This window comes from Mesorhizobium sp. YL-MeA3-2017, assembly GCF_030814575.1.
In the GTDB taxonomy this organism is placed as follows: domain Bacteria; phylum Pseudomonadota; class Alphaproteobacteria; order Rhizobiales; family Rhizobiaceae; genus Mesorhizobium; species Mesorhizobium terrae.
Map to the genome: position 1 here is coordinate 2,105,809 of NZ_JAUSVH010000001.1, position 111,692 is coordinate 2,217,500.

The following is a 111,692-nucleotide window of genomic DNA, read 5'->3' on the forward strand; positions in this document are numbered from 1 at the left end:
CGCGCCTATGCCAAGAAGACCGGCCGCACCATCGTCGTCACGCTGGGGGGCGAAGGCGTTCTGGCCGCCACCGGCGACGAATTCCTGAAGGTCCCTGCCCTCAAGATCGTTCCGGTCGACACGGTCGGCGCCGGCGACACTTTTTGCGGCTATCTGGCGGCGGGACTGGAATCCGGCCTGCCATTGAAGACCGCTCTGGCGCGCGCCGCCGCCGCCGGTTCGCTCGCCTGCCTGAAGCCGGGCGCCCAGCCGGCGATCCCGCTGGCGGCCGAAGTGGAAGCAGCTCTTGGCCCGGCCAGCGCCTGATATGAGCAGCGAACGTCCGACCAGCCGTCACGCCATTTCGCCGGCCGGCCACATCTGCGGCATGAGCGCCGTGGATCTTGCCGAGGCGATCCGCGAAAAACAGCTTTCGGTGCGCGAGGTGGCGACAGCCTTCCTCGACCGCATCGAGGCGGTCAACCGACAGGTCAACGCCATCGTCTCGCTGCGTCAGCGCAGCGACATCCTGGCCGAGGCCGACGCCGCCGACGCGCATCTCGCCGCCGGTGGTGCGACGGGCCCGCTCTTCGGTCTGCCCATCGCGGTCAAGGATCTGGCCCTGACCAAGGGCCTCAAGACCACCTTCGGCTCACCGATCTTCGCCGACCTCGTGCCCGAGGAGGACGAATTCTTCGTCGAGCGCATGCGCAAGGCCGGCGCCATCGTCATCGGCAAGACCAACGTTCCCGAATTCGGTCTCGGCTCCAACACCTACAATCCCGTCTTCGGGCCGACGCTCAACGCCTTCGACTCCGCCTGGACGGCGGGCGGCTCGAGCGGCGGCGCGGCCGTCGCCCTGGCGCTCGACCTGGTGCCTCTGGCCGACGGCAGCGATTTCGGCGGCTCGCTGCGCAATCCGGCCGCCTACAACAATGTCTTCGGCTTCCGCCCCTCGCAGGGGCTGGTGCCCGGCGGCCCCGGCTTCGAGGTCTTTCACGCGCAGATGGGCGTCGAGGGCCCGATGGGCCGCAGCGTGCGCGACATGGCACTGCTGCTCGACGTGCAGGCCGGCCACCATCCGCGCGCGCCGCTGTCGCACGATCCGCAAGGCTCTTTCCTCGCCGGGCTGGACGATGCGCCGGTAGCCGGCGGCCGCATCGGCTGGCTGGGCAATCTCGGTGGCCACCTGCCGATGGAAGACGGCATCCTCGACCTCTGCGAGGCCGCGCTGGGGCGGCTCGGCGATATTGGTTTCGCGGTCGAGCCGCTGCTGCCGGATTTCGATTTCGAGGCGCTGTGGCAGGCCTTCGTCACGCTGCGCCAGTCGTCGAGCGGTTGCGCGCTGAAAATGCTCTATGACGACCCGGCCAAACGCGCCTTGCTGAAGCCTGAAGCCGTGTGGGAGGCGGAAGGTGCTGCCCGGCTGACCGCGCCGCAGATCCACGCGGCGGCGATGCGGCGCACCGCCTGGCACCGCACGCTCCTGTCGCTGTTCGAACGTTTCGACCTTTTGGCGCTGCCGACGGCCCAGGTCTTTCCCTTCGACGTCTCGGTCCATTGGCCCAGCGAAGTCGCCGGTAAGGCGATGGACAGCTACCACCGCTGGATGCAGGTCACCGCGGCGGCGACGCTGGGCGGCTGCCCGGCCGTGAACGTGCCGGCAGGCTTCGACGCCAAGGGCAGGCCCATGGGCATGCAATTGATCGGCAGGCCGCGCGGCGATCTCGCCGTGCTTCAGGCGGCGGCCGCCTACGAAGCCGTCCTGCCCTGGAAGACCGGCGCGTCGCCCCGGGCCTGACCGCGCCCTCCCCTTGCACGCGTCAAGCCGGCATGCATTGATCTGCGCGCCGGCCAAGGCCGGCATTCGAACCGGGAGGTCAACTATGTCGCTTACGCTCTACGCCGCCTATGTCGTGGCCTGCATCGTCATCGTTCTGGTGCCGGGACCGACGGTGACGCTGATTATCGCCAACTCGATCCGCCATGGCACCCGCGCCGGGCTCGCCAATGTGCTGGGCACCCAGATCGGACTGGCCATCACCATCGGCGTCGTCGCCATCGGGCTCACCTCGCTGATCGCCGGCATGGGCCACTGGTTCGAATGGGTGCGCCTCATCGGCGCCGCCTACCTGATCTGGATGGGCATCCAGATGTTCCGCAACAAGGGCAGCCTGAACCCGGACGGTTCGGCCCGCAAACCGCGCGGCGGCTTCGTGCTGCAGGGCGTGCTGGTCGCGGTCTCCAATCCCAAGACGCTGGTCTTCTTCGGCGCCTTCTTCCCGCAGTTCATCGATCCGAGCGGGCATTTCGCCCTGCAGATGACGGTGATGGGCCTGACCGCGCTCGCCTTCGCCGCCGTATCGGACAGCTGTTATGCGCTGGCCGCCGGCCGCGCGGGACGCCTGCTCTCGGCGCACCGCATCAAGCTGCTCTCCCGCATCAGCGGCGGCTTCCTCGTCGGCGGCGGCCTGTGGCTGGCCTTCACGCGGGCAAGGTAATGACGCGTGCTTCCCCTCTCCCCGCTTGCGGGGAGAGGGTGGCCCGAAGGGCCGGGTGAGGGGCAGCGCCAGCCTTATTCGCAATCACGATGAGTGTGGGTACCGCCCCTCATCCGCCTGCCGGCACCTTCTCCCCGTAAACGGGGAGAAGGAATGCTCAAAGCCGGCCCAGCCTCTCCGTCAACAGCGCGAAGAAACCGTCGGCGTCGATGTCGCGCATGACCGTCGCGTTCTTCGGCCGGTCGGTGACGCCCCACCAGTCGATCACCGTCATGCCCATGGTCAGTTCCGAGCCGGTTTCGACCGTCACATTGCAATGGCGGCCCTTGAACAGCGCCGGCTTGAGCAGATAGGCGATCACGCACGGGTCGTGCAGCGGGCCGCCGTCGGTGCCGTATTTCTCCTCGTCGAAGCGTTCGAAGAAATCGAGCAGCGCAGCTGTGGCATTGCCCACCTTGGTGCCCATCTTGCGGAAGGCCTCGACACGCTTGGCCGTGGTCAGCGCCTTGTGGGTGACGTCGAGCGGCATCACCACGATCGGCACGCCCGAACGGAACACCACATCGGCGGCATGCGGGTCGACATAGATGTTGAACTCGGCGGTCGGCGTCACGTTGCCGCCCTCGAAGAACCCACCGCCCATCAGCACGATTTCCTTGATGCGCGGGGCGATGCGCGGCTCGCGCACCAGCGCCAGCGCGATGTTGGTCAGCGGACCGAGCGGGCAAAGCGTAACGGTGCCCGGCTCTTCGCGCATCACCGTCTCGACGATGAAGTCGACGGCATGCTGGCCCTGCAGCTTCATGGTCGGCTCCGGCAGGTCCGGGCCGTCGAGGCCGGTCTTGCCATGCACATGCTCAGCGGTGACCAGCGGCCGCACCAGCGGCCGGATCGCGCCCGAGAAAACCTTGATGTCGGGGCGACCGGCCAGTTCGCAGATCTTGAGGGCATTCTTTTCGGTGAGGCGCAGCGGCACGTTGCCGGCGACCGCGGTGATGCCGACGACATCCAGTTCCGGGCTGCCCAGCGCCAGCAATATGGCGACGGCATCGTCCTGGCCGGGGTCGGTATCGATGATGATCTTGCGCTTTTCGGGCATTTTGTGTCCTTGGCTAGCGGGTATTTTTTGATGGCTTGAACTTGCCCGCGCGGCGGACCATATCAACACAGACCGGGGAAATGCCAGTCGGGTTTTTCCGGTTCATGTCGCTCTTGGAGGACAAAACGTAATGAGTCGTATGACGACCTTTTCCAGCCCGCTTCTTCTGGGCTTCGATGCGATGGAAAAGACGCTGGAACGCCTGGCGAAATCCGGCGACAGCTATCCGCCCTACAACATCGAACGGCTTCGCGGCACCGATGATGCGTCCGAAAGGCTGCGCATCACGCTGGCTGTCGCCGGCTTCGCGGAAGAAGACCTCGATGTGACCACCGAGGAAAATCAGCTGGTGGTCAGAGGACGTCAGACCGACGAGACGGAACGCGAATACCTCCACCGGGGTATCGCAGCCCGTCAATTCCAGCGTTGTTTCGTGCTGGCGGATGGGATGCGCGTATTGGCGGCGGAGCTGAAGAACGGCCTTCTGTCGATCGACCTCGACCGGCCGGAAGCCGAAAGGCTGGTACGGAAAATAAACATATCGGTGAAAGACTGACTTTGCCGATGGCTCTCATGCGCGGTGGCCGTGGACCGGCGCCTCGCTGAAAGGAGGCTCGAAATGCCTAGAACTCTCGAAAGACAGACCATGACCAACGGCGAATTCGCCCATCTGGGCGAAGGTTCGGTCGCTTATCTCAGGAAAGTGTCGAGTGACGATCTGCGCGGCCGCTTCCCCGGCCTCGAGGAGATCCAGCCCGGCATGGAACTGTGGGCGCTGTTCGGTGCCAACGGTCAGCCGATCCTGTTGTCGGACGCCCGTGACCGCGCGCTTGCCGGCGCGATGGAGAACGATCTGACCACCGTCGCCATCCACTGACGACGGCAACTCCACGGACATGAAAAGGGCCGCCAGAGGCGGCCCGTGGAAGCTTTAATTTTCCCGGATATCAGGCCGCGTGCGACGCCGGCGTCTGCGAAAGCAACGCATGGATGGCGTTGGCGTCGCGCGTGCCGCGTATTTTGGCAACGGTGTCGGCGTCGCGCAGCAGGCGCGCGATGCGCGACAGCGCCTTGAGGTGGTCGGCGCCAGCGCCTTCCGGCGCCAGCAGCAGGAAGACCAGATCGACCGGCTGATCGTCCAGCGATTCAAAATCAACGGGTGTCTCCAGCCTGGCGAACACGCCGGCGATCCGCTTCACGCCCGCAAGCTTGCCGTGCGGGATGGCGATGCCATTGCCGACGCCGGTGGAACCCAGCCGCTCGCGCTGCAGGATGATGTCGAAGACCTCGCGCTCCGGAATGCCGGAAATCGTGGCGGCGCGCTCTGCCAGCAGCTGCAACAACTGCTTCTTCGAGTTCGCCTTCAACGCCGGCATAATCGCCGAAACGTCGATCAGATCACTCAGATCCATGCTGAAAAATCCCTTGTTCGTCCGGCCGCCCAGGCCGCGCCTCGGCGCGGCCGTGGTCGTTATCCCTGCGCGACCTTGGTCGTCGAGGGGTCGATCCAGCCAATGTTTCCGTCCGGCCGGCGGTAGACGATATTAAGCTGCTCGTTTCCGGCATTGCGGAAGACGAAGACAGGGGTGTCCTTGGTGTCCAGTTCGATGACCGCCGAGGCGACCGACATGGTCTTCAGCGCCAGCGTCGATTCCGCCACGATGGCGGGAGCATAGTTTTCCGGAATTTCCTCGTCGTCGTCGGCCAGCGGCGCCACCACCGCATAGGCGATATCGGTGGCATCGCCGTTGGCGGCGCCCGACGCGTGCGACTTCAGCCGGCGCTTGTAGCGGCGCAGCCGGGTCTCCAGCCGGTCGGCGGCTGCTTCAAAGGCCGCGGTCGGTTCCTGCCCGTCGCCGGTAGCCTGCAGGGCCACGCCGGAATCGAGCCGGATCATGCAATCGGCAGTGTAACGCGAACCTGCCTTCACCACCGTCACATGTCCCGAGAAACCGCGGTCGAAATATTTTCCGATTGCCTCTCCGATACGATCGGTGATGCGCGTACGGAACGCATCGCCGATGTCCATGTGTTTCCCCGATATGCGCAGCGTCATTTGATAATTGACCTTTCCTGCCCAGGCTTCACACTGTTTGGAGTTTATACCTGTGGTCCGCGCAAACAAGCTTCGCGGCGCCCTTCGCGCCCGATTTTGTACCGAACCTTGTTGCTGGTCATGGACCGTTCCTTGACCGCCCCCAGGTCAACTTCGCGACGGGCCAACCACTTCCGGGCCACGGCCCGTCTCATGCGGCCGGGCTTCTAGCCAACTCCCCGGCGCTTGTCAACGAAACGAAAAACTGTGGAAATCCGCGCCTTCTCAGCGCGCGGCGCCGGCGCGCGCGCGTTTTTCGCGCCGCCGCTGCACCGACGACGGAATGTTCATTCCTTCCCGATACTTGGCTACCGTGCGGCGGGCGACGTCGACGCCGTCCGCCTTCAGAAGATCGACGATGGTGTCGTCGGAGAGCACATCCTGCGACGTCTCATCCTCGATCATCTGGCGGATGCGATCGCGCACCGCTTCCGAAGAATGTGCCGCCCCGCCGTCGGCCGCCGCGATTGAAGCGGTGAAAAAATAACGCAGTTCGAACACGCCGCGCGGGGTCAGCATGTATTTGTTGGCGGTCACCCGGCTGACCGTCGATTCATGCATGCCGATGGCATCGGCCACCGTCTTGAGGTTGAGCGGCCGCAGGTGACGCACGCCAAGGACGAGGAACGCATCCTGCTGGCGCACGATCTCGGAGGCCACCTTGAGGATGGTCTTGGCGCGCTGGTCCAGGCTGCGGGTCAGCCAATTGGCGTTTTGCAGGCACTCGGAGAGGAAATCCTTCTCCGCCTGGTTCTTGGCCTGCCCGAACACCTGGCTGAAATAGATCTGGTCGACCAGCACGCGCGGCAGGGTCTCGGCATTGAGTTCGACCGCCCAGCTGCCATCGGCGGCGGGCCGCACCTCGACATCGGCGACGATGGCGTCGCTGGCCCCGCCGGAGAAGGCCAGGCCCGGCCTCGGGTCGAGCGCACGGATTTCGGCCAGCATGTCGAGCAGGTCCTCCTCGTCCACGCCGCAGAGCCGCTTCAGCGTCTGGAAATCGCGACGCGCCAACAGCTCCAGATTGGCAACCAGCGCCTTCATCGCCGGGTCGAGTCGGTCGCGGGTGGCCAGCTGCAGCGACAGGCATTCGGCAAGGTCGCGGGCGAACAGGCCGGCGGGATCGAAAGTGCGGCAGGTCTCCAGAACCTTTTCGACCGACTCCGTGTCGGTGCCGAGGCGCTCGGCGATCTCTGCCAGTTCGGCGCGCAGATAGCCCGCCTCGTCCAGCCCGTCGGCCAGTTCCGCCGCGATCAGCCGTTCGCCGGCATCGGTGAAGGCGAAGGCGATCTGTTCGCCGACATGGTCGCGCAACGTCACCGCGGCTGCCGCCATGTCCTCCATGTCGAACGTGTCGGAGACACCGCCGCCATTGCCCGGCGCCGACTTCCATTGCTGGGAAAGGTCGGGCCCGACCCGCTCGCTGGTGCCGGGATCGTCGGGAAAAAGGTTTTCCAGCGACGTGTCGAGCTTGTCGGAGATCGCCTCGGAGCTCCAGGCGGTTTCCGCTTCGAACCATTCATCGGCGTCCGCCGGTTTCGACGCGCCTTCTTCCGGCGGCGAAGGAGCGGCCGCGGCGTCCGGCTGCGGGTCGACACGATCGATCAGCGGGTTGCGCTCGATCTCCTCGTCGATGAAGCGTTCCAGTTCGACATGGGTGAGCTGCAACAGCCGGATCGACTGCATCAGCTGCGGCGTCATCACCAGCGACTGCGACTGTCTGAGCTGTAGTTTGACCGCCAGCGCCATGATTGAGGGTCTGGACCTCGCTTCGAGGAAATTTTTCCGACCGACTATGAACTGGCCCGGCTTTTGCTTGTCAAGGCTCGGATGGCCTCGCAATGTCAAAGTGCCGGAACATTAGGCGGCTGCCGGCAATCGATCGCGCACAGACCGTGACAACCGCGATCGACTTGGAAAAGGATCAGAGCGTGAAGGCTTCGCCGAGATAGAGCCGCCGCACATCGGGGTTCGCGACGATTTCCTCGGCCTTGCCGTGGGTCAACACCTCGCCGGCATGGATGATGTAGGCGCGGTCGATGAGGCCCAGCGTTTCGCGCACATTGTGGTCGGTGATCAGAACGCCGATGCCGCGCGCCGTCAGATGGCGCACCAGCTGCTGGATATCGGCCACCGCGATCGGATCGATGCCCGCGAAAGGCTCGTCCAGCAGCATGTAGGCCGGACGGCTGGCCAGCGCGCGGGCAATCTCGAGGCGGCGCCGCTCGCCGCCCGATAGGGCCATTGAAGGCGCCTTGCGCAGATGGGTGATGTGAAATTCCTCGAGCAGCGCATCGAGCTCGCGCTCGCGCGTCTTGCGGCTCTTTTCCACGACTTCCAGCACGGCGCGGATGTTCTGCTCGACATTCAGGCCCCGGAAGATCGAGGCTTCCTGCGGCAGATAACCGATGCCGAGCCTCGCCCGGCGGTACATCGGCATGGAGGTGACGTCGAAGCCATCGATCTCGATCGTGCCTTCGTCGACCGGCACCAGCCCGGTCACCATGTAAAAGCAGGTGGTCTTGCCGGCGCCATTGGGACCGAGCAGGCCAACGGCCTCGCCGGCGCGCACGCCGATCGACACCCCGTTCACCACTTTGCGGCCCTTGTAGCTCTTGGACAGGCCGCGGGCCATCAGCGTGCCCTTCAGCTTGACCTTCTCGCCACCGACGATGGCCGGCGCCGCGGGTTTCGCGTCGGTTTGTTTGAAGAGCCGCATCACTGTGTCAGTCAAGGTTTCTTCGCTGCATCCGGGTTCTTCGTCGAATCCGGGCTGATCGACATCATGACGCGACCGCTGGAACCGCTCTTGGCGCAACCGTCCACATTGGCGAGGCCGGATTTCATCTGGACCGTCAGCTTGCAGCCGGTGAGGATGTTGTCGCCCTGGGTCAGCACCACCTTGGAGCCGGTCAGCACCAGCACCTGGCTCTTCATGTCGAAAGTGCCGCGATCGCCGGTGGCAACCTGGTCGTCCGACTTCAGATAGACCGTGCCGTCGACCTCAAGATGATCGATATTGGTGGAACCGCCGAGTGCCGGACCGGCCATGGACGCGCTTGTGCTCGTGCTCTTGGCGCCATTCTTACCGGCGGCGGCATCCTTGATGTAGTAGACCTTGAGAAGGCCGGCCTTCAGCAGCGTCGGCCCCTGCACGACGCTGACATTGCCGGTGAAAATGGCGAGGTTTTCTTCCTGCCGTACTTCCAGTTTGTCGCTCTCGATCTGGATCGGCTTGTCACCGGAGAGCTTGAGGCCGGACATATTGGTCTGCGCGGTCTGGGCAAAGGCCGGCGCGGCCGCCAGCAACGCCGCCACGGCGAGCCATGTCATCTTATTGGGCCGCATTCGGCTCTCCGCTCTTGTCGCTGGTCGTCTTCAGCACGCCAGGCTCCAGGTTGACACGCACCCGTTTTTCGAAAACCAGCACCTTGCCGCCGCTCTCCACCGACATGGTGTCGGACATGATGTGCGATCCGCGCGTGACGATATCGACCGGGTCGTTCGTCTTCATATTGCCTTTCGCCATGTCAAGGAAGGCCGATTTCAACTTCACCACCATTCCGCTGGTGGTGGTCACGGTGATGTCCTTTTCCAGCTGCAGCGTGTTGGCGTCGCGGTTGTAGACCCCCTTCGCCGCCCCGACCACGGCCGAGGTGCTGGCATCGAGCGGCAGCTTGGCGTCGATGCCTTCCAGGCCGATGATGCTCTCCTTGGCAACGTCCTGGATCGCCCGCAGCGCCGTCATCGAATAAGGCAGGTTCTCCTTGGTGAAACCGTCCAGCTTGGGATTGGCCATCACCAGCTTGCCGTTGGAAAACGCGCTGCCATCGGCTTTTACCGGCGGCTGCGCCGGCTTCACCAGATAGGAATAGACGGGAAATGCCACGGCAATGATGCCGGCCAGGATCGGCAGAGCCAGCTTGAGCACGCGCACGCGGCGCGAATGGCGCTGGGCGTTGCCGAAAGCCTCGACACGCGCGGGCTCCATGGCGACGTGGCCCGAGGGGTCGTGCTCCGGCAAGAGAGCAGTATCGTCCTTGCCCTCCGGATCGGTCGTTCGTGCCAACATGTGTACCTTCTGGTCCTCTCGCCCGCCGAACCGTCGCCCTTATTTGGGGCGAGGCCGCGCCCAAGCAAGCGCATGCAAAGAAATATCGCAAAAAATATGACGTTCCCTGCAGCGCATACAGATCGCCAGGGTGCCCGCCAAGACTAACACTTTGTCATTTTCATCGCCATGCCTTCGTTCCAGCCCCGATTCGACGCGTTGTTGCGTCCTACCCTGCGCCGATCGCCGCGCCTCGTATGCGTTGCTTCTCACACTTCAAGCCATCGTCTCGATCGCGCCAAAAGCGGTAGCCCTCGACTGGCCCTTGCATTAAAAGCGTCAGCCTGCGCCCAAGAGTGAGGCTGACATGACCCTGAGAGCCGACGACCTGATCGACCGCCGCCGCCTGCGGCGCAAACTGACCTTCTGGCGCATCGCCGCCCTTGCCGTGTTGCTGGTCGGCCTTGCCGCCTTGTCGGCGTGGTTCTTCGGCGACGACATCGGCGGCACCCGCGTCGACCAGATCGCCAAGATCAGGATCGAAGGTACCATCACCCAGAACGACGAGTTGCTCCGCCGCATCGAGGCGGTGCGCAAGGCTGCGAACGTCAAGGGCGTGATCTTGCTGGTCAATTCGCCCGGTGGCACCACTGTCGGCGGCGAGACCATCTTCAACGCCGTGCGCAAGCTTGCCGCCGAAAAGCCGGTGGTCACCGAAGTCGGCACGCTGGCCGCCTCCGCCGGCTACATGATCGCCAGCGCCTCCGACTACATCGTCGCGCACCAGACCTCGATCGTCGGCTCGATCGGCGTGCTGATCCAGTATCCCGACGTCACCGGACTGATGGACAAGATCGGCGTCAAGCTCGAGGAAGTGAAATCCTCGCCGCTGAAGGCGTCGCCCTCGCCCTTCGAACCGACCACCGAGGAAGCCCGCGCCATGGTGCGCAAGCTGATCATGGACAGCTACAACTGGTTCGTCGACATCGTCGCCGAACGCCGCAACCTGCCGCGCGACCAGGCGCTGGCGCTCGCCGACGGCTCGATTTTCACCGGTCGCCAGGCCGTCGCCAACAAGCTGGTCGATGCGCTCGGCGGCGAGGAAGAGGCGGTAAAATGGCTCGGCACCAAGGGTGTCGACCAGAAATTGAAGGTGGTGGAGTGGAAAAACACCGAACGCACCGGCTCTTTCCTGTTTTCCAGCGCGCTGATGCGTCAAATCGGCATGGCGCTCGGCTTGCCGCAGGAGAGCGGCGAAGTGCTGCGCGAGATCGGCGCCGACCGCTTGTTCCTTGACGGTCTCGTTTCGGTCTGGCACCCTTGAATAGGCGTGGGGCATAAGTCAAAAAGCAAATAAAATCATCTGCATAAAATTGGCCGCCATGCCTTTACGGGGACCGTCCGCATGATCAAGTCCGAACTCGTCCAAATCATCGCAACGCGCAATCCGCATCTCTTCCTGCGCGACGTGGAAAATATCGTCGGCGCAGTGTTCGACGAAATCACCGACGCGCTCGCCGAAGGCAACCGGGTGGAGTTGCGCGGCTTCGGCGCTTTCTCGGTCAAGAACCGGCCCGCCCGCACCGGCAGGAACCCGCGCACCGGCGAATCGGTGGAGGTCGAGGAGAAGTGGGTGCCGTTCTTCAAGACCGGCAAGGAATTGCGCGAAAAGCTGAACGGCGACAAATAGCCGCCAGCACCGCACCGGCAGCGCCGTACCAAGCCTTCGACGGGAAACACCATGTTCAACCGCTTCGTGGTCATTGTCATTTTCGTTCCGCTGGCCATCGTGCTGATCGCGCTGGCCGTGGCGAACCGCGAGCTGGTGGCCTTCACGATGGACCCGTTCAATCCCGGCAATCCGGCGCTGACGCTGACGCTGCCGCTATTCGTCATGCTGTTCCTGGCCCTGGCCATCGGGATCGTCGCCGGTTCGGCGGCGACCTGGATCCGGCAGGGCCGCTATCGCAAGGCGGCGAGGCGCCATGGCGCGGAAGCCGAGAACCTGCGCCAGGCCATCGCCCGCACGCAGCAGCCGCCATCGCAGGCGACATCGCAGGCCCCCAACCTGCCCAAGCCGACCGCCTGAACCGGGCATCACATAACGGAGTTTTCCATGCTGACCATCTCGGCCGCCGAGGTCGATCGCGCGCTGACCTTTTCCGGCCTGGTCGAGACGCTGCGCACCGCCTTCCGCGACGGCGCCGTGCAGCCGGTGCGTCATCACCATACGGTCGAGCGGCCGGACGGCGCCGCCTCTACCCTTCTTTTGATGCCGGCCTGGACCGACCTCAATGCGGCCGGCACCTCGAAGGACGGCCATATCGGCGTCAAGATCGTCACCGTCTCGCCTGACAACAACGCCATCGCCAAGCCGGCGGTGATGGGGCTCTATCTGCTGCTCGACGGCAAGACCGGCGAGCCGCAGGCGCTGATCGACGGTCAGCGCCTGACGCAGTGGCGCACCGCCTGCGCCTCGGCGCTCGCCGCCTCTTATCTTGCCCGCGAAGACGCCTCGCGCCTCTTGGTGATCGGCGCCGGCGCGCTGTCGCCCTTCCTGGTTAAGGCGCATTCGGCGGTGCGCCCCATCAAATCGATCCGCATCTGGAACCGCACGCCGGCCAACGCCGAGAAGGTTGCAGCCGCACTTCGCGCCGAAGGCCTGCCGGCCGAGGCGGCCGGTGATCTGGGTGCCGAAATGGCCGAGGCCGACATCGTCTCCTCCGCCACCATTTCCAACGAACCACTGGTCAGGGGCGCGCAACTGAAAACCGGCGCCCATGTCGACCTCGTCGGCGGCTTCACGCCGACCATGCGCGAGGCCGACGATGCCGCCATCACCCGCGCCCGCGTCTATGTCGACACACGCGCCGGCGCCACCAAGGAAGCCGGTGACATCGTCCAGCCGCTCGCTTCCGGCGTGCTCAAGGCCGACGCCATCGTCGCCGACCTGCACGAACTGGCGCGCGGCCAGAAGAAGGGCCGCCAAAGCGCCGACGAAATCACGCTGTTCAAGTCGGTGGGCGCCGCGCTGGAAGACCTCGCCGCCGGCATCGCCGTCTACAAAGCCTTGAGTGTCTGAATCAAAAATTGTCAGGCCGGAGCGAAAATGGTGGTTTTCGAGCATCGGAGCGGAGCGTACTTGAAGTCCGTGAGCACCGAAGCGCAGGAAAGCGCCATTTGCAGCCCGGCATGGCGACTTTTGGATCAGACACTGAAATCCTGATCCTCGATCACTCTTCGGTTATCGCCTTCGATTTCCGGAAACCCGCTGCCAGCCGGCGCGTTTGTTGCCGGCATCAACAGCCAAGGACCGGAGAAATGAACGAAGGCTGGTTTTCCAAGGTCGTGCCGGTGGCCGTCGGCGTGCTGGGCGACATACGTCACGTTTCCAACGCGCGGCAGGCCAACGACCTGCTCGCCAATCATTGGCCCGGCGCCGGCACGCGCAAGCATCTTGATGCGAAACGCGCCTGCCTGGCCGCCGTCAACGGCATGACGACCGTCGAGGACGCCCGCGAGACCTTCGTGGAGGCGGCGCGAGAAGCCCGCATCCTGATCGAATAGTCCGCCGCGCAGGCAAAACATCCGCATATGGAAACGCCCCGGCAGCTTGTCTCGCCGATCCGCCGGGGCCTGGTGGGTTCAGGCGGCCTGTTCCGCTATGGCGGCGACAACGCCCATCGCCGCGCCGATCAGCCGGTAATCGTGCTCACTGAGCTCGATCAGCCCGAAACGGAGTTGATACCCCCAGTTGGGTTTGCCGGCGCTCAACTCCAGCCGGCCGAGCAGCGGCGCGATCGGCGCCTCGCCCGCCACCGACCAGGCGACATCGCGGCGGAACGGCTCGAAACCGCCAGCCATGACGCCCTGATAGGGCACACCGTCGCGCACGATGCCGATGGCGGTGAAGGTGCGCAGGCCGTCCTTCTCGCCGAGAACCGTGCTCGGCGAGTAATACACGATGCCATCGCCCGGCCTGATGCGGCGCAGCGGTGCCGCCTTGCCGTGGTTCACCTGCATGAAACCTTCCGTCCGGCCCCGGCGCACATGCTGCGCCGAGGCTACCGCCAGCCAAAATCTGGTCATGACTGGCCGCCTTCCGCGTCGTTCAGCCAGTAGACGCGCAACCTGTGCTTGTCGGGATCGAGCGCGACGAAGGTGCGGCCGAAATCCATATCGGTCGGCGTCTGCAGGATGGAGAGCCCGCGCTTTGCCCAGTCGGCGTGGGCGGCATCGACGGCATCCGGCGTGTCGAGCTGGAAGACGATCTCGCCGCCGCCGGCCATCGCCGTGACCTTGGGTTCCGCCGTGTGGCGCGACCACAGGCCGAGCTTGAAGCCATTGTCCAGCACGAACAACACGAAGGTCGGCGAGGATTCCACCGGCTGGCGATTGAACAAGGCATGATAGAAGGCGCCGCTCGCCTGCGGCTGGTCGACATAGAGGATGACGAAATTGGGGCTTTGCATGGTGGCTCTCCGTGTTGCGATGGAGAGACCTTAGCGAGCACCGCTGTCAGATTCTGGCAGTAGCCATTCAGGGCCTCGGCGCCTCATCGAGCGTCGCCCGCCATTCCTTGAGCAGGGTCTGCCGACGCCTCGGATAGCGCGTACCGGTGATGTCCAGCCGCGCGATGCGGTCGGTGCGGAAATGCCGGAACCCCTGCCGCATCTCGCACCAGGCCACCATCACCCGCACCTTGTCGAAGAACCCTAGTGCGAACGGCCACACCACGCGCTCGCTGCCGGCGCCGGCCGCGTCGTTGTAGAGGATGGCAAGTTTGCGCTCGTCGCGGATCGCCTGGCGCACGGCGCCCAGATCGATGCCTTCGCTTGCCTCGACGCGCGGGCCGACCAGAAGCGTGCTCGCATCGAGATCCTCGCGCAGATCGTCCGGCAATACGGCGGCGATCTTGGCCAGCGCGTCAGCTGCGGCCCTCGACAGCCGGTTGTCGGGCTGCTTGGCCACCCAGCGCGAACCCAGCACGATCGCCTCGATCTCCTCGTCGGTGAACATCAGCGGTGGCAGCATGAAGCCGGGTTTCAGCGCGTAACCCAGTCCCGCCTCGCCCTCGATCGGTGCGCCCTGCCCCTGCAGCGTGGCGATGTCGCGATAGAGCGTGCGGATCGATATGCCGAGTTCGGAGGCAAGCGTTTGCCCGCTCACCGGCCGCCGGTGGCGGCGCAGCGTCTGGACGAGATCGAGCAGGCGTTCGGAGCGCGACATGATGGCCGGAGATTATGCCGGACGGCAGTCGCGCGGAAGCCTGGCGACATGACAGCGATGTGGATGCCAGCGGCGATCAGGAAGAACGATCGAAAGAAATAATCCTTTTCTTTCAATAGCCGTTCTGTTCTCGCACGAAAAATCCGCTGCATCCGAATTCACACCCTTTCGGCCTGCGGCATCATTGCGCCTGAAAGCCGTCCTCAACGGGAACCTGGTGCGCACCGGGTATCAGGGAGGACGTCGGTGCCGGACTGGCAGCGCTAACGGTGGCGGTGTCTGGTGACGAGCCCTAAGTCCGGGCCCTGGAAAAACCCGGCCGCCGCAAATGGCGGCTTGAGGTCCGAAGTCTGCCGTCATGAATGGCGGCGAGGTCGGTCCGGGGCAAGAACACCGGCGGGGCGCCCGGAAGGCGCCACGTACTATTACAGAGAGGCACCGACCCGGCGCCCCGCTTCCCACCTCCCGCAACGGGAGTACTCTTTGACAATGGCCAGGGCGGTCTTCCGCAGCGTGGCGATGATGAAGTGCGTCCAACCGCACCGGTCCACCATGTTGCGCGGCCCCGGCCCCTATGCCAAAAGCAGCGCGAAACGCGGAGCGTCCTTTTTGAAATTCACGCGCGACAAACGCCGGGACAAATCGGGCCGCCAGCAAGGCGGCGCGTCGACGCCGCGCGCGCAGGACAAGCGCCGCGACGGCAAGCCGGCCGACAAGGCCGGCCGGGGATCGGAGCAGAAGCGGACACAGCGGCCCGAGACCAAGGCCGAGCGCTTCGAGAACCGCCCGGCAAAGGCACCGGAACGCAGGACGGCAAGGCCGCCCGAGCCCAAAGGCGAACATCGCCCTGCCGAACCGCAGCTCGAACCCAACGTGGAAACCGCGCCGCGCGTGCTGACACGCCGCGCCGGCGCCTTGCCGGCGGAAAAACTGCCGCTGATCCTCGAAGTGGCCCCCAATGCCGACTACGCGCTGCTCGACAGCGGCAACGGCCAGAAGCTGGAGCAATACGGCCCCTACCGCATCGTTCGCCCGGAGGGTCAGGCGATCTGGCAGCCGGCGTTGCCGGCGAAGGACTGGAACCACGCCGACGCCATCTTCACTGGCGATACCGACGAGGAAGGCATGGGCCGCTGGCGTTTCCCCGGTCAGCCGCTCGGCGAAACCTGGCCGATGAAGCATGACGGCATCGACTATCTCGGCCGCTTCACCTCCTTCCGCCATGTCGGCGTCTTCCCCGAGCAGGCCTCGCACTGGGACCACATGGCCGCTCTCATCGAGAGCGCCAGGCGCCCGGTCAAGGTGCTGAACCTGTTCGGCTACACCGGCCTTGCCTCGCTGGTGGCGGCACGTGCCGGCGCCGAGGTGACCCATGTCGACGCCTCCAAGAAGGCCATCGGCTGGGCCCGCGAGAACCAGGAGATGGCCGGCCTTGCCAACAAGCCGATCCGCTGGATCGTCGAGGACGCGATGAAATTCGCCGAGCGCGAGGAACGGCGCGGCAGCCGCTACGACATCATCCTGTTCGACCCTCCCGCCTATGGCCGCGGGCCGAAGGGCGAGGTCTGGCAATTGTTCGAGCATTTGCCGGCGCTGACCGACATCTGCCGTTCCATCCTGACGCCGAAGCCTTTGGCGGTGGTGCTCACCGCCTATTCGATCCGCGCTTCCTTCTTCGCCATCCACGCTCTGATGCGCGACACCTTTGCCGGCATGGGCGGCACGATCGAATCGGGCGAACTGATCATCCGCGAGCAATCGGCCGGACGCGCGCTTTCGACATCCCTCTTCTCGCGCTGGGTGGCCAAATGAGCGAACACCGCACCGGAGCACCCGGCCGCGTCAAGGAAGTGACGAGCCTGGCCAACCCGCTGGTCAAGGACATCAAGGCGCTGGCGCTGAAGAAATTCCGCGACCAGCAGAATGCCTTCATCGCCGAAGGCCTGAAGCTGGTCATCGACGCGCTGGACCTCGGCTGGACGATCAAGACGCTGATCTTCGCCAAGTCCGCGCTCGGCAACCAGGCGGTCGAGAAAGTTGCTTCGCGCACCGTGGCGGCCAGCGGTGACGTGCTCGAGGTCTCGGAAAAAGTGCTGTCGGCCATCACCCGCCGCGACAATCCGCAGGCTGTGGTCGGCGTCTTTTCGCAGAAATACCTGCCCCTGAAGGACGTCCGCCCGAAGAACGGCGATGTCTGGGTGGCGCTCGACCGCGTGCGCGACCCCGGCAATCTCGGCACCGTGATGCGCACCGTCGATGCTGTCGGCGCCAAGGGTGTCATCTTGATCGGCGACACCACCGACCCGTTCGCGGTCGAAACCGTGCGCGCCACCATGGGTTCGGTGTTCGCCGTCCCGGTCGTCAAGACGACGCCCGACGCCTTCCTCGTTTGGCGCAAGGGCTTTCCGGGCCTCGTCGCCGGCACGCATCTCAAAGGCGCCGTCGACTACCGCTCGGTCGATTTCTCGAACAAGCCGGTGCTGCTTTTGATGGGCAACGAGCAGCAGGGCCTGCCGGACGATCTCGCCGCCAGCTGCGACCGGCTGCTGCGCATCCCGCAGGCGGGCCGCGCCGATTCGCTCAACCTGGCGGTCGCCACCGGCGTGATGCTGTTCGAGATCCGCCGCGGCGCGCTCACGCTGGAGGACAGGTCCTGAAATCGCTGACGCCTTATGCCGTGCTGACCATCGTCGCCATCGCGCTCGACCAATGGATCAAGCAGCTGGTCGAAACCGGCCTGCCCTTCCAGGAAAAGATCGACCTGGTGCCGTTCCTGGCGCTGTTTCGCACCTACAACACCGGCATCGCCTTTTCGATGTTCTCGTCCTTGAGCGACACCGGCCTGATCGCGGTGGCGGCGGCCGTCGTCGCCTTCGTGCTCTATCTGGCGGTGAAGACCCCGCCGAACCAGGTTCTCGCCCGCATCGGCTTCGCTTTCATCGTCGGCGGCGCGCTGGGCAATGTCATCGACCGCACCGTCTACGGTCACGTCATCGACTACATCCTGTTCCACACGCCGGTCTGGTCCTTCGCCGTTTTCAACCTGGCCGATGTCTTTATCTCGGTCGGCGCCGCCGCCGTCGTGCTCGACGAATTCATCACCTGGCGCAGGCAACCGCGACCTTCGGACGATTGACCGGGGTCGATTTCGAAGTAGCCTGCCCCTCGTTCCGCGATCGGGGAGAAGCCAGTGCCGGACACTTTCAAAGCCATCCTGATCTCGCGCGACGACGACAAGAAGCAGTCCGTCGCGGTGACCGAAATGACCGAGACCGACCTGATGGACGGTGACGTCACCGTCGCGGTCGAGGCGACCACGGTGAACTACAAGGACGGGCTGGCGATCACCGGCAAGGCGCCCGTGGTGCGCCGCTGGCCGCTGGTGCCCGGCATCGACTTCGCCGGCACGGTGCTGTCTTCCGACCATGACGAATGGCGCAAGGGCGATCATGTCATCCTCAACGGCTGGGGCGTCGGCGAAACCCACTACGGCGCCTATGCCGGGCGCGCCCGCGTCAAGGGCGAGTGGCTGGTGCCGCTGCCGGACGGCATGTCGGCGCATGATGCGATGGCGGTCGGGACCGCCGGCTACACGGCGATGCTTTCGGTGATGGCGCTGGAACGCCACGGCATTACCCCGCAACGCGGTCCCGTCATCGTCACGGGTGCCGCCGGCGGTGTCGGTTCCGTTGCCGTCGCGATCCTCTCCAAACTCGGCTACCACGTCGTCGCCTCGACCGGCCGCCCTCAGGAAGAAGCCTATCTCCGCGAGCTGGGCGCGGCCGAAATCATCGCCCGCGACGAGCTGACCGGAGCGGTCAAGCCGCTCGCCAAGGAGCGCTGGGCGGGCGGCATCGACGCCGTCGGCTCCACCACGCTCGCCAATGTCCTGTCGATGACCGCCTATGGCGGCGCGGTCGCCGCCTGCGGCCTCGCCGGCGGCATGGACCTGCCTTCGTCGGTCGCGCCCTTCATCCTGCGCGGCGTCTCCCTGCTCGGCATCGATTCCGTCATGGCGCCCCGCGAAATCCGCCGGCAGGCGTGGCAACGCATCGGCCGCGACCTGGACCTGGCCAAGCTCAAGGCGCTGTCCACCACCATCGGCTTCGACGGCATCGTCGCCGCCGCCACCGACATCGTCGACGGCAAGATTCGCGGGCGTGTCGTGGTGGATATGTAGCGCGTCCGTTGGACCGGTTCAGCCTGCTGCCTGCCTGAGGATTTCGTCAAAGGTCTTGCGTCCGCTCCCGGAAAACCAGGACCGGAACGAGAGAACTTCCGGGTTGATCGCACGCATGACGTTCAGGTCGACGTGATCCGCAAGCGGCCCCGCGTCCAGGCCCGCGGCCATGTGCCCAAGATCTGGATTGGCTGAGAGAACCTCTTCGGAAAAGCGCCCATAGGCGATCGGTCGGCCCGCGGCTTGCGTAAAGATGGCCTCCAGATCATTGCCGGTAATGCTGTCGCCCGCGATCTTTAGTGTCTTGCCGCCGAACCGCGTCTTGTCGGCGAAAACAGCGGCCACGAACTTGCCGATGTCTTCCACGGCGATGAGCTGCATCGATTGGTCCGGTCTGAGGAAAAATGTGTAGCGCCCCTCGTCCAGCCCGAACCCGGGTCTCACCAGCATCTCCATGAAGATCATGGGCCTGATGATGGTTGCGGTGATCGGCAGGCCGCGGATATGCGCCTCGATGCGCGGTTTGGCGTCGAAACGCGCCACACCCGTCAGCTTCTCGCCCGCGCTGGCGCCCGAGGAATAGACAAAGTGCGCAACGCCGCTCTCGACTGCCAAGTCCGCGATCGCGCTTCCGGCGCGCACCTCTCCTTCCTCCACCAGATTGCCCGGCAACACGCTGAAGACGCCATAGGTGCCCCTCATCGCGGCACGGATCGCTGCGGTGTCATCGAACGATCCCTGCACGAGTTCGACACCGGCATCATGAAGCGCCATCGACTTTGGCGCTCCTGCGTCCCGCACAAACGCCCGAACAGGCCATCGTGCCCGCAACAGGGCCTCGACGACCGACCCTCCCTGCCGGCCCGTTGCGCCGAACACCAGGATTGGAAGCTTGCCATTCGTCATTCGGGAACCCTCGTGTTGAACAAGGGCTATCCATATATACTGCGGGAACGCTGCTGGAAGACGGCACATTTTCCAGCCTAGGGCACAAGGATGATACGCTTGGACAAACCGATCCAGGGCAGGTCCGACGGGGTTGCGGAGAGTGAACGCCACTTCAAGCCGTATCCGTCGAATGGAATCTGCACGCGGCTCGGCGACAAATGGACTGTCCAGGTCATCTGGCGCCTCTCGCTCGCGCCTGGGAGCAGGCTCCGCTTCTCAGCGCTCAAGGGCGAAGTCGACGGAATTACCCAGCGCATGCTGACGCTTACGCTGCGCAATCTGGAACGGGATGGCCTTGTGCTGCGCCACTATTTTCCCGAGGTGCCGCCGCGCGTGGAATATGAGCTGACCGAGATGGGTATCGGCGTATTGTCCGCCCTCGAGGGCCTGAACTTTTGGATCAGGGACAACTTGCCCCGCATCGAGCAAAGCCGACGCCTTTACGACGATGCCGGGCAGTAATTTCGCGCTTGCCGGGCGCCAGCCCAAAAATCCGCGCGATTGCTAAAATTCGAACAGTCCGGCGCAGCCTTCCATAATTTATCTGTGGCTAAGATAGCTGCATGATCGGGGACAAGACTGCTGCAAGACGGGTGGTGGAGAAGCGCGCCGACGAGGCCGCCGAACCTGCCGCCGCGCGCCGTGTGCTGGCGCAAACCCCGCCATTGGCGCCGAAACTTCCGGACAGGACGCTGCACGAAGGCCTGCCCTTCGCCATCATCGTCATGCTCGTCGTCCTTGCCGGCCTGTCCGAACTGACCGGCGCGCCGCCCTTCATCGCCCTTGGCATGCTGGCGACGGGCCTCGCCGGACTTGCCCTGTTCATGCGCACGCAGCGCAAGGAGCAGAACATCGCCTCCATCCTCGACGACAACGCGGCCCGCAGCCGCGCCGAAATCGAGATCATGGCCGACCGCATGTGGGAGATGCAGGAAAGCGAAGAGCGCTTTCGCGGCCTGATCGATGCTCTCGGCGACCTCGTCGTCCATCGCGACCGCGACGGCCGCATCGTCTACGCCAACCGGGTCTTTGCCGAACTGGTCGGTCACGACCGCTTCGATCTGGCCGGCATGACGCTGGCCGAACTCGGCATCGACATCGGCGTCGTGCCCGACGCCGCCTTTTCCGACCGCGACTGCCTGAGCTCGACCGACGTCGCCATCCGCACGCCTAATGGGCCGCGCTGGTTCTCGTGGATCGAACTGTCGATGCGCGACAAGGACAGCGCCGAGGTCTCGCACCGGGCAATCGCGCGCGACATCACCGCCCGCAAGCAGGCCGAATCCTCGCTGATCAACGCCCGCGAGCGCGCCGAATATGCCAGCCAGGCGAAATCGCGCTTTCTCGCCACCGTCAGCCACGAGATCCGCACGCCGATGAACGGCATCATGGGCATGGCCAAGCTGCTCGCCGACACCAGGCTGACGCCCGAGCAGCGCACCTATGTCGGTGCCGTCTCCACCTCGGCCAGCGCGCTGCTGGCGCTGATCGAGGACCTGCTCGACTATTCCAAGATCGAGGCCGGCCGTTTCGCGCCCGAACCGCAGCCGATGTCGCCGCGCGAGATCGCCGACAATGTCGTCGAACTCCTGGCCGCCCGCGCCTTCGGCAAGGGCATTGGCCTTGCCTGCCATGTCGAACCGGACGTGCCGCAGATCATCACCGCCGACCCCGGACGGGTGCGGCAGGTGCTGCTCAACCTCATCGGCAATGCCGTTAAATTCACCGAAGCGGGCGGCGTGCTGGTCAGCGTTTCGCGCCGCCGCGGCGACGACGGCGACCGCGTACGCTTCTCGATCACCGACACCGGTCCCGGCCTCAGCGAAGCCGACATGGACCGCATCTTCGAGGATTTCGAGCAGGCCGACGGCACGTCGACGCGCAAGCACGGCGGCGCCGGGCTGGGGCTTGCCATCTCCAGGCGGCTGGTGGCGGCGATGAACGGCACGATCACGGTCTCGAGCGCCCCCGGCGAGGGCTCGGAATTCATCTTCGAACTGCCGGCGCGGGCCGCGATCGAGCCGCCGGAAGACAGGACGAACGCCCTGGCGGAGCGTCACGCCGTCATCGTTTCGGAAAATACAGTCGAGGCCGAGGCCATCGCCCGCACCATCCGCGCCCATGGCGGCCACGCCGAAATCGTCGCCAATGCCGCTCAGGCGCTGCCCTTCGCCGGCTTCTGCAACCTGCTGCTCGTCGACGCCCGGCTGGAAGACAGCGACTGCCGCGTCTTGAAACGCCTGCGCCAGACCGGCTTCATGGCCTGCGAGGCGGTGACGCTGATCGCGCCGTCCGACCGCGGCGCCCTGGTCGAGTTCCGCGCCGCCGGCTATGCCACCTTCCTGGCGCGGCCGGTGCGCGGCGAAACCCTGCTGCGCGTGCTGCTGGCCGGCAAGGCCGCGGTCGGCGGGCCTCTGCCCGGCCCGGACAAGACACCGCAGGCGCTCGCACGCACGCACGGCAATGGCAGCCTGTCGGTGCTGATCGCCGAGGACAACGACATCAATGCCATGCTCGCCCGCGCCAGCTTGCAGAAGGCCGGCCATCGGGTCGATATCGTCAACAACGGCAAGGCCGCGGTCGACGCCATTGCCACCGAAAGCGCCGCCAGGCGTTACGACGTGGTGCTGATGGACCTGCACATGCCGCTGATGGACGGCATGGACGCCATCGCCGCGATTCGCCGCCACGAGGAAGCCACCGGCGTCGCGCCGGTGCCGATCATGGTGCTGTCGGCCGACAGCCAGGAAAAAACCCGACACGCCGTTCTTGCCCACGGCGCCTCCGGTTTCGTCACCAAACCGCTCGATCCACAGGCTTTGGTACACGCGGTGGAAAGCCAGATTGCCGCGTGATTGCGGCCTGTTCTGCCCCTAGGTAAGCCGGCTAGGCAGGTGATGAGCTGCGCTCTTCCCCTTGCTCCTCACTATGTATCACGGTACTGTCACAATCCTGTAGCACCTACATCGTATCCCGACGCCAAGAGGGATGGCTCGAAGGAGAATCACTCGTGCATACAGCGATGCCGCAAGGTGAGATGCAGGGAAACACCGGGGGCACCGCTATCCAGAGGATGAGGACGATCGAATCGATCACCGGCACCCTGGGCAAGATCGGCAGCCTCGAAGTCAGGCTGGCCCGCGACGAAGCCGAAATCGCCGCCGCGCAGGAAATCCGCTACCGCGTTTTCTATGACGAGCTTGGCGCTCGCAAGAGCCGCCTGCAGTCTTTGGAACGCCGCGACGCCGACCGTTTCGATCCGGTCTGCGACCATCTGCTCGTGTTCGACAACACCCTTCCCGGTCCCGACCATCGCCGCATCGTCGGCACCTACCGGCTGCTGCGCCAGGAGACGGCGGTGCGCGCCGGCGGTTTCTATTCCGAGGACGAATTCGAGCTCAGGCGGCTGATCGCCAGGCATCCCGGCCAGCGTTTCCTGGAACTCGGCCGCTCCTGCGTTCTGCCTGAATACCGCTCCAAGCGCACCATCGAGGCGCTGTGGCAGGGCCTGTGGGCCTATTTCACCCATTACGACATCGGCGTTCTGACCGGCTGCGCCTCCTTCCACGGCACCGTGCCGGCGGCGCATGCCGAGGCGCTGACCTATCTGGCGCATCACTGCCGCACCACCCCGGCCTGGGACATCAGCGCCAATGCCGGCCGCTATTGCTCGATGGACCTGATGCCGATCGAGGCGGTCAGCGCCAAGGCGGCGATCGCGGCCATGCCGCCGCTGGTCAAGGGTTATCTCAGGGTCGGCGCCCGCATCGGCGACGGCTGCGTCATCGACCACGACTTCAAGACCGTCGACATCTTCATCGTGCTGCCCGTCCGCGAAATCGGCGCCCGCTACGTGAATTATTACGGCGGCGAAGGGCAGCGTTTCGCCGCCTAGCAAAAGCCATGGAAACAGGCCTGCTTGCCGTTTTCCAGCGATTGAAAGATGCCGCGCGCGGCCTGCCCGATATCGTCGAGACCACCTCCTACGGCACGCCGGCGCTGAAGGCCGGCAAGAAGCTGCTCACCCGCGTCAAGGACGGGCAAACGGCGGTGCTGATGTGCCCGCTCGACGAGAAGCAGATGTTGCTGGAAGCGGCACCCGACCTCTATTTCGAGACCGACCACTACAAGGGCTGGCCGGCGCTGCTGATGCGCATGGATGTCATCTCCGACGACGAGCTGCGCCATCGCCTCGAGCGCAGCTGGCTGAGCCGGGCAACGAAGACGCAGGCCAAGGCCTGGCTGGCCGGGCGGGAAAAGACATCGGAAGCGCCCTGATCAGCCGGCATCGCCGCGCAGCCGCGACCTTTCCTTGCTCCTTGCGGGAGAAGGAGCGCTTCGCCTACGGAATGTCTTCCGGGCGCCGCCCCGGCCGGCTCTTATAGGGTGGAAACGACCAGCCGAACTTCAGCGCGCCGCCACGGATCGCGAGCGCCGCCAGGAAACCGGCGGGATAGGAAATCTGCGCTGGCAGGAGGATGAGGTCGCAGGCTGTGTAGACACAGGCGCCGACGATCGCCGCCGTCACATAGACTTCCGGCCTGAGCAGCACCGAGGGCTCACCGGCCAAAAGATCGCGCAGGATGCCGCCGAAACACGCCGTCAGCATGCCCATGACGATCGACACCGCCGGTGAGCCGGTGATCGCCATGCCCTTGGCGGCGCCCATCACGGCAAAGACGGCAAGGCCGATCGCATCCAGCCACAGAAGCAGCTTGTAGCGGGACTCGACCCGGTGCGCGCCGAAGAACACGACCAGGGCGACCAGCGTGCAGATCAGCACATAGTCGCGGTTGCCGATCCAGAACACCGGCACACCGAGAATGAGGTCGCGGAAGGTGCCGCCGCCGACCCCGGTCACCGCCGCCAGGAAAACGAAGCCGACGATGTCGAGTTGCTTGCGCGAGGCCGCCAATGCCCCGGTCGCCGCGAACACCGCGACGCCGGCATAGTCGATGAAAGTGATGATGGGCATCGGGAGCCGGCGGATTAGATGAGGTCGGCAGTCGGCAGTCGGCAGTCGGCAGTCGGCAGTCGGCAGTCGGCAGTCGGCAGTCGGCAGTCGGCAGTCGGCAGTCGGAAAAACATACCGCGATGCTGAGCCGACGCAAGCGCCCCGCCCCGACAGGCGGAAATCAATGCCTACCGCTTGTTCCGACTGCCGATTGCCGACTGCCAATTATGCCTGATCAAGCATCCTTCTCGGCCTGCTCATTGACCGGGCCCGGTTCGGTCGGCTCGGCGACCAGCTTGGGGCCGCCCTTGGACACGCCGACCATGGCCGGACGCAGCACGCGTTCGCCGATCGAATAACCCGGCTGCACCACCTGCACGACGGTGTTGGCCGGCACGGCCGGGTTCGGCACTTCGAACATCGCCTGGTGGAAGTTCGGGTCGAACTTTTCGCCCTGCGGCTCCAGCCTCTTGACCCCGTGGCGTTCCAGCGCGCCGAGCATGGCGCGCTCGGTGATGTCGACGCCTTCGATCAGCGCCTTGAACCCGGCATCGCCGGAGGCCTTGGCTTCCGCCGGGATCGCTTCCAGCGTGCGGGCGAGATTGTCGGAAACCGACAGCATGTCGCGCGCGAAATTGGCGATCGCATAGCTGCGCGCATCCTGCACGTCGCGCGCGGTGCGCCGGCGCAGGTTCTCCATCTCGGCCGCGGTGCGCAGCGCCCGGTCCTTCAGCTCTTCGTTTTCCTTGATGAGGCGCACCAGGGCTTCATAGTCGCCTTCGACGCCGCCTTCGGTGCGTTCCGCCTCGGCTTCCGCCGCCTCAATATCCTCAGGCGCGCGTTGGTCTTTTGCCTGGTCGCTCATCGCCGTTTCCCGTCATGTCGATTGGTTCTGGATTTGTGCCCGATATCGAGGTTTGCCGCTGAAAAATCAAGGGCAAAGACCGAACGCGCCGGCAGGCCGGGTATCGGGGGATACGACGATTTAAGTCAAATTTTACCCTATTCCCGTTCGGCGCTTGCCAAATTGTCGCTGTCCAGGAACGATTCAGTGGCGGGGAAGTTTCAAGGTCGACTACTGCATCGGCCAGAAAATCGGAATCGATTTTCGGTAGGCACGATGCAGCAGATACAAAGTGTTAGAGCGTCCTTTGCACGTCCAATTGGACGCGCGGCGCTTTAGGGATTTGAGACCATGCCACGCACCAACGCAGCCAAACGCGACCAGCTGACGACCCAGATCAGGCGGCAGTTCACGGACCGTTCGACGCAGCGTTTCCTGCATGCGCTGCCGGCCTTCAGGGTCGTGAACGAGATTCCCGAACCGCTCCGCACGCTTCTGGAGCGGCTCGACGCGCAGGAAAGCCGCGCCCAGCATCAGCGCTGAGAGAACGCCCTCGCCTCGAACCGGCGAACCGATGATGCGACCGCTTCAGGCGGCCGCGGCCTTCATCATGTCCGCCGCCTTCTCGGCGATCATGATGGTCGGCGCATTGGTGTTGCCGCCGATCAGCGTCGGCATCACCGAAGCGTCGACGACGCGCAGGCCGGAAAGCCCTCTGACGCGCAATTGCGGATCGACCACGGCCATGTCGTCCGTGCCCATGCGGCAGGTGCCGACCGGGTGATAGATAGTGTCGGCGCGAGCGCGGATGTGGCTCATCAGCTCTGCATCGCTGGTCGCGCCTGCCGAATAGAGTTCCTTGTCGCGATATCTGGCAAGCGCCGGCGCGGCCAGGATGGAGCGCATCATCTTTGTTCCCTTGAGCAGCAGCGCCGCGTCGCGCTCGTCCGAGAGATAGCGCGGATCGATGCTTGGCGCGGCCAGCGGATCGGCGCTGGCCAGCGTCACCTCGCCGCGCGAATGTGGCCTCAGCACGCAGACATGGCATGAGAAGCCGTAACCCATATGCAGCTTGCGGCCGTGATCGTCGACGATGGCGATGACGAAATGCAATTGCAGGTCCGGCCGCTCCTGCGACGGGTCGGACTTCAGGAAGGCGCCGCCCTCGGCATAGGGCGTGGCGATCATGCCGGTGCCGTCCCTGCGCCATTGCAGGATGTTTTTCACCAGATTGACCGTGCCCTTGGCGCCGAGGCCGAACATGTCGGTCTCACGGGATTTCCAGGAGATGATGAAATCGAGATGGTCCTGCAGGTTCTTGCCGACACCAGGCAAATCGTGCGCCGAAGCCACGCCCCGCGCCGCCAGTTCGCCGGCCGGGCCGATGCCGGAAAGCAGAAGCAGTTGCGGCGAGCCGAAGGCGCCGCCCGACACCACCACTTCGCGGGCGGCCTGGGCAAAGGCTTCGCCATTGGCGGTGCGGTAGCGCACCCCGATCGCCCGCTTGCCGTCCAGCACGATGCCGGTGGCGTGCGCGCCGGTCACCACCGTCAGGTTCTTGCGCCCCATCGCCGGGTGCAGATAGGCGGCAGCCGCCGAACAGCGCTCGCCGTTGCGCCTCTCGCCCCAGAACTGCGTGACCTGGTAGAGCCCCGCACCTTCCTGCTCCTCGCCGTTGAAATCCTCGTTCAGCCGGATCTGGTTTTCGCCGCAGGCGGCGACGAAGGCACGGCTGAGCGGGCGCGGGCTTTGCTGCTCGCCCACCCGCAGCGGCCCCTCGCCGCCATGCAGCGCGTCAGTGCCGCGCTGGTTACCCTCGGCGCGCTTGAAATAGGGCAGCACCTCGTCCCACGACCAACCGGTGCAGCCGGCCTCGGCCCAGTCGTCATAGTCGCGACGGTGGCCGCGAATATAGAGCATGGCGTTGATCGCGCTCGACCCGCCCAGCGCCTTGCCGCGCGGCTGGTAGCCCTTGCGCCCGTTGAGGCCCGGCTGCGGCACCGTCTCGAACGCCCAGTTCTTGATTTTCGGCCGCCCCGGCAACAGCGCCACGACGCCAGCCGGCGCCCGGATCAGCATATCCTTGCCTTCGCCGCCAGCCTCCAGCAGGCAAACGCTCACCGCCGGGTCCTCCGAAAGCCGCGCCGCGATCACCGAGCCCGCCGAGCCGCCGCCGGCGATGACATAGTCGAACTTCATGCTGGCCTCCCCGGGCTGCCGGCGGATATTTCCGTCCGGAAGCCAAAGAGAAGACCCAAACGCCAGGGTTGTAAAGAGATGCAACCCGCTACCGGGGTTGGACTTTGGGCCGGTCCGCTCGGTGGCCCACCGTCGCTTGTGGCGGCAGGTCATCGCATGGACGCTGGAGGTCGAAGGCTCCACCCGGTTTTGCCGTCGCCTCCTGCATCGCAGCGGCTTTCGCCGGCGTTCCGGCATGGATTCCCGACACTCTCCGCTCCCTTCGGTCGCTCACGAGGTCGGGAATGACGGAGCTGTATTTGTGACCCGTGCTAACTGTCCACGTCGGCGTTTGATGTCAGCACGGTTGGTGCCAGCACGGCGCACCCGTCCGTATCGCACGGCCTTCGCGGCTGAGAACATCCAGGCTGATGAGTAGTGAGGCGAGAAAAAGAAACTCCGTCATTCCCGACCTCGTGAGCGACCGCAGGGAGCGGAGAGTGTCGGGAATCCATGCCGGAACGTCGGCGAAGGGTGCAATCCGCGCGCGACTGCCGTCACTTGCAGCCCGGCATCATCGATTTCAAAAATTTCTCAGTTCGGCCTGCGGCGCCAGCTGTAACCGCCCGCCGGCGCGGAAGCCTGCGCCGCCGGCTGGTAGTAGAGCGGCAGGCCGTCGAGGCGGCCTTCTTCCAGGCGCTTCAAGAGCACCGGGTTCGTCACCTCGAACTCGTCGAAGCCGACACGCAGCATGTGCGGCAGCTGGTCAACCAGCACCTGGCCGGTCGCCCTGACCGCGCCCTCGAAACCATGGCGGCTGCGCAACAATTCGGCCTTGGAGAAGGAGCGCCCGTCGCTGAAGGCCGGGAAGGCCAGCGCCACCAGCGAAAGCTGGTCGAGGAGGCCGACGATCTTGTCCAGCTGGTCGCCCGGCAGCAAGGCGACGCCGAGGCGCTCCTTGGCCGATTTCCGCACCTGCGGGTCCAGATCGAGGAACGCCTGCAGCGGCAGGATGAAACGACCGTTGCCGGAAAGCGCGTCGGCGGTTTCGGCATGGGTCCAATCGTCCTCGCGGAACCCCTTCGGGGTCCACAGACGCGGCGCCGGCGCGGCGCCGGCCTCGGATTTGATCTCGGTCATGAAGGCGAGCATATGGCTTATTCTCGGACTAGTTTCCAGTGGAGTCTCCTCTCCCCGTTCACGGGGAGAGGATGCCGGCAGGCAGGTGAGGGGCATCGGTGACATTGCGAAGGTTGGCGCCGCCCCTCATCCGGTCCTTCGGACCACCTTCTCCCCGTGAACGGGGAGAAGGGGTTGGAGCTAAAGCGACGCATCCGTCAGCGACTTCTCCAGTCCGGAGAGATGAATGCCGCACTCGGTCTTGGCGTGGCCCGCCCAGCGGCCGGAGCGCGCGTCCTCGCCCGGCTGCACCGGCTGCGTGCACGGGAAGCAGCCGATCGACAGATAGCCGTAGGCGACCAGCGGATTTTCGCGCAGCGCATGCTGGCGCATATAGTCGGCCTGGTCGGCGGTGGTCCAACGCGCCAGCGGGTTGATGCGGATGCGCGAGCCGACCGCCTCGAACACCGGCAGCGCGGCGCGGGTCGACGCCTGGAAGCGCTTGCGGCCGGTGAACCATGCCCGGTACGGCTCGACGCCGCGCGCCATCGGCTCCACCTTGCGCACGTCGCAGCAGGCGTCTGTGTCGGTCTCGTGCAGCCTGCCGGTCGGGTCGATACGGGCAAGTGCCGCCGCCTCGGGCGACACCACCTGGATGTTGGTCAGGCCGAAATCGGCGGCGAGCGCGTCGCGATAATCGAGCGTTTCCTCGAAATGCTTACCGGTGTCGAGGAAGATCACCGGCATGTGCCGGTCGACAGCGGCGATCATGTGCAGCAGCACGGCCGAATCCGCGCCGAAGGAGGACACGGCGGCGATGCCGTCCGCGAAAAGCTCCCGCGCCGACCGCTCGATCACGGCGCGCGCATCAAGATGGCCGTACAGCGCGTCGAACGCGGCGGCTTGCGCCGCCACCCCGCCCTCGGCGGGAGCGGCCTGGTCAAGCGGCCTTGGCTTCGCCAGCATAAAGCGCCTCCTTGAACGGCGCCGGCCCGACGCGGCGATAGGCATCGAGAAATTTTTCCTTGGCGTCGAGGCGGATCGAGAGATAGGTCTCCACCACCGTCTCGATGGCGTCGGTAATCTCGTCCGGACCAAAACCGCGGCCGATGATTTCGCCAACCGTCGTGTGTTCGTCGGCCGAGCCGCCGAGCGTCACCTGGTAAAGCTCCGCGCCCTTCTTCTCGACGCCGAGAATGCCGATATGGCCGACATGGTGGTGGCCGCAGGCATTGATGCAACCAGAAATCTTCAGCTTCAATTCGCCGATGTCGCGCTGCCGCTCCAGCGACGCGAAACGCTTGGAGATGTTCTGCGCCACGATGATCGAGCGGGCATTGGCCAGCGCGCAATAATCGAGACCCGGGCAGGCGATGATGTCGGAGATCAGGTCGGAATTGGCGGTCGCCAGACCGATCTCGACCAGCTGGTCATAGATCGCCTTCAGGTCGGCCCGCGCCACATGCGGCAGGATCAGGTTCTGCTCGTGGCTGACGCGCACCTCGTCGAACGCATAGGTCTCGGCAAGGTCGGCCACCGCGTCCATCTGGCTGTCGGAGGCATCGCCCGGTACTTCGCCGATGCCTTTGAGCGAGATCGTCACCGCCGCATAGTCGGGATTGCGGTGGGTGACGACGTTCTGGTCGAGCCATTCGCCGAAGCTGCGCGAATCCAGCCTTGCCAGCTTGACCGCCTGGTCGCCTTCCGGCCGCGCCGGCAGCACCGGCGGCGCGAAATAGGCGTCGATCGCCTTGATGTCGGCTTCCGGCAGCGTCAGCTCGCCATCCTTCAGCTCGGCCCATTCGGCCTCGACCTGACGCGTGAATTCCTCGACGCCGGTCTCGTGCACCAGGATCTTGATGCGCGCCTTGTATTTGTTGTCGCGGCGTCCGTGCAGATTGTACACGCGCAGGATCGCCGTGCAGTAGGACAGAAGATGCTCCTCGGGGAGGAAGTCGTTGATCTTCTTGGCCACCATCGGCGTGCGGCCCTGGCCGCCGCCGACATAGACGGCAAAACCGAGCTCGCCGGCCGCGTTCTTCTTCAGATGCAGGCCGATATCGTGCGTCTGGATGGCGGCGCGGTCGCGCTCGGCACCCGTCACCGCGATCTTGAACTTGCGCGGCAGGTAGGAGAATTCCGGATGCACGGACGACCATTGCCGAAGGATCTCGGCATAGGGGCGCGGATCGGCGGCCTCGTCGGCGGCGGCGCCGGCGAAATGGTCGGCGGTGACGTTGCGGATGCAGTTGCCGCTGGTCTGGATCGCGTGCATCTCGACCGAGGCGAGGTCGGCCAGGATCGCCGGGATATCGGACAGCGCCGGCCAGTTGAACTGGATGTTCTGGCGCGTGGTGAAATGGCCGTAGCCCTTGTCGTATTTGCGCGCGATGTGGGCCAGCATCCTCATCTGCTTCGACGACAGCGTGCCATAGGGCACGGCGATGCGCAGCATATAGGCATGCAGCTGCAGATAGACGCCGTTCATCAGGCGCAGCGGCCGGAACTGATCCTCGGTGATCTCGCCTGCAAGGCGGCGCTCGACCTGGTCGGTGAACTGCGCGACGCGGGCCTGCACGAACTGATGGTCGAACTCGTCGTAACGGTACATGTCTTAATCCTCCGAGTGCCGAAGCACCCGCTTGTCGTGGTCAGGCCGCGTTCGGGCGGGCCTGTTTGCCGAGATCGTTGCGGTTGGTGGGGCCGGTCGCGCGGATCCGTTCGCGCAGGCGCAGCGGTTCGATAACGCCGTCGACGACGTCGACGTCGATCAGGTTGACGTCGACAACCTCGTTGGCGGCGAAGGCGGCGGCGCCGATCGCTTCCAGCCGCTCCTCGGCCGTCTTGTCGCCAGCCACTTCCGACTTGTCGATCGTCTCGGCCCAGGCGCCGCCGGCATACCAGACGGCCTCGCCGTCGGTGAGGCGGTTCGCGGTCAGGATCTTCATGATACGGCTCCTTCGACGGCAGCCAGCACCGCCTCGTTGTGTCTGTGGGCGGCAAGCGGCTCGGAACGCTCGAAATTGGCGCCGGCAACCGCGTCGCCGATAATGGTCATGACCGGGCCGGTCAGGTCGCTACGCGCCTCCAGCGAAGGCAGGTCGGCCAGAGTGCCATGGAAGCGGCGGCGCCCGACAAGGCTGGCGTTCTCGACCACGGCGACGGCGGTGTCAGGCGACAACCCGGCTTCGATCAGCCGCCCGGCGACGTCGGCAGCAACGGTGCGGCCCATATAGACGGCGACGGTGGCGCCGGAGATGGCGAGCTTCGCCCAGTCCGGCAGCGAGCCGCCCTTGAGGTCGTGACCGGTGGTGAAGACCATCGAGGAAGTGACGCCGCGCAGAGTCAGCGGCAGTTCGAAATCGGCGGCGGCGGCGAAGGCGGCGGTCACGCCCGGCACGACCTCGTAGGAAATGCCGGCCTCGCGCAACGCCGCCATCTCCTCGCCGGCGCGGCCGAACACCAGCGGATCGCCCGATTTCAGGCGCACCACGCGCCGGCCTTCGCGGCCAAGCGAAACCAGCAGCGCGTTGATTTCCGACTGCGACTTGGAATGGCAGCCCTTGCGCTTGCCGACCGGCAGGCGCTCGGCGTCGCGGCGGCCCATGGCCACCACCGCTTCCGGCACCAGCGCGTCGAACACGATGACGTCGGCTTCCATCAACAGACGCTGGGCGCGCAGGGTCAAAAGGTCTTCCGCGCCCGGACCGGCGCCGACCAGCGCAATGTGGCCGCTGAAGGCGGTATTGGAGAGCAGCAGTTTCGAGGCGGCATCATGCGCGGCCGACAAATCGCCGGCTTCCGCCGCGCGCGCCGGCGAGCCGGCGAAGAAATCCGCCCAGAACCGCCGGCGGCGATTGCCCTTGGGCAGGAGCTTTTCGGCGGCGCCGCGGAAGGTGGCGGCAAGGGCGGCCAGCGGACCGAGCGACGGTGAAAGCAATTGATCGATGCGTGCGCGGATCATCTGCGCCAGCACCGGACCGGCTCCTTCGGTGCCGATGGCGACCGCGACGGGCGCGCGGTTGACCAGCGCCGGCGTGAAGAAATCGCACAGTTCCGGCCGGTCGACCGCGTTGACGGGAATGTTTTTGGCCCGCGCATCCTGCGCAATGCGCCGGTCGAACGCCTCGTCGCCGGTCGCTGCAAAAACCAGCACCGCACCCGCCAGGTGTTCGCTGCGATAGGTATCGGCGATGCGGGAAGCGCCGTTTTCGGAGATCCAGGCAAGCAGCGCCGGCTCGGCACGGTCCGCCACGATGCGCAAGCTGGCGCTCGACTGGCCGATCAGCCGCGCCTTGGCCAGCGCCTCTTCGCCGCCGCCGACGATGACCACGGCTTGCCCTTCCACCCGCATGAAAACGGGAAAGGCATTAAGCTTGGGCACGGTATGCGGCATTGCGGTAAGACCCTGAACAGTCTGGCATTTCTAACCGCAACCGGAAAAGTTCAGAAGGAACGCACTCGCGCACCCGGCAATTGAAGGCAATCGCTTTTCTGAAAGCTCAAGGGGCCGGAGAATAATTTTCTAGCGCGCGACAATAGCGGCGCGCCCGAGCCTGCCTCTCCCCCGATAAGCGGCATGTTTAGCGGTGGCGAGCCCTCGCCGCAAAACAGATTTTTCTAATTTCTATCTATTTAGTAGAATTAAGGGGCGCCACCTCGTGCGACCGGCAGCGCCGGCAAACGTCACGCCACATGCATTTTCTGAGGCCACGCGGGTTGCACGGCACCGCCCCCGTCCCCATTATGGAAAAAGGCGGCGGCTCAGGGCGGCGCTCATCCGACATCGTCAAATTTCGAAAGGCGCTCCATCGTCCATGCCGCATGACACCCCCCTTATCGCTACCATCGTCGTCGGTCTGGGGTTGGCATTCGTCTTTGGCGCCATAGCCAATCGTTTCCGCATCCCGCCATTGGTCGGCTATCTGCTGGCCGGTATCCTTGTCGGCCCGAACACGCCCGGTTTCGTCGCCGACCAGGGGCTGGCGCTGGAACTGGCCGAGATCGGCATTATTCTGCTGATGTTTGGCGTCGGCCTGCATTTTTCGCTGAAGGACCTTTTGTCCGTACGCGCCATCGCCGTGCCCGGCGCCGTGGTGCAGATCGGCTTCGCCACCCTGCTCGGCTGGGGTCTGGCCTGGATACTCGGCTGGTCGCTCGGCGCCGGCCTTGTCTTCGGCCTGGCGCTTTCGGTGGCCAGCACCGTGGTGCTGTTGCGCGCGCTTCAGGAACGGCGGCTGGTCGAGACCGAGCGCGGCCGCATCGCCGTCGGCTGGCTGATCGTCGAGGACCTCGCCATGGTGCTGGCGCTGGTGCTCCTGCCGGCGCTGGCCGGTGTGCTCGGCGGCGTCGAGCAGGCGCCCGCACCCGGCGGCTTCTACGGGCTGGCAGCCGATTACGGTGTCTGGGGCGTTGTCGGCGTCACGCTGGCCAAGGTCGTCGCCTTTGTCGTTCTGATGCTGGTGGTCGGGCGCCGGGTCATCCCTTGGATCCTGCACTATGTCGCCCACACCGGCTCGCGCGAATTGTTCCGCCTCGCCGTGCTGGCGGTGGCGCTCGGCGTCGCCTTCGGCGCGGCCAAGCTGTTCGGCGTGTCGCTGGCGCTCGGCGCCTTCTTCGCCGGCATGGTGATGAGCGAGTCCGAGCTCAGCCACCGCGCGGCGGAGGAATCGCTGCCGCTGCGCGATGCCTTCTCGGTGCTGTTCTTCGTCTCGGTCGGCATGATGTTCGATCCGTTCAGCATCATGCAGCACATCGGACCGGTGCTGGCGACGCTGTTCATCATCGTCATCGGCAAATCGCTGGCCGCCTTCGCCATCGTCATCCTGTTCGGCTACCCGATCGCCACCGCGCTGATCATTTCCGCCAGTCTCGCGCAGATCGGCGAATTCTCCTTCATCCTGGCCGAGCTCGGCGTCGGCCTGAAGCTCTTGCCGGAGGAAGGCCGGGATCTCATCCTGGTCGGCGCGATCCTGTCCATCATCCTCAATCCTGTGATGTTCTTCCTCGTCGACCGGCTGCGGCCCTGGCTTGAGCAGCGGCGCGGCGCGGAAGGCGCGGCGGCGGCTTCGACACCGATCGGCCCGGCGACAACGCCGGGACAGGTCGCCACCACCGGCGAAAAGCCGGAGGAGGATGGCCCTCCCCCGCCGACCACCCTAACCGGCCACACCATCCTGATCGGTTATGGCCGGGTCGGCAGCCTGGTCGGCGTCGCCCTGAGAGAGGCCAACGAGCCGTTCCTGGTCATCGAGGATGCCGACAAGACCGTGACGCGGCTGAAGGCGGACGGCGTCGAGACCGTGGTCGGCAATGCCGCCAAGGAAGATGTTTTCGCCGCCGCCAATGCGGCACGCGCCAAGCGGCTGATCCTCGCCATTCCCAACGCCTTCGAAGCCGGCCGCATCGCGCTTCTGGCCCGTGCCGCCAATGCCGACATCGACATCGTCGCCCGTGCCCATTCCGACGCCGAGGTGGAACATCTGCAGGGCCTCGGCGCCACCACCGTCATCATGGGCGAGCGCGAGATCGCACGCGGCATCGTCGAGGCGGTGCTGAAACCGGAGCCGAGCCGGCCGGCGGGCGAGCCGATAATCGCCAGCTAGAGCTTGCTATGGACGATCTGTCCAGGCTCGCTCCTCCTCCCCTCAAAGCGGGCTGCCGCATGTCGTGGCAGATGTGGCAGCGCGTCCCTTCTCCCCTTGCGGGAGAAGGTGGATCGGCGCGTAGCGCCGAGACGGATGAGGGGTGTTGGAAGAAATGGGGCCATGCACCGTCTAGCATCCCACCCGATGTTGGTTTGCGAATGAGTAAGGTTGTACTCCGTCCAGCACCCCTCATCCGACCTCGCCTTCGGCTCGGCCACCTTCTCCCACAAGGGGAGAAGGGACCTGCGTCTAAGGCCTGACCGTCTTTGCCTTCTCGACCCGGCCGACCTTCCGCTGTCCCACAAGCAGCCTGGCGCGGTCGCGCTCCTCGGCGGTGCGGCGCGCCCGTGCCGCCAAAAGATCCTTGCGGGCGACGAGGCCGACCAGCCTGCCCGCGGCATCCACTACCGGAACCCGGCCGATGCCGCTTTCGGCCATGCGGTCGGCGAGATGGCCGACCAGTTCGTTCGGGCTGCCGAACAAAAGGTTCGGGTCGAGCACGTCCTCGAGGATCGCCTCGCGATCGGGCGCCTGATTTTGGCCAAACCAGGCCAGCACGTCGCCGCGTGAGACCATGGCGATGACGACGCCGTCCTCGGTGACGACGGGATAGCTCTTGTGGCGGTGCTCGGTGCTCATGAAATAATCGATCGTCTGGCCGACGCTCCATGACGCGTCGACCGCGTCCGGTTCCTTCACCATCACGTCCTTGACCCAGGTCTGCTCGAAGGGATCGGCCTGGTATTCGCGCGTGATGTGCAGGCCGCGCCGGGCGATCTTCTCCGTCAGGATCGAACGCTTGAGCAGCAGCACCGTGGTGGCGTAGGCGATGGCGCAGGCAATCAACAGAGGCAGCAGCGCGTGCTGGTCGCCCGTCAGCTCGACGCCGAACAGCGTTGCCGTCAGCGGCGCGCGCATGGTACCGCCCATCATGGCAGCCATGCCGAGCAACGCCCAGAAACCGACATCGGCCTGCGGCAGCATCGGCGTCAGCAAGGCGCCGAGCGCGCCGCCGAAGATCAGCAATGGCGCCAGCACGCCGCCCGACGTGCCGGACCCCAGCGCCACCGCCCAGATGATGGCTTTCACCACCAGAAGCAGCAGCGCCGCCTTGAAGACGAGGTCGCCGGACAGGAGATGGCGGATGTTGTCGTAGCCGACGCCGAGCGCCGACGGCTCGATCAGCCCGCCGATGCCGACGACGAGGCCACCGATCATCGGCCACCACATCCAATGGATCGGAAGTTTCTGGAACAGGTCCTCCGAGCCATAGACCATCGCTGTCAGCAGGCCGGAGCCCAGCCCCATGATCAGCCCGACGGACATCCACGACAGGAAGGCCGGCACCGAGGGCGCCATCTGGCCGGCATAGGCAAACAGCGGCGCCGGGTCGAGCAGCAGCGTGCGTTCGGCTGCCGCCACCGCCGCGGCAACGACGACGGGCAGGAAGCTGCGCGGTTTCCATTCGAACAGGAGCAACTCCACCGCCAGAAGCACGGCGGCAAGCGGCGTGCCGAAGATCGCGGTCATGCCGGCAGCGGCGCCCGCCACCAAGAGCGCCTTGCGTTCGCCGGAACTCAAATGGATCGTCTGCGCGATCAGCGAGCCGACGGCGCCGCCGGTCATGATGATCGGGCCTTCCGCGCCGAACGGGCCGCCGGTGCCGATCGAGATCGCCGAGGACAGCGGCTTCAGCACCGCGACCTTGGCGCTGATGCGGCTCTTGCCGATCAGGATAGCCTCGATCGCCTCGGGTATGCCGTGGCCGCGGATCTTTTCCGAGCCGAACCGCGCCATCAGGCCGATGATCAGGCAGCCGACCACCGGCACGACCACCATCCCCCAGCCGAGCGGCGAACCGGAGATCGGCAACGCTTCCAGTGACAGCCGACCGTAATAGGCGATGTTGGTGCAGAGCGTGATCAGCCTGAGCAGAACCCAGGCCGTGCCGACCGCCGCCGTGCCGACGACGACAGCGACCGCCATCAGCATCAGCACGCGCGTGTCGGCGGTGAAGTCGCCGGGTCGCGGCAGGGCGTGCTGGGCCGAAGGCGGGAGCGGCCGGGCGCGCGTGGCTTCGGCTGGCTTGTCGGTCTGGGTGGATATAGGCATATGGGCTTCAATCGCTGATGAGTTTATATCGCACTACGATATAATTTCAGGAAAGGAAACGATCCGGTGATCAAAAAAACCGAGCCGGGCTCCGTACGGCCCAATCCGGCCGACCCGGGCGAGGTCGACTATCGTTCGCTGGCCGAATTCCGCTATGCGATCCGAAAGTTCCTGGCCTTCAGCGAAACGGCGGCCGGCGAGGCCGGCCTGACCGCCCAGCAGCATCAGGCCATCCTCACCATCAAGGGGCTGGGCGAAGGCGACGGCCTGTCCGTGGGCGAGCTGGCGACACGGCTGTTGGTGCGTCATCACACCGCCGCCGAACTCGCCAACCGGCTGGAGGAAGCGGGCCTGGTCAAGCGCCGGCAGGATCCGAATGACGGCCGGCGCGTGCTGTTGTCGCTGACGCCGGAGGGCGAAAAGCGCCTGCTCTCGCTCTCCAGCATGCATCTCGACGAAATCGGCCTGATGGCGCCGCAGCTCGTGTCGATACTGGCCAGGCTGAGCGGCCGTGAAGGGACTGCCCGCTAGAGCAAAGGCACTCCGAAGGAGCTGCCCGCCGGCGGCGCCTCAGCCGCCGCCCAATATGTCGAGGATCGAGGTTCCGCGCTTCTTCGTCGGCCCGCCGACATCGCCCGGCGGCACCGGATGATCGATCGAAGCGGTGCTGCCGTCGTCGCTTGGCATGGCAACGCCGTTCCGCTGGCCGGCCTGGCGCACCGCCCGCTGCGGCTGGGAGGCCGAAGCCGTCGGCACCGCCTGACCGGGTATCGGCGCCGGCGGTTCGATGTTGAGCGGGATGTCGTCCTGCACGATCGCGTCGGACGGCGTCGAGCGCCAGGTGCCGGGCAGCGGCTTCACCGGCACGCCCTCATGCGCGGCCATCATGAATTCGTGCCAGGCCTGCGCCGGCAGCGCGCCGCCGGTGACGTTCTTCATCGCCGTTCCGTCATCGTTGCCGAACCAGACACCCGTGGTCAGGTTGGCCGTATAGCCGACGAACCAAGCGTCGCGCGAATTCTGGCTGGTGCCGGTCTTGCCGGCCGACGGCCAGCCGAAAGCCGCCTTTTTGGCGGTGCCGACCTCGACCGTACCCGACATCATCGAATTCATCATGCCGATGATCTCGGTGCGGGCCACGCGCGGCGCGGTCGCTTCCTTGGCCTGGTAGAGCACCTTGCCGTTGCCGTCGGTGATGCGGCGCACGAAATGCACGTCCGGCCGGTAGCCGCCATTGGCGAAAGGCACATAGGCCGAGGTCAGTTCCAGCGGCGTCACTTCCGAGGTGCCGAGCGCGATCGCCGTGTTGTTCTGCAGGTCGGACTGGATGCCCATGCGATGCGCCGTGTCGATGACGGCGTTCGGCCCGACTTCCATGGTGAGCTGCGCCGCGACCGAGTTGAGCGACTTCGCCAATGCCGTCGCCAGCGTGACCTTGCCGTAATATTTGCCCTTGAAATTGTCGGGCGACCAGTTGCCGATGCGGATCGGCGCGTCGTTGCGGACGCTGTCGGGCGTGCGGCCGGCCTCCAGCGCCGTCATGTAGACGAAGGGCTTGAAGGCTGAACCCGGCTGGCGGCGCGCTTCCGAGGCGCGGTTGAACTGGCTGGTCGCGTAGTCGTAGCCGCCGACCATGGCGCGCACCGCGCCCGAATTGTCGATCGACACCAGCGCGCCCTGGCTGACATTGAGCTTCTTGCCATTGGCGTCGATCAGCTCGCGGATCGATTTCTCGGCGAGCTTCTGCAAGTTCATGTCGATCGTGGTTTCGACCACGACGTCGCCACGCACGTCGCCGATCAGGTCCGGCAGTTCCTCCACCACGGTGTCGGCGACATAGTTTTCGGATCCGGTCCAGTAGGACGGCGCGCGCACCGCGGGTGCCGCCATCGCCGTCTTCAGCTCCTTGTCGCTGATCATGCCTTCGTCGCGCATCACGCCCAGCACGACCTGCGCCCTGCCCTCGGCTGCCTTCGGGTCGCGCGCCGGCGAAAAGCGCGACGGCGCCTTGAGCAGGCCGGCCAGGAGTGCTGCTTCCGACAGGGTCACGTCGCGGGCGCTCTTGCCGAAATAACGGCGCGACGCCGCCTCGACGCCATGCGCTCCGGAGCCGAAATAGACCCGGTTCAGGTACATTTCGAGGATCTGGTCCTTGGTGTGCTTGTGCTCCAGCCAGATCGCCAGAAGCACCTCCTGCACCTTGCGCTCCAAGGTGCGGTCCGGCGTCAGGAACAGATTCTTGGCAAGCTGCTGGGTCAGCGTCGAACCGCCCTGGCGCAGACGCCCGCCGAGAAGGTTGGTGAACACGGCGCGGGAAAAGCCGATCGGGTCGATGCCGTAATGCGAATAGAAGCGCCGGTCCTCGATGGCGATGACGGCCTCGGGAATATAACGCGACATCTCGTTGAGGCCGACGGCCTCGCCGCCGCTCATGCCGCGGTTGGCGACAAGCTGGCCCTCGACATCGACGATCTTGATGTTGGGGGCGCGGTCCGGCACGCTCCAGGTCGTCGCCGCCGGCATCTTGGCGCCGTAATAGATGACGATGCCGGCACCGGCGATGCCGCCCCAGATGGCCAGCACGAAACACCAGTAGACGAGCCTGGCCAACAGCCCCATGCGGCCGCGCTTGCGCCGGCCGCCACGGGCCGCCTTCGCCTTGGCGCTGCCACGCTTTTTGGAGGATTTCCGGTTTCCCGGCACGACGCGATCCTCTTCACCGACCGAAAAACCAGCCGAGGCAGGCGTTTTCGCCGTCCCCTCGAAGCTGGGTTCGATGCGTCTGTCCCTGCGGTCCGCCATGCGCTGCCGATAGTCCCGATGCCGATGGCGCTCCCGTTGCAGAGTAGATACGGCGGTTTAAGGGCGCGTTAAGAGCCTAAAAATCGAAACAAAGGAAAATCAAAGGGTTAAGGTCAAACCACCTGTTGAATGCCGGCAGAACTTCGACCCTGGCGCCGGCGGGAACAAACAATCCACCGTCCTTCCGGCTCTTTATCGTCTGGTAACCACACGGCCGACCAGGCGCGGGCGTTGCCCAAAAATACGTCATTTGCCGTATGTGCCCGGCCTCATAGGCCGTTCATTGAAGGCGCCGGTGTCGCGTCGAAGGCGCGGGCGCGACACGGCGCCATCGGCGCCTGCTCAGCGCCATGGATGGCCCTGGGCCAAGTGATGAAGGGAAAGATCATGAAGACGATTATGGCTGCGGCCATCGCGTCGCTGATGCTGTCGGGAGCAGCTTTCGCCGCCGCGCCGATGATGGGCAATGGACCGAAACCGTCGGTGCAAGCGACCGGACAGGGCGATGTCCTGCTCACCGCGGGTTCCAAGGGCACGCGCTCGCATACGGGCACGTCCAGCTCCGGCAAGCCCAGCGGCCAGGGCCCTGTCGGCACCCCCAGCAAAGGAGCCTGCGCCGGCTGCTGACGCGATCATCTAGAGAACATTCAAGACGTTTGCCGCCCGTCCCGGTTCGCCGGGGCGGGTTTTTCATGCCGGAACCGCAGACGGCAGCCGTCAACTACTCTGCAAAAACAGACTATATAACTCTTTCGTGATCGAACGTATCGGAACCTTGTTCGACCGCCACCGTTAGTGGGCGCTTCCTGGGGATTCTCATCCCACTCGAAGTCAGGCATGTCCCTCCATGCTCTGCAACGGCCCGCCGCAACACCCCCTGCGACGGGCCGTTCAATTTTTAAATCCACACATCACTCTTGCGACACGGAGCCTTTGTTCGGCCCTCATGCTGGAGTATAGTGGCCCTAATCAAAACGTTCTGACTGTTTGGGAGGTAGTCCATGAACCGCCTGCAGTTTGTCGTGCCGGTCCGCCTTTCGCACGGCCCGGGTCATCCGATGAAGGAAATTGACAGTGTCGAGGAAGCGACCGCGTTTCTGCGGGCGTGGCCGGCGGGTCGCCGCGGGCCGGTCTACAATTGCGCGCTGAACTGCTGCCTCGCCGCCGAGGCCGGTCAGCTGAGCGCTGACGACGCCCGCAGATCTTTCGCCGGCTTCATCCGCATCAGCGGCATGGTCGTCGATGACAGAATGGGCCCATACGCGGTCGACCACAGCCACGAACGGCCGATGCGCCGCAGCGCCTGAGGGGTCGGGCCTGCCTGCCACGGGGACAGCCGGTTTTGCTGAAGAGCATTTCCAGGAAGCGCGCTTCCTGGAAGCGATCGGCCTGCGCGACTGGCGCGTCAGGCCGTGTTGGGTACGTCGAGCCTAGTTGACCCGGTCAAGCCTGCTGGACCTGGTCAAGCCTGCTTGACCAGCCGGATCAGCACCAGAAGGATGATCGCGCCGATGGCGGCGTGGATGATCGAGGCGATGATGCCGCCGCCCAGGCTGATGCCCAGTCTCGGAAACAGCCAGCCGGCGATGAAGGCGCCGACGATACCGACGACGATGTTGCCGATCAGGCCGAAGCCGAAGCCCTTGACGATCAGGCCGGCCAGCCAGCCGGCGACCGCGCCGATGACGAGGAAGACAATCAGACTTTCGACACCCATGACATTCCCTCCGGAACATGGGCTGAAACGCGCCGAAGCTGCGAATCAGGCCCCGGTTGCAATGCCGGAACGATAATTCAACCTGCGGGGAAAAGCCAAGCATGGGGTGGCGCCCCTTCTCCCCTTGCGGGGTGAGAACCCGGTTCGCCGGAGGCGAATTGAAAGGTCCAGTGGACCTTTCAAAGGGTTCGAACGCCCGAGGCTATGCCGAGGGCTAGGAGCAAGATGCAATCCTGCCCCTCGCGGAGCTCGGGGCGTTCGAAGCTCAAAAAGCGCGGACAACCTCAGCTGTCGTCGTCATCGTCGCCCGAAGCCGGGCGCCAGCTCGTTGGGTCGATCTTCTTCTGGGTATGGCCGTCGATCGCCGCCCACCAGCCAATATCGTTGGGATCGACATCGCCGCCAAGCGCCTTCAACCGCTCGGCGGAGCGGTATTGCGCGATCGACTCGTTCATCACGCCGTTGCCGTCCGTCCAGTAGACGGTGACCTTGGAGCCGTCCTTGGGCGCGGTCGCGATCGGTTGTCTGGCAGCCATCGTCAAGCCTCCATCAGCCCGGCACCGGCATGGACAGCCCGCGCCGGTCAGCTGTGGGCGAAGATATCCTCTTCGTCCCAGCCCATCAGGTCCAGTTTGGCACGGGTCGGCAGGAAGCGGAAGCAGGCTTCGGCCTCCCTGGTCCGGCCGTCGCGCGCCAGCCGCCCGGCCAGCACGTCGCGCAGCCGGTGCAGGTAAAGCACGTCGGAAGCGGCATATTCGAGCTGTTCCGGCGACAGCGTCTCGGCCGCCCAGTCGGAAGACTGCTGCTGCTTCGACAAGCCGACGCCGAGCAGTTCCTGGCAGATGTCCTTCAGGCCATGGCGGTCGGTGTAGGTACGCACCAGCCTGGACGCGATCTTGGTGCAGAACACCGGCTCGGGCATGACGCCGAAGGCGTTGTAGAGCACGGCAAGGTCGAAGCGGCCGAAATGGAACAGCTTGGTGATCTTGCGGTTCTTCAGGAGCGCGGTGAGGTTCGGCGCCTTCTTCTGGCCGGCCGCGATCTGGATGACGTCGGCGGAGCCGTCGCCGGGCGAAATCTGCACCACGCAGAGCCGGTCGCGATGCGGGTTCAGCCCCAGCGTCTCGGTGTCGATGGCGACCGCGTCGACATCGTAATGGGCAAGGTCGGGCAGGTCGTTTTTGTGAAAACGGATGTTGCTCATGGTCGGTCTGCTCAGCGGGTCAGTGCGTCGAGGATGCGCGCCCAGGAGCGCTGCCCCTTGTGGAAGGAGCTCATCTCGTACTTCTCGTTGGGTGAATGGATGCGATCGTCCGACAGGCCGAAACCGACCAGCAGCGATTCCATGCCGAGGAAGGTCTGGAAGTCGCCGACCACCGGGATCGAACCGCCGCTGCCGATCATGACGGCCGGCTTCGGCCATTCGTCCGACAGCGCGTCCTTGGCCTTGGTCAGGAAGGGCGATTCGTAGGAAAGCTGGATTGCCGGCGAGCCGCCATGCGGATGAAACTCGACGGAGCAGTCGGCGGGCAGCCGCTCCTCGACGAATTTGCGGAAGGCGGCGCGGATCTTGTCGGGATTCTGCTTGTGCACGAGGCGGAAGGACACCTTGGCCGAGGCTTCCGCCGCGATCACCGTCTTGAAGCCCTTGCCGGTGTAGCCGCCGGTGATGCCGTTGAACTCGGCGGTCGGGCGCGCCCAAACCAGTTCCAGCACCGAGCGGCCTTTTTCGCCCGACGGAACCGACAGGCCGATCGGGCCAAGGAAAGTCTCGGTGGTCTCGCCCAGTTGCTCCCACGATTTCAGCACCTGCGACGGCGTCTCCTCGACGCCGTCATAGAAGCCGGGAATGGTGACACGACCGGTCTCGTCATGGATGTCGGCCAGGATCCTGGCCAGGATGCGGATCGGATTGGCGGCGGCACCGCCATATTCTCCCGAATGCAGGTCGCGATTGGCGGCCTTGACGGTGATCTCCTCGCCGACGAGGCCGCGCAGCGTCGTCGTGATCGCCGGCGTGGTCTCGTCCCACATGCCGGTATCGCAGACCAGCGCGAAATCGGCCTTCAGTTCCTTGGCGTTGGCATCGAGGAACGGCTTCAGCGACGGCGAGCCGCTTTCCTCCTCGCCCTCGAACAGGATGGTGACGCGGCAGGGCAGCGAACCGTGCTCGGCCTTCCAGGCGCGGCAGGCTTCCACGAAGGTCATCAACTGGCCCTTGTCGTCGGCCGACCCACGGCCGGTGATGACCTTGCGGCCGGGCTCGGTCTCCTTGATCTTGGGATCGAACGGATCGTCGTGCCAGAGATTGAGCGGGTCGACCGGCTGCACGTCGTAATGGCCGTAGAACAGCACATGCGGCGCGCCGGCCGGGCCGTCGTGATGGGCGACCACCATGGGATGGCCGGGCGTGTCGCGCACCGCGGCGTCGAAGCCGATGGTCTTGAGGTCCGCCACCAGCCACTCCGCCGCCTTGCGGCAGTCGGCCGAAAAAGCCGGATCGGTCGAGATCGACTTGATCTTCAACAGATCGAACAGCCGCGCCAGGCTCTGGTCGAGGCTTTTGTCGAGACGGTCGAGGACGGGGCTGAGAGCGGTCATTGCGGGCCTTCCGATCAATCAAGGACGATTCCGCGGCGACCCTAATGGAAGAGCCTGTGGAAGGAAACCGCCAGCGACCCTCTGGCTCACCGTTCCGTCTCCGCTGCAATTTCGAAGGAGTTTGAAAATTTGGAAGACTGCGTGGAAATCGATCAGGCCGAGGCGAAAATGGCGAGGCGCGAGCACCGAAGCGGAGCGTACTTTCAGTACGTGAGCATCGGAGCGCAGCGGCTTGCCATTTGCAGCCCGGCATCATCGATTTCAAGGCAGTCTGTCAGTCGTCGGTGCCTTCCGGCGCATAGACCGCGATCGCTTCCGGATGCACGAGGAAGGAGGCCGGCGTCGACGTCACGATCTCGCCGTCGGTGTTCACCGGCTGCGGCGTACGGGTGGTGACATCGAACTGCACGCAGCGCGCCGTCCGCACCTCGTTCCAGGCGCCATGCGTGCCCGAGCGGAACGAGCGCAGCAACAGCGCCAGCTTCCACACATTGCGCATTTCCAGGCTGTAGAGATCGAGGAAGCCGTCGTCGATGGCGGCACTCGCCTCCACGACATTGCCGCCGCCATAATGGCGGCCGTTGCCGACGGCGATCTGGAAGGTCTTCACCTTGACCATCTCGCCCTTCTCGCGGATCCAGGCGGTGAAGGGCCGCGCCTTGTAGAGCACGCGCGCCGCGGCAATGGCGTAGCCGAGCCGTCCCCAACGCTTCTTCAATTCAGGCCGCAGCCCTTGCGCGAGCTGCGTGGAGAGCCCGATGCTAGCGACGTTGAAGAAGGCATGGCCGTTGACCGAGCCGAGGTCGATGCGGCGCTGGTAGCCTTTCACGATGACGTCCGTCGCCTGCATGATGTCCATCGGCAGGCCGAGCGTGCGGGCAAGGTCGTTGGCGGTGCCCATCGGCAGTATGCCCATCGGCAGGCCGCTTTCCATCACCGCCATGGCGCCGGACGAGACGGTGCCGTCGCCGCCGCAGATGATGATGCAGTCGGCCTGTTCGCGCAGCCGGGTGATGTCGCGGGCAAGTTCAGGCAGTGCCGAGAACGGCTCCACCGTCACGTCCAGCCCACCGGCCCGCAAGCGGTCGAGAATACCGTCGAGCGGCATGTCTCCGCGCCGCGCCTTGGCGTTGACGAGCAGCAGGGCGCGCCGTTTTGCGGCCTTCGGGGTTTTCCCGGTCGCGGTTTTCTGGGCTGTGTCGGGGATGATCCTGCTCCCAAAAAAGTGCCGCCGTGGTGGAGGGGGAACCACGGCGGCGCTACTCGAAACAATGCGGCAGCCCGGAGAGGGGGAAAGGCTGCCGCAGGTGTCCGGCATAGGCGGGGGACGGGCCTTGTTCCGGACTTCGGCGAAAACTGCCGATGGGTCATATTTGTGGTCGCGAACATGGCGATTCAAGGGCGCCAACATTACACTTTTGTAACATGCCCGTGAGGGGTGGTGATCGGCCTTTCGGGCCGGTGCCAGGTCCGCCGTTGTTGTGCCGGCAACGGCCGCACGGCTAGGTCTGGAACAGGGTCTCAACCCTTTGGTGGATTGCCGGCAATCTTTTGTCGGTGTTGTTCGACGGGCAGGCCGCCGATGCCCCCAATACCTCGTTTCGACCTCGTTTATGACCTCGTCGATAATCACGAAGGTCGTCGCCGGATCCTTGTTGAGAACCTCGAGAATATCTTCGACATGATCCGCCAGCGGCGATCGACCTTCACCATCCGCCGACCAATGTCAGTTGTGAGCATCCCACCCTTTGCAGAAGGGGCGTGGGGCACCTAACTTCCGACAATCCAGCAATCACTATGGCCGGCAAATCAAAATGGCCGGCAAATCAAGATGGAATGACCGATCCATGCCCCTGCATGTCCGAGCCGCCCTGCCGCAAGACGCGGGCGCGATGGCGCGAATCCTGAACGAAATCGTCGAAATCGGTGGGACAACGGCGCACCGTGGGCATTTCGACGAGCAGCGCATCGTCGATTACTTCATCTCGCCACAGCTCGGAATCAGCTGCTTCGTGGCGCTCGAAGGGTCGCAGTTGCTAGGGTTCCAGTCGCTCGAATGGTCCGACCCCGATTGGCCGGGCGACCGGTTGCCGGCCGACTGGGGGATTGTCGCGACCTTCGTGGATCCTCATGCCCACAAGAGAGGCGCTGGACGGGCATTGTTCGCCCACACGTCGGAGGCCGCGAAGATGGCCGGCGTCAGCTTCATCGATGCGACCATCCGCAAGGAAAATACCGGCGGCCAGGCATTCTACCAGGGGATCGGCTTCACCGACTATCGCGACGGACCCGAGACCATCTCCAAGCGATTTGCGCCTCTCTAGGCGCCTGCAACCCGACACGGGCCAACGACTTGTCAGGAGACGGCGGCACGGTGGCCTAAACCATGGACAGCCGCCCATTGCCGGGCTACCCGTATCGGCCATGAAAAAAGGCGATCATCTCTTCCTTGTCGACGGCTCCGGCTACATCTTCCGCGCCTATCACGCGCTGCCGCCGCTGACCCGCAAATCCGACGGCCTGCCGGTGGGCGCCGTGTCCGGTTTCTGCAACATGTTGTGGAAGCTGATGCTGGATGCGCGCAACACCGACGTCGGCATCGTGCCGACCCATTTCGCCGTCATTTTCGACTATTCGTCCAAGACCTTCCGCAACGAGCTCTATCCTGAATACAAGGCCAACCGCTCGGCGCCGCCGGAAGATCTGATCCCGCAGTTCGGGCTGATCCGCCAGGCGACGCGCGCCTTCAACCTGCCCTGCATCGAGATGGAAGGCTTCGAGGCCGACGACCTCATCGCCACCTATGCCCGCCTCGCCCGCGAGGCCGGCGGCGACGCCACCATCGTCTCGTCCGACAAGGACCTGATGCAGCTCGTCGGTCCCGCCGTCGGCATGTACGACCCGATGAAGGACCGCCAGATCGGCATTCCCGAAGTGATCGAGAAATGGGGCGTGCCGCCGGAAAAGATGATCGACCTGCAGGCGCTGACCGGCGACTCGGTCGACAACGTGCCGGGCGTGCCCGGCATCGGCCCGAAGACAGCCGCGCAGCTTCTGGAACAGTTCGGCGACCTCGATACGCTGCTCGCCCGCGCCGGCGAGATCAAGCAGGACAAGCGCCGCCAGTCGATCATCGACAATGCCGACAAGGCGCGCATTTCGCGCGATCTCGTCACGCTGAAGATCGACGTGCCGGTGACCGAGGGCCTCGACGCATTCGTGCTGCAGGAGCCGGACGGACCGAAACTCATCGCCTTCCTCAAGGCCATGGAATTTTCAACGCTGACCCGCCGCGTCGCCGAAGCGACCGGCACCGAGGCCGGCGAGATCGAGGCGGCAACTGTTGCCGTCGAACTCGGTCCCGACGTGCATGGCCCGGATGTCGGCTCGGCGGGCGGCCCCTCATCCCCTGCCGGACCTTCTCCCCGTAAAGAACGGGGAGAAGGGGGAAGCACCAGCGCTGGCGCCCCCCTCTCCCCGTCCTTACGGGGAGAGGGTAAGGGTGAGGGGCAGGACACGCCCTCGCAACTTTCGGCCCAGCGCGCCGAGGCCGCCGTCGCCGCAAAGATCGACACCACCGCCTACACCGCGATCCGCGACGTCGCCACGCTCAAGGCCTGGGTGGCGGAAGCCACGGAAGCAGGCGTTGTCGCCTTCGACACCGAGACCACCTCGCTCGACCCGATGCAGGCCGAGCTGGTCGGCTTCTCGCTCGCCACCCGCGCCGGCCGTGCCGCCTATGTGCCACTCAACCACAAGAGCGGACGCGACGACCTGCTCGGCGGCGGACTGGTCGAGAACCAGATCCCGATCCGCGACGCGCTGGCCGCGCTGAAACCGCTACTGGAGGACCGCTCGGTCCTCAAGATCGCGCAGAACCTGAAATACGACCTCGTCATCATGAACCGGCACGGCATCGACGTCGCGCCCTATGACGACACCATGCTGATTTCCTACGTGCTCGACGCCGGCACCTCCGGAGGCCACGGCATGGACGCGCTGTCGGAGAAGTGGCTCGGCCACAAGACGATCCACTTCAAGGATGTCGCCGGCTCCGGCAAGAATTTCGTCGGCTTCGACCAGGTCGACATCGACCGGGCGACCGCCTACGCCGCCGAGGACGCCGACGTCACCTTCCGGCTCTGGGAGGTGCTGAAGCCGCGCCTCGCCGCCAAAGGCATGGTGTCGGTCTATGAACGGCTGGAGCGGCCGCTGGTGCCGGTGCTGGCCAAGATGGAACAGCGCGGCATCTCGGTCGACCGCCAGATCCTGTCGCGCCTGTCCGGCGAGCTGGCGCAGGGCGCCGCGCGGCTGGAGGACGAGATCAATGTGCTCGCCGGCGAGCGCTTTAACATTGGCTCGCCCAAGCAGCTCGGCGACATCCTGTTCGGCCGCATGGGCTTGCCCGGCGGCACCAAGACCAAGACCGGCCAGTGGTCGACCTCGGCGCAGGTGCTCGAAGACCTCGCCGCCGAAGGCCACGAACTGCCGCGCAAGATCGTCGACTGGCGCCAGCTCACCAAGCTGAAGTCGACCTATACCGACGCCCTGCCCGGCTTCATCAACCCCGACACCAAGCGCGTCCACACCTCCTATGCGCTCGCCGCGACGTCGACGGGGCGCCTGTCGTCGTCCGATCCGAACCTGCAGAACATTCCGGTGCGCACCGCCGAGGGCCGCAAGATCCGCACCGCCTTCATCGCCGACAAGGGCAACAAGCTGATCTCGGCCGACTACAGCCAGATCGAGCTGCGCGTGCTTGCCCATGTTGCCGAGATCCCGCAGCTGAAGCAGGCCTTCGCCGACGGCGTCGACATCCATGCCGTCACCGCGTCGGAAATGTTCAACGTGCCGGTGGAAGGCATGCCGTCCGAAGTGCGCCGCCGCGCCAAGGCCATCAATTTCGGCATCATCTACGGCATCTCGGCCTTTGGGCTGGCTAACCAACTGTCGATCCCGCGCGAGGAGGCCGGCGCCTACATCAAGAAATATTTCGAGCGCTTCCCCGGCATCCGCGACTATATCGACACCACCAAGGAATATGCGCGCGAGCACGGTTATGTGGAGACGGTGTTCGGCCGCCGCATCCACTATCCCGAAATCCGCTCGTCCAATCCTTCGGTGCGCGCCTTCAACGAGCGCGCCTCGATCAATGCGCGTCTGCAGGGCACCGCAGCCGACATCATCCGCCGCGCCATGGTGCGCATGGACGATGCGCTGGCCAAGGCGAAATTGTCAGCCCGCATGCTCTTGCAGGTGCATGACGAACTGATCTTCGAAACCGTCGAGGCGGAAGTCGCGGCGACCATCCCGGTCGTGCGCGACATCATGGAAAACGCCGCCATGCCGGCCGTCTCGCTGTCGGTGCCGCTGCAGGTCGACGCCCGCGCCGCCAACAACTGGGACGAGGCGCACTAAGGCCGGCGCGATGGACCGGTCGGAAGGAAAAGCCCGACTGCTTGCCGGCGGCTGCTTCTGCGGAGCCGTCGGTTACGAGGTCGAGGACGCGTTCGGCTACGCCGCCAACTGCCACTGCTCGGGCTGCCGGCGCGCGACGGGCGCCGCCTTCAAGCCCTTCGCAGGCATCGAGGTCGACAAGCTGCGCCTGACCAGGGGCGAGGACAAGCTCCTGATCTTCGGCGACAGAAACGCCGCCCATGACCGCCACTGTGCGCAATGCGGTTCGCTGCTCTATTCGGTGGTGCACGACAACGCCTATGCTCATGTCGCGATGGGCACGCTGATCGACGCGCCGTCGATCCGCCCGGACCATCACATCTTCGTCGGTTCGAAGGCGCCCTGGTTCACCATCACCGACGATTTGCCGCAATATCTGGAGCATGCCGGCGTCGACTGACCAGCCGGGAGAATGGTCGCTGCGATCGAAGGGACTACGCCGCCGCGTCGGTCCGGCATTTGGCGCAGGTGCCGCGGAACTCGATCACCGCCTTCTTGGCGACGAAGCCGGACGAACCAACCCAGTCGCTCAGCTTTTCGCCGATCTTCTCGTCGCAGAATTCGGTGACCTGGCCGCAGCTGTCGCAGATGGCGAAAGCGGTCATGCCATGGCTGTGGCCATGCGCATGGCCATGATCGTGCGGGTCGGCGCAGGCGACGAAGGCGTTCAGGCTTTCCAGCCGGTGCACGTAGCCTTCCTTCATCAGCGTATCGAGCGCGCGGTAGACCTGCAGCGGCGCGCGAAAACCGCGTTCGCGCAGCTGGTCGAGCAGCGTGTAGGCGCTCAGTGGCGCATTCGCCGCTTCCAGCTTTTCCAGCACGCTCTGCTGGTTCTTGGTCAGCACGCTTTTTGCCGTCATCATCCCACCCTCGATACTCTTTCCGGCGGCGTGCCGTATGGACCGGCCAGCCGTCTGCCCCAGAAATAAGCATGAATCGCCGATTTTGCCACCGGCCTGTTTTTCGGCGAGGGGAGCGACGGCTCTGAACATGAGGAAGTGCGGGGCAGAGAAGCCGCCCCCCGCTATCCCATCACTTCCTGGCCGCGCCCGCCCGTTCCGACGAAGCCGCCCACAGATTGATGTTGGCCTCGCGCGCGAAGCGGTCGATCTCGCCAAGCTCGGCTTCGCTGAATTCGAGGTTCTTCAGCGCGCCGACGCAATCCTCGACCTGCTCCGGCCGGCTGGCGCCGATCAGTGCGGAGGTGACGCGGCCGCCGCGCAGCACCCAGGCCAGCGCCATCTGCGCCAGCGTCTGGCCGCGCTTTTGCGCAATCGCGTTGAGGCCGCGGATGTTGGCCAGCGTCGGCTCGTCCAGGAAGGACTGGCGCAGCGACTTGCCCTGCGTGGCGCGGCTGCCCTCGGGCACGCCGCCGAGATATTTGTCGGTCAGCATGCCCTGCGCCAGCGGCGAGAACACAATCGAGCCGATGCCAAGCCCGTCCAGCGCGTCGAGCAGCCCGTCTTCCTCCACCCAGCGGTTCAGCATCGAATAGCTGGGCTGGTGGATGATGCAGGGCGTGCCAAGTCGCTTGAGGATGTCGGCCGCCTCGCGGGTGCGCTGCGAATTGTAGGACGAGATGCCGGCGTAAAGCGCCTTGCCCGAACGCACGGCGTGGTCCAGCGCGCCCATCGTCTCTTCCAGCGGCGTCTCCGGGTCGAAGCGGTGCGAATAGAAGATGTCGACATAGTCGAGCCCCATCCGTTTCAGGCTCTGGTCGAGGCTGGCCAGCACATATTTGCGGCTGCCCCACTCGCCATAGGGCCCGTCCCACATTTCGTAACCGGCCTTGGTCGAGATGATGAGCTCGTCGCGATAGCCGGCGAAATCGCCGCGCAGGATCTCGCCAAAGGCAACCTCGGCCGAGCCGGGCGGCGGGCCGTAATTGTTGGCAAGGTCGAAATGGGTGATGCCGAGATCGAACGCCTTCTGGCAGATGGCGCGCTTGACCCGGTGCGGCGTGTCTTCGCCGAAATTGTGCCAGAGCCCCAGCGAAATCGCTGGCAGCTTCAGGCCGGTACGGCCGCAGCGGTTGTAGATCATCGACTGATAGCGGTCGGCGGCGGGAGCGTATGGCATCATGGTTCCTTGGATAGGATGTTCCGCAAACGAATGCGTCCTTCGAGGCGAACCCCGAAGGACGCAGCTATAGTTCAATCGGCGGCTCAGACAAACTGCCGTCCCGAGGAATTCTACTTCTTGGCCAGCAGCGCCTTGGCTTCCTTGACGCCGAGCGCCGCCGGCCGCTCGCAGGTCGTCTGCATGGTCACGAACTTGCCGGTTTCGCCGGATTTCAGCAGGCTGGTCATCACATCCACCGCATGCAGCGCCAGTTCCATCGAGCAGCGATGCGGGCGGCCCTCGGTTATCGCCAGCGCCATGTCGGCCAGACCCGCCGTGCGATAATTGGCCATCATGCCATGTCCGTGCTTTTCATTGGCGACGCCGAAGGGATGCGGCCATTTCGGCAGCCCCTTCACCGGCTTGTCTTCCTTGGTGTAGACGACCTCGCCGCCGAAGAAGTTCGGGTCCGGCACGAAGACCGTGCCTCTTTCGCCATAAAGCTCCATCGGCGCGTGGCCGTGGCTCCACACGTCCCAGCTGGTGTTCAGCGTCACCACCGCGCCATTGGCGAATTCCAAAAGGCCGTGGATGGTGGTCGGCGTGTTGACCGGTATCTTTTCGCCGGCGCGCGGCTTGGACGAAATGGTGCGCTGCTTGGCCGGTATCGAGGCCAGCGCCGCGACCCGCCTGACCGGGCCGATCAGCTGGATCAGGTTGGTGACGTAATAAGGGCCGATGTCGAGCACCGGGCCGGCGCCCGGCTGGAAGAAGAAGTCCGGATTCGGGTGCCAGTGCTCCATGCCGTGGCTCATCACCGTGCAGGTGCCGCCGGTGATCTCGCCGACCTTGCCCTCGTCGATCAGGCTGCGCACCAGCTGATGCGCGCCGCCAAGGAAGGTGTCCGGCGCCGAGCCGATGCGCAGGCCCTTCTTCGCCGCCCGCTTGCGCAGGTCCAGCCCCTCCTGCAGCGACAGCACGAACGGCTTTTCCGAATAGACATGCTTGCCGGCATCGAGCACCCGCCTGGACACCTCGTAATGGACGGCCGGAATGGTCAGGTTGACGACGATGTCGATGTCGTCGGCCTTCAGCAATTCGTCCACCGTCGCGGCGCGCAGCTTGAATTCCTTCGCCCGCGCCTTGGCGGCATCCATGTTGATGTCGGCGCAGGCCCGCATCTCGATGCCGCGAAACAGCGGCGCCAGCCTGAAATAGGCCGCCGAAATGTTGCCGGCGCCGATGACGCCGATCCCCAGTTTCTTTGCCATCGTCGTTCTCCTAGAAAGCCCTGGCCGCTTCGATCGACCGGCGCGCGAAACGCTCGATGTCGTTCGGGTTGTCCTGTTCCATGATGAAATATTTGGCGGCACTGCGTTGCTTCAGCGCCTTGGTCAGCTTCGACCAGTCGATGGTGCCGTGGCCGACATCCGACCAGCCATCCTCGTCCAGTCCCTGGCCGGGCTTGGCGATGTCCTTGACGTGGACGGCGGCGATGCGCCGGCCATGCCGTTCGATCCAGGGCAGCGGGTCGGCGCCGCCGCGCACTACCCAGGCGACATCCATCTCCCAGCCGATATTGGGCGCCGCCGAGAGGATGTGCTCCTGCGGGATCGAGCCGTCCGGCAATGCCTTGAATTCGAAGTCGTGATTGTGCCAGGCGAAGGTGTAGCCGGCCTTCTTGGCCGCCTCGCCGACCTTGGCCAACCGCTCGCCGAAACCGCGCCAGCCGGCGGTGTCGGCCGGACGCGCCTCCGCCACCAGATAGGGGCAGATCAGCAGCTTGATGCCGAGCGTGTCGGCCGTTTTGCGCACGCCCTCGAAATCATGCTCCAGCGCCTCGATCGAAAAATGCCCGGTCGGCATGGCAAGCTTGTTCTTGTCGAGCTCGGCGCGGAAGGCCTTGGGGTCGTCATAGACCCCGCCAAAACCTTCGACCTGCGCGTAGCCCAGGCTGCCGAGCAGTTTCAGCACCTTGTCCCAGGGCTGGAAGTTGCGGGCGCTGTAGAGTTGAAATGACCAGTCCATTTTCCTGTCCATTCTGCTGGGGGGTCTGCTTGTCGGGGTGGATTTTTGAGGTCTCGAGGGTCAGAGCCGGTTGCCGTCTTCGCCGAACAGCGAGGCGCGCAACGGATCGAAGCCGATCTCGACCTGTTCGCCGGTCCGCGGCGCCCGCTCGGAGGGCACGCGCACGGAAAGGCTCTGCGCGCCGAGCCGTCCCCAGACCAGCGTGTCGGAACCCATCGGCTCGACGACATCGACATTGGCCTTGGCCGAAAACGGCCAGCCCGAGCCGGAATTGAGGCCGATATGCTCCGGCCTGATGCCGAGCACCGCCGGCCCGGCAACCGGCTGGCGGTCGAAGGCGTAGGTGGAGAGCGGCACCGTCAAATCGCCTGAGGTGAAGCGCCAGCCGCCGTCGCCGTCCTCCAGCCTGCCGTCGACGAAATTCATGCCGGGCGAGCCGATGAAGCCGGCGACGAAGCGGTTGACCGGGCGGTTGTAGATCGCCTGCGGCGCGTCGAGCTGCTGGATCACCCCGCCGCGCATGACGGCGATGCGGTCGGCCAGCGTCATCGCCTCGATCTGGTCGTGGGTGACGTAGATCATGGTGTTGGCCAGCCGCTGGTGCAGGCGCTTGATCTCGACGCGCAGTTCCGAGCGCAGCTTGGCGTCGAGGTTCGACAGCGGCTCGTCGAACAGGAACACGTCGACGTCGCGCACCAGCGCCCGGCCGATCGCCACCCGCTGGCGCTGGCCGCCGGACAATGCCGCCGGCTTGCGTTGCAAAAGCGGCTCGATCTGCAGGATTTCGGCGGCCCGCGCGATGCGCTTGCCGATCTCTTCCTTCGGCGTGCCGGCGACCTTCAACCCGAAGGAGAGGTTCTTCTCCACGCTCATCTGCGGGTAGAGCGCATAGGACTGGAACACCATGCCGATGCCGCGGTCCTTCGGCTCCTCCCAGGTGACGTTCTTGCCCTTGATGAAGATGCGGCCGTCGGAAATGTCGAGCAGGCCGGCGATGCAGTTGAGCAGCGTGGACTTGCCGCAGCCCGACGGTCCGAGCAGCACGATGAACTCGCCCTCGGCGATGTCGAGATTGAGCGATTGCAGCACCGAAACCGTGCCGAAATTCAGCGACAGCTCCTGGATGGAAACGCTGGTGTTGGCGGTTGCGTCCATGCTCAGCCTTTCACCGCGCCGGCCGCGATGCCGCGCACGAACAATTTGCCGGAGACGAAATAGACGATCAGCGGCACCAGGCCGGTGAGCAGCGTGGCGGCCATGTTGACGTTGTATTCCTTCACGCCCTGCACCGAATTGACGATGTTGTTGAGCTGCACCGTCATCGGATAGGTGTCGGGCCGCGTGTAGACGACGCCGAACAGGAAATCGTTCCAGATGCCGGTGATCTGCAGGATCATGGCGACGACGAAGATCGGCACCGACATCGGCAACATGATGCGCAGGTAGATGCTCCAGAAGCCGGCGCCATCGACGCGCGCGGCCTTGAACAGTTCCTCCGGCAACGAAGCGAAATAGTTGCGGAAGAGAAGCGTCAGGATCGGCATGCCGAAGATGGAATGCACCAGCACCAGCCCGGTCAGGCTGCCATAGAGGCCGATTTCGCGCAGGATGATGACGATCGGGTAGAGCATCACCTGATAGGGGATGAAGGCGCCGACGATCAGGATGGTGAAGAACAGCTCCGAGCCCTTGAAGCGCCAGTTGGCGAGCGCGTAGCCGTTGACCGAGGCGATGGCGATCGACAGGATCACCGAGGGCACGGTGATGCGCACCGAATTCCAGAAACCGCGCGAAAGCCCATCGCAGTTGAGGCCGGTGCAGGCGCTGGCCCACGCCTTCGCCCAGGGCTCGAAGGTGATCTCCAGCGGTGGCGAGAAGATGTTGCCGAGCCTGATTTCCGGCATGCCCTTCAGCGACGTCACCACCATCACGTAGAGCGGCAAAAGGTAATAGGCGGCCACCACGAACAGCGTGCCGTAGAGAAAGATGTTGCGGCGCGAGAAGGCGTGCCGGGGTTTGGGTCCGCGCGGACCCTCGGCTGCCGGCAGAGTGGCGGACACAGCCATGGTCAGCGCCTCCGCCCGAATTCGAGATAGACCCAAGGCACGATGACGATGGCGACCGACAGCAGCATCATCGTCGAGGCGGCGAAGCCCTGGCCGAGATTCTGCGCGAAGAACATGTAGTCATAGACATATTTGGCCGGCACCTCGGAAGCGATGCCCGGCCCGCCGCTGGTCTGCGCCACCACGAGGTCGTAGACCTTGACGATGCCGGCCGCGATAATAACCAGCGTGGTGATGAGCACCGGCCGCATCATCGGCAGGACGATGAACAGATAGGTCTTCCAGGCCGGGATGCCGTCCACCCGCGCCGCCTTCCAGATGTCCTCGTCGATGCCGCGCAGCCCGGCCAGCATCAGGCACATGACGAAGCCGGTGCCTTGCCACAGCGCGGCGATCAGGACGCCGTAGATGACGATGCTGGAATTATAGAGCGGGTCGAAGGTGAAGCTTGTCCAGCCGAGCGAGCGCACCACCGCCTGCACGCCGAAATCCGGATTGAGCAGCCATTGCCAGACCACGCCGGTGACGACGAAGGACAGCGCGAAGGGATAGAGGAAGATGGTGCGCAGCGTGTCCTCGAAGCGGATCTTCTGGTCGAGCAGCGCCGCCAGCACGAAGCCGATGACCAGCGAGAAGATCAGCGACAGCACGCCGTAGATCGCCAGGTTCTCGATCGACACCAGCCAGCGCGGTGTCGCCCACAGCCGCTCATACTGGTCGAGCCCGACAAAGGTCAGCCGCGGCAACAGCTTGGAATTGGTGAAGGAGTAGAACACCGTCCACGCCGTGCCGCCGACGAAGATGACCAGTGCGGTGAGCACCATCGGCACCGAGGCGATCTTGGCGCTGAGGTTGCGGAACAGTCTGCTCGGTCGCTTGGTTGCGCTGGCCATGATGTCACCCGCCATGGGTCTGTCGAGCCTCTAGGTGTTCCGGCCCCGCCACGATGGCGGCGGAACCGGAAACCGGGAGGATGGGGCGCACCAGGATCAGTCCGCCTTGGCGATGATGGCGGCGAAGCGCTTCTGCGCCTCCTCGACGGTCAGGTCCTGCTTGGCGAAGAATTCGGAGAACAGGTCCTCCTTCTGCTTCTGCGTGTCCTGCGACAAAAGCTGGTCGGTCCACTGGATGACGCTGCCCTTGGCGAGGATGTCGAGCCCCTTCTTCATGCAGTCGTTGGCGGCCGTGAGGTCGACGTCGCCGCGCACCGGCAGCGAACCCTTCTTCAGGTTGAAGGCGACCTGCGTCTTGGGGTCGAGCAACGTCTCGGCCAGCACTTCCTGCGCCTTGGCCTTGTCGGCGTCCTTCAAAAGCGGGAAGTAGAAGGCATCGCCCGCGGTGGCGATGGTGGCGTTCATGCCAAGCCCGGGAAGGCAGGTGTAGTCCTTGCCGGCGACCTTGCCGGCCACCTGGAATTCGCCCTGCGCCCAGTCGCCCATGATCTGGCCGCCGGCCTTGCCGGTGATGACCATGTTGGTCGCCTGGTTCCAGTCCTGCACATTGGTGTTCTTGGCCATCTTGCGGGCGGCGTCGGCCGCCTTGAACACCTTGGCGATCTCGGGCCCGGCCGCGAAGGTGGCGTCCTTGTCCTTGTTCACCTTGAGGAAGGCGTCGGTGCCGCCCACCGCCATCATCAGCACGTCGAACGCTCCGGCCGCCTGCCAGGCCTGGCCGCCCACGGCGAGCGGCACGATGCCGGCCTTTTCCAGCGCGGGCGCGGCGGCGACATATTCGTCCCAGTTCTTCGGCACCGGCACGCCGGCCTTGGCGAAGGCCTCGTTGGACAGCCACAGCCACTGCCAGGAGTGGATGTTGACCGGCACGCAATAGATCTTGCCGCCGACCGTGCAGGAATCGAGCAGGCTCTTCGGCCGCACCACTTCGGTCCACTTTTCCTTGGTGGCGACATCGGTCAGGTCGCGCATCAGCCCGGCCTGGATCAATTCCTCGGCCTGGCGGCCGTGGTTGAACTGCGTGGCGCCCATCGGGTCGCCGCCGGTGATGCGGGAAATCATGATCGGGCGCGCCGTGCCGCCGGAGCCGGCGATCGCACCGTCCACCCATTTGTTGCCGGTCGCGTCGAATGCCTTGGCGAGTTCGGCGACGGCCGCGGCCTCGCCGCCCGACGTCCACCAATGGGTTACTTCGAGATCCGTCGCGTAAGCAGTTCCGGCGCAGCTGAGCGCGGTTGCGGCGGCCAGCGCGGCCGCCGTCATCATCTGTCTCATTTCGATTCCTCCCAAAATCTGAAACGTTACAGATTTTCGATAAGGCAATTGCGCCGCCATGGCAATACCCGCCGGTCGACGCTGCCGGACTATTTTTCGAAGATCGACAAAATTCGACATTTATGGAGCATTCAATCGATTTCGCGGCGCAATATCGGTTATTGCGGTGCAAACGACGCCATTCCAGGGCCCTTGCGAACCGGAAACCGCCCCGTCGGCCAGTCACCATCTGGAATATCTGTAACGTTTCAGTATATTAGTGTTTCAACGGTGCGCAGGGCCAGGCGACACATTCGACGATTGTCGTCGTCATCGGCGGCTGATATGCGCGCTGCGGGCAGGGCCATGGACAGATCGAGCCGCAATAGAGACGAGGACGAGACGGAGGCCGGCCGGCCGACGCTGAAGACGCTCGCCTTCATGACCGGCCTTGGCGTCACCACCGTGTCGCGGGCACTGAAGGACGCACCGGAGATCGGCGCCGAGACGCGCAAGCGCGTACAGCTCGTTGCCCGCCAGATCGGCTACCGCCCGAACCGCGCCGGCGTGCGCCTGCGAACCGGCAAGACCAATGTCATCTCGGTCGTGCTCAACACCTCAGAGCAGATCGGCGGCTTCCTATCCGATTTCATCTACGGCATTTCCGAGCAGCTGGCGGCGACGCCCTACCACCTGGTCGTCACGCCCTATTCGCACAACAACGACCCGATGGAGCCGATCCGCTACGTGGTGGAGACCGGTTCTGCCGACGGCATCATCATCTCGCGCACCGAGCCGCAGGACCCGCGCGTGCGTTATCTGACCGAGCGCGGTTTCCCCTTCGCCGCCCACGGCCGCACCTCGATGGGCATCGAGCATCCCTATCACGACTTCGACAATTACGCCTTCGCGCGGCTGGCGGTGCGGCGGCTGGCCGAACTCGGCCGCAAGCGCCTGGCGCTGTTGGCGCCGCCCCCCGCGCTCAACTATCACCGTCACATGCGCGACGGCTTCATCGACGAGATGGCCGAGCACGGCCAAAGCGAGGCGCCGTTCTCGGCGGTCGCCAGCGACAACACCATCGACGAGATCCGCAGCCACACGATCAAATTGATGCGCCGCACGGCCTGGCCGGACGGCATCGTCTGCGGCGCCGGCGGGCCGACCTTCGCGCTGATCGCCGGCATCGAGGCGGCCGGCTTCAAGCTCGGCCGCGACGTTGACCTCGTCGCCAAGGAATCCTTCAACCTGCTGCAATTGGTGCGGCCGGAAATCCATGTCGTGCACGAGGATTTCCGCCTCGCCGGCAGCGATCTCGCCACCGCCGTCATGCGCCGCATCGCCGACATGGCCGCCCCGCCGATGCAGCGACTGGTGGTGCCGACCGAGGTGATTGCGCCGAGGTAGCGCTTGTTCAGTTCGATGTCGTGCTAGTTTCCATCGCGCAGCGTCTTCGCTCCGGGGGCAGGAACCGGCGCCAAGGACTGACGCCGGAAAGCTGTCTCGTCATTTCCCCTATCGCGGCGTGGAGTTGCGGATCGTCTCCCATCGCATAGGGAACGAGCGTCTCCACAATCTCGTCTGGCATCACGCCTTTGCCCTCAAGAACCTCGTCGTCAACTCGGACCGTCCCGGCGGCCAACATCAAAAGACTATTGTCCGGGAGCAAATAGGCGCGTCCACCCAACACAGCCCCTGCGGTTTTCTTGCCAATGAGGGTAAAGCCGCGCCTTTTGATTGCGCAGGCCAACACCTCGCTATTACTGCGTGTTCCCTCGTCGACGAGGACAACAATTGGCTTGCGCCACGCCGTTTGCCACGGGAAACTTTGCCCATCTCGCATCGTGATGGATATATCCGAAAAATCCTCCAGTAGCATTGTCGGAAGTTCGCTCGAAAACCCACCCCAGCGCCCCCGTAGATCAAGGATCAAACCTTGAGCGCCGCTCAAAATCCCATCACGCAGCATCGCTTCCACAGCGTCATTGGTCTGCCGGGATGCAAGTGTCCAAAGCCTTAGATAGCCTATCTCATAGCCGCTATTTTCTACGATCCGACCGCTGGCTCTCAAAGCGTCGAAATACATCCTGACGGGTTGGATTGAAGTGACCGTCACCGGTATATTCATGGGCTGCGCATTGGCGGCGCGCCTCACCGTGACAGCCACGACTTTCCCCGCCTTACCCTTAAATGACCCGATCTCGTCGAAAGGCTTGCCATCGACAGCCAGAAGCTCGTCGCCGACGAGAATTCCAGCTTTCTGTGCCGCTGCTCCATCATACACGTCGGTGACGAAACGCTTGCCGTCAATGATGGCCGTGTTAAACGCGATACCGTCGTATTTGGCTTCGCCGTCTGGTGGGAACACCGACTGGTAGATACTTTTCCAAGGCCCGTAGATACCCGCCACCTCATAATAATCGACGGTTCCGGGCATGAAGCGGTGCGTATGAGATGCGTGCAGATCGGCCAAAGCCTTGTCGATATCCGCATTTGTCGGATGCTTGCCGGCGAACGACGGAAAATCGACCGGTTTATAAAAGTCGCGCTCGATGAACTCCTTGATGAGCTTGGTCACATCGTCGCCAACAGGTTCCTTGTCGGTTTTGCTCGCAGCCTGTGCCGCGAACGCCCAGCAAATCAGGATAGACGCTAAAAGCCAGCTTGCCCGCATGTTCCCCCCAAACCCGAAGCCAGCGAACGATAGCTCAACTCCGGTGCATCGCGAAGCCACTGCTCGCCAGCAACCAACGACACCCTCGTCCCTCGCAAGGGCAAGGCAATCCATACAGCTGCCAGTGGATTTCGAAGAGCGATCCATGCAGCCCGTCATTCCCGACCGCGTGAGCGAGGAACGAGCGGAGCGTGCCGGGAATCCATGCCTGAACGATGACGCGTCGGCGCGGCGCAAGATGTGGATTGGATGCGTGGAGGAAGACGCAAGCTCAAAGAAAGAACGCTGTCCGTTCAATCCCTTGCCGAAAACCGCACGAAAACCACGCCCGGATTTGCCCACACGTTCGGGGCTTGCACGACAATCAGCCCATCGCCCTCACGGGAACCTGGTGCGCACCGGGTATCAGGGAGGGCGCCGGTGCCGGACTGGCAGCGCTAACGGTGGCGCTGTCTGGTGACGAGCCCTAAGTCCGGGCCCTGGAAAAACCCGGCCGCCGAAAATGGCGGCTTCGAGGCCCGAAGTCTGCCGTCGCGAAGGACGGCGAGGTCGGTCCGGGGCAAGAACACTGGCGGGGCGCCCGGAAGGCGCCACGTACTATTACAGAGAGGCACCGACCCGGCGCCCCGCTTCCCGCCTCCCGCAAGGGGAGTGTTTTTTGACAATGGCCAGACTGCGAAAGCAGGGCGTGGCGGCGACGCGGCGCGCCTCAGCCCCACGGCCCGTGGAAAGCACCCGCCTCGTCGATGCGCTCGAAACCATGCGCGCCGAAGAAATCGCGCTGCGCCTGGATCAGGTTGGACGTGCCCCTGCCCTGGCGGTAGCTGTCGAAATAGGCGAGCGCCGACGACAGCGCCGGCACCGGCGCACCGGCCTCGACAGCGCGGGCCACGACGCGGCGCAAGGCGGGATGCGCCTGCTGCATCATCGTCACGAAGGCCGGCGCCATCAGAAGGTTTGTCGCCGCGTCGCCCGATCCGAAGGCTTCGGCCATGGTGTCCAGCATCTGCGAGCGGATGATGCAGCCCGCCCGCCAGATCTTGGCGATGGTCGGCATCGGCAGGTTCCAGCCGAATTCCTTCGAGGCGCCAGCCATCACCGCGAAACCCTGCGCATAGGCGGCGATCTTGCCGGCGAACAGCGCCAGTTCCAGATCCTTGAGCAGTTCATCGCGCGGTGCCGCGATCCTGGCGACGCCGCCGCCATAGACCTTTTCCGCCGCCAGCCGCTCGTTCTTGATCGACGACAGAACGCGCGCCGCCACCGCTGCCTCGATCGCGGTTGCCGGAATGCCGAGCTGCTGCGCCTCGATGACCGACCATTTGCCGGTGCCCTTCTGGCCGGCGCGGTCGAGGATGATGTCCACAACCGGCTTGCCGGTCTTCGCATCGTCGGCCTTCAGCACCTCGGCGGTGATCTCGATCAGGTAGGAATTGAGCCTGCCCTTGTTCCATTCGGCGAACACCGGCGCGATCTCCTTGGCCGCCATGCCCAGCCCGTCGCGCAGGATGCCGTAGATCTCGGCGATCATCTGCATGTCGGCATATTCAATGCCGTTGTGGATCGTCTTGACGAAATGGCCGGCGCCGTCCGGGCCGAGCCAGGCCGCGCAGGGCTCGCCCTTGAACTTGGCGGAAATGGCGGTGAGCACGCCTTCGACGCGGCGCCAGGATTCTTCCTTGCCGCCGACCATGATCGACGGCCCGTGGCGCGCGCCTTCCTCGCCGCCGGACACGCCCATGCCGATGAAGGTCAGGCCCGAGCCTTCCAGCTCCTTGAAGCGGCGCATGGTGTCGCGGAAATTGGCGTTGCCGGCGTCGATGATGATGTCGTTGGCGGCAAGTTCGCCGCGCAAGGCCGCGATCTGCTCGTCGACAGGGCTGCCGGCCAGCACCATGATGATGATCGGCCGTGGCGGGCGGATGGCGGCGGCGAGATCGGCCAGGCTCTCGCAGGGCACGATACGGCCGGCGAGATCGCCCGCCTTGGCGATGAAATCGTCGGTGCGCGACGGGGTACGGTTGTAGACCGCGATGCGGTGGCCTTTCTCGGCGATGTTGAGGGCGAGGTTGGAGCCCATCGTACCGAGGCCGATCAGGCCGATTTCGGCTTTTTCCATACTGTCCGTTCCTGTCTGCGAATTTCAATCATGCCGTCTTGGGTCAGGTATGATTGGCCTTCCGGGCCGGCTTCGTCAACAAGCCTGCCGTCGTAGTCCGCCGATACTTCAATCGATTAGGGTCACGGACACGTCGGTTAGAGCATCGTGCTTACCGAAAATCGGGAATCGATTTTCGGTAAGCACGATGCGCAGCTTCAAAGTGCTAGAGCGTCCTTTGCGCGTCCGTTCGGACGCGCGGCGCTCTAGGGACGGATATCGATCGGCCCTTCCAGTTTCACCATCTCGAAATCGGAAACCAGGATGTCGATACGCACGGTCCAGCGGCCGGCGAACGGCACGACGAGGCCGTCGACCCGCCAGGTTCCGTCGCCGGGCTTCATCGCGGCGCGCTTGATCGGCTCGATGCCGGCCTCGGGCCGCGACAGCACCAGCGTCACCTCCTTGGCGTCGAGCGGTCCGAAATCGCCGGTCATGACCATGATGCTGATCGAGACGGGGCCGGCATGGCCGGGAGTGACGGTGACGTCGGCCATCGCCTGCAGCGTCATCATATGGGTGGCGACCGGCTCGGCGGCGGCAATCGCCAGCGCGCGCGGCGGCGGCGTGAAGCGCCAGCCGGCGGCAACGCCGAAGATCGCCACCACGATCATGGTCTCGATCACGACCGAGCGGGCGAGCGCCTTGGCGGCACCGCCCTCGCCGGCCATTGCCAGCGCCGTCCACCGCCAGCGGTTCGCGCCAGCCAGAGCGAACAAAACGGCCAGCAGCGCCAGCTTGATCAGCAGGAGCCTGCCATAGGCGGTATCGACCAGCGCCGACGGCGTCCGCACCTGGACCACGGCGAGCACGACGCCCGCCGCCGCCAGCACCGCCACCACCGGCACAATCACGCGGGAAAAGCGCAACAGGAACGGCTTTGCATTGAGACGGTCCCGCCAAAGTGCAACCGCGAGCGGCACCAGCGCGCCGGCCCAGCCCGCAATGCCGACGCCGTGCAGGAAGACCATGGGACGTGTCAGCCATTGCGGTGCCGCGGCACTGGCGTGACCGCTCGCCGCCAGGGCAACGCCGACCGCGATGAGTGCGGCCGCCGAGAACGGCTTGTCGTCGCCGCGCGGCAGGGCGAGCGACAGAAGCCCGAGCCCGAGCGCGATGATACCGATGAGCACCGCCCAGGCGAAGCTGGTGCCGAAAGCGGTGCGCCAGACGATTGTCTGCGCGATCTGTTCGAGCGGAGCGCCGAGCGCGTCGAGCCCCTGCAGGCCGAGCGACAGTGGCGCGGCCGCCAGCCCAACGAGCAGCATCACCGCAACGAAGCGCTCGCCGTTGCGGCTGCCGCCCGCCAGCCAGGAGATGGCGAAGGCGCCGCCGATGCCGAGAAACAGGCCGAGATAGAGTACGACCTTGGCGGCCCAGATGGCTGGGTGCAGCCGGGCATCGACGATATCGGCGACCACGGGCGCCGCGCTGACCGCGCCGACGGAAAACAACAACGAGCCGCCGACCGGATGGCCGTCGGCCGAGATCACCCGCCAGCTCAGCACATGCGTTCCTTGCGCAAGCGTCTGCGGATTGTCGATCTCGATGGTCTGGCCGTTGCCACGGAACGAAGTCAGCCGCACCGGCGTCCCGTCGGAACGCACCAGCGTCAGGACCAGCGGCGAGACCGGCTCGCTGAAACTGAGCGAGAAGCTGGCCGGGCTTTGCGCCAGCATGGCGCCGTCCGCCGGCTCGGCCTTGACCAGCGAGGCATGCGCCAGCGCGGGGCTGACGCCCTGCCCGATCAGCCAGCCAGCCAGCATGGCGACCGCCGCAAGCATGCGGATGATGCTGGCGAAGCCTCGCGGAAAAACCAACCGTGTCATCGTCCCGACCCCATTGGGCTGGAAGCGGCGCGCCGTTGCCAGCGCGCCGCCCGCCGTCACTTTTTCGGCAACAGCTTGATGCCGGGAGCGGGATGCTCAAGCGCGTCCTCGTCCTGACCGACGGCCGGAATCTCGATCCAGCGCGCGGCAGCACCACCCTCGCATTCCTGCACGACCGGGAAACGCAACGTCTCGCCCACCGGCAGGTCGCCCGTCAGCCGCAGCCTCAGCACGAATTCGTCGTAGAATTCGTCCGGCAGGTTGCCGCCGCTCCAGTTGACCTCGAGCACGCCTTCGGAGACCGCTTCGCCCCACAGCGTGTAGGACTTGGTGTATTTGCCTTTCACCGTTTCCAGTTTCCAGCCGGCCTTCGGCATCGGCTTGGCGTCGATCGCCCCTTCGGGGATCTTGATGCGGACGGCCGTGGTCGCCTTGCCGTCGCAGCCATGCGGCACGCGGAAGACCGCCTTATAGGTGGAATCGACCGGTGCTTCCTTGGTCTCCAGCGAGACATGGGCGAAGGCAGCGACCGTGCCGAAGCCGGCGAAAAAACCGGCGAGTGTTATGGTTCTGAACATGGATATTCCTCTCGAAGAATGGCGATCACCCAACCGGTCAGTTGGCGTGCTCTTCCATCTTCATCCCATTGGCGCCCATCGCCTCGACGGCGAATTCGACCGCAACCGGACCGGCCTTTTCGAAGGTCAGCGTGGCAGCGAACTTTTCGCCCTGTTTCGGCTGCTTCTTCAGGCCGATGAACATCAGGTGGTAGCCGCCGGGGGCAAGCTTCAGCGTGCCGTTGGCCGGAATTTCCACGCCGCCATCCACCTTGCGCATGGTCATGACGCCGTCCTTGACCGTCATTTCATGCAGCTCGGACTTTTCGGAAATGTCGGAAGAAATCGAGACCAGCCTGTCCGGCTGGCTGCCGCTGTTGGTTACGGTGAAATAGCCACCGGCCACCTTGGCGCCGGCGGGTGTGGCGCGCGACCACGGATGTTCGATCTCGAGGCTGCCCGCCTTGAACTCATGCGCCGCCGCCATGTGGACACCGGCAAACAGCAGGGCGAAGGCGAAGATGGCGATGCCGAGGCGATCCCCAAAGGAATGCAAGAGCGAGGCCGACTGGCGATGAGACAGGGTGCGCGCGCGGGCGCGGTCGAAAATACGCATGGGAATGCTCCATGAAGGAAACTCGCACCGTTGCCGGATACGAAAAATAACTATTGCAGGGGAAGCGTGGCGGCGGCTGTCATGCCGTGGTGCCACGATAGCGATCAGGCCACGACCGGGGGCGCGCGCGGATTGCCGGGCGACCAATCGCGGTCGAAACCGAAGACGACGGCCGTCGGAAACACGACGGCGCTGGCCACCAGGGCAAGATCGTTGAACAGCGCGACGGTTTCGGGCGGAGCACCGAAGGCCGTCGAGAACATGGTGCAGCCAAGCACGCAGCAGGATTGCTGATGCTGTTGCGGCTGGTCGCCCGGCGGCAGCTGGGCCGTGCCGTCATGCGTACAGATGACATTGCCGAAAGCGTCGAGCTGGGCTGGATTGGGGCCGGCGCCGGCGGCGAAAGCACCGAGCAGCGATTGCAGGACAAGCACCCACGCGACGGCAAAGGCCGTCGGCATGCTCCATCTGCTGCGCCTGGCGATCACGCTGATGCGCCCTCCCTGTCCGATGCTCAAAGACCTATCATGGGCCGGAGATCGGGAAAATCTCCAAATTGCTGCTGCGGCAACAAGCCCGCACCGCGCAACAAGGCCTTCAGCCTCCGCTTTGGCGGCCCTCCGGCGTGGAATCCAGCAAGGTCTGGCGCGCCGATTTCAAATGCTGGCGGCAGGCGGCCGCGACCTTGACCGGATCGCGCGATTTCAGCGCCGCGATATAGGTCAGGTGTTCGCCCACCGCCGCCTCGTTGCGGCTGCGCTGGCCGGCCTTGTTCCACTGATAGTGGTAGTGGAAGATCATGGCGATGACGTCGTAGAAATCGACGATGAAACGGTTGCGCGACGCGCTGTGGATCAGCCGGTGGAAGCGCTCGTCCAGCTCGGAAAATTCCGGGTAGCGCACGGCGATGTCGCGCTCCAGCGCATGGTGCTCGATTTCCAGTTGCTCAAGATCACTCCAGACGGGGTTGTCGTCAGGCAGAGCGACGAAGGCAGCGGCCGAGCGCAGTTCGAACATCTCGCGGATATCGGCCAGCTCCAGCGCGAAGGCGCGGGTGAACCCCTTCAGCACCCAATGGCTGTTGGGGCGCTTCTCGATCAGGCCGAAGCGGCTGAAACGGATCAGGAATTCGCGCACGCTGGAAGTGCCGACGCCGATGTCGCGGGCGAGTTCCAATTCGTTGATCTGCATGCCGGCCTCGGCGTCCTCGGCCAGCAGGCGCCGCATGAAGGAACGCTCGATGATCTGCGACAGCGAGTCGGTTTCCTGCTCGGGAAAGAAGTCGTCCGGCCGAGGGCTGCGCAGCACCTTCTTGGCGCGCTTGTCCCAGGCGATCAACCCGTTTTCGGCCATGCGGGCGAGGATGCCGCGCACCGTGGTGCGGCTGACGCTGAGCGTGGCACCAAGCTCCGGCTCCGACGGCAGGTTGCTGTTCTCCTCAAGGAGCCGAAGGCAGCGGTTATACGCATCCTTGTAGACGTTGTTGTTCTTCGACATCCTGCCTCACCGCCTGTCTGGCAAGCGCTCCAGCGCATGACCCCGAAAACCGGAAGCGATTTTCGGAAAGGATCATGTGCCGAGTCAAACTGTTGGAACGTCCTTTGCGCGCTCCAATCGAAAATGCCAATTGACGCTCAAATGTTTTTTTACGATAAAAGACATTAGCTGCGGGATTGCCGCTGTCAATCCGGCTGCGACCCAGGACAACCCCAGGAACCGATGCCTTGACCGCCGCCAACTTGATCGTGCTCTCGCCTTCCGACAATGTCGTCGTCGCCAATGGCCGGCTGGAGAAGGATACGCCGCTGCCGGGTGGTGGCGTCACCGCGGACGCGATCGAATCCGGCCACAAGGTTGCGATCCGGCCGATCCCGGCCGGTGCCGCCGTCGTCAAATACGCCCAGGCCATTGGCCGTGCGACGCGCGACATCGCGGCGGGCGAGCATGTGCATTCGCACAATCTGGTGTTCGAGTCCGGCCGCATGCCGGTGGTGCCGCCTTCGGCCCCGCTGGAGGCTACCGACGCCGACAAGACCCGCACCTTCATGGGCTATCGCCGCGCCGACGGCCGGGCCGGAACCCGTAACTTCGTCGGCATCGTCGCCAGCGTCAATTGTTCGGCCACCGTCTGCCACGCCATCGCCGACCAAGCCAACCGCCGCCTGCTGCCGCTCTATCCCGGCATCGACGGTTTCGTGCCGATCGTGCACGGCCAGGGCTGCGGCATGAGCGCCACCGGCGACGGTATGATGGTTCTGCACCGCACGCTGGCCGGCTATGCGCGGCATCCCAATTTCGGCGGCGTGCTGATGGTCGGGCTCGGCTGCGAGGTCAACCAGCTGACTCTCTACGGCCAGAAAGGCGTCGCCGCCGGCAAGCGCCATTTCAACATCCAGGACGCCGGCGGCTCGCGCAAGTCGGTCGAGAAGGCGATGGGTGTGCTGACCGAGATCGCCGAGGAAGTCGGCAAGCTGAAACGCGAGCCCATCCCTGTCTCCGAGATCGTCGTCGGCCTGCAATGCGGCGGCTCGGACGGCATGTCCGGCATCACCGCCAATCCGGCGCTGGGCGCGGCTGTCGATCTGCTTGCCGGTGTCGGCGGCATCGGCATCCTTTCCGAAACCACCGAGATTTATGGTGCCGAGCATCTGCTTGCCTATCGCGCGGCGACGCCCGAGATCGCCACCAAGCTCGACGGGTTGATCAAGTGGTGGGAGAACCACACCGCCATGCATGGCGCCTCGATCGACAACAACCCCTCGCCCGGCAACAAGCGCGGCGGGCTGACCACCATTCTCGAAAAGTCTCTCGGCGCCGTCGCCAAGGGCGGCCAGACGCCGCTCAACGGCGTCTTCGCCTATGCGGAAAAGGTCACCGGCAACGGCCTCGTCTTCATGGACACGCCCGGCTACGATCCGGTCTCGGCAACGGGCCAAGTGGCGGGCGGCGCCAATGTGATCGTCTTCACCACCGGGCGCGGCTCCTGCTTCGGCAGCCACCCGACACCGTCGATCAAGGTCGCCACCAACACGACGCTCTTTACGGCCATGGAAGAGGATATGGACGTCAATTGCGGCGTCATCGCCTCGGGCGACAAGACCATCGCCGCGATGGGTCGTGAAATCTTCGAGCTGATCATCGAGACAGCTTCGGGCAAGAAGACCAAGAGCGAGGAATTCGGCTACGGCGACAATGAATTCGTGCCCTGGCATCTCGGCGCGACATTGTAGGCTTCGACAAGCAGCGGATGGCCGATCAACGGCCACGAATGGGAGCTCGTGCATGAAGACCCGCCGTATCGGCAACACCAGGCTTGATGTCACCGAAATCAGTTTCGGCGGCGCCTCGTTGGGCAATCTCTACCAGGCGGTGCCGAATACGGACGCGGAGGCGGTCCTCGACACCGCGTGGTCTTATGGCATCCGCTATTACGACACCGCGCCACATTACGGTTTCGGCCTGTCGGAACGTCGCTTCGGCGACTATCTGCGCACCAAGCCACGCGACAGCTACGTGCTGTCCACCAAGGTCGGCCGGCTGCTGAAACCGGTGCCCGAGGACCAGGTGCCGAAACTGGGCTTCGTTGACCCGCTGCCCTTCAAGCTTGACTATGACTACAGCTATGACGGCATCATGCGTTCGGTCGAATTCAGCTATGCGCGGCTCGGCCTGAACCGCATCGACATCCTCTATGTCCACGACATCGGCGTCTACACGCATGGCGTCGAGCTGACCAAGGTACATCTCAGCCAGTTGCTGGGCGGCGGCATCAAGGCACTGGAGGAGCTGAAATCGGCCGGTGTCATTTCCGCCTACGGGCTTGGTGTCAACGAGGTCGAGATCTGCCTGGAAGTGATGCGCCGCGCGCCGCAGGACTGCATCCTCCTGGCCGGGCGCTATTCGCTGCTCGACCGTTCAGCCGAGGCCGAACTTCTGCCGCTGTGCCGCGAAGCCGGCACCTCGCTGGTTATCGGCGGCGTCTTCAACTCCGGCATCCTGGCAACCGGCGCCAAAGCGGGCGCGAATTTCGACTACGGCCCGGCATCGCCGGACATCCTGTCGAAGGTCTCGGCGATGGAAACGATCGCCAGCAAGGCCGGCTATCCGCTGGCGACGGCGGCGCTGCAATTTCCCCTGCATGACCCGGCGGTGGCGACAGTGCTGATCGGCACCGCCAAGGCATCCAGCCTGAAGCGCAATATGGAACTGCTCGGGATCGACGTTCCCCGGCAAGACTTCGAGGCCTACCGCCCGCATGTGACGGTGCAATCGCCGCTGACGGGAGCCGTGCGCGAATGAGACGATTTTTGCCCCGCGCCCGGATGGATGGCGTAGCATCGAAGACCCGCCGTCCCGCCATGCGGACAGGCATTGCCATGGAGATCGCCTGATGCTGCGCGGCATTCACCCGCTTCTGGGACCGGACCTGCTGTATGCATTGCGCACCATGGGTCATGGCGACGAGATCGTCATCGCCGACGGCAATTTTCCGGCAAGCACGCTGGGACCGAAGGTCGTGCGCGCCGACGGGCTTGGCGGCGAGGAACTGCTGGAGGCGATCCTCACCCACATGCCGCTCGACACCTACGCGCCGGCCGCCGCTTTCCGCATGGCGGTGGTGGAAGACCCTGACCGCCTTCCCATCATCTGCCGGTCCTACCAGGGCATCGTCGACCGGCTGGCGGGTGCCTTCGTCGTCGCGCCGCTCGAGCGTTTTGCTTTCTACGAACGCGCGGCCAAGGCCGCCTATATCGTGGCGAGCGGCGAGCGCGCCGCCTATGCCAACATCCTGCTGAAGAAGGGGGTGCTTCATTCGGACGGCGGCTGAGCATTCATGCAGAAGACCGCTGGGCCGCGGACCTGAATTGGAATAAGCATTCCGCATTGACCTTGATTTGGAATTGATGCTTCATATCAAAATGGAAGCGGTGCGGAACGGGTTAAGGGAGGCGCCATGCTTGCAAGAACAGTTCTGATCCACTAAAAACCAATTGCTGTTTTTTATCGATAAAGTCCTGATTGGACATCGCCTATCCAGCAAGGACTTCGCGTAATCGACCGGGCGACTTTGGGAGGAAGCCTATGAAATTCGTGAAAAGCATGATCAACCGCCGGACAGTCGTGGCGCTTGCCGCCGCGTCGATGCTGGCCGGTGCATTCCACACGGTGCCGGCAACCGCTGCCGAAACCACCATTCCGATCATCGTGAAGGACACCACCTCCTTCTATTGGCAGATCGTCATGGCCGGTGCCCGCAAGGCCGGTAAGGACCTCGGCGTCAACGTGCCGGAGCTCGGCGCGCAGGCCGAAACCGACGTCAACGGCCAGATTTCGATCCTCGAAAACGCCGTTGCCGGCAATCCGGCCGCCGTCGTGATCGCCCCGACCGAGGCCAAGGCGCTCGGCAAGCCGATCGACGAAGCCGCCAAGAAGGTGAAGATCATCGGCATCGACTCCTCGGCCGACTCGAAGGCCTTCACCTCGTTCCTGACCACCGACAACAAGGTCGGCGGCCAGGTGGCGGCAGACGGCCTTGCCGCGGCAATCGGCGCGGCCAATGGCGGCAAGGTCGAAGGCAAGGTGGCGATCATCACCGCACTGCCCGGCGCCGGCTCGCTTGAGCAGCGCCGCGAGGGCTTCCTCGCGCAGGTCAAGGCCAAGTATCCCGGCCTCACGGTGGTCGCCGACAAATATGCCGACGGCCAGGCAACCACCGGCCTCAACATCGCGACCGACCTGATCACCGCCAATCCGGACCTGAAGGGCATCTTCGCGTCCAACCTGATCATGGCGCAGGGCGTTGGCCAGGCGATCGCCGAGAACAAGCTTTCCGGCAAGGTCGGCCTGATCGGCTTCGACAGCGACGAGAAGCTGATCAAGTTCCTCAATGACGGCGTCATCTCCGGCCTCGTCGTGCAGGATCCGTACCGGATGGGTTATGACGGCATCAAGACCGCGCTCGCCGCCTCCAAGGGCGAGAAGGTCGAGGCTTTCGTCGACACCGGCGCCAACCTCGTCACCAAGGCGAACATGAAGGAGCCCAAGATCGACGCGCTCCTCAATCCGAAGCTGAAATAGGCTCTCGGGTCGTTTCCGGGGCCGTCGCGGCCCCGGAAACACGCGCCGGAGGTCAAGAAGACTTCGGACGCGCAACTTCCAACCGGGATTGCCCGTCGCAGAGGCCGGGCTTCGTAGCCGAGCTACAATTTTGCCAAGGGCCTGCGAAAAACCTGTTCCGGCTCACGGTCCATGCGTTAGGCTACCCTTAGCGTGCCAATCGGGAGGATTGTCATGACGTCAGCGGCATTGCACCAGCATCCTGCCCCGGAACTGGAACCGGGCAAGGTGATCCTGGAACTGCGCGGTCTGGAAAAGCGATATCCCGGCACCCACGCGCTGAAGCCGATCGACCTGGCTTTCAGGGCGGGCGAGATTCACGCCATCGTCGGCGAGAACGGCGCCGGCAAATCGACGCTCATCAAGCTCCTGACCGGCGTTATGCCGCGCACCTCCGGAGACGTGATCTGGGAAGGCGCACCCGTGGCGCTTGCCACGCCGCATGAAGCGATGGCCCTTGGCATCAACGCCGTGCACCAGGAAGTGGTGCTGTGCCGCCATCTCACCGTCGCGGCCAACATGTTCCTTGGCGAAGAGAATGTCCGCTACGGCCTCCTGCAGCAGCGCGCGATGGTCCGCGACGCGCAGAAGATCATCAGCGATCTCGGTTTCAACCTGCCGGCCCATGTCGTGCTGGGCGGTCTTACCATCGGCCAGCAGCAGCTGATCGCCGCCGCCCGCGCCACCGTGCGTGGCACCAAATTCCTGATCTTCGACGAACCCACCGCCTACCTGACCCGCAAGGAGGCCGACCAGCTTTTCGCGCTGATCCGCCGCCTCAAGGCGGAAGGCGTGACCATCATCTATATCAGCCACCGCATGGAAGAGGTTTTCGAACTCGCCGACCGCGTATCGGTGCTGCGCGACGGCACCTATGTCGGCACCCGCGACATCAAGAAAACCGACGAAGCCGAGTTGGTGCGGATGATGATCAACCGCACCATCGAACAGATCTACCACAAGGACCAGTTCCCTGCCGGCAGGGTGATCCTCGAAACCAGACAGCTTTCCGGCAAGGGTTTCGAGAATGTCTCCATGACCGTGCGGGAGGGCGAGATCGTCGGCCTCTACGGTCTCGTCGGTGCCGGACGTAGCGAGTTCGTCACCGCCGTCTACGGTCGCCATCCGAAATCCTCCGGCACCATCCTTTGGGACGGCAAGGAGGTCAATGTCCGCTCCGAGAACGATGCGATCAAGCTCGGCATGGCGCTGGCGCCGGAAAGCCGTCGCGACCAGGGCTTGTGCCTCAACCTGCCGGTCGGCCTGAACCTCAACCTGCCGATCTACAAGCGCATCAGCAAGAACCTGCTGATCTCGGGCAGCGAGGAGGCCAAACATGCCGAGCAGCAGATCGCCGGCCTGCGCATCAAGACACCTGGGCGGCAGGCGCTCGCCTCCAGCCTGTCCGGTGGCAACCAGCAGAAGATCGTCATCGGCAAGTGGCTGAACCACGGCGCCAAGCTGTTCATCTTCGACGAGCCGACGGTCGGCGTCGATGTCGGCACCAAGGCGGAGATCTACCGGCTGTTCTCGACGCTGTTGTCGAAAGGCGCCGGCATCATCCTGATCTCGTCCTATCTGCCCGAAGTATATGAATTGGCCGACACGCTGCACGTTTTCCGCCGTGGCAAGCTGGTCGGCACGCACGGATTCCACACGGCCAGCCATGAGGACATCCTGACCGAGGCATTGGCCGAGAAACAAGAAAAACCGGGAGGACAAATATGAGCACCGAGGCGATCCCCGCTGAAAAGCCGAAACGCAACTACAATGCGTTGTTTGGCCTGACGCTGCTGGCGCTGCTGGTGCTGTTGTGGGTTCTGCTGTCCTTCTCGACATCGAGCTTCGCCACTGCCAACAACATCTCCAACCTGCTGCGCCAGGGCTCGATGATCGCCATCCTGGCGGTCGGCCAGACCTTCGTCATCATCACCGGCGGCATCGATCTTTCCGTCGGCGCGGTGGTGGGTTTCGCCACGGTGACGACGGCGATGCTGATCAATTCCGGGCTGCCGGTGTTCCTCGCCATCCTGATCACGCTGCTCATCGGCGTGGCCATCGGCCTCTTCCACGGTTTCGGCATCGTCAAGATGGGCCTGCCGCCCTTCATCATCACGCTGGCCACGCTCACGTCACTACGCGGCATCGGCCTCTTGATGACCAATGGCAATTCGATCTCGATCAACAACGACGCCTTCCAGGAATTCTCGCGCGGCTCCTTTGTCGGCATCCCCAATTTGTTCTGGATGGTGATCCTGGTCGGCGTGCCGGCCTATGTCTTCCTGCACCACACCAGATGGGGCCGCTACCTGTTCTCGGTCGGCTCCAATGCCGAGGCAGCGCGGCTTTCCGGCGTCAATGTCCAGCGCACCATCTATATGGCCTACACGCTGTCGGGCCTGTGCGCGGCCTTTGTCGGCGTGCTGCTGGCTTCCCGCATCGGCATCGGCAATCCGACCCAGGCCGAAGGCTGGGAGCTGCAGGCCATCGCGTCGTCGGTGATCGGCGGCACCTCGCTGTTCGGCGCCATCGGCTCGGTGCACGGGCCGCTGCTCGGCGCTTTCATCCTCGCCACCATCAACAACGGCGCCAACCTGCTCAACGTCAACGCCTTCTGGCAGCGCGTCATCACCGGCGCGCTGATCATCGTCATCGTCTATTTCGACGGCTTGAGACGCCGCGGCGGCAAGTAGCCATGAAAAAGGCCCGCGCCATATGAGGCGCGGGCCTTTCCAACAATTGGCTTTCGTCTCGTCCTGTTCAGGCTTTGAGCAAAGCCTCCACCGAGGCTGCGATCGCCAGGAGACGGCGGTCATCCCCATTGCGGGCGACCAGCATCAGGCCGGACGGCAGCCCCGTGCCCGGCATGGGCAGTGAGATTGCGCACTGGTCGAAATAGTTGAAGACCTCGGTGTTGCGCAGCAAAAGCCCTTCCATGCGATCGTCGAACTTTGGATCGGCCATCACCGCTTCGATCAAGGGTGCCGCGACCGGCACGGTCGGCAGCGCCAGCACATCGAAATCCTCGGCCCTGCGATCCATCTCGACAATGTGTTCGGCGCGGCTGCGCATGGTGCGGATATAGATCGGCACGGGTGCCTTGGCGTAGCGCGCCAACGGCAAGCTGACATGCGGATCGACTGGAACGTCGGTGCCGGCCGCCAGCCAGTCGGCATGAATGGCGGCACCTTCCATGCCGGCGATGGAGCCATATTGGGTCGCCTCGTTCATCGCATCGATGAGGTCGTCGATGGCAATGTCGAAGATCCGCGCGCCGGATCGCTCCAACTTGCCGACAGTCGCCTCGAACGCCTGCGCGATCGGCTCTTCGGTGTCACGGAAGAGATGCCCGCGCGGAATGCCGACGCGCAGGCCGTCAAGCCGGGCGGGAACGAGCGGCGTTGGCTCCTCGCCAGCCATAATTGCGTCGGCAGCCGCGCAATCGGCAACCGTGCGCGCCAGCGGCCCGAGCGAATCCAGCGCGAAGGACAGCGGAAAGGCACCTTCCAAGGGTACGCGGCGCGCGGTCGGCTTGAAGCCGACGACGCCATTCAGAGCGGCGGGAATGCGGATCGAGCCGCCGGTGTCGGAACCGATGGAAATGACACTGGTGCCTTCGCCCACCGACACGCCGGCGCCGGAGGAAGACCCGCCGGGAACACGCGCCGGGTCAGCGGCATTGCCCGGCGTGCCGTAATGCGGGTTCAGCCCGAGCGCGGTGAAGGCGAACTCGGTCATGTTGGTCTTGCCGATGATGACCGCGCCGGCCTGACGCAGGCGCTGCACGACGGACGCATCGCGTTCGGCGGCGGCGGCAGTGCGCCGGAGCAGCGAGCCGGCCAGCGTCGGCTCGCCAGCGACATCGAGCAAATCCTTGATCGAGACGATCGTGCCGTCGAGCGGGCCGAGCGATACACCAGCCTTGCGCCGAGCATCCGCCGCATCGGCGGCCGCGCGCGCGGCCTCGGGATAAAGCCTGGTGAATACGCGCTCGTCGGCGGCGCGGGCGGCCAAACGCGAAAGAACGGCTTCAAGACGGTCGCGGACGGAAGACATCGACACGGCACCTCGTTTTGACGAATTGGCTGGGTCTGCTGTCTCACGCAGCCCACCAAACCGCAACGTCCCTTGCCGACATCCACGCTGGTCCAGCGGATGGAAATTTCAACGCCAGGGCCGTTTGCGCCAATTCCTTCTCTGGCGAAACGCCGGACAAAGTCCATAATCCGCGCCGTTGGGATGGGCGGATCGGGAGCTCGTCCGGAATTTGCAAGCTCACGGCAGTGGGCGGTTTGGCGGGGAGTTCAGTCATGTCGGATTTCAGCATCACCAGGCGTTCGGTGCTTTCAGGCGCGGCCCTGCTGCTCGCCTCCACGGCCCTGCCGACGATCGGCTGGGCGCAGGAGCCGAAGAAGGGCGGACGCCTGACGGTTGCCGCCGATTCCGAGCCGCGCAACCTGAACCCGGCGATCGTCGCCTCCAACGGCGTCTTCTTCATTTCGTCCAAGATCGTCGAGCCGCTCGCCGAAGCCGACTATGAAGGCAAGGATGGGCTAAGCCCTCGCCTCGCCGTCAGCTGGGAGGGCTCGGAAGACGGAAAATCGGCCACCTTCAAATTGCGCGAAGGCGTGACCTGGCACGACGGCAAGCCGTTCACCTCGGCCGACGTCGCCTTCTCCGCGCTGCAGATATGGAAACCGCTGCAGAACCTCGGCCGCGTCGTCTTCAAGGATCTGGAAGCTGTCGAAACGCCGGACGAACACACCGCCGTCTTCAAATTCGCCAAACCGACGCCGTTCCAGCTGATCCGCAACGCGCTGCCGGCGCTGACCAGCGTCGTGCCCAAGCACATCTATGAGAACGGCAAGATCGAGGAGAACCCGGCCAATGCCGCGCCGGTCGGCACCGGCCCGTTCAAATTCGCCGAATACAAGGCCGGCCAATACTACCGGCTGACCAGGAACGACAGCTATTGGGGCAAGAGCGAGCCTTATCTGGACGAGATCGTCTATCTAGTGCTGCCGGACCGCTCGGCGGCCGCCAACGCGCTGGAAGCCGAGCAGATCCAGCTCGCCGCCTTCTCGGCAGTGCCGCTGGCCGATCTTGCCCGCATTGCCAAGGTGCCGGGCCTCAAGGTCGTCACCAAGGGCTACGAGGGGCTGACCTATCAGTTGGTGGTGGAAATCAACCATCGCCGCAAGGAACTGGCCGACCTCAAGGTACGACAGGCCATCGCGCACGCCATCGACAAGGACTTCGTCGTCAAGACGGTTTTCCTCGGCTATGCCGAGACCGCCAGCGGGCCGGTGCCGAAGAACGATAAGCAGTTCTACACCGCCGAAGTGCCGGCCTACGCCTTCGATGTCGCCAAGGCCAACGCGCTGCTCGACGAGGCCGGCTACAAGCGCGGCGCCGACGGCACCCGCTTCAAGCTGAAGCTTCTGCCAGCACCCTATTTCAACGAGACCAAGCAATTCGGCGACTATCTGCGCCAGGCACTCGCCGCCATCGGCATTGACGCGGAACTGGTCAACAACGATTCCGCCGCGCATATCAAGGCGGTCTACACCGACCACGCCTTCGATCTCGCGGTGGGCCCGCCGGTGTTCCGCGGCGACCCGGCGATCTCCACCACCATCCTGGCGCAGAGCGGCATTCCCGACGGCGTGCCCTTCTCCAACCAGGGCGGCTACAAGAATGCCGGGATCGACGCGCTTATCGCCAAGGCGGCCGGAACACTGGACACCAAGGCGCGTACCGACCTCTACAAGGAATTCCAGAAGAAGGTGGCCGAGGATCTGCCCTTCATCAACGTTGCCGACTGGACCTTCATCTCGGTCGCCAATGAAAGTGTCGGCAACATCGCCGACAATCCGCGCTGGGCTGTGTCCAACTGGGCGGACGCCTGGGTGGCGAAGTAGGTCCCATCGGCGCTTGAGGTCGGCAGCCGCTCGCGGATAAGCTCGGCGGCTGTGACCTCGGTGTCTTTGCACCCATGAACCGTGCCCTGCTTCTCTTGCGCCGACGCCTCGTCGGCTCCGTCTTCGTGCTTCTGATCGTTGTTGTCGGCACCTTCCTGCTGCTTGAGGCGGCTCCCGGCGACGCGGTCGATGCCTATGTCGTTTCGACCGGCGGCGACGCTGGATTGGTCGAAGCGCTGCGCCAGCAATGGGGCCTCGACCAGTCCGCTGTGACGCGGCTTGCCAGTTATCTTTGGGCGTTACTGCATTTCGACCTCGGCCACTCGGTCGCCTTCTCGCGACCGATCCGCGACGTCATTTTCGAACGTTTGCCGGTGACGTTGCTGCTGATGGGCAGCGCCACCGCCCTGTCCTTCGGCCTCGGTTCGGCGTTGGGCATCTATGCCGGCGCACGGCCCGGCAGTTTTCTAGACCGTTTTCTGTCGACCGCTTCGCTCGCCCTTTATGCGGTGCCCGGTTTCTGGCTGGCGCTGGTGCTGGTCATCGTCTTTGCCGTCGATCTGCGCTGGTTCCCGATCGCCGGCTTCGAGACGGTGGCTTCCGGCAAGACCGGTTTCGCCCGCGCCGCCGACATAACCAACCACCTCGTTCTGCCGGTGACGTCGCTCGGGCTCATCTATCTGGCGCTTTACCTGAGAATGATGCGCGCCGGCATGGCAGAGGTGTGGCGGCTGGATTTCGTGCGCGCCGCCCGCGCCAGAGGACTTTCCCGCCGGCGCATCGTGCTCGCCCATGTCGCGCGCAATGCGTTGCTGCCGCTGGTCACCATGCTCGGCCTGCAGTCCGCCCAGATGCTGGGCGGCAGCGTCGTCATCGAAAGCATCTTTTCGGTGCCCGGCCTCGGCAAGCTGGCGCAGGAGGCGGTGGCATTGCGCGACACGCCGCTGTTGCTCGGCATCATTCTGGTGAGTGCCGTTCTGGTCATTCTCATCAACCTTCTGGTCGACATCGCCTATGCCTTCCTCGATCCGCGCGTCGGTGCCAGCGAGGCTGGTGCATGAGGCGGCTGGCGAACACACCGGAAGCGTTGGTTGGGCTCGGCATCCTGGCGCTGCTGGCAACGATGGCGCTGACGGCGCCGCTGCTGTTTCCGGGCGATCCGCTGGCCATCAAGGGCGCACCGTTGCTGCCGCCTTTCCAGGATTGGGCGCTGCCGCTCGGCACCGACAGGCTGGGGCGAGACGTGATGGCGGAACTCTTCCACGGCGCTCGCACGTCGCTGGCCGTCGGGCTTGCCGCGGCGGCGGCGGCGATTGCCGTCGGCGCGGTGATCGGCACCTTGGCCGGCTTTGCCGGCGGTATCGTCGACGAAGCGCTGATGCGCATCACCGACGCCTTCCAGACCGTGCCTTCCTTCCTGCTGGCCCTGGCCTTCGTCAGCGTCGTCGGGCCGTCGCTGGCCGTCGTCGTCATCGCCATCGCGCTGTCGGCCTGGACCGGCCCGGCGCGCGTCGCCCGCGCCGAGGTTCTGTCGATCCGCGAACGCGATTTCGTCGCCGGCGCGCGTGTCATCGGCATGCGCCCGCTGGAGATCGCGCTGCGCGAAGTCCTTCCCAATGCCCTGCCGCCGGTGCTGGCGCTGTCGTCGGTGATCGTCGCGTCGGCAATCCTCATCGAGGCTGCCTTGTCCTTCCTCGGCCTAGGCGACCCCAACCGCGTCACCTGGGGCGGCATGATCGCCGAGGGCCGCACGGTTCTGCGCTCGGCTCCCTTTCTGTCGATCGTCCCTGGCATCGCCTTGGTGCTGACCGTGCTTGGCGTCTACCTCGCCGGGGAAGGCATTGTCGAAGGCACGGCCGTCAGGAAGGGCCTGTCGTGACCGCCCCGCTCGTCTCGATCCGCGACCTGTCGGTCAGCTACCGGCGCGACGGTGCGCCCTCGCTTGCCGGCATCGATCTCGACATCGCCGCCGGCGAGCGGCTGGCCATCATCGGCGAAAGCGGTTCCGGCAAGAGCACGCTGGCGCTGGCCATTGCCGGGTTGTTGCCGCTCACGGCAAAAGTGGACGGTGCGATCCTGTGGTCGGGGCAGTCACGCGTGCCGACTGGCGGCCGCGACATCGGCTTCGTTTTCCAGGACGCCGCCGCCAGTCTCGACCCGGTGATGGCGATCGGCCGGCAGGTGGCGGAGGTGGCCCGCGCGCATCTTGGCCTGTCATGGGCGGATGCCGAAAACCGCGCGCTCGACCTCTTGCGCCGGGTGAAATTGCCAAACCCGGAAACGGTGCTGCACGCCTTTCCGCACCAGCTGTCCGGCGGCCAGAAGCAGCGGGTTGCGATTGCCGCAGCAATCGCCGCCAGCCCCAAATTGCTGATCGCCGACGAAGCAACCAGCGCGCTCGACACCATCGTCCAGGCCGAGATCGTTGCACTGATCCGGCAATTGGTGAGCGAGGATGGCATGGCGCTGCTGTTCGTCAGCCACGACATCGCGCTCGCCGCCGAACTGGCAGACCGGATCGCCGTCTTCAGCAATGGCAAGATGGTCGAACTGGGAAGCGCGGACGCGGTCATCCAGGCACCTGCGCATGCCTATACGAAAAAGCTGCTCGCCGCCCATATCGGGCTCGACGCGACGCCGATGATCCCGACGACGGAGCATGGCCATGTCTGAGCCGCTGCTTGTCGTCTCGGGCCTGAGCAAACGGTTCCGACGCGGGGCAGTAAGCGTCGCCGCCGCCGACGATATTTCCTTCTCGATTGCTCCGGGCGAGACGCTGGCGCTCGCCGGCCCCTCGGGCTCCGGCAAATCGACCATCGCGCGACTGATCCTGCGGCTGATCGAGCCGGATGCCGGCCAGGTAACATTCGAGGGCGAGGATTTCCTGGCCCTGCGTGGAGCGGCGCTGCGCGCGAGGCGGGCGCGGCTGCAAATGGTGTTCCAGGACCCGCTCGCCGCGCTCAACCCCCGCGCCACGGTGGCGCGCGTGCTGGATGACCCGTTGCGCATCCATGGACTTGCTGGCCGCAGCGAGCGGCCAAACCGCATCGCCGCCCTGCTCGAGCGTGTCGGCCTGTCGCCCGATCTGGCTCATCTACACATTCATGAGATTTCCGGCGGCCAGCGCCAGCGCGTGGCGATCGCGCGCGCCATAGCCACCAAACCGTCGCTGATCGTGCTGGACGAAGCCGTCTCGGCGCTGGACGTTTCAGTGCGTGGCCAGATCCTCGAATTGCTGCTCGATCTGCAACGCGAGGAACGCATCGCCTATCTGTTCGTTTCCCACGACCTTGGCGTGGTGCGTGCCTTCGCGCATCGCATCATCCTTCTGGATGGCGGGCGCATCGCCGAGCAGGGCGACGCTCGTGCCGTCATCGACAATCCGCACTCCAACATAGGCAAGGCGCTTGTTGCCGCCGCGCCGAAGTTGACCAGAAAAGCCACGCAGGACGCCTCATGACCGACCCCGACGCCAGAGCGGAGAAACTCGCGCGCGAGCTCGATTCCGCCTTCCGCAACCGTGCCGATCTCTACCGGCTGATGTTGGAAGAACTGACGGCCGAATTGGACGCCGAACAGGCCGAGGCGATCATGGTTCGCGCCATCGAAAAACGTGGCCAGGAAGTTGCAACGACAGCTTTCTCACGCTTCGGTCCCAACGATGCGCGCGCCATCGGCGAGGCCTTTCTGGCGGTCAGCCCGGATGACGGGAGGATGTATCCGACCGATATCGAGCGCGCGGCGGACCGCATCGCCTTCAAGGTGAAGCGCTGTCCGCTGAAAGACGCCTGGGTGGAAGCCGGCGTCGGCGAGGAACGGCTGGCGACGCTCTGCCGTATAGCCGGCGCCTTCGACCGCGGCCTGTTCGAGGCGACGGGCGTGCGCTTCGACAACGTCACCTGGACGCCCGGTCATGGCAGCGGCTGCTGCCACATCGCGCTGACCAATCGCGACGCGGCCTGAGCCGGCCTTGCCGCCTATTTCTTGCTGGCTTGCCTGAGCTCCACCCGGCGGATCTTGCCGGAGATAGTCTTGGGCAGCGCGTCGACGAACTCGATCTCGCGCGGATATTTGTAGGGCGCGGTGAGGTTACGGCAGAAATCCTGGATGTCGCGCGCCAACTCGTCCGACGGCGCAAAACCCTTGGCGAGGATGACATAGGCCTTGACGATCTGCCCGCGCGTCGGGTCCGGCTTGCCCACCACCGCGCTTTCGGCGACCGCCTTGTGTTCGATCAGCGCGCTTTCGACCTCGAACGGGCTGATGCGATAGCCGGCCGACGAGATCAGGTCGTCGGAACGGCCGACGAACCAGAGATAGCCATCCTTGTCTCTCCGGGCGGTGTCGCCCGTATAATACCAGCCATGGCGGAACGAGGCGGTGTCGAGTGCCTTGCCGGTGTAGTAGCCGTGGAACAGGCCGCCCGGATAAGGATCGGTGATCCTGACCGCGATATGGCCGACCTCCTCGTCGGGCAATCGTTTGCCGTCATCGTCGACGACATCGACATCGTAGCCCGGCACCGGCTTGCCCATCGAACCGAAACGCACCTCCTCGCCCGGGAAATTGGCGACGATGTTGATGGTCTCGGTCTGGCCATAACCGTCGGCGATGGTGGTGCCGGTCGCCTCCTTCCAGATGCGCATCACCTCGGGATTAAGCGGCTCGCCGGCACCCAGCGAGCGGCGCAGGCTGGAAAGATCGTAGCGTTTCAGATCCTGCTGCGCGAACAGCCGGTAGACGGTGGGCGGTGCGCAGAAGGTCGAGACCTTGAGCTTGCCGATCAGCTTCAGATGCATGTCGGCATCGAAGGCGCCGTCGCCATTGTAAAGCACGGCCGGCGTGCCGAGCATCAATTGCGGAAACAGGATGCCCCAGGCGGCCTTGGCCCAGCCCGTATCGGTGAGCGACCAGTGCACGTCGCCGGGCCTGAGATCCATCCAGAACAACCCGGTCGCCACATGCGCCAGCGCATAGCCGTGGTCGCGTGGCACCATCTTCGGCAGCGAGGTGGTGCCGGAGGTGAAATAGGCCATCATCATGTCGGTGGAACGTGTCGGCGGAAATGCCGAGCGGTCCAGTTGCGGCGACGCCTCGGCGAGCAGCTTGTCGAGCGACAGCCAGCCTTCGCGTTCGCCGTCGACGACGATGAAAGTCCGCAGCGTCGGGCATTCGGCACGGATCTGGTCGACCTTGGCGCAGTGCTCGGAGGTGACGATGACCGCCGTGGCCTTGGAATGGTTGATCCGGTAGGCGAGGTCATGCGCGGTGAGCAGGTTGGTGCCGGGCATCGAAACCACGCCCGCCTTCATGCAGCCGAACAGAACCGTGTACCAGGCCGGCACGCGGCCGATGACGACGCAGGCAAAGTCCCCGGCCACGACGCCCAGCTGGCGCAATGCATTGGCAAGGCGGTTCGAGCCTTGCGAAAGCTGCGAATAGGAAATGCGCTGGATCGCCTCGCCATCTCGCGAGACGGCGATCACCGCCGTGCGGTCGTCACGCTGGGCCCAGTCATCGATCACGTCGAAGGCGAAGTTGAAATGCTCCGGCGCGGGCAAGCGAAATTCCGCGCGCGCCTTCGCATAGCTGCGGTCGACCGTCGAAAAATCCATCCTCTCCTCCGCGATGGCAATGCAACGTCCGGCGCATCACATAGCGCGGACGAGCTTAGGAAGCCATCGAACCAAAGGCTATAGGCGGCTTCACGTCCATCGGCTGAGGATATTGTATTTCGACAACCAAAGCTCGCTATGCACAAGGAGGAAATCTTTGATGACGAAACGGACAGGCCGAACCCGCTGCAATGGCACCGCGAGGCCACTGTAGAAGAGCGTGACATGTGGGTTGAAACCCAGGTTCGCTTTCAGGCCATTGCGTATCATCGCATCACCGAGATGACGTTGTAGGTCGACAAGCTCTGGGCTGCCTCCGAGCAAGACAGTCGCGCGGTTCCCGGGCCTGCTATGGGGAAAAGTAACGACGTGGTCGAAGCAAACTTCGAAGGGCTGCAATTTTATCGAATCTGCCGCGCGCGATGCAGCAAAGATGAACTTGTCGCGCAGCCGTCTGAAGTCTCCTACCAGATGAAGTGAGATATGCAGGCGTCCATATCTCAGCAATTTCGCCTGGATACCGTATTGGTCGAGCAGCCCTGAGGCTACCCCGACAGCCGATGCGGCACTGGCGACTTCCAGAAGCAGCATGAAGATGAGTCGTTCGGGTTTTCGCGGCCGTGGCGGATAGGGTCCGCCGAGGTCGAATTCAAGCTGAGTGGTCATGATGCGCACTCCCTGAAAATCGAAAGCACGCAGACTAGAACAAATCAAGAACATTCGCAAGCGCGATCCCGAAGGACCGCGCTTGCGCCGCCAGCCCCCTACGCCAGCGAAATCCAGGCGGTCTTCAGGTCCGAATATTTGTCGAAGGCGTGCAGCGACTTGTCCCGCCCGAAACCGGACTGGCCGAAACCGCCGAGCGGCACGGTCAGGTCCGCCCCGCCATAGGTGTTGACGTGCACCACCCCGGCGCGGACGGCGCGCACCATGCGATGCGCCTTGGCGAGGTTCGACGTCCAGACCGCCGAGGCAAGCCCGTAGACCGTTCCATTGGCGAGCCGCACGGCTTCCGCCTCGTCGTTGAACCGCTGCACGGCAAGCACGGGACCGAACACTTCCTCGCGGGCGACAGTCATATCGGGACCGACGTCACCGAAGATGGTCGGCTCCATATAGTAGCCGCCGGTCTCCTCGCGGATACGCCGGCCGCCGGAGACCAGTCCCGCGCCCTCATCCAGCGCCGTCGCCACATGGCCCAGATCCTTCTTGAGCTGTTCCATGCTGCTAACCGCACCGATGTCCGACTTCACGTCGAGCGGGTCACCCACCTTCATCTTGGCGGTCGCAGCGACCAGTTTCTCAACGAAGGCATCGTAGATCGAGGATTGCACCAGCAGGCGCGAGCCGGCCACGCAGACCTGGCCGGCGTTGCGGAAAATACCGTTGGCCGAAACCTTGGCGGCAATGTCGAGGTCCGGTGCATCTGCAAAGACGATGTTGGGCGATTTGCCGCCGAGCTCGAGATGGACTCGCTTGAGATTCGAACGGGCCGAATAGTCGAGCAGCCGCCGGCCGACCGGACCGGAGCCGGTGAAGGCGATGGCGTCGACATCCATGTGCAGGCCAAGCGCCTCGCCGGTGACCGTGCCGCGGCCGGTAACGACATTGAGCACGCCTTCCGGCAGGCCGGCCTCGGCGGCCAGTTCGCCTAGGCGCAGCAGTGTCAGCGATGCCACTTCGGCCGGCTTCAGCACCACACAATTGCCGGCGGCGAGTGCCGGCGCCACTTTCCAGGCGCCGATCATCATCGGAAAATTCCACGGCACGATGGCGGCAACGACGCCGAGCGGCTCGCGATGGATGAGGCCCAGCACATCTGGCGCCGTCGGCGCGATCTCGCCATAGACCTTGTCGATGGCCTCCGCATAGTAGCGGAACGTTGCCGCCGCCGACAAAGGCTCGGCCTTGTAGGCCATGCCGATCTCGGTGCCGTTGTCGCGCACGCCGAGCACGGCCAGTTCAAGCGCATGTTTTTCGATCAGATCGGCCAGGCGCAACAGCACCTTCTTGCGCACCGCCGGAGCCGCACGCGACCAGCTTCCCTTTTCGAAGGCAGCGCGCGCGGCCGCCACCGCGCGATCGACATCGTGGGCTCCCGCGTCGGCGATCGACGTCAGTACCGTTCCGTCGATCGGCGAGATGACGGGCAGGGTCGCCCCGTCCCGGCTATCGGCGAAATCGCCGCCAATGAAGAGCCTTTGCGCTACGACGGGCTTCTGCCGCAGCGTGTCGATCGTGGCCTGGTCCATCAGGTCTTGTCTCCGAGTGTCACATGAAGCGCCGTCGGCGCGCGGAATTCCCAACCCCGGAACACGGGGCCTTCATCCATCGCCAGCCGAATATTCGGGAACCGGGCGAGCAGCAATGCCAGCGCCAGGCACATCTGCTCGCGCGCGAAGAAACGGCCCGAACAGAAATGATGGCCGAAGCCGAAGGCGGCGTGGTTGCCCTGGTCACGATGGATGTCGAAGCGGTCGGGATCGGGAAAGCGGCTTTCGTCGCGGCTGGCCGAAGAAACCAGCGCCGCGACAGGCGCGCCGGCCGGGATCGTCGCGCCGCCAAGCTCGACCGCGCGTGTCGTTTGCTTGGTCTGCGTGCCGATCGGAGCGACCCACCGCAAGCCTTCGTCGACCGCCTTCGGCACCAGTGTTTCCGGATCGGCCAACACCGCCCGCATCTGGTCGGGATGCGTCAGAAGGCCAGCCAACACCGACCCGGCGCCATGTCCCGGTTCCTGCATGCCACCCAGCAGGATGACCTTGATGGTCGGCATCAGGAAATCGATCGACCGTGTCTCTCCAGCCGGCATGCCGTCATGCAGCATATGCGAAAAGGCCGATCCGTCCGGCTCGTGCGCCAGCCGCTCCAGCGTCGGCCGCACGGCCGCGCCAACTTCGGCGCTGATGGCATCGGCAATGGCCTGCCGTTTGGGGTCGTTCTCGAAATTGATGGCCCCTTGCGCCAGTCCGTAGAACCAACGGCGCAAAGTAGGCGCGTCGACGTCATACAAGCCCAGCGAATGGGCAAGGGCCAGCGTCGAGACCGGTTCGAAATAGTCGGCCATCAGTTCGGCCGAACCCTGCCTGGCCAGTTCATCCAGAATGGGGTCGGCGATGTTGCGCACGAGATCGCCGGCATAGCCGGCGACGGTGCGTGGACGATATTTGGGATCGACGCCGGTCCGCAGATCCCTATGGACCTCTCCGTCGGTGGTGAGAATGGTCGGCTTGCCGAAGGAGCGTTCGACCGGCGAGGTGCCGACGACATTGGAGAAGATGTCGGGGGTCTTGCCGACCGTCTCCACATCTTTCCAGCGCGTGACGAACCAGAGATTGACCGCCGGCACGAAGGCAACCGGCTGGCTGCGGCGCAGTTCCGCATAGATCGGATAAGGATCGGCTTCGAGCGCCTCGACGGTTATGCTGTCTGCATAGGTCATGACGTGCCCCTGGAATAGGGAGAGGCAGCGTATCGCCGCCTCTCCGAATGCCCGTTAATCCTTCACCTCATTGCCAAGCTGGGCGAACGCTGCCGGATCCTTGCTTTTCAGCGACAATGCCAGGGCAATGCCGATCACGGCGGCGATCAGCACCAGCGACGGCAGGAACCAGGAGAGCGTGCCGGAAGCGCCCGACAGGTTGCCGAAGTTGAGCACGATCTGGACGATGATGTAGGCAAGCACCAGGCCGGCAACGATCGGCGCAACCTTTGCCTTGAACACATTGCCCTCCAGCGAAGGATTGCGGCCGAAGAAGGCGAAGACCGAGAACGAGGTCAGCGCCATCAGCGTAATCACGCCAAGCGTGCCGACATTGGTGAGCCAGGAAAACAGCGCGAGCACGGGATCCTGACCGGTCGCGGCGAACAGGGCGATAACCGCGAAGGCCAGTGCCGTCTGGATCAGCGAGCCGACATGCGGGCTCTTGAACAGCGGATGGGTGACGCCGAGGCTTTCCGGCAACAGCTTCTCGCGGCCGGCGACATAGAAATAGCGGGCGACGCCGTTGTGGAAGGCGACGACCCCGGCAAACAGGCTCGACACGAACAGGATGCTCATCAACTGGGTCAGCCCGGAGCCGACGTAACGGTCCGAAAGGCCGAACAGGAAGGTGGTCGGATCGCTGAGCGCCTTCAGCGACGGCACCAGCTTGTCGACGCCTTCGCCATTCACCATCAGCCAGCTGGTGAACATGTAGAAGAGGCCGATGACGAGGATGGAGATGTAGGTGGCGCGCGGAACGGTGCGGTGCGGCTCGCGCGCTTCCTCGGAATAGATGGTCGTCGCCTCGACGCCGATGAAGGCAGCGAAGCAGAACAGGAGGCCGATGGCCGGTGCGCCGCTGAGGACCTGGGTCGGCGTGAACGAGGCCATGCTGAGCCCGGCATCGCCGCCCTTGAACAGGATCGCGAGGTCAACCACAAGCACGACCAGATATTCGAGCAGGACCAGCACCGTCAGGATCTTGGCCGACAGATCGACCCGGCGATAGCCGAGTATGCCGACGAGCCCGACGCCGATAAAACACCAGACCCACCAGGGCAGGTTGATGCCCCAGCCGGCGAACAGGCCGGCGGTCGCCGCGCCGAACATGCCGAAGACGCCGATCTGCATGGCGTTGTAGCTGAGGATGGCGATGAGCGCCGCGGCGCCGCCGAGCGCACCGCCCAGGCCTTTGGCCGTGTAGGCGTAGAAGGCACCGGCATTGGCGACATGGCGGGCCATGGCGACATAACCCACCGCGAAGATGAGCAGTACGGCGGTGACGATCAGGAAGGTGCCGGGAATGCCGGCGCCATTGCCCATCATCATCGAAAGCGGCACGCCACCGGCAACCGCGGTGAGCGGCGCGGCGGCGGAAACTACTAGAAATGTCACGGCGCCGACGCCGAGACTGTTCTTCCTCAGCCGGTTTACTTCACCGGTCTCCACTGCAGTCGTCATAGGTTCCTCCTCCATTCCCGCCAAGCGGGTGACAACTTCTCGGAAATGCCGGAGCGCCGAGGCGGCTTTATTTCGTTTCATTATTCAAAACGGCATTTCGATAATAGACTTGCAAAGTCGCGTGCTACCTGTCAAGTTAATTCGCGCGTTAAGTATCTGTTGGAGGAGCAGGCACGCAATGAGCACAGTGGCCAAGGCCGTGGCATTGCTCGATGTGTTGGGGAGAGGCGAGCCGGAGCGCGCCCTTGCCGACCTCGCCCGCGTGGCTGGGTTCGACAAGGCGACGACACGGCGCCTGCTTGTCGCCCTCATCGAGCAGGGATTGGTGGAGCAGGATGCCGAAAGCCGGCTCTACCGGCTCGGCGTCGGCATCGCTCGCCTGGCGCTGCTGCGCGAAACACAATTCCCGTTCCTGCGCACGGCGACGCCGATCGCCGAGGAACTGGCCGCCAGGACAGGCGAAACCGTTCACTTCTCGGAACATTCGAGCCGGGGCCTGGTTTCGATCTATGTGGTCGAATCGCCCAAGGCCAACCGCATCGCGGTGCCGCTTGGCGAAATCCTGCCACTGCACGCCACGGCTTCCGGCATTGCCTTCCTGGCTTTCTCACAAGCGAAGACCGTGGCCGCCGCTCTGTCGGGCGAGCTCGAGAGCTACACGCCGCACACGGTGACCGATGCGGCTTCGGTTCGCGACCTGATCACGGCAGCGCGGGCACGCGGCTATTCGATCGGCGCGCAGGGTTACGAGGACGGCGTCACCAGCGTCGCCGCCCCCATCCTCGGCGCGCGTGGCCTCGCCATCGGCGCCATCGCGATTGCCGCGCCGCGCACCCGCGTTCAGCCCGGCGATGTCGAAACCCTTGGTCTCGCCGTGATGCGGGCCGCGGCCGAAATCAGCGAACGCCTGACCGGGCGCCGGGCCAAAGCGGCCAACGAATAAGAACAACCAGAGCGGAACGAATGACCTCCAAGCGACCCCCGAAGATCCTTCTGTGCGGAACAGGCGACACGAAGGCGGACGAACTGCAATACATGGCCTCACGCATTCGCGCGGCCGGTGGCGATCCCGTCATGCTCGATGTCAGTGTGCTCGGCGACCCGCCCTACCGGCCCGAATACGACAAGCATGCCGTGGCCGCGGCCATCGGCACCACGATCGAGGCAATCGCGCAGTCGGGCGACGAAAACAGCGCCATGGAGCTGATGGCAAGAGGGGCTTCGACCCTAGCGCGCAACTTGAACGACAGCGGTGAAATCGACGGGTTCATCGCCATCGGCGGCACGATGGGCACGGACCTCGCCCTCGACATCGCGCTTGCCCTGCCGATCGGCGTTCCGAAATTCATCGTCTCGACCATCGCCTTCTCTCACCTCATCCCGCCAGAGCGGGTTGCTCCCGACCTGATGATGATCCTGTGGGCCGGTGGCCTCTACGGGCTGAACGACACCTGCAAGGCCGTGCTGTCACAGGCTTCGGGCGCGGTGGTCGGCGCCGCTCTCGCCAGCGAAAGACCACGCAAGGGCCTGCCGACGGTGGCAATCTCGTCGCTCGGCACAACCTGCCTCTCCTACATGAAGACATTGCGGCCCGAACTCGAGAAGCGCGGCTACGAAACCGTCATCTTCCACACCACCGGCATGGGCGGCCGTGCCATGGAATCGCTCGCCGCTGGCAAGCAGTTCGTCGCGGTCCTCGATTTCAGCCTGCAGGAAGTGGCCAACCATCTGAGCGACAGCGTCGTGTCGTCCGGGGTCGACCGGCTGGAGAACGCCGGCCGCGCGGCCATCCCGCAGATCGTTGCGCCCGGCGCCATCGACATGATCGATTTTCCGGCGTGGAAGCCGGTGCCAGACACGCTCGCCGAACGGCCCTATCACGCGCACAACCGGCTGCTGGCATCGGTAACGTCCGGCGGCGAGGCAAGACGGGCGATCGCCCGGGCTATCGGCGCAAAGCTCGCGACGGCGACAGCGCCGGTCGCCTTCATCCTGCCGGCCGGCGGCATCCAGCAATGGGACCGCGACGGCGAGCCGCTGCATGAACCCGAAGCGCTGGCAGCCTTCACCGACGAGATGCGCCATGCCGTATCCGCGCCGGTCGAGCTTCATGAAATCCAGGGCCATATCAACGATCCGGAATTTGCCAGCACGGCGCTCGCCATCTTCGACCGCTGGGTAGCCGAGGGCATCATCGCTCCCGGCCTGAGCCAGAGGCAGGCGTCGTGACCGCCATGCGCCCGCAGGCGCTGGTGCTCGATTTCGGTGGCGTCGTCACGAGGACACTGTTCGAGACACACGAACTCACGGAGCGGGCGCTCGGCCTCCGGTCCGGCACGCTCACCTGGCAGGGGCCGTTCGATCTCGCCTCCGATCCGCTCTGGCGCTCGATGCAGGCGGACGAGATCAGCGAACGCGACTATTGGAAGACCCGCACGCGCGAGGTTGGCCAACTCGTCGGCGAGGAATGGGACACGATGGAAACCTTCGTGCGCCGCGCGCGCGGCGCCGATCCCGAAGCGGTGGTGCGGCCCGAAGCCGATCGCGCCATCCGCAAGGCCCATGCCGCCGGCGTGAGGCTGGCCATTCTCTCCAACGAACTCGACCTGTTCTACGGCGCCGATTTCCGCGGCCGGCTGCCGCTGCTGTCGCTGTTCGAGACCATCGTCGACGCAACCTATACGAAGATCCTGAAACCGGATCTTCGCGCCTACCAATCAGTCGCCGAAGCGCTTGGCCTGCCCACCAGTGCCTGCGTTTTCGTCGACGACCAGAAACGCAACGTCGATGGCGCGGTCGTCGCCGGCATGCGCCCCGTTCATTTCGACGTGGCCAGCCCGGCCCGATCTTATGCCGAAGCGCTCGGCCATTTCGGCCTCACCCTTTAGAATCGGAGACTTCAGATGCGCGACACCAATTTCTTCGCCGAGAACAACGCCAAGCCGATCTGGCACCCGATGGCTCATCCCGCCGAGATGCGGGCATCGCCGCCCAAGGTGATCATGAAGGGCGAAGGCGTGCATGTGACCGACATCGAGGGCCGCACCGTGCTCGACGCCGTTGGTGGCCTGTGGAACGTCAACCTTGGCTACAATTGCGACCCGATCAAGCAGGCGATCGCTGCCCAGCTTGACGCCCTGCCCTACTATTCCGGCTTCCGTGGCACCTCGACCGGCCCGTCGATCGAACTGGCCTATGAATTGTCGCAATGGTTCGCGCCGGAAGGCATGGTGCGCACCTTCTTCACCTCGGGCGGATCGGATTCCGTCGAGACGGCGCTGCGGCTTGCCCGCCAGCACTGGAAGATCCGTGGCCAGGGCGATCGCACCAAGTTCCTGGCATTGAAGAAAGGGTATCACGGCACGCATTTTGGCGGCGCCTCGGTCAATGGCAATGCCAATTTCCGCCGCAACTACGAGCCGCTGCTGCCGGGCTGCTTCCACACGCCGGCACCCTGGGCCTATCGCAACCCGTATGACGAAACCGATCCGGTCAGGCTGGCGAAACTCTGCGCCCGCGCCATCGAGGACGAGATTGCCTTCCAGGGCGCCGACACCATCGCTGCCTTCATCATGGAACCGGTGCTGGGTGCGGGCGGCGTCATCGTGCCGCCGGAGACCTTCATGCCGCTGGTGCGTGAGATCTGCGACCGGCACGATATCCTGCTGATCGCCGACGAAGTGGTGACGGCTTTCGGACGCACCGGCGCCTGGTCGGGCTCGCGGCTGTGGAACGTGAAACCGGACTTCATGACCATCGCCAAGGCGATCACCTGCGGCTACTTCCCGCTCGGCGCCACGCTCATCGGCCAGAAAGTTGCCGACGTGTTCGAGGCCGACAAGACCAGCTTCGGCGCCATCGGCCATGGCTACACCTATTCGGGTCATCCTGTCGGCTGCGCGGCCGGGCTTGCCGCCCTTGCCGAAACCAAGCGCCTTGGCGTCAACGAGAACGCGGCGGCGCGCGGCGTCGAACTTAGCAAGGCGCTGGAAGCGCTGAAGACCAAGCACGCGCTGGTCGGCGATGTGCGCGGCACCGGCCTGATGGCTGCGCTGGAGCTGGTGTCCGATCGTGCTTCCAAGAAGCCGGTCGACAAGAAGACGATGGCCAAGGTCGCCGACGGCGCCTACGAAGCCGGCGTCATGCTGCGCGTGTCGGGCAACATGATCATCCTGTCGCCGCCGCTCGTCATCACCGCCGCCGATGTCGCCAAGATCGCCGAAGGCCTGGATGCCGGCCTGACCGCCGCGAGTGCTGCCGGATAGGCATGGAAAAAGGGGCGCTGCCACCTGTCGGCACCGCCTCGACTTCCTGTTCCCGGGACATCCGCGCCGTCACGAACTGTCGCGCCGCTCCAGTGCGCGGAAGGCGAAATATTGCAGATCGGCGAGAACTTCGTGGACCTGGTGCGCGGGGCCGCGGCAACTGCCGGGCGGGCAACCGGGGCGCAGCGGCCAGACGCGACGGACCTTTCCCGCCGCGCCGGATTCCAGATTTTGCGCACCCGCAGCGGCGGCGCGGCGGCGCCAGCGAGCGAAGCGCCGAGCCTCCCGCGGCAGATCGTCCAGCGCGCGTCCGACCGCCTGGAGACGGAGCGCGAGACGCGTCGCGTCGATGCGGTCATCGGGCGAAAGCCGACAGCGACCCGGGATGAAACGCGGCTCGCTGTAGCCGGGTGCCAGGATACGCGGCACGCCGCCAACCTGCCGGTGGCGGCCACCGGGCCATTTGGGCAGCGGATCGAGCAGCGGAAGGGCGACCGTGCGGGGCGCCGCACGCCGCAAGACAAGGTTTGGCAGGATAGCCGACGGCTTGACGCCGTAAGGCAGGACGATGCCGGTACCTTTGCCGGTCCGGACGAAGACCGTGTCGGGTAGAGGCTTCACCTTGCGCGGACGCGGCGACACGACCAAATCTCGCGCAACCACAATGACCAGCCGGCGCGCGGCCGCCTCGACCGGACGCAGCAAAGCGAGAATGGCGCGGTGGGAACGGCGCGGCAGGGTCGTTTCGCCATCGGCCAGTCCCACCATCGCAACAAGCATCGCGAGGATGCGCTTCAACGCCTCCCGGTTTCGCTCGATTGCAACATCCCAGTCCATCGCCGCTCCTTCAAGGGCAGCAAATTATCGCGCCGGTGGCGCAGCCGTGGACAAACGGCGCGAAGAAAAATTTCGGGCACGTGTTTATCGAGACGCCGGACAGCCGTCCTGAGGCCGGCGCTCCAGCACCTTGAGTTAGCGCATCACCCGCCGCCCATGCGCCCTTTGCGCCACGCCGCCGGCGACACACCGGTGGCATGGCGGAAGAAACGCGAGAAGTAGGCCGGATCGTTGAACCCGGCCTCGAAAGCGATGTCCTCGACCGAGCGGACCGTAAAAGCGAGCAGCCTCTTGGCTTCCACCAGGCGCCGCTCGCTGATTGCCTGGCGCACGCCCGTGCCCACGACCTGCCGGGCAGCCTTGTCGAGGAGATGCCGCGTGGTGCCGAGCGCCTCCACATAGCGCTCCACGGGCCAGTCTTCCCGGAAGCTGCGATCGATCAGCCGGCGCAATTTCGCAGCGAGCGCCGCCACGGCTGGCAGCTCGATCGGCTGCGGTTCGGTGCCGAGCCGCGCGATGCCGGACAACGCCACCGCGACCAGCGGCGGCAGAATTTTGTCCATGCCGGGCAAGGCTTCGACATATTCGGTCTGAACGGCCTGGATTGCGTCTCGCAGTCTCCGCCAGCGCACCTCTTCGCCGCGACCGCAGATCAGCACCGGCGTATCCAAAGGCAGCAGCGTGTGTTCGGCGAGCATGGCCAGGGCGTCGTCAGCCATCGATATGACGACGGCATCCGTGCCAGGCTCGATCTCGAAGCCATGAACGACGCCACTCGGCACGAAACTCACGGTTGGAGCGGAAAAGCTCCATATCTCGTCTTCGATCCGGTAGGTGCCGCGCCCGCTCGTCCAGTAGGTGATCTGGCCCAGCTGCGGATGCTTGTGCGGCTGCACCCGGCCGTGATGCACCCCTTCGCGCGCCCGGACGGTTTCGACATGGAAGAAGCCGACGTCGAGAGCATGCGTCGGTTCGCCATAGACAAAAAATTCCGGAATGAATGCGTGGCTCATTTCGCCCGAAAAAGTCCAAGCGGTTTTCGGCTTTTATCCATAAACCATCGTCGCGCGCACGGCTACTCTCGTCACATTCAGGGAGGACTACATGCGAGCGGAAGATTACCGGGCCGACAAGACACGGCCTTTCACGGGTGCCGAATATCTGGAAAGCCTGCGCGACGGCCGCGAGGTCTATATCAATGGCGAGCGTATCGCCGACGTGACCACGCATCCGGCGATGCGCAACTCTGCCCGCTCGCTCGCCCGGCTCTACGATGCCCTGCACGATCCCGCCCAGCAGCGCACACTCACATCGCCGACCGACACCGGCTCGGGCGGCTACACCCACAAATATTTCCGCGTCGCCCACTCGCCGGCCGATCTCGTCGAACAGCAGGACGCGATCGCCCATTGGGCCCGCATGACCTATGGCTGGATGGGCCGCACCGCCGACTACAAGGCGGCGCTCATGAACACGCTCGGCGCCAATGCGGAATGGTACGGTCCGTTCAAGGACAATGCGCGCAGCTGGCACAAACGCGCGCAGGAAGCCGTGCTGTTCATGAACCACGCCATCGTCAATCCGCCGATCGACCGCCACAAGCCGGCCGAGCAGGTGAAGGACGTGTTCGTCCACATCACCAAGGAAACCGATGCCGGTATCTGGGTTTCGGGCGCCAAGGTGGTGGCGACCTCGTCGGCGCTGACCCACTATAATTTCCTGGCGCAGAGTTCCGCCACGGTCACGGAGGACCCGTCGCTGTCGGTGATGTTCATCGTGCCGATGAATGCGCCGGGCGTAAAAATGTTCTGCCGCGTTTCCTATGAGCAGACCGGAAACACGGTCGGTCACCCCTTCGATTATCCGCTGTCGTCCCGCTTCGACGAGAACGACGCCATCTTGGTCCTCGACAACGTCTTCATTCCCTGGGAGGACGTTCTGGTTCTGCGCGACGCGCAGAAGATACTCTCCTTCCACCCGGCCTCCGGCTTCATGCATGGCTACTGTTTCCAGGGCTGCACGCGCTTTGCCGTGAAACTCGATTTTCTCGCCGGCCTGCTCGCCAAGGCGCTGCGTGCCACCGGCGGCGACGCCTTCCGCGGCAACCAGGCCGCACTTGGCGAAGTCATCGCGCTGCGGCACATGTTCTGGAGTTTCTCCAACGCGATGGCCTACAACCCGATCCCCTGGGCGGGCGGCGCCGTGCTGCCGAACATGGAGGCGGCGCTCGCCTACCGCACCTTCATGTCGGAGGCCTATCCGCGCGTCATCGAGACGGTGCGCAAGGTCGTCGCATCCGGGCTGATCTATCTGCCTTCATCCGCCAAGGATTTCGACAACCCCGAGATCGACCGCTATCTGGCGCAATATGTGCGTGGTTCCAACGACATGGGCCATATCGAGCGCATCAAGATCATGAAGCTGTTGTGGGACGCGACGGGCACCGAGTTCGGTGGCCGCCACGCGCTCTACGAGCTGAACTACGCCGGCGCGCAGGAAGAGGTGCGGCTGCAGGTGTTGAAAGGGGCCGAACGCGGCGGCCGGCTGAGGGCGATGGAAGAACTGGTCGACACCTGCATGGCCGACTATGACGAGAAAGGCTGGACCGGAAACACCTGGCTGCCGCCATTCTCCGACGGCGAAAGATGAGGCCCGGCCATGCAGCCCCAGGTCTCCAGGCTCGAGTTTCGCGACGCGATGGCGCGTGTGTGCGCACCCGTCAACATCATCACCACGGACGGGCCGGCGGGACGCGGCGGCTTTACCGCGACCGCCATGTGCAGCGTTTCCGACGATCCGCCCACCTTGCTCGTCTGCATGAACGAGCGGTCGGCGCAGACGGGAATGTTCCTCGACAACCGACGCTTCTGCGTCAATGTGCTGACGCAGGCGCATACACATCTCGCCGGCAAATTCGCCGGCGCCATCCGCGACATGGGCGAGCGTTACCAGGCGGCAAGCTGGCAAACCATGCCTTCCGGAATGCCGGCATTGCTCGATGCCATTGTATCCTTCGATTGCGAGATCGACGGCGTGAACAAGGTCGGCACGCACAATGTCATGTTCGGCCGCGTGATCGACATCCGTCACGGCAGCGGCGAGGCGGCTCTGCTCTATGTCGACCGCAACTACACCCAGCCAGCAGCGCTTGGCAGTTTTGGTGGGTGAGAAGCGGTCGGCCGCCGGCCGACGACAAGCCAATTGCTTGGCTTGTCGAGCGACGAACGCCCGAAGCGACAGCGCAGGGCCGGACGGCGTGCGCGCCTCACCGGCCTTCCCAGCCGACGGGGAAAGCTCAGTTTTCGCTGCTCTCCGACTGGATCAGGCTTTCCAGCATATCGAGCAGCTTCTCGTGCTCCTCGCCGCCGAAACGTTTCTCGATGGCGTCGTAGATGGCGACGCGTTCAGGCGCCAAATCCTCGATCAGCGCCACACCGCTGCCGGTGATCGCCAGGAGCGCGCGCCTGCCGTCGTCCTTGACCTTGTTGCGTGTCATCAGCCGGCGTTCTTCCAGCGCCTTGATGATGCGCGTGAGGCTGGGCGGCAGGATCGAGGCGCGGTTGGCGAGTTCGGTCGCCTCAAGCGGCCCCGCCTCCGCCAACACCCGCAGCACGCGCCATTGCTGCTCGGTAATATCGTGCCGGGCAAGCATGGGCCGGAAATGCGCCATGATGACTTCGCGGGCGCGCAACAGCGCCATGGGCAAGGAGCGTCGTGTGGAAGGCGGCAGCAAAAGCAAATCTCCGCTCGAATCCCGGTTTGTCTCACAGCCGGCGCAGGCAGTCCGCAAGCCGGCTATCGCGCTATATCCGCGATTTTGCCGCAACCGGCAATCCCGCACCATACAGACAGCGACGCCATTCAACAGCGCTTGACTTTCATTCGTCAAGATGTAATTCACATGTTAATTACAAAGAGCCGGCTGTCCGGTGGAGGAACGCCTTGCCTCACATGGCCATCGAATACTCAGCAAACCTCGACGCGGCCGTCGACATGGACGGCCTTTGCGCGCTCGTGGCCGACACGATGCTGGAAACAGGATTGTTCGAGATCGGCGCCATTCGCGTTCGCGCTTTCCGGGCGCAATCCTATGCGATCGCCGACCGACTGCCGCAAAACGGCTTCATCGACATGAACCTGCGCATCGGCAAGGGCCGCAGCGCGGAGGAAAAGAAAAGCGCCGGCGAGGCGATCTTTGCCGCCGTCTCGGCACGGCTGGCCGAGCTTTTTGCGACCCCGCATTTCGCTTTGTCGCTGGAAATCCGCGAGATCGACGCTGAGCTGAGCTGGAAAAAGAACGCCATCCACCCGCGGCTGCGCGGCAAGTGACGAGGACAAGGGCATGAGCGCACTGGACGACAATCTGCGCAAGGCAAGCGGCTATCTTGAGCGCTTCACGCGCGACGGCGTGCTGAACCATATCGCCGGCGAGGCAGTGCCGGCCGCCGACGGTGCGACTTTCGAGACGATTTCTCCTGTCGACCTGAAACCGCTCGCCAAGGTGGCGCAGGGCAAGGCGGCCGACATCGACCGCGCCGCCAAGGCAGCCAAGGCCGCTTTCCGCGAATGGGCCGCGCTATCCGGCGATGCGCGCAAGAAACTCCTGCACAAGATCGCCGACGCCATCGTGGCGCGCGCCGAGGAAATCGCCTTCGTCGAGTGCATGGACACCGGCCAGTCGCTGAAATTCATGGCCAAGGCGGCACTGCGCGGCGCCGAGAACTTCCGCTTCTATGCCGACCGCGCCCCGCAGGCGCGCGACGGCAACACCATACAAGGCCCCGGCCAGGTCAACATGACCACGCGCGTGCCGATCGGCCCGGTGGGTATCATCACCCCCTGGAATACGCCCTTCATGCTGTCGACATGGAAGATCGCGCCGGCGCTCGCCGCCGGCTGCACGATCGTCCACAAGCCGGCCGAATTCTCGCCGCTGAGCGCGCGGTTGCTGGTCGAGATCGCCGAGGAAGCAGGGCTGCCCAAGGGCGTCTGGAACCTCGTCAATGGCCTCGGCGAGGAAGCCGGCAAGGCGCTGACCGAGCATCCCGACATCAAGGCGATCGGCTTCGTCGGCGAAAGCCGCACCGGCTCCATGATCATGAAGCAGGGCGCCGATACGCTGAAACGCGTGCATTTCGAACTGGGCGGCAAGAACCCTGTCGTCGTCTTCGCCGATGCCGATCTCGAACGCGCCGCCGACGCCGCCGTCTTCATGATCTATTCGCTGAATGGCGAGCGCTGCACGTCGTCCTCGCGCCTGCTGGTCGAGGCCTCGATCCACGACAAGTTCACGGCCCTCGTTGCCGAGAAGGCGAAACGCATCAAGATTGGCCACCCGCTCGATCCCGAGACCGTGGTCGGCCCGCTGATCCATCCGGTGCACGAAAAGAAGGTGCTGTCCTATATCGAGATCGCCAAGTCGGAGGGCGTCACCGTCGCCGCCGGCGGCACCAAGTTCGATGGCCCGGGTGGCGGTTGTTATGTTGCCCCCACCCTCTTCACCGGCGCCAACAACACCATGCGCATTGCACGCGAGGAGGTTTTCGGACCGGTGCTGACCGCCATCCCGTTCAAGGACGAGGCGGAGGCGCTGGAGATCGCCAACGACACGCAGTACGGTCTCACCGGCTATCTGTGGACGTCGGATGTGACGCGCGCCTTCCGCTTCACCGAAGCGCTGGAAGCCGGCATGATTTGGGTGAATTCGGAAAATGTGCGTCACTTGCCGACGCCGTTCGGCGGTGTGAAGAATTCCGGCATCGGCCGCGACGGCGGCGACTGGTCGTTCGATTTCTACATGGAAACCAAGAACATCGCTTTCGCGACCAAGCCGCACGCCATCCAGAAGCTTGGCGGCTGACGCCGTGCAGCGCGGTGAAAACCGCGCCGCGACATATGAGGAGGAACCTGATGTCTTTGCCGCAACCCAATCTCTATCCCGCCTTCAACATCGTGCGGCTGAGCCATGTCGAACTCGCAGTCACGGATCTGGCGAAATCGCGCGCGTTCTATGTCGATACGCTCGGCCTGCAGGTGACCGACGAAAGCAAGGACGCAATCTACCTGCGCGCGCTGGAAGAGCGCGGCCATCACTGCATCGTTTTGAGGAGGGCCGACAAGGCGGAGGCCCGCGACCTCGGCTTCAAGCTTTATAGCGAGGAAGACCTCGACAAGGCGGAACACTTCTTCAAGGGCAAGGGCCTGCCGGTGGAATGGGTCGAGCGCCCATACCAGTCACGCACTTTCCGCACACGCGATCCGCACGGCATTCCGCTCGAATTCTATTCCAAGATGGACCGCCTGCCGCCGATCCACCAGAAATACGCGCTCTACAAGGGTGTGAAGCCGCTGCGCATCGACCACTTCAACTGCTATTCGCCGAATGTCGATGAATCGGTGGCCTTCTACAACGAGCTCGGCTTCCGCGTGACCGAATACACGGAAGATGCCGAGACCGGCAAATTGTGGGCGGCCTGGACGCATCGCAAGGGCGGCGTGCACGACATCGCCTTCACCAACGGTCGCGGCCCGCGCCTGCACCACGTCGCCTTCTGGGTGCCGACGCCGCTCAACATCATCGACCTGCTCGACCTGATGGCCACCACCGGCTGGCTGGCCAATATCGAGCGCGGCCCGGGCCGGCATGGCATTTCCAATGCCTTTTTCCTCTACGTCCGCGACCCCGACAACCACCGTATCGAGATCTATTGCTCGGACTACCAGACGGTCGACCCGGATCTCGAGCCGATCAAATGGGATTTGAAGGACCCGCAGCGACAGACGCTGTGGGGCGCGCCGGCACCACGTTCCTGGTTCGAGGAAGGCAGCGTTTTCGCCGGCGTCGAGCCGCGCGAGCCCGATCTCGCCGCTTCGCCCATCATCGCTCCGTGACCGGCCTGCGGCCGATACTGATATCCACGAGGAACCGGGCATGAGCGCATTGGCACGCATCGCCACCTTCACCGCCGGCGGCAAGACACGCTACGGCGCCATCACCGATACCGGCGCCATCGATCTTTCCGGTCGCCATGGCGGCCAATGGCCGACCCTGCGGGAGGTCATCGAGGCCGGCGCCCTGCGGCGGCTGGCGGAAGAAGCAGCGGGATTGCCGGTCGATTTCGGCCTGTCCGACATCGCCTATGAAATCCCGGTACCAATGCCGGAGAAAATCATCTGCGTCGGCGTCAATTTTCCCGACCGCAACGAGGAGTACAAGGACGGCCAGGCCGCACCTTCGAACCCTTCGCTGTTCATCCGCTTTCCGCGTTCCTTCGTCGGCCACGGCGCCAATCTGGTGCGGCCACCGGAATCGCCGCAGCTCGACTATGAGGGCGAAATCGTCATCGTCATCGGCAAGGGCGGCCGCCGCATTTCTGAAGCCGCCGCGCTCGACCATATCGCGGCACTTTCGCTGTGCAACGAAGGCACCATTCGCGACTGGGTGAGACACGCCAAGTTCAACGTCACCCAGGGCAAGAACTTCGACCGCACCGGCTCGATCGGCCCCTGGCTCGTGCCCTTCACCGGCGAGGCGCAGATCGCCGACATCAAGCTGCAGACCCGCGTCAATGGCGAGGTCCGCCAGAGCGATCGCACCAGCCGCATGATCTTCTCCTTTCGCAAGATCATCGCCTATATTTCGACCTTCACGACGCTGGTGCCCGGCGATGTCATCGTCACCGGCACGCCGACCGGCGCCGGCGCCCGTTTCGATCCGCCGATCTGGCTGAAGCCGGGCGACGTGATCGAAGTCGAGGCCGACGGCATCGGCATCCTGCGCAACGGAGTTGTTGACGAGTGAGCGCGACGACCATGACCCCCGCCGAAATCGAGGATGCCGCGCAGCGCCTGTTCGCGGCCGAGCGCAACCGGCGCCAGATCCGCCTGCTCAGCCTCGATTTCCCGAAGGCGACGATGGACGACGCCTATAAGGTGCAGGCGGCGCTGGTGAAGAAGAAGCGCGATGCCGGCGCCATTGCGAAGGGCTGGAAGATCGGCCTGACCTCCAAGGCCATGCAATCGGCGCTCAACATCGACATCCCGGATTCCGGCATTCTCTTCGACGACATGTTCTTCGCCGACGGCGGCACGGTACCGGCCAATCGCTTCATCCAGCCGCGCATCGAGGCCGAGATCGCCTTCGTCATGAAGGCGCCGCTGCGCGGCCCGAACGCCACCATCTTCGATGTGTTGAACGCCACCGACTACATCACGCCGGCGCTCGAAATCCTCGATACGCGCATCGAGCGCGTCAACAAGGAGACCGGCAAGGTCCGTACCTTCTTCGATACCATTTCCGACAATGCCGCCAATGCCGGCATCGTGCTGGGTGGAAGGCCGATCCGCCCGCAGGAGGCCGACATGCGCTGGATCGGCGCCATCGTCTCGCGCAATGCCGAGGTGGAGGAAACCGGCCTGGGCGCCGGCGTGCTGAACCATCCGGCCATGGGCATCGTCTGGCTGGCCAACCGCCTTCATGCCTATGGAATGGAGATCGCCGCCGGCGAGGTCGTTCTCTCCGGTTCCTTCGTCCGCCCGGTGGAGGCACGCCATGGCGACACCATCGTCGCCGATTTCGGTGCTTACGGCACGATCAGCGTCTTCTTCGAATAGAACCCGCCAAAGGCCCGATCTGCAAGGCCGGCCCGTGCAAACAGATGCCGGTCGGCCGAACGACCCCTGTTCACGGCAATTCCGGTTCGATGTCATAGGGGCTAACCGGCCCTGTCCGGCGAAACGCTTCCGGCGTTAAGCATCCATTCGCCAAGCTTTGCATCAGCATGCCTTGGACAGCCGGAACCCCCATATCACCAATAATTTGGTTAGATGTGCCTGCTATCACCCGCTCGTGCCCAAACGGCGTTCGAGAGTGGAAGCGTAGACGTGTTCAAGATTGGCCGAGGCAAGCATCATGCCTGAGATCAGGCCGGTCACGGCCCAGGATCTGCCGGCTGTTGCCTCGCTGTTCCAGCGCCTGTTGCGCCGGAACGGCGTGGAGCCAAACGCGCTCGCCGATTATCTCAGGACACTCTTCCTGGAAGGCCCCAACTACGATCCGGAACTGGCTTCGAAGGTGCATGTGCGCGACGATGGCACCGTCAGCGGGTTCCTGGGTGTCTTTCCGCTTGCCATGGAACATGCGGGCAAACCGCTGCGTGCCGCCGTCTGCGGAACGTTCATGGTCGACGCGCATGGTGACGACCCCTTCGCCGGCGCCCGGCTGTTGAGAGACGTGCTTTCCGGCCCTCAGGATCTTTCCTTCACCGAGACCTCCAACGATCTTTCCACCGCGCTCTGGCAGACGGTGGACGGAAACATCCTGCCGGCCTACAGCCTTGAATGGCTGCGCATCCTGCGGCCGGCATCCTTCGTTTCGGAACTCGCCGGCGAGCAATTGCCGGTGGCTCGGCTCGTTTCCCCGCTGATGCGCCCTTTCGATGCGCTGGCGCGCCGTGGCAAGGCCAGTTGGGCCGGCTATGTGCCGCTGGCCAGCCGCGCCGACTCTTTTAGCGATGCCGATGCGAGCGAAGATGAGGCGGCGGAACTCATTCCAGGTTTCCTGCGCCAGTTCGCGCTGCGTCCAAACTGGAACGCCGACCGCCTGCGCTACATGCTGGCGCAGGCACGCGACAAGGCGCTGCATGGCGAGCGGGTTCTGCGTGTCGTCCGTTCCCGCACAGGCGCGCCCGTCGGCCTGTTCCTCTACTACGGCGACAAGGGTCGTATCGGCAGGGTCGTGCAGATCATGTCGCTTCCCGGCCGCGAGGCGATCGTCATCGACCGCATGCTGCGCCACGCCGATTCCCGCGACATGGCTGCGCTGCGTGGCCGTGCCCAGCCTCAGCTCCTGACGGCCATGATGGGGCGCAAGATCGCTTTCGTTCACGCGGCCTCCACCATCGTCCACTCGCGGCATCCGGAACTGGTCGACGCGTTCAATGGCGGACGCGCCTTCATCAACGGGCTTGCCGGCGAAGGCTGGACACGCCTGATCGGCGATCGTTTCGCATGACGGCGGTTCCATGTGCGGTATAGCGGGCTATTTCGGTGATGGCGTGGCGCCGGCGGACGCGGTGCCGCTTCTGTCCGGCATGGCCGACGCCCTGGCGCATCGGGGCCCGGACGACAGCGGCATTTATACCGACCGCGACATCGGATTGACGCATCGCCGCCTGTCGATCGTCGGCCTGGCGGACGGCCATCAGCCGATGCTGGACGGGTCCGACAATCTGGTCATTTCCTACAATGGCGAGATCTTCAACTATGTCGAATTGCGCGCCCGGCTGATCGCCGGCGGGCGGCGCTTCCGCACCCAATCGGATACCGAGGTGATCCTGCACCTCTACGACGAAATGGGGCTCGACTGCCTGCACGAGCTCAACGGCGATTTCGCCTTCGCGCTCTGGGATACGAAACTCCGGCGCATGGTGCTGGCGCGCGACCGCATGGGTGTTCGCCCGCTCTTCCATGCCAAGCGCGGCGACACCTTGTTCTTCGCTTCCGAGATCAAGGCGCTTCTCACCGTACCCGGCATCGCGGCAGAGCTCGATCCGTACGCGCTGGATCAGATCTTCACCCTGTGGACGCCATTGGCACCACGAACGATCTTCCGCGGCATTTCCGAATTGCCGCCCGGCCATCTGATGCTGATCGAGCGCGGCCGAACGGAAATACGCCCCTGGTGGCGGCAGAGTTTCCCTGACGCGGGCGATGTCCAGCACAAGCCGGATGCCGTCGAAGAACTGCGGGCACTGCTCGACGACGCCACGCGCATTCGCCTTCGAGCCGACGTGCCTGTCGGCTCCTATTTGTCGGGCGGACTGGATTCCTCCCTGATTTCGGCGCTGGCCGCACGCGCCGTGCCCGGCAATCTCAGGACATTCTCGCTCGGCTTCGATACCCAGGAGCACGACGAAAGCCGCTGGCAGGCGATGATGGCGGCGACGCTCGGCGTTGAACACCATGCGGTTCGTTGCACCGCCAACGATATTGGACGCCTGTTCCCGGACGTGGTCAGGCATGTCGAGCGGCCGATCCTGCGCACGGCGCCGGCGCCATTGGGAAAATTGTCGGCACTGGTGCATGACCACGGTCTGAAGACCGTGCTGACTGGCGAGGGCGCCGATGAACTGTTTGCCGGCTATGATATTTTCCGCGAGGCAAAGCTGCGCCGTTTCTGCGGCAGGCAACCGCAGTCGCGTCTGCGTCCGTTGCTGTTCCAGCGCCTCTATCCCTATTTGCCAGGCTTGAAGCGGCAATCGCCGGAATATCTGGCGAAGTTCTTCGGCGCCGGCGACGACAAGATCGATGATCCGCTCTATTCGCACCGACCGCGCTTTCGCTCCACCGGATCGGCCAAGCTCTTCTTTTCCACCAGCCTCAAGGAACAGCTCGGCACCTATGATGCAACGGCGGAACTGGCGGCAATGCTGCCGGCGGACTTCCCGCGCTGGCATCCGTTGCACCAGGCGCAATATCTCGAGACCAGCTTCCTGCTGCCGGGATATATCCTTTCCGCGCAGGGCGATCGTATGATGATGGCGAACGGCGTTGAAGGCCGTTTTCCTTTCCTCGACCCGCGCCTCATCGACTTTGCTGCCGCCCTGCCCCCGGACATGAAGCTGCATGGCCTCAGGGAGAAGCATATTCTCAAACAGGCCGCGAAAGGCCTGGTGCCGGAGCCGATCATCGAGAGACCGAAGCAACCTTATCGCGCGCCCGACAGCCAGGCCTTCGCCGCAGCGCCGCCGGACTATCTGGAGGACCTTCTGTCGGAAAAGACGGTTGGAAAAGGCGGCCTGTTCAATGCCCCGGCCGTGGAAAAACTGAAGAGCAAGATGCTTCGCCAGGGAGCGAGCAGTTTTCGCGACGACACGGCCTTTATCGGGATTGTCTCGACCCAACTCTGGTTGGATACATTTCTCACACGCTAAGACGAGCAGATAACAGCGGAACCAAGAACATGGCGGACGACATCAAGGCAACGATACGGGCCTTCATCTTCGAGAACTTCCTGTTCGGCGACGAAAGCCAGCCGCTTCCGGACGAAATGTCCCTGATCGACAACGATCTTGTCGATTCGACCGGCATTCTCGAACTGGTCGGCTTCATCGAGAAGCGGTTCGAAATGAAGGTCGAAGACCGGGAAATCGTACCGGCCAACCTCGATTCCGTCGCCCGCATCGTCGGCTATGTCGGCCGAAAGCAGGCAAGCTAGGCGGCGGGATTGCAATGCGCCTCGAAGAGCATCTTCACGCAAGATCGGCTGATCGAGGCCAGCATACGGCGCTTGTTTGCAACGACAGCAGGCTGAGCTACGCCGAACTCTGGCAGTCGGCGCGTCGCCTGGCGTCGTCGCTCCACGCCGCGCACGTCTGCAAGGGCGACCGCGTCATCGTGTTCATGGACAACAGCCAGGAGGCCGTGATCGCGGCTTTCGCGATATGGACGGCAGGCGCCGTACTCGTGCCTGTCCATCCGACGGCAAAGGCCGCCCGCATTGCCTTCGTCGCCAATCATTGCCGGGCCTCCGTCATTCTGGCACAGGGGCGACTGGCTCCCGTCGTGGCGGAATCTACGCCACTCATCGTCAACTCCGCGCACATCGTGCTGACGACGCCGCACGCGGCTCTGCCAGACGCGACCCCGCTGTCTGACTGCCTGCTTGCCGAACCGTTGCCTGACGGGAGCGAGCATCGAGCGGACAAGGATCTAGCAGCAATCCTCTACACCTCGGGCTCCACTGGCGAGCCCAAGGGTGTGATGATGACGCATGTCAATCTCGACGCCGCAACTGGCTCGATCGTTTCCTATCTGGAAAACACGCAAGACGACGTCATCCTCAGCGTATTGCCGCTGTCGTTCGGTTATGGCCTGACGCAATTGATGACGGCTGTTGTCTGCGGCGGAACGCTTGTCCTCGAAAAATCCTTCGCGTTCCCTTACGCGGTTTTTGAACGCCTGCAGGCAGAACGCGCAACCGGTTTCCCGCTGGTGCCGTCGATGGTCGCGATGATGCTGCAGATGCGCGAGCTTGATCCTGTATTGTTTTCGAGCCTGCGTTATGTGACCAGCGCGGCGGCTCCGCTGCCGGTCGATCATATTCACCGGCTAAGGACAATTCTGCCCGACGCGCGCTTTTATTCGATGTACGGCCAGACGGAATGCATTCGCGCTTCTTTCCTGCCACCTAGTCAGTTGGAACAACGGCCAGGTTCCGTGGGGATCGCCATCCCCGGAGCAAAGGCCTATGTGGTCGATGACACCGGCAGGCGAACCGCACCCGGCGCTGTCGGTGAGTTGGTGATCAGCGGACCGAACGTCATGCAAGGTTATTGGGAGGCGCCGCAGGCGACAGCCGCAGCTTTGCGCCCCGACCCGGAGACCGGAGGCCTGAGGCTTCACACCGGCGACCTCTTCACCGCCGATGCGCAAGGGTTCCTGACCTTTGTGTCCCGACGCGACGACATCATCAAATCGCGCGGCGAAAAAGTATCGCCCAAGGAAGTCGAAGCGGTCCTTCATACCTTGCCGGGTATCGTCGAAGCGCTTGTTGTCGGGGTTCCGGACCCCGTTCTAGGCCAGGCGATCAAGGCACTGGTCGTGCCGGCCGAACCCGGTTCGATCAGCGAACGCGACGTGTTGCGCCACTGCGCTAGCCTTCTCGAGGACTACATGGTTCCCAAATCCGTCGAATTCGTCGTCGAACTGCCAAAGACCGAAACCGGAAAGCTTAGCCGGCGTCTCGCCGCGACGATGCCGACCGCCAGCGAGGGCCTACCTGAGTGACCAAGCACTTCTCCGCAGCCGTTCTCGACTTCGATCCGGCAGCCGAAACGGAACGTATCGCCAAGGCAATGCGTGAAAGCCTACGCAAGGGTATGCGCCGACGCGGTCTTGTCATCGGCCTGTCGGGCGGCATCGATTCCAGCGTCTGCGCCGGCCTTGCCGCGAGGGCGCTTGGAGCTTCGAACGTCTTTGCCGTGCTGATGCCGGAAAGCGATTCTGACCCGGAGAGCCTGCGGCTTGGCTCCCAGGTGGCCGATACATTCGGCATCGATCGCACCGTCGAGGACATGGCGCCGATGCTGAGCGCCATGGGCTGTTATGCGCGTCGCGATGCCTTCATCCGCGAAGTGGAGCCGAATTACGGCCCGGGCTGGGCCTCCAAAGTCGTGTTCGACAATGGACTGACCACCGGCGGCTACAATCTGTCGTCTCTGGTCGTGCGGGCGCCCGACGGCACCGAACGCAAGCTGCGCCTGCCGGTGGAGGTCTATCTCGGCATCGTCGCGGCGACCAATATGAAGCAGCGCACGCGCAAGCAGCTCGAATATTACCACGCCGACCGGCTGAACTATGCGGTGCTCGGCACCCCGAACCTCTTGGAATACGACCAGGGCTTCTTCGTCAAGAATGGCGACGGCGCCGCCGACATCAAGCCGATCGCGCATCTTTACAAGACACAGGTCTACCGGCTCGCCGAATATCTCGGCGTTCCGGCCGAGATACGCGCCCGGCCGCCGACCACCGACACCTATTCCCTGCCGCAGACGCAGGAGGAGTTCTATTTCGTCCTGCCTTACGACAAGATGGATCTTTGCCTCTATGGTCTCGACCATCAGGTGCCCGCGGCCGAAGTCGCCCAGGCTATAGGCTTGGATGCCGATCAGGTCGAACTCGTCTGGAAGGATATAGCAGCCAAGCGCAAGGCCGCGCGCTATCTGCACATGCCGCCCCAACTCGTCATCGCGTAAGGCGCGACCGCTTTTTTGCCAGCAAGAAACAGAAACGCGGGCGGCCAGCTTCCAGCGCAAGTTTCGCTCGCCCGGGCTCTAGAAATGTAGCCGCTTACTCTGCGTCGAAGCACTATCATTGCGCCAATGCGATGGAAGCGAGCGCCATGAAATTTTGCCGGCAGAAACCGGCAGATGGCCGTCCGCGCCCGCACCAGTCTGTTCAAACACGAAATTGGGCCAACGATGGATCTTCTTTATCAGACCCACTCCCCTTACGCGCGCAAGGTCCTGGTCTTTGCCCATGAAGCCGGTCTTGCCGGGCGGCTGCGTGTCATCCACCATGAAACCAGTCCGACCAATCGCAACGATGCGGTCTTTGCCGTCAACCCGTTGGGCAAGGTTCCGGTTCTCGTACTGGAGGACAGCGAGGCAATCTTCGATTCGGTCGTGATCTGCGACTATCTGAACACGCTCGCCGGGCAGCGCCAGCTGATACCCGCCGACGGACCGAGGCGCTGGGTCGCCTTGCGTATGCAGGCGATCGCCCAGGGACTATGCGAAGCGGGTATCGCGCTGCGCTGGGAAACGACACGGCGGCCGGAACATTTGCGCTACCCGCCCTTAGCCGAAGGCATGACAACGAAGCTGGTCGAATCCTACGATTATCTCGAGCGGGATGGCGTGCTCGATGAGCCGCTCCATATCGGACATATCGCAATCGCCACCGCTCTCGACTGGCTGGCATTCCGCAAACTGCCGGATTTCGAGACAGGAAGGCCTCGGCTTTCGAAATGGTACCGCGCATTCCTGCAGCGACCTTCAATGCAGGCTACTGTCTACGACGGAGAAACACACGATTGATTTATGGGTGAGGAGCGGTCGGCGGAGCCGCTCGCTCGACCATTGCCTGTCGATTGAAGCCGACGAACGATTTGAAGCTGGGACCATCAGCCTGCTGTCAGTCTGCGTAGGATGTGACGGGGCCGGCTTGGGGCCTCGCGGCGGCCGTTTGCCTGCTGCCGGCAGCGTTGGCACGCCCTGAACGCAAAAAACCCGGCTGATCGCCGGGTTTTTGATTTGGTTGCGGGAGTAGGATTTGAACCTACGACCTTCAGGTTATGAGCCTGACGAGCTACCGGGCTGCTCCATCCCGCGTCAACCGAGTTTATGTAAGCATTTGCCTACATAAAATCCACCGATCCGCCAAATGAAAGGGCCGCTTTCGCGGCCCGTGATCCCGTTGGCGGGCCGTATCGTAAGGAGAAGATTTAACGTGCGTTTGGCAGACCTGGCAGCGACCTACTCTCCCGCGTCTTGAGACGAAGTACCATCAGCGCTGGAGCGTTTCACGGCCGAGTTCGGAATGGGATCGGGTGCAGCCGCTCCGCCATAACCACCAGGTCGGCAAAACGCACGTTATTCGAGAAGCTGTTTTGTGCCTGGCGACTGCAGTTTCTTCCGGGCAAGGCCCGCAAGCGCGACTGCGCGTCGCCGGTTTTCCGGCGCCCCCGCGGAGCATAGGCCCTGTAAGGGCCGCTCATGCGTGAGCGCTGGTTTGATGAACATTAGGAATGAGAACGATCAAGCCGATCGAACTATTAGTACCGGTAAGCTTCAAGCGTTGCCGCTCTTCCACACCCGGCCTATCAACGTGGTCGTCTTCCACGGTTCTCAGGGAATACTCGTTTCAAGGTGGGTTTCCCGCTTAGATGCCTTCAGCGGTTATCCCGTCCGGATATAGCTACCCTGCTATGCGGCTGGCGCCACAACAGGTCCACCAGAGATCCGTCCATCCCGGTCCTCTCGTACTAGGGACAGATCCTTTCAATATTCCTACACCCACGGCAGATAGGGACCGAACTGTCTCACGACGTTCTGAACCCAACTCACGTACCGCTTTAAATGGCGAACAGCCATACCCTTGGGACCTGCTCCAGCCCCAGGATGCGATGAGTCGACATCGAGGTGCCAAACAACCCCGTCGATATGGACTCTTGGGGGTCATCAGCCTGTTATCCCCGGCGTACCTTTTATCCGTTGAGCGATGGCCCTTCCACGCGGGACCACCGGATCACTATGACCGACTTTCGTCTCTGCTCGACTTGTCAGTCTCGCAGTCAGGCAGGCTTATGCCATTGCACTCAGCGAACGATTTCCGACCGTTCTGAGCCCACCATCGCGCGCCTCCGTTACTCTTTAGGAGGCGACCGCCCCAGTCAAACTACCCACCATACATTGTCCCGGACCCGGATAACGGGCCGCGGTTAGACATCCATAGTAATAAGGGTGGTATTTCAAGGGTGGCTCCACCAAGGCTGGCGCCCTGGCTTCAAAGCCTACCACCTATCCTACACATGCCACTACGAATGCCAATGTAAAGCTATAGTAAAGGTGCACGGGGTCTTTCCGTCTAACCGCAGGAACCCCGCATCTTCACGGGGAATTCAATTTCACTGAGTCTATGCTGGAGACAGCGGGGAAGTCGTTACGCCATTCGTGCAGGTCGGAACTTACCCGACAAGGAATTTCGCTACCTTAGGACCGT

106 protein-coding genes, 1 tRNA gene and 2 rRNA genes (2 of these 109 only partly in view) are annotated in these 111,692 nt (G+C 64.4%); 56 read left to right on the forward strand and 53 right to left on the reverse strand.

Translation table 11 applies throughout. From position 1 onward, the window contains the following. From QFZ88_RS09825 to QFZ88_RS09835, 3 genes are all read left to right on the forward strand, one after another. A protein-coding gene (locus QFZ88_RS09825; protein WP_024923955.1) for a ribokinase crosses the window boundary here: on the forward strand, positions 1-306 show its 3' portion. 603 nt of this gene lie to the left of the window's left edge; the window shows 306 of its 909 coding nt (coding positions 604-909); its start codon lies off the left edge, out of view; its stop codon occupies positions 304-306. Between the two features lies 1 nt (position 307). Continuing rightward, complete coding sequence (locus QFZ88_RS09830; RefSeq protein WP_024923956.1) at positions 308-1,780, forward strand: amidase; 1,473 nt, start codon at positions 308-310, stop codon at positions 1,778-1,780. Positions 1,781-1,865: 85 nt separating this feature from the next. After that, positions 1,866-2,480, forward strand: coding sequence for a LysE family translocator (locus tag QFZ88_RS09835; RefSeq protein ID WP_024923957.1), 615 nt, complete (start codon positions 1,866-1,868; stop codon positions 2,478-2,480). Positions 2,481-2,637: 157 nt separating this feature from the next. On the opposite strand, the gene QFZ88_RS09840 is transcribed toward QFZ88_RS09835, so the two are convergent. Beyond that, the gene (locus tag QFZ88_RS09840) at positions 2,638-3,579 is read right to left on the reverse strand and encodes a nucleoside hydrolase (RefSeq protein WP_024923958.1); all 942 of its coding nucleotides are present in this window, start codon (positions 3,577-3,579) and stop codon (positions 2,638-2,640) included. 130 nt (positions 3,580-3,709) lie between these two features. Between QFZ88_RS09840 and QFZ88_RS09845 the strand changes: the two genes are divergently transcribed. Together QFZ88_RS09845 and QFZ88_RS09850 are read left to right on the forward strand one after the other, a co-directional pair. Then, on the forward strand, positions 3,710-4,135 hold the full coding sequence (locus QFZ88_RS09845) for an Hsp20 family protein (protein ID WP_024923959.1): 426 nt from the start codon (positions 3,710-3,712) through the stop codon (positions 4,133-4,135). Positions 4,136-4,198: 63 nt separating this feature from the next. Then, entirely contained in the window at positions 4,199-4,456 is a 258-nt protein-coding gene (locus QFZ88_RS09850) for a DUF1150 family protein (RefSeq protein WP_024923960.1), read from the forward strand. 70 nt (positions 4,457-4,526) lie between these two features. On the opposite strand, the gene ptsN is transcribed toward QFZ88_RS09850, so the two are convergent. The 6 genes from ptsN to lptC all read right to left on the reverse strand — a co-directional run bounded on the left by ptsN (position 4,527) and on the right by lptC (position 9,746). Next, positions 4,527-4,991 carry a PTS IIA-like nitrogen regulatory protein PtsN gene (gene ptsN, locus QFZ88_RS09855; protein WP_024923961.1) on the reverse strand — a complete coding sequence of 155 codons (465 nt, stop codon included), beginning with the start codon at positions 4,989-4,991 and terminating at the stop codon, positions 4,527-4,529. 59 nt (positions 4,992-5,050) lie between these two features. After that, a complete protein-coding gene (gene hpf, locus QFZ88_RS09860; protein ID WP_024923962.1) occupies positions 5,051-5,635 on the reverse strand; it encodes a ribosome hibernation-promoting factor, HPF/YfiA family in 585 nt (194 codons plus the stop codon). Between the two features lie 264 nt (positions 5,636-5,899). Next, a complete protein-coding gene (gene rpoN, locus QFZ88_RS09865) occupies positions 5,900-7,423 on the reverse strand; it encodes an RNA polymerase factor sigma-54 (RefSeq protein WP_024923963.1) in 1,524 nt (507 codons plus the stop codon). A 175-nt stretch (positions 7,424-7,598) separates the two neighbouring features. Beyond that, on the reverse strand, positions 7,599-8,393 hold the full coding sequence (gene lptB / locus QFZ88_RS09870) for an LPS export ABC transporter ATP-binding protein (RefSeq protein ID WP_036255080.1): 795 nt from the start codon (positions 8,391-8,393) through the stop codon (positions 7,599-7,601). A gap of 11 nt (positions 8,394-8,404) precedes the next feature. After that, positions 8,405-9,022, reverse strand: a complete 618-nt coding sequence (locus QFZ88_RS09875; RefSeq protein ID WP_024923965.1) for an LptA/OstA family protein — start codon at positions 9,020-9,022, stop codon at positions 8,405-8,407. Then, positions 9,009-9,746 (reverse strand): LPS export ABC transporter periplasmic protein LptC, encoded by a 738-nt coding sequence (gene lptC, locus QFZ88_RS09880; protein WP_024923966.1) that lies wholly within the window; start codon positions 9,744-9,746, stop codon positions 9,009-9,011. The genes QFZ88_RS09875 and lptC overlap by 14 nt, the downstream gene beginning before the upstream one ends. Positions 9,747-10,092: 346 nt before the next feature. Here lptC and sppA point away from each other — a divergent pair, with 346 nt between their 5' ends. The 5 genes from sppA (at position 10,093) to QFZ88_RS09905 (ending at position 13,292) form a co-directional block, all read left to right on the forward strand. After that, complete coding sequence (sppA, locus tag QFZ88_RS09885) at positions 10,093-11,049, forward strand: signal peptide peptidase SppA (protein WP_024923967.1); 957 nt, start codon at positions 10,093-10,095, stop codon at positions 11,047-11,049. 81 nt (positions 11,050-11,130) lie between these two features. Then, on the forward strand, positions 11,131-11,415 hold the full coding sequence (locus QFZ88_RS09890) for an integration host factor subunit beta (protein WP_024923968.1): 285 nt from the start codon (positions 11,131-11,133) through the stop codon (positions 11,413-11,415). Between the two features lie 51 nt (positions 11,416-11,466). Continuing rightward, on the forward strand, positions 11,467-11,814 hold the full coding sequence (locus QFZ88_RS09895; RefSeq protein ID WP_024923969.1) for a LapA family protein: 348 nt from the start codon (positions 11,467-11,469) through the stop codon (positions 11,812-11,814). Between the two features lie 27 nt (positions 11,815-11,841). Beyond that, a complete protein-coding gene (locus QFZ88_RS09900) occupies positions 11,842-12,807 on the forward strand; it encodes an ornithine cyclodeaminase family protein (protein ID WP_024923970.1) in 966 nt (321 codons plus the stop codon). A 239-nt stretch (positions 12,808-13,046) separates the two neighbouring features. Further along, on the forward strand, positions 13,047-13,292 hold the full coding sequence (locus QFZ88_RS09905) for a DUF982 domain-containing protein (RefSeq protein ID WP_024923971.1): 246 nt from the start codon (positions 13,047-13,049) through the stop codon (positions 13,290-13,292). A gap of 78 nt (positions 13,293-13,370) precedes the next feature. Here QFZ88_RS09905 and QFZ88_RS09910 read toward each other — a convergent pair whose 3' ends face one another. The 3 genes from QFZ88_RS09910 to QFZ88_RS09920 all read right to left on the reverse strand — a co-directional run bounded on the left by QFZ88_RS09910 (position 13,371) and on the right by QFZ88_RS09920 (position 14,954). Next, the gene (locus QFZ88_RS09910) at positions 13,371-13,814 is read right to left on the reverse strand and encodes an EVE domain-containing protein (protein WP_024923972.1); all 444 of its coding nucleotides are present in this window, start codon (positions 13,812-13,814) and stop codon (positions 13,371-13,373) included. Next, positions 13,811-14,197: a VOC family protein gene (locus tag QFZ88_RS09915; protein WP_024923973.1), complete on the reverse strand. Its 387-nt coding sequence runs from the start codon at positions 14,195-14,197 to the stop codon at positions 13,811-13,813. The genes QFZ88_RS09910 and QFZ88_RS09915 overlap by 4 nt, the downstream gene beginning before the upstream one ends. 67 nt (positions 14,198-14,264) lie before the next feature. Then, on the reverse strand, positions 14,265-14,954 hold the full coding sequence (locus QFZ88_RS09920) for a helix-turn-helix transcriptional regulator (protein ID WP_024927249.1): 690 nt from the start codon (positions 14,952-14,954) through the stop codon (positions 14,265-14,267). Between the two features lie 873 nt (positions 14,955-15,827). Here QFZ88_RS09920 and QFZ88_RS09925 point away from each other — a divergent pair. The 4 genes from QFZ88_RS09925 to QFZ88_RS09940 are packed head-to-tail and all read left to right on the forward strand — an operon-like array spanning position 15,828 to position 19,134. After that, positions 15,828-16,766: a class I SAM-dependent rRNA methyltransferase gene (locus QFZ88_RS09925; RefSeq protein WP_051504920.1), complete on the forward strand. Its 939-nt coding sequence runs from the start codon at positions 15,828-15,830 to the stop codon at positions 16,764-16,766. Continuing rightward, the gene (locus tag QFZ88_RS09930) at positions 16,763-17,611 is read left to right on the forward strand and encodes a TrmH family RNA methyltransferase (RefSeq protein ID WP_024927306.1); all 849 of its coding nucleotides are present in this window, start codon (positions 16,763-16,765) and stop codon (positions 17,609-17,611) included. The genes QFZ88_RS09925 and QFZ88_RS09930 overlap by 4 nt, the downstream gene beginning before the upstream one ends. Beyond that, positions 17,608-18,090, forward strand: coding sequence for a signal peptidase II (lspA, locus tag QFZ88_RS09935; RefSeq protein ID WP_024927206.1), 483 nt, complete (start codon positions 17,608-17,610; stop codon positions 18,088-18,090). The genes QFZ88_RS09930 and lspA overlap by 4 nt, the downstream gene beginning before the upstream one ends. 54 nt (positions 18,091-18,144) lie before the next feature. Continuing rightward, positions 18,145-19,134: an MDR family oxidoreductase gene (locus tag QFZ88_RS09940; protein ID WP_024927205.1), complete on the forward strand. Its 990-nt coding sequence runs from the start codon at positions 18,145-18,147 to the stop codon at positions 19,132-19,134. An 18-nt stretch (positions 19,135-19,152) separates the two neighbouring features. Here QFZ88_RS09940 and QFZ88_RS09945 read toward each other — a convergent pair whose 3' ends face one another. After that, positions 19,153-20,040 (reverse strand): NmrA/HSCARG family protein, encoded by an 888-nt coding sequence (locus QFZ88_RS09945; RefSeq protein ID WP_024927204.1) that lies wholly within the window; start codon positions 20,038-20,040, stop codon positions 19,153-19,155. 90 nt (positions 20,041-20,130) lie between these two features. Between QFZ88_RS09945 and QFZ88_RS09950 the strand changes: the two genes are divergently transcribed. The 4 genes from QFZ88_RS09950 (at position 20,131) to QFZ88_RS09965 (ending at position 24,360) form a co-directional block, all read left to right on the forward strand. Further along, positions 20,131-20,544: a winged helix-turn-helix transcriptional regulator gene (locus QFZ88_RS09950; RefSeq protein ID WP_024927203.1), complete on the forward strand. Its 414-nt coding sequence runs from the start codon at positions 20,131-20,133 to the stop codon at positions 20,542-20,544. 101 nt (positions 20,545-20,645) lie between these two features. After that, on the forward strand, positions 20,646-22,937 hold the full coding sequence (locus tag QFZ88_RS09955) for an ATP-binding protein (RefSeq protein WP_024927202.1): 2,292 nt from the start codon (positions 20,646-20,648) through the stop codon (positions 22,935-22,937). 218 nt (positions 22,938-23,155) lie between these two features. After that, entirely contained in the window at positions 23,156-23,977 is an 822-nt protein-coding gene (locus QFZ88_RS09960) for a GNAT family N-acetyltransferase (RefSeq protein WP_373426403.1), read from the forward strand. 8 nt (positions 23,978-23,985) lie between these two features. Next, positions 23,986-24,360, forward strand: a complete 375-nt coding sequence (locus QFZ88_RS09965; RefSeq protein WP_024927200.1) for an MmcQ/YjbR family DNA-binding protein — start codon at positions 23,986-23,988, stop codon at positions 24,358-24,360. A gap of 64 nt (positions 24,361-24,424) precedes the next feature. Here QFZ88_RS09965 and QFZ88_RS09970 read toward each other — a convergent pair whose 3' ends face one another. Further along, complete coding sequence (locus QFZ88_RS09970; protein ID WP_024927199.1) at positions 24,425-25,057, reverse strand: trimeric intracellular cation channel family protein; 633 nt, start codon at positions 25,055-25,057, stop codon at positions 24,425-24,427. 214 nt (positions 25,058-25,271) lie between these two features. Continuing rightward, positions 25,272-25,901, reverse strand: a complete 630-nt coding sequence (grpE, locus tag QFZ88_RS09975; protein ID WP_024927198.1) for a nucleotide exchange factor GrpE — start codon at positions 25,899-25,901, stop codon at positions 25,272-25,274. Positions 25,902-26,231: 330 nt separating this feature from the next. Between grpE and QFZ88_RS09980 the strand changes: the two genes are divergently transcribed. Continuing rightward, positions 26,232-26,423 (forward strand): hypothetical protein, encoded by a 192-nt coding sequence (locus tag QFZ88_RS09980; protein ID WP_024927197.1) that lies wholly within the window; start codon positions 26,232-26,234, stop codon positions 26,421-26,423. Between the two features lie 45 nt (positions 26,424-26,468). On the opposite strand, the gene QFZ88_RS09985 is transcribed toward QFZ88_RS09980, so the two are convergent. The 6 genes from QFZ88_RS09985 to cysG all read right to left on the reverse strand — a co-directional run bounded on the left by QFZ88_RS09985 (position 26,469) and on the right by cysG (position 33,573). Further along, positions 26,469-28,079, reverse strand: coding sequence for a GMC family oxidoreductase (locus QFZ88_RS09985; protein WP_024927196.1), 1,611 nt, complete (start codon positions 28,077-28,079; stop codon positions 26,469-26,471). 573 nt (positions 28,080-28,652) lie between these two features. Continuing rightward, on the reverse strand, positions 28,653-29,210 hold the full coding sequence (locus tag QFZ88_RS09990; RefSeq protein WP_244431360.1) for a DUF934 domain-containing protein: 558 nt from the start codon (positions 29,208-29,210) through the stop codon (positions 28,653-28,655). A gap of 168 nt (positions 29,211-29,378) precedes the next feature. Beyond that, on the reverse strand, positions 29,379-30,143 hold the full coding sequence (locus QFZ88_RS09995; protein WP_024926756.1) for a phosphoadenylyl-sulfate reductase: 765 nt from the start codon (positions 30,141-30,143) through the stop codon (positions 29,379-29,381). After that, positions 30,118-31,788, reverse strand: coding sequence for a nitrite/sulfite reductase (locus QFZ88_RS10000; protein ID WP_024926755.1), 1,671 nt, complete (start codon positions 31,786-31,788; stop codon positions 30,118-30,120). The genes QFZ88_RS09995 and QFZ88_RS10000 overlap by 26 nt, the downstream gene beginning before the upstream one ends. A gap of 40 nt (positions 31,789-31,828) precedes the next feature. Continuing rightward, complete coding sequence (locus QFZ88_RS10005; RefSeq protein ID WP_024926754.1) at positions 31,829-32,125, reverse strand: DUF2849 domain-containing protein; 297 nt, start codon at positions 32,123-32,125, stop codon at positions 31,829-31,831. After that, entirely contained in the window at positions 32,122-33,573 is a 1,452-nt protein-coding gene (gene cysG / locus QFZ88_RS10010; protein ID WP_024926753.1) for a siroheme synthase CysG, read from the reverse strand. The genes QFZ88_RS10005 and cysG overlap by 4 nt, the downstream gene beginning before the upstream one ends. 421 nt (positions 33,574-33,994) lie before the next feature. Here cysG and ybaL point away from each other — a divergent pair, with 421 nt between their 5' ends. After that, complete coding sequence (gene ybaL, locus QFZ88_RS10015) at positions 33,995-35,782, forward strand: YbaL family putative K(+) efflux transporter (protein WP_024926752.1); 1,788 nt, start codon at positions 33,995-33,997, stop codon at positions 35,780-35,782. 291 nt (positions 35,783-36,073) lie between these two features. Here the strand turns inward: ybaL and QFZ88_RS10020 are convergent, their stop codons facing one another. Further along, positions 36,074-37,936, reverse strand: coding sequence for a chloride channel protein (locus tag QFZ88_RS10020; RefSeq protein WP_024926751.1), 1,863 nt, complete (start codon positions 37,934-37,936; stop codon positions 36,074-36,076). Positions 37,937-38,002: 66 nt separating this feature from the next. Between QFZ88_RS10020 and QFZ88_RS10025 the strand changes: the two genes are divergently transcribed. Further along, positions 38,003-38,467 (forward strand): MarR family winged helix-turn-helix transcriptional regulator, encoded by a 465-nt coding sequence (locus tag QFZ88_RS10025; RefSeq protein WP_244431356.1) that lies wholly within the window; start codon positions 38,003-38,005, stop codon positions 38,465-38,467. Positions 38,468-38,506: 39 nt separating this feature from the next. On the opposite strand, the gene QFZ88_RS10030 is transcribed toward QFZ88_RS10025, so the two are convergent. Then, positions 38,507-40,738 carry a transglycosylase domain-containing protein gene (locus tag QFZ88_RS10030; RefSeq protein ID WP_024926749.1) on the reverse strand — a complete coding sequence of 744 codons (2,232 nt, stop codon included), beginning with the start codon at positions 40,736-40,738 and terminating at the stop codon, positions 38,507-38,509. Between the two features lie 387 nt (positions 40,739-41,125). On the opposite strand from QFZ88_RS10030, the gene QFZ88_RS10035 reads away from it, so the two are divergent. Next, positions 41,126-41,365, forward strand: coding sequence for a hypothetical protein (locus tag QFZ88_RS10035; RefSeq protein WP_024926748.1), 240 nt, complete (start codon positions 41,126-41,128; stop codon positions 41,363-41,365). A gap of 374 nt (positions 41,366-41,739) precedes the next feature. Continuing rightward, positions 41,740-42,045 carry a DUF982 domain-containing protein gene (locus QFZ88_RS10040; protein WP_024926747.1) on the forward strand — a complete coding sequence of 102 codons (306 nt, stop codon included), beginning with the start codon at positions 41,740-41,742 and terminating at the stop codon, positions 42,043-42,045. A gap of 155 nt (positions 42,046-42,200) precedes the next feature. Here the strand turns inward: QFZ88_RS10040 and QFZ88_RS10045 are convergent, their stop codons facing one another. From QFZ88_RS10045 to QFZ88_RS10065, 5 genes are all read right to left on the reverse strand, one after another. Next, positions 42,201-42,455 carry a GlsB/YeaQ/YmgE family stress response membrane protein gene (locus tag QFZ88_RS10045; RefSeq protein ID WP_024926746.1) on the reverse strand — a complete coding sequence of 85 codons (255 nt, stop codon included), beginning with the start codon at positions 42,453-42,455 and terminating at the stop codon, positions 42,201-42,203. A 284-nt stretch (positions 42,456-42,739) separates the two neighbouring features. After that, a complete protein-coding gene (locus QFZ88_RS10050; RefSeq protein WP_024926745.1) occupies positions 42,740-42,991 on the reverse strand; it encodes a hypothetical protein in 252 nt (83 codons plus the stop codon). A 47-nt stretch (positions 42,992-43,038) separates the two neighbouring features. Beyond that, complete coding sequence (locus QFZ88_RS10055; protein WP_024926744.1) at positions 43,039-43,659, reverse strand: ribonuclease D; 621 nt, start codon at positions 43,657-43,659, stop codon at positions 43,039-43,041. Positions 43,660-43,670: 11 nt separating this feature from the next. Then, entirely contained in the window at positions 43,671-45,056 is a 1,386-nt protein-coding gene (locus tag QFZ88_RS10060) for a M20/M25/M40 family metallo-hydrolase (protein ID WP_024926743.1), read from the reverse strand. Positions 45,057-45,330: 274 nt separating this feature from the next. Next, positions 45,331-46,263 carry a lipid kinase gene (locus QFZ88_RS10065; protein WP_275040868.1) on the reverse strand — a complete coding sequence of 311 codons (933 nt, stop codon included), beginning with the start codon at positions 46,261-46,263 and terminating at the stop codon, positions 45,331-45,333. Between the two features lie 607 nt (positions 46,264-46,870). Here QFZ88_RS10065 and QFZ88_RS10070 point away from each other — a divergent pair. From QFZ88_RS10070 to QFZ88_RS10080, 3 genes are all read left to right on the forward strand, one after another. Continuing rightward, entirely contained in the window at positions 46,871-47,380 is a 510-nt protein-coding gene (locus tag QFZ88_RS10070) for a GNAT family N-acetyltransferase (RefSeq protein ID WP_139116443.1), read from the forward strand. Positions 47,381-47,480: 100 nt separating this feature from the next. Then, entirely contained in the window at positions 47,481-50,474 is a 2,994-nt protein-coding gene (gene polA / locus QFZ88_RS10075; protein WP_024926740.1) for a DNA polymerase I, read from the forward strand. A 10-nt stretch (positions 50,475-50,484) separates the two neighbouring features. Continuing rightward, positions 50,485-50,913 (forward strand): GFA family protein, encoded by a 429-nt coding sequence (locus QFZ88_RS10080; RefSeq protein WP_024926739.1) that lies wholly within the window; start codon positions 50,485-50,487, stop codon positions 50,911-50,913. Positions 50,914-50,947: 34 nt separating this feature from the next. On the opposite strand, the gene QFZ88_RS10085 is transcribed toward QFZ88_RS10080, so the two are convergent. The 8 genes from QFZ88_RS10085 to QFZ88_RS10120 all read right to left on the reverse strand — a co-directional run bounded on the left by QFZ88_RS10085 (position 50,948) and on the right by QFZ88_RS10120 (position 58,896). Next, positions 50,948-51,373, reverse strand: a complete 426-nt coding sequence (locus QFZ88_RS10085) for a Fur family transcriptional regulator (RefSeq protein ID WP_024926738.1) — start codon at positions 51,371-51,373, stop codon at positions 50,948-50,950. Positions 51,374-51,545: 172 nt separating this feature from the next. After that, positions 51,546-52,592, reverse strand: a complete 1,047-nt coding sequence (gene mgrA / locus QFZ88_RS10090) for an L-glyceraldehyde 3-phosphate reductase (protein WP_024926737.1) — start codon at positions 52,590-52,592, stop codon at positions 51,546-51,548. A gap of 113 nt (positions 52,593-52,705) precedes the next feature. Continuing rightward, positions 52,706-53,845: a Gfo/Idh/MocA family protein gene (locus QFZ88_RS10095; RefSeq protein WP_024926736.1), complete on the reverse strand. Its 1,140-nt coding sequence runs from the start codon at positions 53,843-53,845 to the stop codon at positions 52,706-52,708. Positions 53,846-53,855: 10 nt separating this feature from the next. Beyond that, the gene (locus QFZ88_RS10100; protein WP_024926735.1) at positions 53,856-54,602 is read right to left on the reverse strand and encodes a sugar phosphate isomerase/epimerase family protein; all 747 of its coding nucleotides are present in this window, start codon (positions 54,600-54,602) and stop codon (positions 53,856-53,858) included. A gap of 60 nt (positions 54,603-54,662) precedes the next feature. Then, the gene (locus QFZ88_RS10105; RefSeq protein ID WP_024926734.1) at positions 54,663-55,757 is read right to left on the reverse strand and encodes an ABC transporter ATP-binding protein; all 1,095 of its coding nucleotides are present in this window, start codon (positions 55,755-55,757) and stop codon (positions 54,663-54,665) included. Between the two features lie 2 nt (positions 55,758-55,759). Beyond that, positions 55,760-56,668 carry a carbohydrate ABC transporter permease gene (locus tag QFZ88_RS10110; RefSeq protein ID WP_024926733.1) on the reverse strand — a complete coding sequence of 303 codons (909 nt, stop codon included), beginning with the start codon at positions 56,666-56,668 and terminating at the stop codon, positions 55,760-55,762. Between the two features lie 2 nt (positions 56,669-56,670). Then, positions 56,671-57,561 (reverse strand): carbohydrate ABC transporter permease, encoded by an 891-nt coding sequence (locus tag QFZ88_RS10115; protein ID WP_024926732.1) that lies wholly within the window; start codon positions 57,559-57,561, stop codon positions 56,671-56,673. Positions 57,562-57,657: 96 nt separating this feature from the next. Next, positions 57,658-58,896: an ABC transporter substrate-binding protein gene (locus QFZ88_RS10120; RefSeq protein WP_024926731.1), complete on the reverse strand. Its 1,239-nt coding sequence runs from the start codon at positions 58,894-58,896 to the stop codon at positions 57,658-57,660. A gap of 345 nt (positions 58,897-59,241) precedes the next feature. Here QFZ88_RS10120 and QFZ88_RS10125 point away from each other — a divergent pair, with 345 nt between their 5' ends. Next, on the forward strand, positions 59,242-60,282 hold the full coding sequence (locus tag QFZ88_RS10125) for a LacI family transcriptional regulator (RefSeq protein WP_024926730.1): 1,041 nt from the start codon (positions 59,242-59,244) through the stop codon (positions 60,280-60,282). A 7-nt stretch (positions 60,283-60,289) separates the two neighbouring features. On the opposite strand, the gene QFZ88_RS10130 is transcribed toward QFZ88_RS10125, so the two are convergent. The 7 genes from QFZ88_RS10130 to QFZ88_RS10160 form a co-directional block, all read right to left on the reverse strand. Then, positions 60,290-61,549 (reverse strand): S41 family peptidase, encoded by a 1,260-nt coding sequence (locus tag QFZ88_RS10130; protein ID WP_051515447.1) that lies wholly within the window; start codon positions 61,547-61,549, stop codon positions 60,290-60,292. A gap of 709 nt (positions 61,550-62,258) precedes the next feature. After that, positions 62,259-63,668: an NADP-dependent phosphogluconate dehydrogenase gene (gndA, locus tag QFZ88_RS10135; RefSeq protein ID WP_036255317.1), complete on the reverse strand. Its 1,410-nt coding sequence runs from the start codon at positions 63,666-63,668 to the stop codon at positions 62,259-62,261. Positions 63,669-63,913: 245 nt separating this feature from the next. Next, positions 63,914-65,536 carry a copper resistance CopC/CopD family protein gene (locus tag QFZ88_RS10140; RefSeq protein ID WP_081766966.1) on the reverse strand — a complete coding sequence of 541 codons (1,623 nt, stop codon included), beginning with the start codon at positions 65,534-65,536 and terminating at the stop codon, positions 63,914-63,916. A 56-nt stretch (positions 65,537-65,592) separates the two neighbouring features. Then, entirely contained in the window at positions 65,593-66,114 is a 522-nt protein-coding gene (locus QFZ88_RS10145) for a YcnI family protein (RefSeq protein ID WP_024926359.1), read from the reverse strand. 37 nt (positions 66,115-66,151) lie between these two features. Next, positions 66,152-66,709 (reverse strand): copper chaperone PCu(A)C, encoded by a 558-nt coding sequence (locus QFZ88_RS10150; protein WP_024926360.1) that lies wholly within the window; start codon positions 66,707-66,709, stop codon positions 66,152-66,154. A gap of 104 nt (positions 66,710-66,813) precedes the next feature. Further along, the gene (locus QFZ88_RS10155) at positions 66,814-67,170 is read right to left on the reverse strand and encodes a DUF2946 family protein (RefSeq protein WP_024926361.1); all 357 of its coding nucleotides are present in this window, start codon (positions 67,168-67,170) and stop codon (positions 66,814-66,816) included. A 136-nt stretch (positions 67,171-67,306) separates the two neighbouring features. Next, the gene (locus QFZ88_RS10160) at positions 67,307-68,206 is read right to left on the reverse strand and encodes a GntR family transcriptional regulator (RefSeq protein WP_024926362.1); all 900 of its coding nucleotides are present in this window, start codon (positions 68,204-68,206) and stop codon (positions 67,307-67,309) included. 227 nt (positions 68,207-68,433) lie between these two features. Here QFZ88_RS10160 and QFZ88_RS10165 point away from each other — a divergent pair, with 227 nt between their 5' ends. The 6 genes from QFZ88_RS10165 (at position 68,434) to QFZ88_RS10190 (ending at position 75,519) form a co-directional block, all read left to right on the forward strand. Continuing rightward, positions 68,434-69,939 (forward strand): UxaA family hydrolase, encoded by a 1,506-nt coding sequence (locus tag QFZ88_RS10165; protein WP_024926363.1) that lies wholly within the window; start codon positions 68,434-68,436, stop codon positions 69,937-69,939. A gap of 52 nt (positions 69,940-69,991) precedes the next feature. Then, positions 69,992-71,008: an aldo/keto reductase gene (locus QFZ88_RS10170; protein WP_024926364.1), complete on the forward strand. Its 1,017-nt coding sequence runs from the start codon at positions 69,992-69,994 to the stop codon at positions 71,006-71,008. Between the two features lie 91 nt (positions 71,009-71,099). Beyond that, a complete protein-coding gene (locus QFZ88_RS10175; protein ID WP_024926365.1) occupies positions 71,100-71,537 on the forward strand; it encodes an RbsD/FucU family protein in 438 nt (145 codons plus the stop codon). Between the two features lie 254 nt (positions 71,538-71,791). Next, the gene (locus QFZ88_RS10180; RefSeq protein ID WP_024926366.1) at positions 71,792-72,787 is read left to right on the forward strand and encodes an ABC transporter substrate-binding protein; all 996 of its coding nucleotides are present in this window, start codon (positions 71,792-71,794) and stop codon (positions 72,785-72,787) included. Between the two features lie 213 nt (positions 72,788-73,000). After that, the gene (locus QFZ88_RS10185; RefSeq protein WP_024926367.1) at positions 73,001-74,554 is read left to right on the forward strand and encodes a sugar ABC transporter ATP-binding protein; all 1,554 of its coding nucleotides are present in this window, start codon (positions 73,001-73,003) and stop codon (positions 74,552-74,554) included. Beyond that, the gene (locus QFZ88_RS10190) at positions 74,551-75,519 is read left to right on the forward strand and encodes an ABC transporter permease (protein ID WP_024926368.1); all 969 of its coding nucleotides are present in this window, start codon (positions 74,551-74,553) and stop codon (positions 75,517-75,519) included. Before QFZ88_RS10185 ends, QFZ88_RS10190 begins: the two co-directional genes overlap by 4 nt. 67 nt (positions 75,520-75,586) lie before the next feature. On the opposite strand, the gene QFZ88_RS10195 is transcribed toward QFZ88_RS10190, so the two are convergent. Then, positions 75,587-76,882: an amidase gene (locus tag QFZ88_RS10195; RefSeq protein WP_024926369.1), complete on the reverse strand. Its 1,296-nt coding sequence runs from the start codon at positions 76,880-76,882 to the stop codon at positions 75,587-75,589. A 254-nt stretch (positions 76,883-77,136) separates the two neighbouring features. Between QFZ88_RS10195 and QFZ88_RS10200 the strand changes: the two genes are divergently transcribed. The 6 genes from QFZ88_RS10200 (at position 77,137) to QFZ88_RS10225 (ending at position 82,710) form a co-directional block, all read left to right on the forward strand. Then, positions 77,137-78,747, forward strand: a complete 1,611-nt coding sequence (locus QFZ88_RS10200; RefSeq protein WP_024926370.1) for an ABC transporter substrate-binding protein — start codon at positions 77,137-77,139, stop codon at positions 78,745-78,747. Positions 78,748-78,821: 74 nt separating this feature from the next. Further along, positions 78,822-79,808 carry an ABC transporter permease gene (locus QFZ88_RS10205; RefSeq protein WP_024926371.1) on the forward strand — a complete coding sequence of 329 codons (987 nt, stop codon included), beginning with the start codon at positions 78,822-78,824 and terminating at the stop codon, positions 79,806-79,808. Further along, a complete protein-coding gene (locus QFZ88_RS10210) occupies positions 79,805-80,626 on the forward strand; it encodes an ABC transporter permease (RefSeq protein WP_024926372.1) in 822 nt (273 codons plus the stop codon). The genes QFZ88_RS10205 and QFZ88_RS10210 overlap by 4 nt, the downstream gene beginning before the upstream one ends. After that, positions 80,623-81,420: an ABC transporter ATP-binding protein gene (locus tag QFZ88_RS10215; protein ID WP_024926373.1), complete on the forward strand. Its 798-nt coding sequence runs from the start codon at positions 80,623-80,625 to the stop codon at positions 81,418-81,420. The genes QFZ88_RS10210 and QFZ88_RS10215 overlap by 4 nt, the downstream gene beginning before the upstream one ends. Next, on the forward strand, positions 81,413-82,207 hold the full coding sequence (locus QFZ88_RS10220; RefSeq protein WP_024926374.1) for an ABC transporter ATP-binding protein: 795 nt from the start codon (positions 81,413-81,415) through the stop codon (positions 82,205-82,207). The genes QFZ88_RS10215 and QFZ88_RS10220 overlap by 8 nt, the downstream gene beginning before the upstream one ends. Next, positions 82,204-82,710 (forward strand): L-2-amino-thiazoline-4-carboxylic acid hydrolase, encoded by a 507-nt coding sequence (locus QFZ88_RS10225; protein WP_024926375.1) that lies wholly within the window; start codon positions 82,204-82,206, stop codon positions 82,708-82,710. Before QFZ88_RS10220 ends, QFZ88_RS10225 begins: the two co-directional genes overlap by 4 nt. Before the next feature lie 14 nt (positions 82,711-82,724). Here QFZ88_RS10225 and QFZ88_RS10230 read toward each other — a convergent pair whose 3' ends face one another. The 5 genes from QFZ88_RS10230 to QFZ88_RS10250 all read right to left on the reverse strand — a co-directional run bounded on the left by QFZ88_RS10230 (position 82,725) and on the right by QFZ88_RS10250 (position 89,307). Beyond that, positions 82,725-84,362, reverse strand: coding sequence for an acyl-CoA synthetase (locus QFZ88_RS10230; protein ID WP_024926376.1), 1,638 nt, complete (start codon positions 84,360-84,362; stop codon positions 82,725-82,727). 90 nt (positions 84,363-84,452) lie between these two features. Next, positions 84,453-85,028: a 2'-5' RNA ligase family protein gene (locus QFZ88_RS10235; protein WP_065997006.1), complete on the reverse strand. Its 576-nt coding sequence runs from the start codon at positions 85,026-85,028 to the stop codon at positions 84,453-84,455. A gap of 98 nt (positions 85,029-85,126) precedes the next feature. Then, positions 85,127-86,614 carry an aldehyde dehydrogenase gene (locus QFZ88_RS10240; protein ID WP_024926378.1) on the reverse strand — a complete coding sequence of 496 codons (1,488 nt, stop codon included), beginning with the start codon at positions 86,612-86,614 and terminating at the stop codon, positions 85,127-85,129. Beyond that, a complete protein-coding gene (locus QFZ88_RS10245) occupies positions 86,614-87,804 on the reverse strand; it encodes a cytochrome P450 (protein WP_024926379.1) in 1,191 nt (396 codons plus the stop codon). Before QFZ88_RS10245 ends, QFZ88_RS10240 begins: the two co-directional genes overlap by 1 nt. A 54-nt stretch (positions 87,805-87,858) precedes the next feature. Then, entirely contained in the window at positions 87,859-89,307 is a 1,449-nt protein-coding gene (locus tag QFZ88_RS10250; protein ID WP_024926380.1) for an APC family permease, read from the reverse strand. A gap of 178 nt (positions 89,308-89,485) precedes the next feature. Here QFZ88_RS10250 and QFZ88_RS10255 point away from each other — a divergent pair, with 178 nt between their 5' ends. Genes QFZ88_RS10255 through QFZ88_RS10270 form a run of 4 tightly spaced genes read left to right on the forward strand, consistent with a single transcriptional unit; the run spans position 89,486 to position 93,572 of the window. Continuing rightward, positions 89,486-90,250: an IclR family transcriptional regulator gene (locus tag QFZ88_RS10255; RefSeq protein ID WP_024926381.1), complete on the forward strand. Its 765-nt coding sequence runs from the start codon at positions 89,486-89,488 to the stop codon at positions 90,248-90,250. Between the two features lie 20 nt (positions 90,251-90,270). Next, positions 90,271-91,536 (forward strand): Tm-1-like ATP-binding domain-containing protein, encoded by a 1,266-nt coding sequence (locus QFZ88_RS10260; RefSeq protein ID WP_024926382.1) that lies wholly within the window; start codon positions 90,271-90,273, stop codon positions 91,534-91,536. A gap of 5 nt (positions 91,537-91,541) precedes the next feature. After that, entirely contained in the window at positions 91,542-92,195 is a 654-nt protein-coding gene (locus tag QFZ88_RS10265) for an HAD family hydrolase (protein WP_171020936.1), read from the forward strand. A 15-nt stretch (positions 92,196-92,210) separates the two neighbouring features. Continuing rightward, positions 92,211-93,572, forward strand: coding sequence for an aminotransferase class III-fold pyridoxal phosphate-dependent enzyme (locus QFZ88_RS10270; RefSeq protein ID WP_024926384.1), 1,362 nt, complete (start codon positions 92,211-92,213; stop codon positions 93,570-93,572). A gap of 69 nt (positions 93,573-93,641) precedes the next feature. Here the strand turns inward: QFZ88_RS10270 and QFZ88_RS10275 are convergent, their stop codons facing one another. Together QFZ88_RS10275 and QFZ88_RS10280 are read right to left on the reverse strand one after the other, a co-directional pair. Then, positions 93,642-94,409 carry a hypothetical protein gene (locus QFZ88_RS10275; RefSeq protein ID WP_024926385.1) on the reverse strand — a complete coding sequence of 256 codons (768 nt, stop codon included), beginning with the start codon at positions 94,407-94,409 and terminating at the stop codon, positions 93,642-93,644. 143 nt (positions 94,410-94,552) lie between these two features. After that, positions 94,553-95,422, reverse strand: a complete 870-nt coding sequence (locus tag QFZ88_RS10280) for a helix-turn-helix domain-containing protein (RefSeq protein ID WP_024926386.1) — start codon at positions 95,420-95,422, stop codon at positions 94,553-94,555. Positions 95,423-95,513: 91 nt separating this feature from the next. On the opposite strand from QFZ88_RS10280, the gene QFZ88_RS10285 reads away from it, so the two are divergent. Together QFZ88_RS10285 and QFZ88_RS10290 are read left to right on the forward strand one after the other, a co-directional pair. After that, entirely contained in the window at positions 95,514-97,058 is a 1,545-nt protein-coding gene (locus QFZ88_RS10285) for a 4-hydroxyphenylacetate 3-hydroxylase N-terminal domain-containing protein (protein WP_024926387.1), read from the forward strand. Positions 97,059-97,067: 9 nt separating this feature from the next. Beyond that, positions 97,068-97,577 (forward strand): flavin reductase, encoded by a 510-nt coding sequence (locus QFZ88_RS10290; RefSeq protein WP_024926388.1) that lies wholly within the window; start codon positions 97,068-97,070, stop codon positions 97,575-97,577. A 127-nt stretch (positions 97,578-97,704) separates the two neighbouring features. Here QFZ88_RS10290 and hpaR read toward each other — a convergent pair whose 3' ends face one another. Next, entirely contained in the window at positions 97,705-98,109 is a 405-nt protein-coding gene (gene hpaR / locus QFZ88_RS10295; protein WP_244431274.1) for a homoprotocatechuate degradation operon regulator HpaR, read from the reverse strand. 242 nt (positions 98,110-98,351) lie between these two features. Here hpaR and QFZ88_RS10300 point away from each other — a divergent pair, with 242 nt between their 5' ends. From QFZ88_RS10300 to QFZ88_RS10350, 11 genes are all read left to right on the forward strand, one after another. Continuing rightward, positions 98,352-98,738 carry a 5-carboxymethyl-2-hydroxymuconate Delta-isomerase gene (locus QFZ88_RS10300; protein ID WP_024926390.1) on the forward strand — a complete coding sequence of 129 codons (387 nt, stop codon included), beginning with the start codon at positions 98,352-98,354 and terminating at the stop codon, positions 98,736-98,738. A 13-nt stretch (positions 98,739-98,751) separates the two neighbouring features. Then, positions 98,752-100,269, forward strand: a complete 1,518-nt coding sequence (hpaE, locus tag QFZ88_RS10305; protein ID WP_024926391.1) for a 5-carboxymethyl-2-hydroxymuconate semialdehyde dehydrogenase — start codon at positions 98,752-98,754, stop codon at positions 100,267-100,269. 50 nt (positions 100,270-100,319) lie between these two features. Next, the gene (gene hpaD, locus QFZ88_RS10310) at positions 100,320-101,300 is read left to right on the forward strand and encodes a 3,4-dihydroxyphenylacetate 2,3-dioxygenase (protein WP_024926392.1); all 981 of its coding nucleotides are present in this window, start codon (positions 100,320-100,322) and stop codon (positions 101,298-101,300) included. Between the two features lie 40 nt (positions 101,301-101,340). Beyond that, positions 101,341-102,210, forward strand: coding sequence for a fumarylacetoacetate hydrolase family protein (locus tag QFZ88_RS10315; protein ID WP_036255315.1), 870 nt, complete (start codon positions 101,341-101,343; stop codon positions 102,208-102,210). A gap of 11 nt (positions 102,211-102,221) precedes the next feature. After that, complete coding sequence (gene hpaH, locus QFZ88_RS10320) at positions 102,222-103,022, forward strand: 2-oxo-hept-4-ene-1,7-dioate hydratase (protein ID WP_024926394.1); 801 nt, start codon at positions 102,222-102,224, stop codon at positions 103,020-103,022. A gap of 298 nt (positions 103,023-103,320) precedes the next feature. Next, positions 103,321-104,421, forward strand: a complete 1,101-nt coding sequence (locus QFZ88_RS10325) for a hypothetical protein (RefSeq protein ID WP_024926395.1) — start codon at positions 103,321-103,323, stop codon at positions 104,419-104,421. A gap of 10 nt (positions 104,422-104,431) precedes the next feature. Beyond that, the gene (gene asnB / locus QFZ88_RS10330; protein ID WP_024926396.1) at positions 104,432-106,342 is read left to right on the forward strand and encodes an asparagine synthase (glutamine-hydrolyzing); all 1,911 of its coding nucleotides are present in this window, start codon (positions 104,432-104,434) and stop codon (positions 106,340-106,342) included. Between the two features lie 29 nt (positions 106,343-106,371). Beyond that, complete coding sequence (locus tag QFZ88_RS10335) at positions 106,372-106,626, forward strand: acyl carrier protein (RefSeq protein WP_024926397.1); 255 nt, start codon at positions 106,372-106,374, stop codon at positions 106,624-106,626. 14 nt (positions 106,627-106,640) lie between these two features. Continuing rightward, entirely contained in the window at positions 106,641-108,197 is a 1,557-nt protein-coding gene (locus tag QFZ88_RS10340; RefSeq protein ID WP_024926398.1) for a class I adenylate-forming enzyme family protein, read from the forward strand. Further along, entirely contained in the window at positions 108,194-109,165 is a 972-nt protein-coding gene (gene nadE, locus QFZ88_RS10345; protein ID WP_024926399.1) for an NAD(+) synthase, read from the forward strand. Before QFZ88_RS10340 ends, nadE begins: the two co-directional genes overlap by 4 nt. 225 nt (positions 109,166-109,390) lie before the next feature. Continuing rightward, entirely contained in the window at positions 109,391-110,008 is a 618-nt protein-coding gene (locus QFZ88_RS10350) for a glutathione S-transferase family protein (protein ID WP_024926400.1), read from the forward strand. A gap of 217 nt (positions 110,009-110,225) precedes the next feature. On the opposite strand, the gene QFZ88_RS10355 is transcribed toward QFZ88_RS10350, so the two are convergent. The 3 genes from QFZ88_RS10355 to QFZ88_RS10365 all read right to left on the reverse strand — a co-directional run. Further along, positions 110,226-110,302: transfer RNA gene (locus tag QFZ88_RS10355), tRNA-Met, on the reverse strand. A gap of 131 nt (positions 110,303-110,433) precedes the next feature. Continuing rightward, a 5S ribosomal RNA gene (gene rrf / locus QFZ88_RS10360) occupies positions 110,434-110,548 on the reverse strand. A gap of 176 nt (positions 110,549-110,724) precedes the next feature. Then, a 23S ribosomal RNA gene (locus QFZ88_RS10365) occupies positions 110,725-111,692 on the reverse strand; it runs 1,831 nt beyond the window's last position.

Excerpts from the sequence above, each read along its gene's own strand:
- QFZ88_RS09830 (WP_024923956.1), top strand. The coding sequence starts at position 308 with ATGAGCAGCGAACGTCCGACCAGCCGTCACGCCATTTCGCCGGCCGGC.
- QFZ88_RS09835 (WP_024923957.1), top strand. The coding sequence starts at position 1,866 with ATGTCGCTTACGCTCTACGCCGCCTATGTCGTGGCCTGCATCGTCATC.
- QFZ88_RS09840 (WP_024923958.1), bottom strand. The coding sequence starts at position 3,579 with ATGCCCGAAAAGCGCAAGATCATCATCGATACCGACCCCGGCCAGGAC.
- QFZ88_RS09845 (WP_024923959.1), top strand. The coding sequence starts at position 3,710 with ATGAGTCGTATGACGACCTTTTCCAGCCCGCTTCTTCTGGGCTTCGAT.
- QFZ88_RS09850 (WP_024923960.1), top strand. The coding sequence starts at position 4,199 with ATGCCTAGAACTCTCGAAAGACAGACCATGACCAACGGCGAATTCGCC.
- ptsN (WP_024923961.1), bottom strand. The coding sequence starts at position 4,991 with ATGGATCTGAGTGATCTGATCGACGTTTCGGCGATTATGCCGGCGTTG.
- hpf (WP_024923962.1), bottom strand. The coding sequence starts at position 5,635 with ATGACGCTGCGCATATCGGGGAAACACATGGACATCGGCGATGCGTTC.
- rpoN (WP_024923963.1), bottom strand. The coding sequence starts at position 7,423 with ATGGCGCTGGCGGTCAAACTACAGCTCAGACAGTCGCAGTCGCTGGTG.
- lptB (WP_036255080.1), bottom strand. The coding sequence starts at position 8,393 with ATGCGGCTCTTCAAACAAACCGACGCGAAACCCGCGGCGCCGGCCATC.
- QFZ88_RS09875 (WP_024923965.1), bottom strand. The coding sequence starts at position 9,022 with ATGCGGCCCAATAAGATGACATGGCTCGCCGTGGCGGCGTTGCTGGCG.
- lptC (WP_024923966.1), bottom strand. The coding sequence starts at position 9,746 with ATGTTGGCACGAACGACCGATCCGGAGGGCAAGGACGATACTGCTCTC.
- sppA (WP_024923967.1), top strand. The coding sequence starts at position 10,093 with ATGACCCTGAGAGCCGACGACCTGATCGACCGCCGCCGCCTGCGGCGC.
- QFZ88_RS09890 (WP_024923968.1), top strand. The coding sequence starts at position 11,131 with ATGATCAAGTCCGAACTCGTCCAAATCATCGCAACGCGCAATCCGCAT.
- QFZ88_RS09895 (WP_024923969.1), top strand. The coding sequence starts at position 11,467 with ATGTTCAACCGCTTCGTGGTCATTGTCATTTTCGTTCCGCTGGCCATC.
- QFZ88_RS09900 (WP_024923970.1), top strand. The coding sequence starts at position 11,842 with ATGCTGACCATCTCGGCCGCCGAGGTCGATCGCGCGCTGACCTTTTCC.
- QFZ88_RS09905 (WP_024923971.1), top strand. The coding sequence starts at position 13,047 with ATGAACGAAGGCTGGTTTTCCAAGGTCGTGCCGGTGGCCGTCGGCGTG.
- QFZ88_RS09910 (WP_024923972.1), bottom strand. The coding sequence starts at position 13,814 with ATGACCAGATTTTGGCTGGCGGTAGCCTCGGCGCAGCATGTGCGCCGG.
- QFZ88_RS09915 (WP_024923973.1), bottom strand. The coding sequence starts at position 14,197 with ATGCAAAGCCCCAATTTCGTCATCCTCTATGTCGACCAGCCGCAGGCG.
- QFZ88_RS09920 (WP_024927249.1), bottom strand. The coding sequence starts at position 14,954 with ATGTCGCGCTCCGAACGCCTGCTCGATCTCGTCCAGACGCTGCGCCGC.
- QFZ88_RS09930 (WP_024927306.1), top strand. The coding sequence starts at position 16,763 with ATGAGCGAACACCGCACCGGAGCACCCGGCCGCGTCAAGGAAGTGACG.
- QFZ88_RS09945 (WP_024927204.1), bottom strand. The coding sequence starts at position 20,040 with ATGACGAATGGCAAGCTTCCAATCCTGGTGTTCGGCGCAACGGGCCGG.
- QFZ88_RS09950 (WP_024927203.1), top strand. The coding sequence starts at position 20,131 with ATGATACGCTTGGACAAACCGATCCAGGGCAGGTCCGACGGGGTTGCG.
- QFZ88_RS09955 (WP_024927202.1), top strand. The coding sequence starts at position 20,646 with ATGATCGGGGACAAGACTGCTGCAAGACGGGTGGTGGAGAAGCGCGCC.
- QFZ88_RS09960 (WP_373426403.1), top strand. The coding sequence starts at position 23,156 with ATGAGGACGATCGAATCGATCACCGGCACCCTGGGCAAGATCGGCAGC.
- QFZ88_RS09965 (WP_024927200.1), top strand. The coding sequence starts at position 23,986 with ATGGAAACAGGCCTGCTTGCCGTTTTCCAGCGATTGAAAGATGCCGCG.
- QFZ88_RS09970 (WP_024927199.1), bottom strand. The coding sequence starts at position 25,057 with ATGCCCATCATCACTTTCATCGACTATGCCGGCGTCGCGGTGTTCGCG.
- grpE (WP_024927198.1), bottom strand. The coding sequence starts at position 25,901 with ATGAGCGACCAGGCAAAAGACCAACGCGCGCCTGAGGATATTGAGGCG.
- QFZ88_RS09980 (WP_024927197.1), top strand. The coding sequence starts at position 26,232 with ATGCCACGCACCAACGCAGCCAAACGCGACCAGCTGACGACCCAGATC.
- QFZ88_RS09985 (WP_024927196.1), bottom strand. The coding sequence starts at position 28,079 with ATGAAGTTCGACTATGTCATCGCCGGCGGCGGCTCGGCGGGCTCGGTG.
- QFZ88_RS09990 (WP_244431360.1), bottom strand. The coding sequence starts at position 29,210 with ATGCTCGCCTTCATGACCGAGATCAAATCCGAGGCCGGCGCCGCGCCG.
- QFZ88_RS09995 (WP_024926756.1), bottom strand. The coding sequence starts at position 30,143 with ATGCTGGCGAAGCCAAGGCCGCTTGACCAGGCCGCTCCCGCCGAGGGC.
- QFZ88_RS10000 (WP_024926755.1), bottom strand. The coding sequence starts at position 31,788 with ATGTACCGTTACGACGAGTTCGACCATCAGTTCGTGCAGGCCCGCGTC.
- QFZ88_RS10005 (WP_024926754.1), bottom strand. The coding sequence starts at position 32,125 with ATGAAGATCCTGACCGCGAACCGCCTCACCGACGGCGAGGCCGTCTGG.
- cysG (WP_024926753.1), bottom strand. The coding sequence starts at position 33,573 with ATGCCGCATACCGTGCCCAAGCTTAATGCCTTTCCCGTTTTCATGCGG.
- ybaL (WP_024926752.1), top strand. The coding sequence starts at position 33,995 with ATGCCGCATGACACCCCCCTTATCGCTACCATCGTCGTCGGTCTGGGG.
- QFZ88_RS10020 (WP_024926751.1), bottom strand. The coding sequence starts at position 37,936 with ATGCCTATATCCACCCAGACCGACAAGCCAGCCGAAGCCACGCGCGCC.
- QFZ88_RS10030 (WP_024926749.1), bottom strand. The coding sequence starts at position 40,738 with ATGGCGGACCGCAGGGACAGACGCATCGAACCCAGCTTCGAGGGGACG.
- QFZ88_RS10035 (WP_024926748.1), top strand. The coding sequence starts at position 41,126 with ATGAAGACGATTATGGCTGCGGCCATCGCGTCGCTGATGCTGTCGGGA.
- QFZ88_RS10040 (WP_024926747.1), top strand. The coding sequence starts at position 41,740 with ATGAACCGCCTGCAGTTTGTCGTGCCGGTCCGCCTTTCGCACGGCCCG.
- QFZ88_RS10045 (WP_024926746.1), bottom strand. The coding sequence starts at position 42,455 with ATGGGTGTCGAAAGTCTGATTGTCTTCCTCGTCATCGGCGCGGTCGCC.
- QFZ88_RS10050 (WP_024926745.1), bottom strand. The coding sequence starts at position 42,991 with ATGGCTGCCAGACAACCGATCGCGACCGCGCCCAAGGACGGCTCCAAG.
- QFZ88_RS10055 (WP_024926744.1), bottom strand. The coding sequence starts at position 43,659 with ATGAGCAACATCCGTTTTCACAAAAACGACCTGCCCGACCTTGCCCAT.
- QFZ88_RS10060 (WP_024926743.1), bottom strand. The coding sequence starts at position 45,056 with ATGACCGCTCTCAGCCCCGTCCTCGACCGTCTCGACAAAAGCCTCGAC.
- QFZ88_RS10070 (WP_139116443.1), top strand. The coding sequence starts at position 46,871 with ATGGCCGGCAAATCAAGATGGAATGACCGATCCATGCCCCTGCATGTC.
- polA (WP_024926740.1), top strand. The coding sequence starts at position 47,481 with ATGAAAAAAGGCGATCATCTCTTCCTTGTCGACGGCTCCGGCTACATC.
- QFZ88_RS10080 (WP_024926739.1), top strand. The coding sequence starts at position 50,485 with ATGGACCGGTCGGAAGGAAAAGCCCGACTGCTTGCCGGCGGCTGCTTC.
- QFZ88_RS10085 (WP_024926738.1), bottom strand. The coding sequence starts at position 51,373 with ATGACGGCAAAAAGCGTGCTGACCAAGAACCAGCAGAGCGTGCTGGAA.
- mgrA (WP_024926737.1), bottom strand. The coding sequence starts at position 52,592 with ATGCCATACGCTCCCGCCGCCGACCGCTATCAGTCGATGATCTACAAC.
- QFZ88_RS10095 (WP_024926736.1), bottom strand. The coding sequence starts at position 53,845 with ATGGCAAAGAAACTGGGGATCGGCGTCATCGGCGCCGGCAACATTTCG.
- QFZ88_RS10100 (WP_024926735.1), bottom strand. The coding sequence starts at position 54,602 with ATGGACTGGTCATTTCAACTCTACAGCGCCCGCAACTTCCAGCCCTGG.
- QFZ88_RS10105 (WP_024926734.1), bottom strand. The coding sequence starts at position 55,757 with ATGGACGCAACCGCCAACACCAGCGTTTCCATCCAGGAGCTGTCGCTG.
- QFZ88_RS10110 (WP_024926733.1), bottom strand. The coding sequence starts at position 56,668 with ATGGCTGTGTCCGCCACTCTGCCGGCAGCCGAGGGTCCGCGCGGACCC.
- QFZ88_RS10115 (WP_024926732.1), bottom strand. The coding sequence starts at position 57,561 with ATGGCCAGCGCAACCAAGCGACCGAGCAGACTGTTCCGCAACCTCAGC.
- QFZ88_RS10120 (WP_024926731.1), bottom strand. The coding sequence starts at position 58,896 with ATGAGACAGATGATGACGGCGGCCGCGCTGGCCGCCGCAACCGCGCTC.
- QFZ88_RS10125 (WP_024926730.1), top strand. The coding sequence starts at position 59,242 with ATGGACAGATCGAGCCGCAATAGAGACGAGGACGAGACGGAGGCCGGC.
- QFZ88_RS10130 (WP_051515447.1), bottom strand. The coding sequence starts at position 61,549 with ATGCGGGCAAGCTGGCTTTTAGCGTCTATCCTGATTTGCTGGGCGTTC.
- gndA (WP_036255317.1), bottom strand. The coding sequence starts at position 63,668 with ATGGAAAAAGCCGAAATCGGCCTGATCGGCCTCGGTACGATGGGCTCC.
- QFZ88_RS10140 (WP_081766966.1), bottom strand. The coding sequence starts at position 65,536 with ATGACACGGTTGGTTTTTCCGCGAGGCTTCGCCAGCATCATCCGCATG.
- QFZ88_RS10145 (WP_024926359.1), bottom strand. The coding sequence starts at position 66,114 with ATGTTCAGAACCATAACACTCGCCGGTTTTTTCGCCGGCTTCGGCACG.
- QFZ88_RS10150 (WP_024926360.1), bottom strand. The coding sequence starts at position 66,709 with ATGCGTATTTTCGACCGCGCCCGCGCGCGCACCCTGTCTCATCGCCAG.
- QFZ88_RS10155 (WP_024926361.1), bottom strand. The coding sequence starts at position 67,170 with ATGCCGACGGCCTTTGCCGTCGCGTGGGTGCTTGTCCTGCAATCGCTG.
- QFZ88_RS10160 (WP_024926362.1), bottom strand. The coding sequence starts at position 68,206 with ATGTCGAAGAACAACAACGTCTACAAGGATGCGTATAACCGCTGCCTT.
- QFZ88_RS10170 (WP_024926364.1), top strand. The coding sequence starts at position 69,992 with ATGAAGACCCGCCGTATCGGCAACACCAGGCTTGATGTCACCGAAATC.
- QFZ88_RS10175 (WP_024926365.1), top strand. The coding sequence starts at position 71,100 with ATGCTGCGCGGCATTCACCCGCTTCTGGGACCGGACCTGCTGTATGCA.
- QFZ88_RS10180 (WP_024926366.1), top strand. The coding sequence starts at position 71,792 with ATGAAATTCGTGAAAAGCATGATCAACCGCCGGACAGTCGTGGCGCTT.
- QFZ88_RS10185 (WP_024926367.1), top strand. The coding sequence starts at position 73,001 with ATGACGTCAGCGGCATTGCACCAGCATCCTGCCCCGGAACTGGAACCG.
- QFZ88_RS10190 (WP_024926368.1), top strand. The coding sequence starts at position 74,551 with ATGAGCACCGAGGCGATCCCCGCTGAAAAGCCGAAACGCAACTACAAT.
- QFZ88_RS10195 (WP_024926369.1), bottom strand. The coding sequence starts at position 76,882 with ATGTCTTCCGTCCGCGACCGTCTTGAAGCCGTTCTTTCGCGTTTGGCC.
- QFZ88_RS10200 (WP_024926370.1), top strand. The coding sequence starts at position 77,137 with ATGTCGGATTTCAGCATCACCAGGCGTTCGGTGCTTTCAGGCGCGGCC.
- QFZ88_RS10205 (WP_024926371.1), top strand. The coding sequence starts at position 78,822 with ATGAACCGTGCCCTGCTTCTCTTGCGCCGACGCCTCGTCGGCTCCGTC.
- QFZ88_RS10210 (WP_024926372.1), top strand. The coding sequence starts at position 79,805 with ATGAGGCGGCTGGCGAACACACCGGAAGCGTTGGTTGGGCTCGGCATC.
- QFZ88_RS10220 (WP_024926374.1), top strand. The coding sequence starts at position 81,413 with ATGTCTGAGCCGCTGCTTGTCGTCTCGGGCCTGAGCAAACGGTTCCGA.
- QFZ88_RS10225 (WP_024926375.1), top strand. The coding sequence starts at position 82,204 with ATGACCGACCCCGACGCCAGAGCGGAGAAACTCGCGCGCGAGCTCGAT.
- QFZ88_RS10230 (WP_024926376.1), bottom strand. The coding sequence starts at position 84,362 with ATGGATTTTTCGACGGTCGACCGCAGCTATGCGAAGGCGCGCGCGGAA.
- QFZ88_RS10235 (WP_065997006.1), bottom strand. The coding sequence starts at position 85,028 with ATGACCACTCAGCTTGAATTCGACCTCGGCGGACCCTATCCGCCACGG.
- QFZ88_RS10240 (WP_024926378.1), bottom strand. The coding sequence starts at position 86,614 with ATGGACCAGGCCACGATCGACACGCTGCGGCAGAAGCCCGTCGTAGCG.
- QFZ88_RS10245 (WP_024926379.1), bottom strand. The coding sequence starts at position 87,804 with ATGACCTATGCAGACAGCATAACCGTCGAGGCGCTCGAAGCCGATCCT.
- QFZ88_RS10250 (WP_024926380.1), bottom strand. The coding sequence starts at position 89,307 with ATGACGACTGCAGTGGAGACCGGTGAAGTAAACCGGCTGAGGAAGAAC.
- QFZ88_RS10255 (WP_024926381.1), top strand. The coding sequence starts at position 89,486 with ATGAGCACAGTGGCCAAGGCCGTGGCATTGCTCGATGTGTTGGGGAGA.
- QFZ88_RS10260 (WP_024926382.1), top strand. The coding sequence starts at position 90,271 with ATGACCTCCAAGCGACCCCCGAAGATCCTTCTGTGCGGAACAGGCGAC.
- QFZ88_RS10265 (WP_171020936.1), top strand. The coding sequence starts at position 91,542 with ATGCGCCCGCAGGCGCTGGTGCTCGATTTCGGTGGCGTCGTCACGAGG.
- QFZ88_RS10270 (WP_024926384.1), top strand. The coding sequence starts at position 92,211 with ATGCGCGACACCAATTTCTTCGCCGAGAACAACGCCAAGCCGATCTGG.
- QFZ88_RS10275 (WP_024926385.1), bottom strand. The coding sequence starts at position 94,409 with ATGGACTGGGATGTTGCAATCGAGCGAAACCGGGAGGCGTTGAAGCGC.
- QFZ88_RS10280 (WP_024926386.1), bottom strand. The coding sequence starts at position 95,422 with ATGAGCCACGCATTCATTCCGGAATTTTTTGTCTATGGCGAACCGACG.
- QFZ88_RS10285 (WP_024926387.1), top strand. The coding sequence starts at position 95,514 with ATGCGAGCGGAAGATTACCGGGCCGACAAGACACGGCCTTTCACGGGT.
- QFZ88_RS10290 (WP_024926388.1), top strand. The coding sequence starts at position 97,068 with ATGCAGCCCCAGGTCTCCAGGCTCGAGTTTCGCGACGCGATGGCGCGT.
- hpaR (WP_244431274.1), bottom strand. The coding sequence starts at position 98,109 with ATGGCGCTGTTGCGCGCCCGCGAAGTCATCATGGCGCATTTCCGGCCC.
- hpaE (WP_024926391.1), top strand. The coding sequence starts at position 98,752 with ATGAGCGCACTGGACGACAATCTGCGCAAGGCAAGCGGCTATCTTGAG.
- hpaD (WP_024926392.1), top strand. The coding sequence starts at position 100,320 with ATGTCTTTGCCGCAACCCAATCTCTATCCCGCCTTCAACATCGTGCGG.
- QFZ88_RS10315 (WP_036255315.1), top strand. The coding sequence starts at position 101,341 with ATGAGCGCATTGGCACGCATCGCCACCTTCACCGCCGGCGGCAAGACA.
- hpaH (WP_024926394.1), top strand. The coding sequence starts at position 102,222 with ATGACCCCCGCCGAAATCGAGGATGCCGCGCAGCGCCTGTTCGCGGCC.
- QFZ88_RS10325 (WP_024926395.1), top strand. The coding sequence starts at position 103,321 with ATGCCTGAGATCAGGCCGGTCACGGCCCAGGATCTGCCGGCTGTTGCC.
- asnB (WP_024926396.1), top strand. The coding sequence starts at position 104,432 with ATGTGCGGTATAGCGGGCTATTTCGGTGATGGCGTGGCGCCGGCGGAC.
- QFZ88_RS10335 (WP_024926397.1), top strand. The coding sequence starts at position 106,372 with ATGGCGGACGACATCAAGGCAACGATACGGGCCTTCATCTTCGAGAAC.
- QFZ88_RS10340 (WP_024926398.1), top strand. The coding sequence starts at position 106,641 with ATGCGCCTCGAAGAGCATCTTCACGCAAGATCGGCTGATCGAGGCCAG.
- QFZ88_RS10350 (WP_024926400.1), top strand. The coding sequence starts at position 109,391 with ATGGATCTTCTTTATCAGACCCACTCCCCTTACGCGCGCAAGGTCCTG.